Source organism: Streptomyces sp. Ag109_G2-15 (assembly GCF_900215565.1).
GTDB lineage: Bacteria > Actinomycetota > Actinomycetes > Streptomycetales > Streptomycetaceae > Streptomyces > Streptomyces diastatochromogenes.
Window position 1 is genome coordinate 677,310 of sequence record NZ_OCNI01000002.1, and the last position, 113,514, is coordinate 790,823.

The 113,514-nt window shown below is 71.9% G+C and carries 97 protein-coding genes, 1 tRNA gene, 5 pseudogenes and 1 riboswitch (2 of these 104 running past the window's edge); of the genes and pseudogenes, 45 read left to right on the forward strand and 58 right to left on the reverse strand.

The window, feature by feature from the left end; genetic code table 11:
• Positions 1-1,202 carry the 5' portion of an iron uptake transporter deferrochelatase/peroxidase subunit gene (gene efeB, locus CRP49_RS39550; RefSeq protein ID WP_097259278.1) on the reverse strand. Its footprint begins 61 nt before the window's first position, so 1,202 of the gene's 1,263 nt are visible here — the first part of the coding sequence; it begins with the start codon at positions 1,200-1,202; its stop codon lies beyond the left edge, outside the window.
• Between the two features lie 38 nt (positions 1,203-1,240).
• The gene (gene efeU, locus CRP49_RS39555; RefSeq protein ID WP_097258211.1) at positions 1,241-3,475 is read right to left on the reverse strand and encodes an iron uptake transporter permease EfeU; all 2,235 of its coding nucleotides are present in this window, start codon (positions 3,473-3,475) and stop codon (positions 1,241-1,243) included.
• 207 nt (positions 3,476-3,682) lie between these two features.
• Between efeU and CRP49_RS39560 the strand changes: the two genes are divergently transcribed.
• From CRP49_RS39560 to CRP49_RS39580, 5 genes are read left to right on the forward strand one after another with little or no spacing between them, the layout of a single operon-like run.
• Positions 3,683-4,345: a DedA family protein gene (locus tag CRP49_RS39560; RefSeq protein WP_097258212.1), complete on the forward strand. Its 663-nt coding sequence runs from the start codon at positions 3,683-3,685 to the stop codon at positions 4,343-4,345.
• Complete coding sequence (locus CRP49_RS39565; RefSeq protein WP_097258213.1) at positions 4,342-4,944, forward strand: phosphatase PAP2 family protein; 603 nt, start codon at positions 4,342-4,344, stop codon at positions 4,942-4,944. The genes CRP49_RS39560 and CRP49_RS39565 overlap by 4 nt, the downstream gene beginning before the upstream one ends.
• The gene (locus CRP49_RS39570) at positions 4,941-5,708 is read left to right on the forward strand and encodes a phosphatase PAP2 family protein (RefSeq protein WP_097258214.1); all 768 of its coding nucleotides are present in this window, start codon (positions 4,941-4,943) and stop codon (positions 5,706-5,708) included. The genes CRP49_RS39565 and CRP49_RS39570 overlap by 4 nt, the downstream gene beginning before the upstream one ends.
• Positions 5,662-6,327, forward strand: coding sequence for a response regulator transcription factor (locus CRP49_RS39575; RefSeq protein ID WP_097258215.1), 666 nt, complete (start codon positions 5,662-5,664; stop codon positions 6,325-6,327). The genes CRP49_RS39570 and CRP49_RS39575 overlap by 47 nt, the downstream gene beginning before the upstream one ends.
• Positions 6,324-7,727 carry a HAMP domain-containing sensor histidine kinase gene (locus CRP49_RS39580; protein WP_097258216.1) on the forward strand — a complete coding sequence of 468 codons (1,404 nt, stop codon included), beginning with the start codon at positions 6,324-6,326 and terminating at the stop codon, positions 7,725-7,727. The genes CRP49_RS39575 and CRP49_RS39580 overlap by 4 nt, the downstream gene beginning before the upstream one ends.
• A 31-nt stretch (positions 7,728-7,758) precedes the next feature.
• On the opposite strand, the pseudogene CRP49_RS39585 reads toward CRP49_RS39580, so the two are convergent.
• The 4 genes and pseudogenes from CRP49_RS39585 to CRP49_RS39600 form a co-directional block, all read right to left on the reverse strand.
• Positions 7,759-8,486: pseudogene (locus tag CRP49_RS39585) on the reverse strand (hypothetical protein).
• A 52-nt stretch (positions 8,487-8,538) separates the two neighbouring features.
• Entirely contained in the window at positions 8,539-9,393 is an 855-nt protein-coding gene (gene prcB, locus CRP49_RS39590) for a proteasome subunit beta (protein ID WP_097258217.1), read from the reverse strand.
• A 75-nt stretch (positions 9,394-9,468) separates the two neighbouring features.
• Positions 9,469-10,473, reverse strand: a complete 1,005-nt coding sequence (locus CRP49_RS39595) for a lysylphosphatidylglycerol synthase domain-containing protein (protein ID WP_179851993.1) — start codon at positions 10,471-10,473, stop codon at positions 9,469-9,471.
• A 34-nt stretch (positions 10,474-10,507) separates the two neighbouring features.
• Positions 10,508-11,995, reverse strand: coding sequence for a hypothetical protein (locus tag CRP49_RS39600; protein ID WP_373560428.1), 1,488 nt, complete (start codon positions 11,993-11,995; stop codon positions 10,508-10,510).
• A 168-nt stretch (positions 11,996-12,163) separates the two neighbouring features.
• Between CRP49_RS39600 and CRP49_RS39605 the strand changes: the two genes are divergently transcribed.
• Together CRP49_RS39605 and CRP49_RS39610 are read left to right on the forward strand one after the other, a co-directional pair.
• Positions 12,164-12,547, forward strand: coding sequence for a BlaI/MecI/CopY family transcriptional regulator (locus CRP49_RS39605; RefSeq protein ID WP_097258218.1), 384 nt, complete (start codon positions 12,164-12,166; stop codon positions 12,545-12,547).
• On the forward strand, positions 12,544-13,437 hold the full coding sequence (locus CRP49_RS39610; RefSeq protein WP_097258219.1) for a M48 family metalloprotease: 894 nt from the start codon (positions 12,544-12,546) through the stop codon (positions 13,435-13,437). Before CRP49_RS39605 ends, CRP49_RS39610 begins: the two co-directional genes overlap by 4 nt.
• 3 nt (positions 13,438-13,440) lie before the next feature.
• Here the strand turns inward: CRP49_RS39610 and CRP49_RS39615 are convergent, their stop codons facing one another.
• Both CRP49_RS39615 and CRP49_RS39620 read right to left on the reverse strand, forming a co-directional pair.
• Entirely contained in the window at positions 13,441-15,783 is a 2,343-nt protein-coding gene (locus CRP49_RS39615; protein WP_097258220.1) for a glycoside hydrolase family 65 protein, read from the reverse strand.
• On the reverse strand, positions 15,780-16,520 hold the full coding sequence (locus CRP49_RS39620) for a beta-phosphoglucomutase family hydrolase (RefSeq protein ID WP_097258221.1): 741 nt from the start codon (positions 16,518-16,520) through the stop codon (positions 15,780-15,782). The genes CRP49_RS39615 and CRP49_RS39620 overlap by 4 nt, the downstream gene beginning before the upstream one ends.
• A 119-nt stretch (positions 16,521-16,639) precedes the next feature.
• On the opposite strand from CRP49_RS39620, the gene CRP49_RS39625 reads away from it, so the two are divergent.
• Positions 16,640-17,299: a nucleoside/nucleotide kinase family protein gene (locus CRP49_RS39625; RefSeq protein WP_097258222.1), complete on the forward strand. Its 660-nt coding sequence runs from the start codon at positions 16,640-16,642 to the stop codon at positions 17,297-17,299.
• Here CRP49_RS39625 and CRP49_RS39630 read toward each other — a convergent pair.
• The 6 genes and pseudogenes from CRP49_RS39630 to CRP49_RS39655 all read right to left on the reverse strand — a co-directional run bounded on the left by CRP49_RS39630 (position 17,283) and on the right by CRP49_RS39655 (position 25,559).
• Positions 17,283-19,114: pseudogene (locus tag CRP49_RS39630) on the reverse strand (hypothetical protein). The gene CRP49_RS39625 and the pseudogene CRP49_RS39630 sit on opposite strands and share 17 nt — an antisense overlap.
• A gap of 70 nt (positions 19,115-19,184) precedes the next feature.
• Positions 19,185-20,903 (reverse strand): hypothetical protein, encoded by a 1,719-nt coding sequence (locus tag CRP49_RS39635; RefSeq protein WP_097259281.1) that lies wholly within the window; start codon positions 20,901-20,903, stop codon positions 19,185-19,187.
• Positions 20,900-21,802, reverse strand: coding sequence for a carbohydrate ABC transporter permease (locus CRP49_RS39640; RefSeq protein WP_097258223.1), 903 nt, complete (start codon positions 21,800-21,802; stop codon positions 20,900-20,902). Before CRP49_RS39640 ends, CRP49_RS39635 begins: the two co-directional genes overlap by 4 nt.
• A complete protein-coding gene (locus CRP49_RS39645) occupies positions 21,799-22,713 on the reverse strand; it encodes a carbohydrate ABC transporter permease (RefSeq protein WP_097258224.1) in 915 nt (304 codons plus the stop codon). The genes CRP49_RS39640 and CRP49_RS39645 overlap by 4 nt, the downstream gene beginning before the upstream one ends.
• A gap of 125 nt (positions 22,714-22,838) precedes the next feature.
• Positions 22,839-24,164 carry an extracellular solute-binding protein gene (locus tag CRP49_RS39650; RefSeq protein WP_097258225.1) on the reverse strand — a complete coding sequence of 442 codons (1,326 nt, stop codon included), beginning with the start codon at positions 24,162-24,164 and terminating at the stop codon, positions 22,839-22,841.
• Between the two features lie 273 nt (positions 24,165-24,437).
• Complete coding sequence (locus CRP49_RS39655) at positions 24,438-25,559, reverse strand: ROK family protein (protein ID WP_097258226.1); 1,122 nt, start codon at positions 25,557-25,559, stop codon at positions 24,438-24,440.
• Between the two features lie 264 nt (positions 25,560-25,823).
• Between CRP49_RS39655 and CRP49_RS39660 the strand changes: the two genes are divergently transcribed.
• The 5 genes from CRP49_RS39660 (at position 25,824) to CRP49_RS39680 (ending at position 32,505) form a co-directional block, all read left to right on the forward strand.
• Positions 25,824-26,726, forward strand: coding sequence for an N-acetylglucosamine kinase (locus tag CRP49_RS39660; protein ID WP_097258227.1), 903 nt, complete (start codon positions 25,824-25,826; stop codon positions 26,724-26,726).
• Between the two features lie 218 nt (positions 26,727-26,944).
• Positions 26,945-28,870, forward strand: coding sequence for a phosphatase PAP2 family protein (locus CRP49_RS39665; protein WP_097258228.1), 1,926 nt, complete (start codon positions 26,945-26,947; stop codon positions 28,868-28,870).
• 92 nt (positions 28,871-28,962) lie between these two features.
• Positions 28,963-30,669: a glycosyltransferase family 39 protein gene (locus tag CRP49_RS39670; protein WP_097259282.1), complete on the forward strand. Its 1,707-nt coding sequence runs from the start codon at positions 28,963-28,965 to the stop codon at positions 30,667-30,669.
• An 82-nt stretch (positions 30,670-30,751) separates the two neighbouring features.
• Positions 30,752-31,669 carry a MurR/RpiR family transcriptional regulator gene (locus CRP49_RS39675; protein ID WP_097258229.1) on the forward strand — a complete coding sequence of 306 codons (918 nt, stop codon included), beginning with the start codon at positions 30,752-30,754 and terminating at the stop codon, positions 31,667-31,669.
• 458 nt (positions 31,670-32,127) lie between these two features.
• The gene (locus CRP49_RS39680) at positions 32,128-32,505 is read left to right on the forward strand and encodes a hypothetical protein (protein WP_167444307.1); all 378 of its coding nucleotides are present in this window, start codon (positions 32,128-32,130) and stop codon (positions 32,503-32,505) included.
• 55 nt (positions 32,506-32,560) lie between these two features.
• Here the strand turns inward: CRP49_RS39680 and CRP49_RS47305 are convergent, their stop codons facing one another.
• Entirely contained in the window at positions 32,561-32,725 is a 165-nt protein-coding gene (locus CRP49_RS47305) for a hypothetical protein (protein ID WP_179851943.1), read from the reverse strand.
• A 69-nt stretch (positions 32,726-32,794) separates the two neighbouring features.
• The gene (locus tag CRP49_RS39685; RefSeq protein ID WP_097258230.1) at positions 32,795-33,496 is read right to left on the reverse strand and encodes a peptidoglycan-binding protein; all 702 of its coding nucleotides are present in this window, start codon (positions 33,494-33,496) and stop codon (positions 32,795-32,797) included.
• Between the two features lie 166 nt (positions 33,497-33,662).
• Here CRP49_RS39685 and CRP49_RS39690 point away from each other — a divergent pair, with 166 nt between their 5' ends.
• Positions 33,663-36,080, forward strand: coding sequence for a polysaccharide lyase 8 family protein (locus CRP49_RS39690; protein WP_097258231.1), 2,418 nt, complete (start codon positions 33,663-33,665; stop codon positions 36,078-36,080).
• Here the strand turns inward: CRP49_RS39690 and CRP49_RS39695 are convergent.
• The gene (locus tag CRP49_RS39695; RefSeq protein WP_097258232.1) at positions 36,067-36,945 is read right to left on the reverse strand and encodes a hypothetical protein; all 879 of its coding nucleotides are present in this window, start codon (positions 36,943-36,945) and stop codon (positions 36,067-36,069) included. The genes CRP49_RS39690 and CRP49_RS39695 overlap by 14 nt on opposite strands.
• A gap of 155 nt (positions 36,946-37,100) precedes the next feature.
• On the opposite strand from CRP49_RS39695, the gene CRP49_RS39700 reads away from it, so the two are divergent.
• Complete coding sequence (locus tag CRP49_RS39700; protein ID WP_097258233.1) at positions 37,101-37,673, forward strand: MarR family winged helix-turn-helix transcriptional regulator; 573 nt, start codon at positions 37,101-37,103, stop codon at positions 37,671-37,673.
• A 7-nt stretch (positions 37,674-37,680) separates the two neighbouring features.
• Here the strand turns inward: CRP49_RS39700 and CRP49_RS39705 are convergent, their stop codons facing one another.
• The 10 genes from CRP49_RS39705 to CRP49_RS39750 form a co-directional block, all read right to left on the reverse strand.
• On the reverse strand, positions 37,681-38,385 hold the full coding sequence (locus tag CRP49_RS39705) for a gamma-glutamyl-gamma-aminobutyrate hydrolase family protein (RefSeq protein ID WP_097258234.1): 705 nt from the start codon (positions 38,383-38,385) through the stop codon (positions 37,681-37,683).
• Entirely contained in the window at positions 38,382-39,872 is a 1,491-nt protein-coding gene (locus tag CRP49_RS39710; protein WP_097258235.1) for an aldehyde dehydrogenase, read from the reverse strand. The genes CRP49_RS39705 and CRP49_RS39710 overlap by 4 nt, the downstream gene beginning before the upstream one ends.
• A gap of 60 nt (positions 39,873-39,932) precedes the next feature.
• Complete coding sequence (locus tag CRP49_RS39715) at positions 39,933-41,393, reverse strand: APC family permease (protein WP_373560429.1); 1,461 nt, start codon at positions 41,391-41,393, stop codon at positions 39,933-39,935.
• Between the two features lie 186 nt (positions 41,394-41,579).
• Positions 41,580-42,203 (reverse strand): TetR/AcrR family transcriptional regulator, encoded by a 624-nt coding sequence (locus CRP49_RS39720; protein WP_097258237.1) that lies wholly within the window; start codon positions 42,201-42,203, stop codon positions 41,580-41,582.
• A 44-nt stretch (positions 42,204-42,247) separates the two neighbouring features.
• On the reverse strand, positions 42,248-43,093 hold the full coding sequence (locus CRP49_RS39725) for a fumarylacetoacetate hydrolase family protein (protein WP_097258238.1): 846 nt from the start codon (positions 43,091-43,093) through the stop codon (positions 42,248-42,250).
• Between the two features lie 30 nt (positions 43,094-43,123).
• Positions 43,124-44,059 (reverse strand): 3,4-dihydroxyphenylacetate 2,3-dioxygenase, encoded by a 936-nt coding sequence (locus tag CRP49_RS39730; protein WP_097258239.1) that lies wholly within the window; start codon positions 44,057-44,059, stop codon positions 43,124-43,126.
• Positions 44,052-45,512 (reverse strand): aldehyde dehydrogenase, encoded by a 1,461-nt coding sequence (locus tag CRP49_RS39735; protein WP_097258240.1) that lies wholly within the window; start codon positions 45,510-45,512, stop codon positions 44,052-44,054. Before CRP49_RS39735 ends, CRP49_RS39730 begins: the two co-directional genes overlap by 8 nt.
• 124 nt (positions 45,513-45,636) lie before the next feature.
• Entirely contained in the window at positions 45,637-46,449 is an 813-nt protein-coding gene (locus CRP49_RS39740) for an acetoacetate decarboxylase family protein (RefSeq protein WP_097258241.1), read from the reverse strand.
• Between the two features lie 10 nt (positions 46,450-46,459).
• Positions 46,460-47,668, reverse strand: a complete 1,209-nt coding sequence (locus CRP49_RS39745; protein ID WP_097258242.1) for an NAD(P)/FAD-dependent oxidoreductase — start codon at positions 47,666-47,668, stop codon at positions 46,460-46,462.
• A gap of 3 nt (positions 47,669-47,671) precedes the next feature.
• Positions 47,672-47,860 (reverse strand): ferredoxin, encoded by a 189-nt coding sequence (locus CRP49_RS39750; protein WP_097258243.1) that lies wholly within the window; start codon positions 47,858-47,860, stop codon positions 47,672-47,674.
• A 370-nt stretch (positions 47,861-48,230) separates the two neighbouring features.
• On the opposite strand from CRP49_RS39750, the gene CRP49_RS39755 reads away from it, so the two are divergent.
• Positions 48,231-49,580: a glutamine synthetase family protein gene (locus CRP49_RS39755; protein ID WP_097258244.1), complete on the forward strand. Its 1,350-nt coding sequence runs from the start codon at positions 48,231-48,233 to the stop codon at positions 49,578-49,580.
• 16 nt (positions 49,581-49,596) lie between these two features.
• Complete coding sequence (locus CRP49_RS39760) at positions 49,597-50,883, forward strand: cytochrome P450 (RefSeq protein WP_097258245.1); 1,287 nt, start codon at positions 49,597-49,599, stop codon at positions 50,881-50,883.
• 12 nt (positions 50,884-50,895) lie between these two features.
• On the opposite strand, the gene CRP49_RS39765 is transcribed toward CRP49_RS39760, so the two are convergent.
• The 6 genes from CRP49_RS39765 to CRP49_RS39790 form a co-directional block, all read right to left on the reverse strand.
• The gene (locus tag CRP49_RS39765) at positions 50,896-52,359 is read right to left on the reverse strand and encodes an HAD-IA family hydrolase (protein WP_097258246.1); all 1,464 of its coding nucleotides are present in this window, start codon (positions 52,357-52,359) and stop codon (positions 50,896-50,898) included.
• A gap of 18 nt (positions 52,360-52,377) precedes the next feature.
• Entirely contained in the window at positions 52,378-53,364 is a 987-nt protein-coding gene (locus CRP49_RS39770; RefSeq protein WP_097259283.1) for a hydroxyacid dehydrogenase, read from the reverse strand.
• A gap of 47 nt (positions 53,365-53,411) precedes the next feature.
• Positions 53,412-54,335 (reverse strand): carbohydrate ABC transporter permease, encoded by a 924-nt coding sequence (locus tag CRP49_RS39775; RefSeq protein WP_097258247.1) that lies wholly within the window; start codon positions 54,333-54,335, stop codon positions 53,412-53,414.
• Positions 54,332-55,300: a carbohydrate ABC transporter permease gene (locus tag CRP49_RS39780; protein ID WP_257033794.1), complete on the reverse strand. Its 969-nt coding sequence runs from the start codon at positions 55,298-55,300 to the stop codon at positions 54,332-54,334. Before CRP49_RS39780 ends, CRP49_RS39775 begins: the two co-directional genes overlap by 4 nt.
• 148 nt (positions 55,301-55,448) lie before the next feature.
• Entirely contained in the window at positions 55,449-56,756 is a 1,308-nt protein-coding gene (locus tag CRP49_RS39785) for a sugar ABC transporter substrate-binding protein (RefSeq protein ID WP_097258248.1), read from the reverse strand.
• 156 nt (positions 56,757-56,912) lie between these two features.
• Positions 56,913-58,013, reverse strand: coding sequence for a substrate-binding domain-containing protein (locus CRP49_RS39790; protein ID WP_097258249.1), 1,101 nt, complete (start codon positions 58,011-58,013; stop codon positions 56,913-56,915).
• Between the two features lie 186 nt (positions 58,014-58,199).
• Between CRP49_RS39790 and CRP49_RS39795 the strand changes: the two genes are divergently transcribed.
• The 3 genes from CRP49_RS39795 to CRP49_RS39805 all read left to right on the forward strand — a co-directional run bounded on the left by CRP49_RS39795 (position 58,200) and on the right by CRP49_RS39805 (position 60,063).
• A complete protein-coding gene (locus CRP49_RS39795; RefSeq protein WP_097258250.1) occupies positions 58,200-59,006 on the forward strand; it encodes a TetR family transcriptional regulator in 807 nt (268 codons plus the stop codon).
• 164 nt (positions 59,007-59,170) lie between these two features.
• On the forward strand, positions 59,171-59,590 hold the full coding sequence (locus CRP49_RS39800) for a Zn-ribbon domain-containing OB-fold protein (protein WP_097258251.1): 420 nt from the start codon (positions 59,171-59,173) through the stop codon (positions 59,588-59,590).
• Positions 59,591-59,730: 140 nt separating this feature from the next.
• Positions 59,731-60,063 (forward strand): DUF4440 domain-containing protein, encoded by a 333-nt coding sequence (locus CRP49_RS39805; protein WP_257033877.1) that lies wholly within the window; start codon positions 59,731-59,733, stop codon positions 60,061-60,063.
• Between the two features lie 108 nt (positions 60,064-60,171).
• Here the strand turns inward: CRP49_RS39805 and CRP49_RS39810 are convergent.
• Positions 60,172-60,471: pseudogene (locus CRP49_RS39810) on the reverse strand (serine hydrolase domain-containing protein); the annotation flags it as partial.
• A 198-nt stretch (positions 60,472-60,669) separates the two neighbouring features.
• Here CRP49_RS39810 and CRP49_RS39815 point away from each other — a divergent pair.
• The gene (locus CRP49_RS39815; RefSeq protein WP_097258254.1) at positions 60,670-63,435 is read left to right on the forward strand and encodes a hypothetical protein; all 2,766 of its coding nucleotides are present in this window, start codon (positions 60,670-60,672) and stop codon (positions 63,433-63,435) included.
• 54 nt (positions 63,436-63,489) lie between these two features.
• On the opposite strand, the gene CRP49_RS39820 is transcribed toward CRP49_RS39815, so the two are convergent.
• Both CRP49_RS39820 and CRP49_RS39825 read right to left on the reverse strand, forming a co-directional pair.
• A complete protein-coding gene (locus CRP49_RS39820; RefSeq protein ID WP_097258255.1) occupies positions 63,490-63,876 on the reverse strand; it encodes a PPOX class F420-dependent oxidoreductase in 387 nt (128 codons plus the stop codon).
• A 32-nt stretch (positions 63,877-63,908) separates the two neighbouring features.
• Positions 63,909-65,087 carry a MalY/PatB family protein gene (locus tag CRP49_RS39825; RefSeq protein ID WP_097259285.1) on the reverse strand — a complete coding sequence of 393 codons (1,179 nt, stop codon included), beginning with the start codon at positions 65,085-65,087 and terminating at the stop codon, positions 63,909-63,911.
• Between CRP49_RS39825 and CRP49_RS46640 the strand changes: the two genes are divergently transcribed.
• The gene (locus CRP49_RS46640) at positions 65,086-65,295 is read left to right on the forward strand and encodes a hypothetical protein (protein WP_143670095.1); all 210 of its coding nucleotides are present in this window, start codon (positions 65,086-65,088) and stop codon (positions 65,293-65,295) included. The genes CRP49_RS39825 and CRP49_RS46640 overlap by 2 nt on opposite strands.
• Positions 65,289-65,352: transfer RNA gene (locus CRP49_RS47310), tRNA-Ser, on the forward strand. The genes CRP49_RS46640 and CRP49_RS47310 overlap by 7 nt, the downstream gene beginning before the upstream one ends.
• Before the next feature lie 133 nt (positions 65,353-65,485).
• Here CRP49_RS47310 and CRP49_RS47565 read toward each other — a convergent pair.
• Positions 65,486-65,731, reverse strand: a pseudogene (locus tag CRP49_RS47565) (biotin/lipoyl-containing protein); the annotation flags it as partial.
• A 170-nt stretch (positions 65,732-65,901) separates the two neighbouring features.
• Between CRP49_RS47565 and CRP49_RS47570 the strand changes: the two are divergent.
• From CRP49_RS47570 to CRP49_RS39845, 4 genes are all read left to right on the forward strand, one after another.
• Positions 65,902-66,039 (forward strand): hypothetical protein, encoded by a 138-nt coding sequence (locus CRP49_RS47570; protein ID WP_181926094.1) that lies wholly within the window; start codon positions 65,902-65,904, stop codon positions 66,037-66,039.
• Between the two features lie 170 nt (positions 66,040-66,209).
• The gene (locus tag CRP49_RS39835) at positions 66,210-67,157 is read left to right on the forward strand and encodes an N-acetyltransferase (protein WP_097258256.1); all 948 of its coding nucleotides are present in this window, start codon (positions 66,210-66,212) and stop codon (positions 67,155-67,157) included.
• 118 nt (positions 67,158-67,275) lie between these two features.
• Complete coding sequence (locus CRP49_RS39840) at positions 67,276-68,106, forward strand: SAM-dependent methyltransferase (RefSeq protein WP_097258257.1); 831 nt, start codon at positions 67,276-67,278, stop codon at positions 68,104-68,106.
• 158 nt (positions 68,107-68,264) lie between these two features.
• Positions 68,265-69,650, forward strand: a complete 1,386-nt coding sequence (locus CRP49_RS39845; RefSeq protein WP_097258258.1) for a S1 family peptidase — start codon at positions 68,265-68,267, stop codon at positions 69,648-69,650.
• 10 nt (positions 69,651-69,660) lie between these two features.
• Here the strand turns inward: CRP49_RS39845 and CRP49_RS47315 are convergent, their stop codons facing one another.
• Positions 69,661-69,846 (reverse strand): hypothetical protein, encoded by a 186-nt coding sequence (locus tag CRP49_RS47315; RefSeq protein WP_101375428.1) that lies wholly within the window; start codon positions 69,844-69,846, stop codon positions 69,661-69,663.
• 99 nt (positions 69,847-69,945) lie between these two features.
• Positions 69,946-71,094, reverse strand: a complete 1,149-nt coding sequence (locus tag CRP49_RS39855; protein WP_097258259.1) for an ROK family transcriptional regulator — start codon at positions 71,092-71,094, stop codon at positions 69,946-69,948.
• A gap of 139 nt (positions 71,095-71,233) precedes the next feature.
• On the opposite strand from CRP49_RS39855, the gene CRP49_RS39860 reads away from it, so the two are divergent.
• A complete protein-coding gene (locus CRP49_RS39860; RefSeq protein WP_097258260.1) occupies positions 71,234-72,436 on the forward strand; it encodes a Gfo/Idh/MocA family protein in 1,203 nt (400 codons plus the stop codon).
• A gap of 27 nt (positions 72,437-72,463) precedes the next feature.
• On the opposite strand, the gene CRP49_RS39865 is transcribed toward CRP49_RS39860, so the two are convergent.
• Together CRP49_RS39865 and CRP49_RS39870 are read right to left on the reverse strand one after the other, a co-directional pair.
• Positions 72,464-73,159 carry a L,D-transpeptidase gene (locus tag CRP49_RS39865; protein WP_097258261.1) on the reverse strand — a complete coding sequence of 232 codons (696 nt, stop codon included), beginning with the start codon at positions 73,157-73,159 and terminating at the stop codon, positions 72,464-72,466.
• A gap of 165 nt (positions 73,160-73,324) precedes the next feature.
• A complete protein-coding gene (locus CRP49_RS39870) occupies positions 73,325-74,722 on the reverse strand; it encodes a PLP-dependent aminotransferase family protein (protein ID WP_143670096.1) in 1,398 nt (465 codons plus the stop codon).
• Positions 74,723-74,784: 62 nt separating this feature from the next.
• Here CRP49_RS39870 and CRP49_RS39875 point away from each other — a divergent pair, with 62 nt between their 5' ends.
• The gene (locus CRP49_RS39875) at positions 74,785-76,176 is read left to right on the forward strand and encodes a pyridoxal-dependent decarboxylase (protein WP_097258263.1); all 1,392 of its coding nucleotides are present in this window, start codon (positions 74,785-74,787) and stop codon (positions 76,174-76,176) included.
• 52 nt (positions 76,177-76,228) lie between these two features.
• Here the strand turns inward: CRP49_RS39875 and CRP49_RS39880 are convergent, their stop codons facing one another.
• From CRP49_RS39880 to CRP49_RS39900, 5 genes are all read right to left on the reverse strand, one after another.
• Positions 76,229-77,143 carry an SDR family oxidoreductase gene (locus CRP49_RS39880; protein ID WP_097258264.1) on the reverse strand — a complete coding sequence of 305 codons (915 nt, stop codon included), beginning with the start codon at positions 77,141-77,143 and terminating at the stop codon, positions 76,229-76,231.
• 115 nt (positions 77,144-77,258) lie between these two features.
• Entirely contained in the window at positions 77,259-77,627 is a 369-nt protein-coding gene (locus CRP49_RS39885; protein WP_097258265.1) for a DUF4180 domain-containing protein, read from the reverse strand.
• 27 nt (positions 77,628-77,654) lie between these two features.
• Complete coding sequence (locus tag CRP49_RS39890) at positions 77,655-78,284, reverse strand: MBL fold metallo-hydrolase (RefSeq protein WP_097258266.1); 630 nt, start codon at positions 78,282-78,284, stop codon at positions 77,655-77,657.
• Complete coding sequence (locus CRP49_RS39895) at positions 78,284-79,372, reverse strand: S-(hydroxymethyl)mycothiol dehydrogenase (RefSeq protein ID WP_097258267.1); 1,089 nt, start codon at positions 79,370-79,372, stop codon at positions 78,284-78,286. The genes CRP49_RS39890 and CRP49_RS39895 overlap by 1 nt, the downstream gene beginning before the upstream one ends.
• A 282-nt stretch (positions 79,373-79,654) precedes the next feature.
• Positions 79,655-79,960 (reverse strand): hypothetical protein, encoded by a 306-nt coding sequence (locus tag CRP49_RS39900; RefSeq protein WP_097258268.1) that lies wholly within the window; start codon positions 79,958-79,960, stop codon positions 79,655-79,657.
• Positions 79,961-80,130: 170 nt separating this feature from the next.
• Between CRP49_RS39900 and CRP49_RS39905 the strand changes: the two genes are divergently transcribed.
• Positions 80,131-80,496: a nuclear transport factor 2 family protein gene (locus tag CRP49_RS39905; RefSeq protein ID WP_097258269.1), complete on the forward strand. Its 366-nt coding sequence runs from the start codon at positions 80,131-80,133 to the stop codon at positions 80,494-80,496.
• Between the two features lie 24 nt (positions 80,497-80,520).
• Here CRP49_RS39905 and CRP49_RS39910 read toward each other — a convergent pair whose 3' ends face one another.
• Positions 80,521-81,069 (reverse strand): MarR family winged helix-turn-helix transcriptional regulator, encoded by a 549-nt coding sequence (locus tag CRP49_RS39910; protein ID WP_097258270.1) that lies wholly within the window; start codon positions 81,067-81,069, stop codon positions 80,521-80,523.
• 60 nt (positions 81,070-81,129) lie between these two features.
• On the opposite strand from CRP49_RS39910, the gene CRP49_RS39915 reads away from it, so the two are divergent.
• Positions 81,130-81,972: a hypothetical protein gene (locus CRP49_RS39915; protein ID WP_097258271.1), complete on the forward strand. Its 843-nt coding sequence runs from the start codon at positions 81,130-81,132 to the stop codon at positions 81,970-81,972.
• A 492-nt stretch (positions 81,973-82,464) separates the two neighbouring features.
• Positions 82,465-82,545: riboswitch (ZMP/ZTP riboswitch) on the forward strand.
• A gap of 23 nt (positions 82,546-82,568) precedes the next feature.
• A complete protein-coding gene (locus tag CRP49_RS39920) occupies positions 82,569-83,417 on the forward strand; it encodes a bifunctional 5,10-methylenetetrahydrofolate dehydrogenase/5,10-methenyltetrahydrofolate cyclohydrolase (RefSeq protein ID WP_097258272.1) in 849 nt (282 codons plus the stop codon).
• Here CRP49_RS39920 and CRP49_RS39925 read toward each other — a convergent pair whose 3' ends face one another.
• Together CRP49_RS39925 and CRP49_RS39930 are read right to left on the reverse strand one after the other, a co-directional pair.
• Positions 83,418-84,401, reverse strand: coding sequence for a CU044_5270 family protein (locus tag CRP49_RS39925; RefSeq protein ID WP_097258273.1), 984 nt, complete (start codon positions 84,399-84,401; stop codon positions 83,418-83,420).
• A 119-nt stretch (positions 84,402-84,520) separates the two neighbouring features.
• Complete coding sequence (locus CRP49_RS39930; protein ID WP_097258274.1) at positions 84,521-85,069, reverse strand: RNA polymerase sigma factor; 549 nt, start codon at positions 85,067-85,069, stop codon at positions 84,521-84,523.
• Between the two features lie 106 nt (positions 85,070-85,175).
• Here CRP49_RS39930 and ctaD point away from each other — a divergent pair, with 106 nt between their 5' ends.
• Both ctaD and CRP49_RS39940 read left to right on the forward strand, forming a co-directional pair.
• The gene (gene ctaD / locus CRP49_RS39935) at positions 85,176-86,801 is read left to right on the forward strand and encodes a cytochrome c oxidase subunit I (protein WP_097258275.1); all 1,626 of its coding nucleotides are present in this window, start codon (positions 85,176-85,178) and stop codon (positions 86,799-86,801) included.
• Entirely contained in the window at positions 86,798-87,133 is a 336-nt protein-coding gene (locus CRP49_RS39940; protein ID WP_097258276.1) for a hypothetical protein, read from the forward strand. The genes ctaD and CRP49_RS39940 overlap by 4 nt, the downstream gene beginning before the upstream one ends.
• A gap of 63 nt (positions 87,134-87,196) precedes the next feature.
• On the opposite strand, the gene CRP49_RS39945 is transcribed toward CRP49_RS39940, so the two are convergent.
• Positions 87,197-87,640 carry a MarR family transcriptional regulator gene (locus CRP49_RS39945; RefSeq protein WP_097258277.1) on the reverse strand — a complete coding sequence of 148 codons (444 nt, stop codon included), beginning with the start codon at positions 87,638-87,640 and terminating at the stop codon, positions 87,197-87,199.
• 388 nt (positions 87,641-88,028) lie between these two features.
• A pseudogene (locus CRP49_RS46155) lies at positions 88,029-88,109 on the reverse strand (deaminase); the annotation flags it as partial.
• Between the two features lie 278 nt (positions 88,110-88,387).
• Here CRP49_RS46155 and CRP49_RS39955 point away from each other — a divergent pair.
• Both CRP49_RS39955 and CRP49_RS39960 read left to right on the forward strand, forming a co-directional pair.
• The gene (locus tag CRP49_RS39955; RefSeq protein WP_143670097.1) at positions 88,388-89,536 is read left to right on the forward strand and encodes a sialidase family protein; all 1,149 of its coding nucleotides are present in this window, start codon (positions 88,388-88,390) and stop codon (positions 89,534-89,536) included.
• Between the two features lie 249 nt (positions 89,537-89,785).
• Positions 89,786-90,514, forward strand: coding sequence for an MBL fold metallo-hydrolase (locus tag CRP49_RS39960; protein ID WP_097258279.1), 729 nt, complete (start codon positions 89,786-89,788; stop codon positions 90,512-90,514).
• 109 nt (positions 90,515-90,623) lie between these two features.
• Here CRP49_RS39960 and CRP49_RS39965 read toward each other — a convergent pair whose 3' ends face one another.
• Positions 90,624-93,857, reverse strand: a complete 3,234-nt coding sequence (locus CRP49_RS39965) for an NACHT domain-containing NTPase (protein ID WP_143670098.1) — start codon at positions 93,855-93,857, stop codon at positions 90,624-90,626.
• 19 nt (positions 93,858-93,876) lie between these two features.
• Positions 93,877-95,850, reverse strand: a complete 1,974-nt coding sequence (locus CRP49_RS39975) for a ricin-type beta-trefoil lectin domain protein (RefSeq protein WP_097258282.1) — start codon at positions 95,848-95,850, stop codon at positions 93,877-93,879.
• A 234-nt stretch (positions 95,851-96,084) separates the two neighbouring features.
• Here CRP49_RS39975 and CRP49_RS39980 point away from each other — a divergent pair, with 234 nt between their 5' ends.
• Complete coding sequence (locus CRP49_RS39980) at positions 96,085-97,314, forward strand: glycosyltransferase (protein WP_097259287.1); 1,230 nt, start codon at positions 96,085-96,087, stop codon at positions 97,312-97,314.
• A 158-nt stretch (positions 97,315-97,472) separates the two neighbouring features.
• On the opposite strand, the gene CRP49_RS39985 is transcribed toward CRP49_RS39980, so the two are convergent.
• Together CRP49_RS39985 and CRP49_RS39990 are read right to left on the reverse strand one after the other, a co-directional pair.
• The gene (locus tag CRP49_RS39985) at positions 97,473-98,498 is read right to left on the reverse strand and encodes an alcohol dehydrogenase (RefSeq protein WP_097258283.1); all 1,026 of its coding nucleotides are present in this window, start codon (positions 98,496-98,498) and stop codon (positions 97,473-97,475) included.
• Between the two features lie 145 nt (positions 98,499-98,643).
• Positions 98,644-99,321 (reverse strand): TetR/AcrR family transcriptional regulator, encoded by a 678-nt coding sequence (locus CRP49_RS39990; RefSeq protein ID WP_097258284.1) that lies wholly within the window; start codon positions 99,319-99,321, stop codon positions 98,644-98,646.
• A 139-nt stretch (positions 99,322-99,460) separates the two neighbouring features.
• Between CRP49_RS39990 and CRP49_RS39995 the strand changes: the two genes are divergently transcribed.
• A complete protein-coding gene (locus CRP49_RS39995) occupies positions 99,461-100,714 on the forward strand; it encodes a YncE family protein (RefSeq protein WP_097258285.1) in 1,254 nt (417 codons plus the stop codon).
• 55 nt (positions 100,715-100,769) lie between these two features.
• Here the strand turns inward: CRP49_RS39995 and CRP49_RS40000 are convergent, their stop codons facing one another.
• On the reverse strand, positions 100,770-102,644 hold the full coding sequence (locus tag CRP49_RS40000; protein ID WP_097258286.1) for a cellulase family glycosylhydrolase: 1,875 nt from the start codon (positions 102,642-102,644) through the stop codon (positions 100,770-100,772).
• 82 nt (positions 102,645-102,726) lie between these two features.
• Positions 102,727-105,336: a GTP-binding protein gene (locus CRP49_RS48625; protein WP_257033795.1), complete on the reverse strand. Its 2,610-nt coding sequence runs from the start codon at positions 105,334-105,336 to the stop codon at positions 102,727-102,729.
• Between the two features lie 250 nt (positions 105,337-105,586).
• Here CRP49_RS48625 and CRP49_RS40015 point away from each other — a divergent pair, with 250 nt between their 5' ends.
• From CRP49_RS40015 to CRP49_RS40045, 7 genes are all read left to right on the forward strand, one after another.
• Positions 105,587-106,069, forward strand: a complete 483-nt coding sequence (locus CRP49_RS40015) for a (2Fe-2S)-binding protein (RefSeq protein ID WP_094222016.1) — start codon at positions 105,587-105,589, stop codon at positions 106,067-106,069.
• Entirely contained in the window at positions 106,066-108,429 is a 2,364-nt protein-coding gene (locus tag CRP49_RS40020; RefSeq protein ID WP_097258287.1) for a xanthine dehydrogenase family protein molybdopterin-binding subunit, read from the forward strand. The genes CRP49_RS40015 and CRP49_RS40020 overlap by 4 nt, the downstream gene beginning before the upstream one ends.
• Positions 108,426-109,280: a xanthine dehydrogenase family protein subunit M gene (locus CRP49_RS40025; protein ID WP_097258288.1), complete on the forward strand. Its 855-nt coding sequence runs from the start codon at positions 108,426-108,428 to the stop codon at positions 109,278-109,280. The genes CRP49_RS40020 and CRP49_RS40025 overlap by 4 nt, the downstream gene beginning before the upstream one ends.
• A gap of 15 nt (positions 109,281-109,295) precedes the next feature.
• Positions 109,296-110,171, forward strand: coding sequence for a MoxR family ATPase (locus tag CRP49_RS40030; protein ID WP_257033796.1), 876 nt, complete (start codon positions 109,296-109,298; stop codon positions 110,169-110,171).
• 242 nt (positions 110,172-110,413) lie between these two features.
• Positions 110,414-111,583 (forward strand): VWA domain-containing protein, encoded by a 1,170-nt coding sequence (locus CRP49_RS40035; RefSeq protein WP_097259289.1) that lies wholly within the window; start codon positions 110,414-110,416, stop codon positions 111,581-111,583.
• Positions 111,576-112,682, forward strand: coding sequence for an XdhC/CoxI family protein (locus CRP49_RS40040; RefSeq protein WP_097258289.1), 1,107 nt, complete (start codon positions 111,576-111,578; stop codon positions 112,680-112,682). The genes CRP49_RS40035 and CRP49_RS40040 overlap by 8 nt, the downstream gene beginning before the upstream one ends.
• A 16-nt stretch (positions 112,683-112,698) precedes the next feature.
• Complete coding sequence (locus CRP49_RS40045) at positions 112,699-113,325, forward strand: SRPBCC family protein (RefSeq protein WP_097258290.1); 627 nt, start codon at positions 112,699-112,701, stop codon at positions 113,323-113,325.
• Between the two features lie 20 nt (positions 113,326-113,345).
• On the opposite strand, the gene CRP49_RS40050 is transcribed toward CRP49_RS40045, so the two are convergent.
• Positions 113,346-113,514: the 3' end of a GNAT family N-acetyltransferase gene (locus CRP49_RS40050; RefSeq protein ID WP_097258291.1), read on the reverse strand. Its footprint extends 419 nt past the window's final position; the window shows 169 of its 588 coding nt (coding positions 420-588); its start codon lies beyond the right edge, outside the window; it ends in the stop codon at positions 113,346-113,348.

A 113,514-nucleotide genomic window follows, 5' to 3' on the forward strand; every position in this document is an offset into this window, starting at 1 on the left:
AAGAAGTAGCCGCCGCCCGTCGGGGAGATGTAGTCGACCAGGGGCTCGTCGATCAGCCGGGTCTGTACGGCCTCGAACTGGCGCTTGACGTCCTGCTGGTAGCAGCAGAAGGCCAGGCCCATGTCGAGGTTGCCGACCTTGTCCACGCCCCGGTCGTAGTTGTAGCCCCGGCGCAGGATGCGCGAGCTGTCGGTGCGCGCCTGGCGCGGGTTGGCGAGGCGGATGTGGGCGTCGAGGGGGATCGCGGTGCCGTGCGGGTCCTTGGTGTAGTCGGGGACGTCGGTCTCCTTGGCGCCGTCGAGCGGGGCGCCGGTGTCCTTGCGGCGGCCGAACATCTTCTCCTGCTCGGTCAGGGAGACCCGGTCCCAGAACTCCACGAGCATCCGGATGATCCTGATCACCTGGTAGCTGCCGCCCCTGGCCCAGTCCGGCTCGCCCTGCCCGTCGCCGACCCAGATCAGCCGGTCGGTCTCGCGGGCGGAGGTGACGTCCGGGTTGGCGATGCCGTCCTTGAAGCCGAGCAGGTTGCGCTGGGCGCCGGTGGGGCGCGGGGTGTTCTGGAAGCCGTCGATGCGCCACTTGATCTGCATGGCGCCGCGGGTGTGCCGGGCGATGTCGCGCAGGGCGTGCAGCACGGTGTCCTGGCTGTTCGCGCACAGCTGGAGGGAGAGGTCGCCGTGGCACTCGGCCGCGTTCAGGTTGTCGTTCGGGAAGGTCCGCATCGGGGTCAGCCGGGCGGGCCTGGCCTTGGCGAGGCCGTAGCGGTCGTCGAAGAGAGAGGCGCCGACGCCGACCGTGACGGTGAGGGCGTCCGAGGGGACCTCGGGGCCGAGGATGCCGTTGTCGGAGGGCGGCGCGCCGACGCCGAGGTCGGCGGGGGTGCCTCCGGAGGTGAGGAAACGGGCCCGCTCGGTGAGGGTGCGCAGCAGGTCGGCGAGGCCCTTGCGGTCGTCGGCGATGACGTCGAACGAGACGAAGGTGGCCGCGGCCGGCGCCGGGGTGAGGATCCCGGCCTGGTGGGCACCGTGGAAGGGGACCTTCACGCCGCTGTCCGCGCCCGTGTCCTGCGCCTGGGCCGTGCCGCCGCCCTCGGCGAGCGCGAAGCCGCCGCCGGCCAGGACCGCACCGGCCGCTCCGGCGCCCAGCGCGGTCCGCACGAAGGAGCGGCGGGCCGGGCAGGCGGGGGTGTCGGCAGAGGACATCGGGGGGTTCCCTTCGGGGTGCGGGTGCGCGGTGCTCATCAGGCGGACTTCCGGATCTCGAGGAGGTCCGGGACCGGGGCGAGGTCTTCCAGCAGCTGGCCGGTGGCCCCGTTGAGGTGCTGCCGGTCGGTGGGGGCGAGCTGGTCGACGGGGGTCCAGTGGGTGCCGTCGTGGGCCGCGTCCAGGAGCTTCTGGAGCCGGGCGATGTCCGTGTCGACCGTCGGGAGCAGCTTGGGTGCGCGGCCGGTCAGCAGCGGCTGCAGGACGGTGAGCAGCTCGCGGGTGCCGGCGAGGTTGGCGTCGGCGGTGGCGAGGTTCGTGCCGCTGCCCTGGTCGGTGTCGCCGGTCAGCTCGAACTGGAGGGTGTTCTCCAGGATCTCGTGGGCGCGCAGCGGCAGGTCGCCGGGGTCGAAGTCCTGGGCCGGGAAGGCCTTCCGCAGTCCCGCGGCCGCGCCGGCGAGCTGCCGGGCGGGCGCGCGCAGGTCCTTGGCCGACTCCCCGTGCCACAGGCCGTGCTCCAGGCGCAGGAAGCCCGTGAAGTCCTTGTCCTGGACGCCGTTCGGCAGTCCGTCGGGCCGTCCGTCGATCTTCTGGTCGAAATCCTCGAAGGTGCCGTACGCGGCGCCGAGGGAGGCGTAGGTGCGGTGGGCGGTCAGCCAGTCGGTGCGGGCCCGGTCGAGGTGGCCGCCCTCGATGTCGTCGTCGAGGGCGCGGGTCTGGGTGACGAGCGTGGCCAGGCCCTGTTCGACGTACGTCTTGTACACCTTCAGGGGTGCGGCGAGGTCCTGTTCGGAGACGGGGACGACCGGCTTGGCCGCTCCGCCGCCGCTGACCCGTACCGCCTTGGACGTGACGGCCTTGCCGTCGGTGGGGACGCAGCGCCAGGCGTAGGTGCCGCCGGCGACCGTGGCGACGAGGTCGCGGGTGGTGCCGGGGGCCAGGCCCTCGATCTCGCCGTAGACCGCGCCGGTCGACGGGTCGATCAGGTACACCTCGGAGGTCTTGCCGCCGGTGTTGTGCATCTGGAAGGCCTGCCGGCCGGGCTTGGGGGCGGTGAAGCCCTTGCCGCACTCGGTCTCGGAGACGGCGACGGTCTGGTCGCCGGCGGGCTTGGGGCGGGCGAGGGCGACGACGAGGCCCGCCAGGACCGCGGGCACCGCGACGACGGCGACGGGAACGACCCAGCCAGGTCGACGCCGCACCACCGGGGCCGCGTCGGGTTCCCGGCCGGACGCCGGCACGTCGACGACGGGCTGGGCAGGGGCGGCGGGCACCGGCTCGGCCGTGTCCGGCTCACCGGTCGTCGCCGACTCAGCCGCCGTGACGGCCGACTCGACCCCGCTCACGGCCGGCACGGCGGTGACCGCCGCGGGCTCGGAGATCGACACCGCCGACTCAGAGGCCGCCGCATCGGACCCGGCAGCGGTCGGGGTGGGCTTGGCCGCCGGAGCAGGGGGCGCTGTGGCGCGGACCCCGCGGACGAACAGGGTCATCACCACGACGAGGTAGGCGACGTAGGCCACGACCTGCAGCCAGGTCATGCTCGGGGTCAGGTTGAACACGCCCTGGACCAGCGTGCTGTACCAGGAGCCGGCGTCGACGCTGCCGGTCAGGTCGACCGCGTAGGCGGTGCCGCCGGGCAGCACCCCGCCCTCCTGGAGGTCGCGCAGGCCGTAGCCGAGGACCCCGGCCGCGATGACGATGAGGACCGCGCCGGTGGCGGTGAAGAACCTCGTCAGGTTGATCTTCAGGACCCGGCGGTACAGGCCCCAGCACAGGCCGGCCGCGAGGACCAGGCCGATGGCGGCGCCGGTCAGCGGGCCGGCCGACTCGCCGGCCGCCCGGGCGGTGGTCCACAGGAACAGGGCCGTCTCCAGGCCCTCGCGGCCGACCGCGAGGAAGGAGGTGAGGATCAGCATCCCGGAGCCCATCGCGAGCGCGCCGGTGACCTTCTCCTTCAGCTCGCCGGAGAGGCTGCGGGCCGAGCGGCGCATCCAGAACACCATCGCGGTGACGAACGCGACGGCGATCACGCTGAGGGTGCCGCCGAACGCCTCCTGGGCGGTCGCCGACAGGGACGCGGCGGTGAAGGTGAGGACCGCGCCGAAGCTCATCGCGACGGTGATCGCGGCCAGGACACCCGTCCACACCTGCGGCAGCCGCGAGCGGGCCTCGGCCCGCACGAGGGTGGCGATGAGGATGGAGACGATGAGTCCGCCTTCGAGTCCCTCCCTCAGCCCGATCAGGAAACTCGGAAACGCGTCGTCCCACATGCCCTGCGGCCCTCCCACTTAGTGAAGGCATGCCTTACCTTCGCGGACCATCATGACTACAGAGATGTAGTCAGTCAGTCATGAAGCGGCAATAGGGAGGCAAAGCCCGGGAACCTCGCACACCCTCAAGTCGTCTACAGTTCAGTAGACGGTCTACAAATGTGTAGTCAGAAGTTTCAGAAGCAGCCGAGGAAAGGGCGTGCGGCGATGGCCACACCCTCAGACCTGTCGTCGCAGCTCGCGGTCAACGTGCTCGACGCCCACTCCCTGCTGGCCGCCTTCGGGGTGATCGGCGTCGGGGTGGTGCTGTTCGCCGAGACGGGCCTGCTGATCGGCTTCTTCCTGCCCGGCGACTCCCTGCTGTTCACGGCGGGGCTGCTGTGCACGGGCGCGTCCGACCGGGGTGTGCACCTCTCGCTCGGGCCGCTGCTGGCCGCCGCGGCCGTCGGCGCGCTCGCGGGTTCGCAGTGCGGGTATCTGTTCGGCCGCAAGGCGGGCGGCGCCCTGCTGGCCCGCAGCCGGTCGGCCCGGCTGCACGAGGGGGCGCAGCGCGCCGAGGAGTTGCTGGAGCGGTACGGGTACGCGAAGGCGATCGTGCTGGCCCGCTTCGTGCCGGTGGTGCGGACGGTGCTGAACCCGATGGCGGGCGCCCTGGGCGTCCCGGCCCGCGCGTTCACCCTCTGGCAGGTGGCGGGCGGGCTGGTGTGGAGCCTCGGCCTCACCCTGGCCGGATACGCGCTCGGCTCCTCGATCCCGAACGTCGACAAGTACCTGCTGCCGGTGATCGCGCTGATCGTCGTCGTGTCGCTCCTCCCGCTCGCCGCCGAGGTGCTGCGCTCCCGCAGGGCGGCCAAGGAGGCGCGCGGATGATCCTGGCGCTCACGGGCTCGTCGGTCGACGGGCCGCTCTACCGGGACGTGGTGGATCTCGCCCACCACTCCCCCGGCTGGCTGGACGGCATCGTCACGCTGTGGTCGACGTACGGCCTGGCGGTGTTCGCGCTGCTCATGGTCGTGGGCTGGTGGCGGGCCCGCCGGGTCGACGCCACGGCGGGCATAACGGCGCTGACCGTTCCGGTGGCCGTGCTGGTGGCCTTCGGCGCGGACGCCGGGCTCAAGCTGCTGGTCCGGGAGGACCGGCCCTGCCGGGCTCTGCCCTTCCGCACGCTGGAGGCGTGTCCGGCGCCGGGTGACTGGTCCTTCCCCAGCAACCACACCGCCATAGCGGCCGCGGCGGCGGTCGCCCTGTTCTTCGTCTCCCGCCGACTGGGGCTCCTCGCCTGCGGGTTCGCGGTGGCCATGGCGGCCTCCCGGGTCTGGGTGGGCGTCCACTATCCGCACGACGTCCTCGTGGGCGCCCTCGTCGGCGGCCTGGTCGCCTTCCTCGTGATGACCGTGCTCCGGCGCTGGCCGCGGGGGCTGGCCGGACGGCTGGCGGCGACGTGGCTGCGCCCGCTGCTGATGTCATGAGCCGCAAGGGCATCGCGGAACTGGCGGGCAGCGCAGCGCTCGGCGCCTGGGCGGCGTTCGGAGTGCTGGCGCTGGTCGTCTCCGGCCGGCACGGCACCCCGCTGTTCCTGGACCACGGCCTGCTGACCTGGTCCGTCGGTCACCGGCCGGAGATGGCCGTCGCGGTCGCCCGCGGGCTGACCGCCACCGGCACCGGAGTCGTCCCGTACGCGGTGGTCGTCCTGGCCGGACTGCTGGCGGGCCACGGCCGGCGGCAGCGGCTGGTCCTCGCACTGCTCATGGCCGCCTGCCTCGCCACCGGCCAGGCCGTGCGCTACGGCGTCATGGAACTGGTCGGCCGGGCCCGCCCGCCCGCCTTCGACTGGCAGACCCACGCCTCCGGCTGGTCGTTCCCTTCGGGGCACACCACCACGGCGGCCCTGACGGCCGGTCTGGTGATCCTCGCGCTGTGCCTGCGCGCCCCGCACGGCCGCGTCCCGCTGTGCCTGGCCGTGGCCTGCTGGGGCGCCGGGGTGGGACTGACCCGGGTCTTCCTCGGCGTGCACTGGTTCACCGACGTGCTCGGCGGCTGGCTGTTCGCCGTCGGCTGGCTCGGCCTCTGGCTGTGCGCGGCGGCCCGGTGGCTGCCTCAGCGCCCGATCACCGGTGGCGGCACCCGCACCGGCCAACCGGACCCCCCACCCACCACCGACCCGGCCGATGCGCCGTTGGAGAGGCATGCGCCCCAAGATCCTGGTCGTCGAGGACGATCACGCCCTGCGTGATGTGCTGCGGCGCGGACTGCACGACGAGGACTTCGACACGGTGGCCGCCGCCGACGGAGCCACCGCCCTGCGGCTCGCGTCACCCGACGTGGCCGGCGCGGTGCTGGACGTCGGGCTGCCCGACGCGGACGGCCGGGACGTGTGCCAGGCGATGCGCGCCAACGGCTTCCTCGGCCCCGTCGTCTTCCTGACCGCGCGGCACCGGCTGGCCGACCGGCTCTCGGGCTTCTCGGCCGGCGGCGACGACTACCTGCCCAAACCCTTCCACCTGGCCGAGCTGGCCGCCCGGCTGCGGGCCGCCCTGAAACGGGCCGCTCCCATGCCGGCGCCCGCCGCCACGGGCGGGCTCGTCCTGGACGCGGTACGGCACAGCGCCACCGTGGGCGGCACCCGCATCGAGCTGACGCCGACCGAGTTCCGGCTGCTCGCGGCTCTCACGGCGGCGGGCGGCGGTCTGGTGCGCCGCCGCGAGCTGGTGCTGGCCGGCTGGCCGGAGGGCGCGCGGGTCAGCGAGAACACACTGGACCAGTACCTGACCCGGTTGCGGCGCAAGCTGCGGGCGGCGGGCAGCGAGCTGACCATCGGCACCGCGCGCGGGATCGGCCACCGGCTCGTATGAAGGCCCCCGACCGGATCGGGTTCCCCGCCCGTACATGGCTGCCCGCGCTCGCCGCCCGGCTCGCGCCGCGCACCCTGCGGGGCCGGCTCTCGCTGGTCGCGCTGACCACGGCCGCCCTGCTCATGGTGATCCTCACGGTGGTCTTCAACACCGTGGTCGGCCACCGGCTCCAGCGGGAGGCGGACGACGAACTGCGCACGCGGGCCGCGGCGGTCGCCACCACCGTGGACACGCGCGGCGGAAGGGTGCGGGTCCTGGAGACGGTCAACGACCGCCTCCTCGACACGAACGTGTGGATCTACGCCGGTTCCCGGCTCCTGGAACAGCCGCCGTCCGCCGCCCGCACCGGCACCCTCGCCCGTGCCGCCGGAGCCCTCGCCGGCGCGGGGGGACGACGCTGCGCCACCGTCGGCGGCCACGACCCCCTGCGCCTGTGCGCCGAGCCGGTGCCCGGGCACGGGACGAGGGCCACCGTGGTCACCGCCCTGGACCTGTCGCCGTACCGGAGTTCGGCGAAGACGCTGCTGCTGGGTTCGTTCGCGCTGGACGCGGTGATGCTCGCGTGCACCTACGGACTGACCCGGCTGGCCGTCGGCCGGGCGCTGCGGCCGGTGCGCACGATGACGGACCAGGCGACCCAGTGGAGCGCCGTGGCCTCCGAGGAGCGCTTCGGCGGCCGGGGCCGGCCCGCCGAACTGGCCGCGCTCGGCACCTCGTTGGACGCGCTGCTCGACCGGATCCGGGCGGTGCTGCGGCACGAGCGGCAGCTGACCGGCGAGCTGTCGCACGAGCTGCGCACTCCGCTGAGCCGGATCGTCGCCGAACTGGACTGGTGGCGCTCGCGGCCCCGCTCCGGGACGGAGACCCGGGCGACCCACGAGGTCATCGCCGACGCGGCCCGCTCGATGCGCACCATCTGCGACACATTGCTGGACGAGGCCCGCGAGGGCGTGCCCACCGCCCCCGGCACGGCCGAAGTGCTGCCCGCCCTGCGGCAGGTGGCCGCGTCCCTGGGCGTCCCCGGCCCGGTGCGGGTCACCGTCACCGTCGACGAGAGCGCGTTGCGCGCGGGGGTGCAGTCCGCTCTGCTGGAGCGGATCGTCAGCCCGCTCGTCGCCAACGCCGTGCGTTACGCCCGTACGACCGTGACGCTGGCCGCCCGCCGGACGGCCGACGGGGTCCGGGTGGAGGTCACGGACGACGGGCCGGGCGTGCCCGAGTCGTTCCGGGACCTGCTGTTCCAGCCGGGCCGGCGGGCCGATCCCGGCGACGGACATGCCGGAGCGGGCCTCGGGCTGCCGCTCGCACGGCGCCTGGCCCGCTCCGCCGGCGGCGAGGTGTCCCACGATCCCGGGCACGCTCCGGGCGCCCGGTTCGTGGTCACGCTGCCCGCCGGATGACCGCGGTCAGGCGGCCGGCCCCACGCCGCCGTCAGACGGCCTGCCCCACCTCACGATCCTCGGTGACGTCCTTGCGGGTGACCGACAGGAAGACGACGAGGCCGAGGATGACCGCGAGGAACAGGACGCTGGTCACGACGGTGCCCAGGCCCAGGCCGCCGTCACCGGTGGGCTGGGACAGGTAGTCGCCGACGGAGGCGCCGAGCGGCCGGGTGAGGACGTAGGCGATCCAGAAGCTCCACACCGCGTTCAGACCGAGCGCGAACCGGGCGATCGCGACCGCGGCGATGGCCGCCGCGAACAGCACGGCGGACACCCAGTAGCCGAGGTCCATGCGCTCGGCGGCCAGGTCGCCTGCCGAGGTGCCGAGGGCGAAGGTGAACAGGACGGCCAGCCAGTAGAACGCCTCGCGCCGGCCGGTGTCGATGTGGTGGATCGACAGGGTGCGCTCGGTGCGGTGCCGACCACGCTGATCAGGGCGACGGCGAGCCAGTACACGCCGGGGCGGTAGGCCTTGGTGCGGAACTGCACCACGAGGACGAGTGCGAGCAGCGCGCTCATGAGCAGCGACACACCGGTCAGGCCGAGGCCGGCCTTCTCGTTGAGCAGGTCGGCGGCGGTCTCGCCGACCGTCGTGCACAGCACCTTGATCACCCAGAAGTAGACGGTGACTTCGGGCACCTTGTTCCAGCGCACGCTGCGGCCCGGCGCGAGAGTGCCGGTCTCCGCCACCGTGGTCCGAGAGGTCTCTGATGTCATGGGACCCGGTGCCAGCGGAAACCTGAACGCATCCTGAGTGCGCGGGCCGGGTTCAGGCGTCGGCGTGCGGTCCGTCCGGGCGGCCGCTGCGCTGCCGGACCATCTCGCGGCTCAGCTCCTCCGTCTCGGCCTCGGGCAGCCGCTCGAAGCCGTCCTCGGTGATGGCCGAGACCACCGGGAAGATACGGCGGTTCAGGTCGGGGCCGCCGGTGGCCGAGTCGTCGTCGGCGGCGTCCCACAGCGCCTGGAGCGCGGCCAGGGCGGCCTCCCGGCGTGTCAGGTCCGGTCGGAACAGCTTCTTCAGGGCGCCTCGGGCGTACGGGGAGCCGGAGCCCTCGGCGTGGAAGTTCCGTTTCTCGTACAGGCCACCGGCCGCGTCGAAGGAGAAGATGCGGCCGCGGCCGCCCTCGGGTGCGGTGGTGTCGTAACCGGCGAGCAGCGGGACGACGGCGAGGCCCTGCATGGCCTGGGCGAGGTTCTGCCGGATCATGGCCGCCAGGCGGGTCGCCTTGGCGGCCAGGGACATCGGGGTGCCCTCGATCTTCTCGAAGTGCGTGAGTTCGACCTGGTAGAGCCGCACCATGTCGAGCGCGAGGCCGACGGTTCCGGCGAAGGCGACGGCCGTGTGGTCGTCGGCGGGGTGCACCTTCTCCAGGTCGCGCTGGGCGATGAGGTTGCCCATGGTTGCCCGGCGGTCGCCGGCGATCAGCACGCCGTCGCGGAAGGTGAGGGCGAGCACCGTGGTGCCGTGCGGGACGCTGCCTGGCGCGACGCGGACGCCGTCCGGGAGCGGCGGTGTGGTGGGCAGCAGGCCGGGGCTGTGCGCGGCCAGGAACTCGGTGAAGGACGAGCTCCCGGGCGTGAAGAACTCCTGCGCCGGCCGCCCCGCGCTGTACTGCTCCGTCATGCCGTTCCCCCTCCGGTGTCGCCTGGCCCCGTTCGTCTCCTACCTGGCGCGGGCGTCCGGGAAACTCCCGCCCGGTCACAGGGCCTTGCGCCGGACGAGCACCGCCAGCACCAGGAGGCCCGGGAGCAGCGGCAGCCATACGGTCAGCAGCCGGTAGCCGAGTACGGCGGAGGCGGCGGTCGCGGCAGGGGCGCCGGACACGGTCAGCGCGAGGCCGAGGGCGGCGTCCAGGGAACCGAGCCCGCCCGGGGTGGGCAGCAGGGCGGCCGCGCAGCTGGCGGCGAGGTACAGCAGGGCCACCTGGAGCGGGGACAGGGGCAGTTGGACGGCCTGGGCGACGGCGATGAGCACCAGGGAGTGCAGGGCGGCGAAGGCCAGCGAGCCGCCCCAGAGGGCGGCGGCACGGGCCGGGCGGGCGTGCACGGTACGGATGTCGGCCAGCACGCTCGCCAGCGCGCGGCGGCAGCGCGGGCGCAGCGGACCGGCGAGGAGCGCCACGAGCAGGACGGCGGCGCCGAGCACGGCCGCGACCGCGGCCGGGGAGACGTGCGGGAGGCGCAGCAGGCCCGGGCAGAGCGGGGCGAGCACGGCGATCAGGGCGAGGCGGACGACGGCGCCGGCGGTGGCCTTGACGGCGAGGGCGCCGGCCGAGCGGCCCGCCGGCAGCCCGCAGCGCATCAGAAAGCGCAGGTTCACCGCGCCGGCGCCGAGCCCGGCGGGGAGCAGGTGGTTGGCGGCACAGGCGGCGAACTGGGCGGCGAGCAGCCGCGGTCCGGGCAGCCGCTGGGCGACCGCGCCCTGCTGGGCGAGCGCCGAGGCCGCCCAGGTGCCGACGGCCGCCACCGCGCCGAGCAGCAGCCACCCCTGGTCGGCGACGGCCAGCCGCAGCGCCCCGGTCTCCACCGTCGGCCAGTGCCGCCGGGCCACGTAGGCGGCGCCCAGCAGGACGGCGAGGCAGACCAGTGTGTGCCAGTAGGCCCGGCGGCGGCCGAGGGCGAAGTCGGCGGGCGTGGTCAGGAGCGCGCCGGCGGCAGGGTGGAGGGCGTCCGGGGGCGCCTCCGGTACCGCGTGCTGGGTCATCGACCGCCTCCCCCGTGTCTGCCACGGCGCCAGGTCATGAACCGGCCTCCGGTACGGCGTAGTAGAGGCGCAGTCCGTCGAGCGGCACGGAGGGCCAGGAGCGGGCGTACCCGGGTGGCCGGGAGCCCGCGGGCACCAGGGTGGCGACCGGGGTGTGGCGCGCGGTGCCGGTGATGGCCTGTGCCGTGCTGTTGGCGTTGTGCCCGGTCGTCGCCGCCGAGGAACAGCCGGCGTAGAACGCCACCGGGATGGCCTCGTGCCCGGTGAGCAGACAGGGGGGCCGGACCCCGAGCCGGTGCAGGGTGTCGGCGGTGCGGGACCAGTCGCGGTGGGCGGCGGTGGTGCGGTCCACGGTGTGCAGCAGGACGGTGAGTTGCACCGCGAGGTGGGCGGCGAGCCCGAGCGCCAGCAGGGCGACGGCCACCGGCCGCCGGACACGCGAGGGCGCGGTCACCAGATGGACGAGTGCGACGGCGACCGGGATCGACAGCAGGGCGTAGGCGGGGAGCAGGAAGCGGGGCGCCGCGTAGCCGATCATGAACAGGTAGGGGACGGCGGCCGTGGCCGCGCAGGCGAGCGGAAGCAGCGTGGTCGCCGTACGCCGGGCACGGACCGCGACCGTGAGGCCGAGCGCGGCGAGCAGGGGCAGCGCGAACCACCAGACGGTGACCACCGGGTTGGGCAGCGCTCCGGTGCACGGCCGGCACAGCGCCCGCCCGCCGAGGCTGCGCAGTTGGTCGACGACGGCGAAGTGGAGGCCGAGTCCGCCCTGGATCGCGGAGCCGTCGGAGAGGCGCTGGGCGAGGCCGCCGTAGCTGACGTACGCCTCGATCACCCATTCGAGCGCCCCGGCGGCGAGCCCGGTGAGAAGGACGAGGAGGGGCCGCCAGTGGTGGCGCACCAGGCCGAGGGCGAGGAGCGGCAAGGTGACCCAGACGGCGTCCACGGGGCGCATCCAGGCCATCAGCGCCGCGCTCGCGCCCAGCCCCCACAGCGCGGCCCGGTCGGCCCGGTCGGTGCGGGCGCGCAGGAAGCAGGCCACGGCGGCCAGGGCGCCGACGGCCACCCAGTAGTTGGGCATGGCCTGGGGGCCGTAGAAGAGGGTCACCCACAGGGAGGCGAACAGGCCGCCGGCGAGGGCGAGTACGCGGACGGGGAACAGGCCCCGCCAGGCGCGCAGGGCCAGGAAGAGGGCGAGGCCGGAGAGGACCGCGAGGTAGACCCGTAGCAGCGCCGTCGAGGAGGACCAGGCGGCGACCGGTGCGACCAGCAGGGAGACGCCCCGCGCGCGGGGTGCGCTGAAGAAGGCCGCGGGAGCGTGTCCGCTGACCTGGCTGACGTACACCGTCTCGTCCCAGCCGAGGCCCATGCCGGGCCGGACCAGGAGCAGTTGGGCCAGGGTGAAGGCGGCCGCGACGGCGGCGAGCGGCCAGATGACGCGGGCCCGCCCGGTTCCGGCGGACCCGCGGCGCGCACGCTCGCGCCGGGCCGCGTCGACTCTGACGTGCGCGCTGCCGATCATGATCACCCCTTCACCCCTACAGCTCGTAGGGTCGACGTTCACCCTACAGCCTGTAGTACCGAGGGCTGGGATCGGGGGAAAACACGGCCAAACTAACGCGTCTCAGCGGCCCGTGCCGAGCGAAGAGGGCCATCCGGCCCACGGCCCTACGCGCTGTAAGGTTGGGGCATGGCTGGCACAGGGTCCCGCAGCAGGGCGGAGCGACGCAGCGCCGGGGAGCTGGAGAGCGAGGTCCTGGCCACGCTCTGGGCCACCGAGCGGCCGCTCACCCCGGCGGAGATCCAGACCGACATCGGCGGCGGCCTCGCCTACAACACCGTGCACACCATCCTCAAACGCCTGTACGACAAGGGGTTGGTGCTCCGGGACGCCGACGGGCGGCGCGGCGCGTACCGTCCGGCGAAGAACGCGGCGGAGCTGACCGCCGAGGCGATGCACGAGGCCCTGGACCGGGGCCCGGATCCGATCGCGGCACTCCAGCAGTTCGTGACCGGCCTGAGCCCCGAGGAGGAGCGGGCGCTGCGGGAACTGCTCGCCGGAGGCGGCGCATGAGGTTCGACGTGTACACCCCACTGCTGCTGTCGCTGCTGCTGTCCGTCGTCGCCCCGGTGATCAGCGGCCGGGTGGCGCCGGCGCTCGCCGCGCGCGTGCTGACGTCGGCGGCCGTGCTGACCGCCGCGGCCACGACCTGGACGCTGGTGCTGCTGGCGGCCGCACTGCTCGGGGACGCGCCGCCGGTGGTGCGGGAGGCCCGCGAGGACGGGCGTCGCCTGGTGGATCCGGTGCCGGAGGTGATCGGCGTCGCCGCGGGTGTCGCGCTGGCCGTGGTCGTGTGGCGGGTGCACCGGGCGGTGCGCGCCGAGCGGAGCACCCGGCGGGCGCTGCGGCGGCTGTGCGCGGGGCAGCCCGCGGACACGGAACTGATCGTCGCCGCCTCCGACGTGCCGCAGGCGTTCGCGATCCCGGGCCGGCCGGGCCGGATCCTGGTCACCTCGGCGATGCTGGGCGCGCTGGCGCCGGACGAGCGGCGGGTGCTGCTCGCCCATGAGCGCGCGCATCTGGCGCACCGGCACGGGCCGCTGGTGACCGCGGCCACCCTGGCCGCGGCGGCCAACCCGCTGCTCGCACCGGTCCGTTCGGCCGTGGTCTTCCTCGTGGAGCGCTGGGCGGACGAGCAGGCGGCGACCGCCGTCGGGGACCGGCGGACCACCGCCCGCGCCCTGGCCCGTGCCGCCCTCACCGCCGGACGGGCCCACCCGGCGTGCACCCTGAACTTCACCGACCGCGCGGTCACCCGCCGGATCGCGGCGCTCCAGACGAGCCCGCCCCCGCACCTGTGGCCCGCCGCGCTCGCCGTCCTCGCCCTGGGCGCCCTCCCCGCCCTGCTCGCCGCCGATGCGACGGGCGACCTGCTCGGCCTGCTGTCCGGGGTGCTGGACTGACGCTCAGCCGCCGTTCGGCGCCCGGTGCGGGGGCTGCTCGGGGGCCGGGCGGGGGCTGACCGGGGGTACCGAGCGGACGGCGGGCTCGTCGGTGCTCACCCGCAGCGCCTCCCCGTGGTGGTGGAGCGTGAGCGGCTCCCCGTCCAGCAGCGTGTACGTCGCCTTGTCCGCACCGATCTCCACCCTGAGGCGGCGGCCGCGGAACTGGAGGCTGAAGGCCAGGCGGCGCAGCCGCTCCGGGAGGCGCGGCGCGAAGCGGATTCCCTCGCCGTCGCGGCGCAGCCCGCCGAAGCCCGCGACCAGCGCCATCCAGGTCCCGGCCAGCGAGGCGATGTGCAGCCCGTCCCGGGTGTTGTGCTCCAGGTCCTGCAGGTCCATCAGGGCCGCCTCGGCCGTGTAGTCGTAGGCGAGCCGCAGATGGCCCGCCTGGGCGGCGACGACGGCCTGGCAGCAGGCGGACAGGGACGAGTCGCGTACGGTCAGCGGCTCGTAGTAGGCGAAGTTGCGGGCCACCTGCTCGTCGTCGAAGCGGTCGCCGCAGGTGTACATGGCCAGCACCAGGTCGGCCTGCTTGACGACCTGTTTGCGGTAGAGGTCGAAGTAGGGGAAGTTCAGCAGCAGCGGGTACTGGTCGGGGCGGGTGTTCGCGAAGTCCCAGCGCTGGTAGCGGGTGAATCCGGCGTGCTGTTCGTGCACACCGAGTGCGTCGTTGTAGGGGATGTGCACGGCCTCGGCGGCGTCCCGCCAGACCGCGCTCTCCTCCGCGTCGACGCCCAGGCGCTCCGCCACGCGCGGGTGCCGTTCGGCGGCGTCGGCGGCGGCGAGCAGGTTCTGCCGGGCCATCAGGTTGGTGTACGTGTTGTCGTCGGCGACCGCGCTGTACTCGTCGGGGCCGGTGACGCCGTCGATGTGGAAGACCCCGTGGTGGTCGTGGTGGCCCAGCGAGCGCCACAGGCGGGCGGTCTCCACCAGCAGTTCGACGCCCGTCTCCCGTTCGAAGGCGGTGTCGCCGGTGGCCTCGACGTAGCGGACGACCGCGTCGGCGATGTCGGCGTTCACATGGAAGGCCGCGGTGCCGGCCGGCCAGTACGCCGAGCCTTCCGCGCCCTGGATGGTCCGCCAGGGGAACGCGGCCCCGCCGAGCCCCAGTTGGGCCGCGCGCTCGCGTGCCTCGTCGAGGGTGTTGTACCGCCAGCGCAGTGCCTCGGCGACGGCCTCGGGGGCGGTGTGGGTGAGGACGGGCAGCACGAACATCTCGGTGTCCCAGAAGGCGTGCCCGTCGTAGCCGGAGCCGGTCAGGCCCTTGGCGGGTATCGCCCGCTGCTCGGCGCGGGCGCCGGCCTGCAGGACGTGGAAGAGGGCGAACCGTACAGCCTGCTGGATCTCCTCGTCGCCGTCCACCTCGACGTCCGCGCGGGACCAGAAGTCGTCCAGGTAGGTGCGCTGGTCGTCCAGGAGTCCCTGCCAGCCGTCGTGGGCGGCGGCCGCGAGGGCGGCGTCCACCTGGTCGGCCATCGCGGGCAGCGAGCGGGTGCCGGACCAGCCGTGGGCGACCAGCTTCTCCACCCGCAGCGTCTGGCCCGGCTCCAGTACGGAGGTGACGGTGAGCCGGGCGATGTCGTGGCCGCTCTCGCTGCGGGTCGAGGTGCGCTCGGGACCGGTGACCACGTGGTCGGCGGCCACGGCCACCCGGAGGCCGCTGCGCCGGGTGCGGTGCACCAGCCGCAGCCGGTTGCCGGAGGCGAACTCGTCCTCGTGCTCCAGCGTCGACTGCAGCGCCATCGCCGCGCGGGGGTCGCCGTTCGAGCCGGGCAGCTGTTCGCCCGCGACCAGCTCCGACTGGATCACCACCCGGCTGCGGCGGCCGACGGCCTCCACCTCGTAGGCCACCGCGGCCACCGCCCGCTGGGTCAGCGACACCAGTCGCGTGGAGCGGACCCGAACCGTGGAGCCGGCCGGGGACGTCCACTCGCAGGTCCGCTCCAGCACGCCGCGGCGCAGGTCCAGGACGCGCTCGTGGGCGACGAGCCGGCCGTAGCGCAGGTCGAACGGCTCGTCGTCCACCAGGAGCCTGAGGATCTTGCCGTTGGTGACGTTGATGACCGTCTGCCCGGACTCCGGATAGCCGTAGCCGGCCTCCGCGTACGGCAGCGGGTGCACCTCGTGCACGCCGTTGAGGTAGCTGCCGGGCAGGCCGTGCGGTTCGCCCTCGTCGAGGTTGCCGCGCCAGCCGACATGGCCGTTGGACAGCGCGAACACCGACTCGCTCTGGGCGAGGACGTCGAGGTTCAGGTCCGTCTCGCGCACGGCCCACGGCTCGACCGTGTACGACCGGTGGGTGATCACTGCTTGCCTCCCAGCTCGGCGAGATCCTTGACGACGATGCTCGCGCCGTGTGCGTACAGGGCGTCGGTCTGTCCGACCCGGTCGACGCCGACGACGTATCCGAAGCCGCCCGCGCGGCCCGCGTCCATGCCGGCCAGCGCGTCCTCGAAGACGACGGCCCGCGTCGCCTCGACGCCCAGGTCGTGGGCGGCGGCCAGGAAGGTGTCGGGGTGCGGTTTGCCCGGCAGGTTCCGCTCGGCGGCGACCACGCCGTCGATGCGGACGTCGAAGAAGTGCTCGGCGCCGACGGCCCTCAGCACGTCCCGGCAGTTGGCGCTGGAGGAGACGATCGCGGTGCGCAGACCCCGCGCGCGGACGGCCTCCAGATAGCGCAGGGTGCCCTCGTAGGCCTCCACGCCGCCGGTGCGGATCCGCTCCAGCAGCAGGTCGTTCTTGCGGTTGCCGAGGCCGTGCACGGTCCGGGCGTCGGGCGGGTCGTCGGGGGTGCCCTCGGGCAGGTGGATGCCGCGCGAGTCGAGGAAGGAGCGGACGCCGTCGGCGCGCGGGCGTCCGTCGACGTACTCGTCGTAGTCGCCGATCTCGTCGAACGGCCGGGCCTCGGGGCCCTCGTACTCACGCAGGAACGCGTCGAACGTCTCCTTCCAGGCGGCCGCGTGCACGACGGCCGTCTTGGTGACGACCCCGTCGAGGTCGAAGAGACAGGCCAGGATGGTGTCGGGCAGACCGAGCTGAGTCATACCCAGCACTGTTCCCCATGGGGCGCCGTCCAGTGGGTGGCGAGCGCCACATGAGCCATACTTTCGAACCTTCCCACCCGACTCTCACCGTTGTCGCCGCCGGTGACACACTCTGCTGTGTGCCGCTGACCTTCGACGACCTCCTCACCCGCGCTCGTGCCCTCGCCGGGGGCGGGCGGCGCGCGATCCTCGGGATCGCGGGCGGCCCGGGCGCGGGCAAGACGACGCTCGCCGAGCACCTGGTGGGCGCCCTGAACGCCGACGGCCCGCCCTGGGTGGCGCACGTCCCCATGGACGGCTTCCATCTGGCCGACGTCGAACTGGACCGGCTGGGCCGCCGGGACCGCAAGGGCGCCCCCGACACCTTCGACGCGGCCGGGTACGCGGCGCTGCTGCGGCGGCTGCGCGAGGAGACCGACGAGGTGGTGTACGCGCCCGGGTTCGAGCGGATCCTGGAACAGCCGCTCGCGGGCGCGATCCCGGTGCCGCCGACGGCACGGCTGGTGGTGACGGAGGGCAACTACCTGCTGCTGGAGCAGGGTTCGTGGGCGCGGGTGCGGCCGTGCCTGGACGAGGTGTGGTTCTGCGAGATCGACGAGCAGGAGCGGATCCGGCGGCTGGTCGCCCGGCACGAGGAGTTCGGCAAGGACCGCGAGGCGGCCGTGGCCTGGGTGCTGGGGACGGACCAGCGCAACGCCGATCTGATCGCGACGACGCGGGACCGGGCGGACCTGGTGGTGCCGCCCGGTGCGCTGCCCTGGCTCAGGCGCTCAGCGTAAGAACGGGTTCACCGGCGGCATCGCCCGCCGGATCGCCGAGCACGGCGGTGAACGCCTCCGTGCGTACCGTCAGCCCCTGCTCGTCGGTGTCGAAGGCGGGCGCGAAGGGCACCCGCCGGGCCCGTACCGTACGGCGAACACGTGCAGCCCTTCCGGAGCGCCCGGCGCCGGGTCGGCCTCCAGCGCGGTGGAGCCGACCAGGTGGCGCCAGCCCTCGTCGGGGTTGCCGTAGCCGCGCGGGTCGGCCGCGAGCGCGAACGCCGCCTGTTCCTGGGTGAGTTCGCCGCGGGCGTCGAAGTGGTCGGGGCTCTGGTCCGTGGGATGCGTGAGGCGCAGCCCGCCCGCGGAGGCGACCTCGCCCTCGGCGACGCGGCGCCCCCGCTCGCCGTCGTCGGCGGCGTACGGCAGCCCGGACAGCAGGTACGGCGCCCCGTCGAGCCGCTCCACGGCGACCGTCACCCACAGGCTGGTGCCGTCGGTGACGTACAGCGACCGCACATGGCGCAGCACATGGTCGCGGCCGACGACCGGCTTGGTGACCAGCTTGGCCGCGAGCCCGTCGGCGCGGACGTCGCGGACGCGCACCTCGCCCATGGGACGGCACAGCAGGAAGCCGTCCGTGACCGGGCCGAACCCGTGCTGGCGGTGTACGGCCGCGGGCAGGTAGTAGGTGCCGGCCGCTTCGACGAGCGAGGGGGTCATGCGGCTGTCGAAGGCGACGGAGACCGTGCCGGAGCGCAGTTGGTGGCGGACGGGGGCGGCCGACGGGGTGCGGTGCCAGCGGGTGGTGTCCTGGATCTGCCAGACCAGCATGAAGGCGAAGTGCCCGTCGATACGGCCGTCGCGCTGGACCGCGTGCCGTCCCCAGCGGGTGTCGCCCCGGTAGCGGCCCAGGTCCGAGCCGATACGTGCGCCGAAGTAGCGCAGGCCCAGGACGGACTCGAACCCGGAGTGCTGTTCGCTGTAGCGGGGGCCGCCGTTGTCGAAGCCGCCGCTGGTCAGGCGGGCGTCGAGGTAGCGGGCGAGCGCCTCGCCGTCCTCGGCGAACACCTCCTCGCCGCTGACCCGGTGGGCCTGGGCGAGGAAGGACAGGGAGATCGGGCCGTAGTTGTTGTCGTACGCCCCGCCGTGCTCGGGCGGCAGCAGGGCGCCCCGGTCGCGGACGCGGTGGGCGCGGATCTCGTCGTTGTACAGCTTCAGTGCCCGCGCGCGCACCGACTCGGCCTGGACGTCCGGCAGATGACGCGCCAGCATCAGACCGCCGACCACACAGCCGATCGCCTGGTTGCCGGCCTCCTGCGGGTTGAAGTAGGTCGCGTCGGTGAGCCAGCGCCAGTAGCCCCGCGCCAACTCCAGCAGTTCCGCCCGCTGTTCGTCGCCGACGAGCGCCTCGGCGAGGTCGAGGATGTTGACGGCCTGGAGCAGCGCCCACACCGTGCTCGGCCAGTCGCCGATCGGGTGCGCGCCCGTCTCCAGCACGTAACGGGCATACGGGAGACGGGAGTTGCGGATCTTCAGGTTCGGGTAGCCGGGGTTGCCCTCGTTGTAGATCCGCTCGCGCAGATGGAAGGCGAGGCTGCGGTGGACCGCCTCCGGCAGCCTCGGGTTCTTGGTCCGCTGCCAAGCCAGCGCCAGCAGGGAGGTGATGCCGAGGGAGGTGTCGCCGATGTCGTCGACGCAGTCGGGGTGTTCGAGGTTGCCCTCCGGCGTCATCCGCCGCAGGGCTTGCTCGACGACGTCGGCGAGGACGGCGTCATAGGCCTCGGGGGTGTCGGGCAGGTTGTGCAGGGGGTTGCGTTGGTGGGGGAGGTGCACGGGACGGGGCGGGAGGTGCACGGGGATCAGCCCTTCATGCCTGAGGTGACCATGGTGTAGGTCGTCGGGGTCACACGACAGGTTCGGGCCGGCGGGCGCGCAGTGCGACGGTCAGGGTGTGCGGGCCGTGCCCACCGATGTAGACGCGGTTCCCGGTCGTCGCATCGGTGCCGCCCACCACGGTGTAGTCCTGACCCGGGTCGTACCGCAGTACGTCGCTCCGGTCCGGCCCGGCCAGCGGTTCGCCTGCCTCGACGCCGGCCTCGACCCGGATCTCGTCGTCGCCGACCCGGTAGGTCATCGGCCCGGTCGTCAGGCACCAGCGCCCGTCGCCGATCGATACGGCGCCCTCTGGCACGCCGCCCGGCCGGAAGGTCAGTTCGAGGGCCCAGGGCACCCGTGGTCCGCTGATGTCGATCCGCAGGTCGGCACCGTCTTCCCTGAGGTCCGCCTCGACGCGGGTCGTGTGTGAGACCTCGTCCCGAGGCCGGTCCGGGAAGGCCATCGCGGCCGAGAAGCGTCCCTCGTCCGCCATCCGGTAGGCGCCGTCGTCCCGCCGCTGGTCCGGCAGGAGTGGCTGGTAGTAGGCGGCCGAGAGGGTCTCGGTGAGCCGGTAGCGGCTGTCGGCAAGGCATTGCATGCCGCCGGCGCGGAACGGGCCCATGTCGAAGAACCCCCGCGAGAGACGGACCGCGTCGAGGACTGCGTCGCCGGCGAACAGGCGCAGGAAGGTGGGATTGCAGGCGAGACCCGAGCGGATGCGCCGGTGCTCGGGCACGTCGGAGCCGCCGTACACCACCGTGTGCGCGGTGGCCGAGGCGCGGGCGGCGAGGCGTGCGGTGGTGATGTACCGGTCGCGCGGAAGTGTCTCCGCGGCCGGGGCCGGCAGGGGGCGGCACAGGTCCGGGGCGAGGAGGGTCTCGGCGAGCAGGTCGGGGTCGTCGATGCCGCCGGCGGCCGCGAGCCGCGCCGCCCGGCTGAAGTCGCCCCGGCCGGTGCGGATCGCGAGCAGCCGGTAGTGCGGCAGGTAGGGCGCCAGCGGGAACGGGTGGCTCTGGTCCTGCCGTCGCGAGTGGACGGTCTCCACCGTGCCGTCCGGCCTGATGAGGTCCAGGGTCGTGGCGAGGTTGCGTTCGACGGCGTCCAGCAGGTCGGCGCGCCCGAGCACACCGGCCAGCAGCAGCAGCGAAGGGTTGGACACGTGGGCCGCGTAGTTGGCGCTCCGTTCCGAGTACAGGCCCTCCGCGTCGATGTCGACGCCCTCGGCGAGCCATTCCTCTACGCGGTCGAGCAGCCGGTCGTCCGGGAACGACCGGTGCAGCCGGGCCAGCGCCGCGCACAGCTCCCAGCGGTGGTTCGGAGTGTGCACCCCACCGGTCAGGAGACTGCCGGAGGCAGCGCCGGCGATCTCGGCGAGCGCGGCCGTGACGTCGCCCAGTTCCGGCCCCGCGCCGGCGGCGAGGACGTGCGCGTCGCACACGTCGTTGACGGTGAACGCCGAATCCGGCGGTGACTGCACGTTGTCGCCGCCGGCGAAGAGGCCGGTGGTGGTCTGCGCGGCCCGGAGGGCGCGGAGGTGGGTCATCGTGGCGGCGACGACCTGCCTGCTGCCGTGCAGTGCCGAGTCCGTGGAACGGTACGCCGCGACCAGAGTCTTCACCCGGCGTGCCAGAGCACGGTGGGTCACACCGGCGGGTTCCTCGTCGGGGCCGGCCGCCAGCGGGGCGGCCAGCCGGTCGGCGGCGCGGGCCACCGCGCGGACGAACTCGTGGTCGAGCGGCAAGGTCAGTCCTTCAGTCCGGCATTGATGTCGGCGCCCATGACGTAACGCTGGAAGACCAGGAAGATGACGATCAGAGGGATCATGGAGATGACCGATGCGCCGAGCAGTACCGACCAGTTGATGTTCTGCGCGCCGACGATGCTCTGGATGCCGATCTGCACGGTGAACTTGTCGGGGTCGTTGAGCATCAGAAGCGGCCAGATGTAGTCGTTCCACCGCCACTGGAAGGACAGGATGGCGAGCGTCAGCATGATGGGCCGGGAGAGCGGCACCATGATCCGCAGGAAGATCGACAGTTCGCGGGCGCCGTCGATGCGTGCGGCTTCCACGAGTTCGTCGGGAACTGTCAGGAAGAACTGGCGGAACATGAAGCATCCGGTCGCGGTGAGCACGGCCGGGAAGATGATGCCGGCGAACGAGTTGTAGAGGCCGAGGTTGCGGACCACCAGGAACTCCGGGGCGAGCATGACCTCGCCCGGCAGCATCGTGGTGGCCAGGATGCAGATGAAGAAGACCTTGAGCCACTTGTTGTCGTACTTGGCCAGCGCGTACCCGGTGCAGCAGCTGGCTCCCACCGTGAGGATCGTCGTGATCACGCACACGATGGTCGTGTTGATGAAGTACTGGGAGAAGTTGGCACTGCGCCACGCCGTCAGGTAACCCGACAGGGTGGGGTGGTGCGGAACCAGCGTCAGCGGATAGGAGAACAGATCCCCGGCCGGTTTGAGGGAGCTGAGGATGAACCACAGCACCGGCAACCCGTACAGGCACGCCAGGATCCACAGCAGTGTCGTCGCGGGCACCGCCCGCCGGAGCCCACCGCCGGCCGCACCACGGGGCCGCTTTTTGGAGACAGCCCGTCCGGAACCGGCGTCGACCGGGCGTGCCATGTCTGTGGTTGTCATCGGTTCTCCACCCGTCGGTTGACGATCAGCTGGATGATCGCGACGGCCATCAGGATGAGCATGAGCACGAACGACGCGGCGCTCGCGTAGCCGATCTGGCCCCGCTGGAAGCCGGTCTGATAGATGTACTGGACAAGCAGGTTGTTCGACGTTCCGGGTCCGCCGTTGTTGAGGGAGACGAACAGCGGGTATTCCTTCATCGCGTTGATCGTGTTGAGCAGGATGACGATGAACGAGGTGGGCGCGATGCTCGGCAGCGTGATGCTGATGAACTGGCGCCATGGACCGGCGCCGTCGAGCGCGGCCGCCTCGTAGTACGAGACCGGTACGTTCTTGATCGCCGCGATGAACAGCAGCATCGAGAAGCCCGTCCAGGCCCAGGATGCGGCCATCACCACCACCAGCAGCGACAGGTCCGCGTTCGACTGCCACGGGATCGCGTGCCCGCCGAGCTTCTCGACGACGTAGTTGACCAGCCCGAAGTTCTCGCCGAACAGCCACCGCCACAGGACGCCCACGACGATGGGCGACAGCAGCCACGGAATGAAGAAGATGACGCGGGCGACCGACGTGCCCTTGGCGTGCTTGCTCACCAGCACGTTGGCGATGAGCAGCGAGAGCACGAAGTTCAGCGGAACGAACAGGACGGTGTACAGCAGCGTCCGGGCCAGCGCGTCGTAGAAGGTGGAGTCCCCGAACAGGTTGTGGTAGTTGTCCAGTCCGACGAACTGGAACGCCCCCACGCCCGTGTAGTTCGTGAAGGAGTAGACGAGCCCGATCACCGCAGGCCAGACGAAGAACAGCGCGAAGAGCACGACATTGGCCGCGATGAGGACGAGCGGCGCGAAGGTGTAGCTGCTGCGGCGTCTCCTGGGCGGGCTCGCGGACACGTCCGAGGCGCGTTTTGTCATCTTCCCTGACTCCGTGCTGGTGGATTGGATTGCTGTGGGCTCACGCCATGAGCCCGGCATCACGTGGGCGCCCGAGGCCGGGCGGCGGCGTCTCGACCCCGCCGCCCGGGCGGGCCGGCCTACGATCAGCCGCCGACCTGCTGGTTGTAGCCGGCCACGATGTTGTCCAACGCCTTGCCGACCGACTGCTGGCCGTTGATCGCCTTGCCGAGCTCCGTCTTGGTCGGGTCAGTGGTGAGGCTCTTGCCCTTCAGCACCCAGTTCGTCTGCGCGGTGTTGAAGTACCCGGAGATCGGTGCGTAGAGCGGGATCTCCTCGTTGTACAGCTTGAACGCCGCCTGCGCCGCGTCGGAGGTGAAGGGGTACTTCGGGGTCAGACCGCTCTCGACGGGCAGGAACCCGGACGCCTCACACAGCTCCTGGTAGTGCTCCGGCTCGTAGATCCAGGACAGGAACTTCTGCGCGGCGGTGGCCGCGGCGCCGTTGTTGTTGAACCCGACCATCATGCCGCCGCTGTTGACGTCGCTGGCCTGGACCGGCTCGGCGGGAGTCGGGACGCTCGCCCAGTCGAACTTCTTGATGCTGTCCGCGAAGGCGGGAACCTGCCACACGCCGGACCAGTAGGCGACCACGTCACCGCTCTGGAACATGGCCGACGGGTCGGCGCCGCTGGTCCACACCGACTTCGGCATGGTCTTGTCGTCGTTCAGTCCGACGAAGTAGTTCACGGCCTTCTTGGTCGCCGCGTCCACTGAGAACTTGCCGGAGGAGTCCGCGTGGACGTACTTCCCGCCGAGCTCGTACACCATGGCGCGCAGTCGGGACGGCGACTGGTCGAACGTCAGGGAGTACTTGGCGCCGGTCTTCTCCCGGACCTTGTCCGCCGCCTTGATGAAGTCGGTCCAGGTCCAGGTCTTCCGGGGCGAGGTCGGGAAGGAGACACCGGCCTTCTTGAACAGCGTCTCGTTGATGAACAGGCCGGACGCGGTGACGTCCGAGGGGATGGACAGCACCTTCCCGGACGAGTCCTTGGCGAGGAAGTTGGCGTTGATGTTGTTGGTCTTGTTGTCGGCGATGGAGCTGAGGTCGATCAGCTTGCTCGACCAGATCGGGTCCAGCGCCGGCACGTCCGCCACGTCGGGCAGAGAGTTCGCCTGCGCAGCGTTGTGCAGCTTCGTCGGGTAGCCGTCGTAGGGGATGTTGACGAGCTTGACGGAGACGCCGGCTTCCTTCTTGTACTGCGCCACCAGCTTCTTCCAGCCCGCGTCCTGCCCCGGGACCGTGGAGATCCAGAACGTCAGCGACTTGGAGGTGCCGCCCGAGCCGGACCCCGACCCGCCGCAGGCGGAGAGCAGAAGGGCACCTGCCGTGGCCACGGCAGCGAGGGGAACCACGCGGCGTATGCCGCCGCGGCCGAGTCGGCGGGAGCGCCGCACACCCACACTGGTCATCTTCGATCCCTTTTCGTCATAGGGGACGGAGCACGGCGCCGACGTAGGCGGCACGGGTGCATTTTGCAGGAAATTTCGCTTTCCGGGCGCGGCCTCGCCCGGCCGCGTCGCCTTGACGGGTGGGGTCCCCGGCCATGAGGGCCGTCGTCGCACAAGCGCGCCCTCGTGCGGCTGCCGTACGTCGCGTACGGCCGGGACGCTCACCTCGAGCCGGGGTTCCCGCCCGGCTTAGAAAGCGCTTGTCCGGACATTGGCAGACCAAGTCGGAGGCCGTCAATCCTTCACGCGCAGGGCCTCGGTCACGGTTTGGACTCCTCGTGCGACCGCGAGCCGGGCCGCACCGGTGACGGTACCGAGATCCCCGACGGTGCTGCTGACGACCTCGGTGGGCCAGCTCAGCCGCTCCAGCTCGGACCGTACGCCGGGCAGGAGCTGCGGGTCAGCGCCGGTGCTGCCGCCGAGCACGATCAGTCCGGGGTCCAGCACGGCGGCCACGGCGGCGGCGAGCCGGCCCACGTCGGCGGCGTGGCGGTCCACGACGGCGCGGGCCGTGGCCCGGCCCTGCCCGGCGAGGGCGAACAGCTCCTCGGTGGAGCGCGGGCAGGGGCCGTCGGCGGGCTGCCAGGCGGCGACGGCCCGCCCCAGCAGGGCGCTCGCGCCGACGTACTCCTCCAGGGCCTCGCGGCGCGGCGCGCGGTCGTCGTCCCAGGGGTAGGGCAGCCGGGCCAGCTCGCCCGCGGCGCCGTTCGCGCCGCGCAGCACCCGGTCGCCGACGACGATGCCGAGGCCGACGCCCACGCCGATCCGCAGGTAGCCGAAGGTGTGGCGGCCGCGGGCGGCACCCTCGTGCAGCTCCGCGAGCGCGGCGCAGTTCACGTTGTTCTCGAGGTGGACGGGGACACCGGGCGGCAGTGCGACGGCCATGGCGTCGAAGGCGGGGCCGGCCTTGGCGGTCGCGGGCCGCATGCCGGCGCCCTGCCGGTCCTGTGCGGTGACGTCGCCGACGGCGACGACGATGGTGCGCAGCGGGGCGTCGGCGGGCAGCGCGACGAGGGTCCCTCGCACGGCCTCGGCGGCGTCCGCGCGGGAGGTGGTGGCCTCGGCGAGCAGGCTGCCGTCGAGGGCGCAGCCGCGTACCCGGGTGTGGGCGGGGCCGAGATCCACGGCGAGCACGGTCCCGGCGGCCGGGCCGAGCCGGTAGACGGCGGCGGTGCGGCCGATGCCGCCGGTAGCCGTACCGGAGTGGGCGGCGAGCCCCGCGGCCTCCAGCTCGGCCACGGCACCGGAGACCGTCGGCTTCGACAGGCCCGCGTCGGCCGCCAGCCGGGGGCGGGTGGCGGAGCCGGCCGCGGCCAGGACGGCGAACACCGCGCGGGCGCTCTCGCTCAGGTTCATGCTCTCCCCCAGGTTCGAACCGCAGGAATCTGCTGGTGAGGGCACGGGTGATGCGCGCCTCTTGACGCACTCTACTTCGTTAGTTAATTTCCTAACGAACTCCACGGTACTCGCCTGCCGTGGCCGCCGCCGAAGCCCGTCCCGGGGCTTCCCGACACCTTCTGCAGCCGTTCGTCCAGGCACGGTTCGCCCGCCGTCGCAGCACAGCACCAGGCAGCACAGCTCCCCGCAGCGCAGCTCCCTGCAGACGACGAAAGAGGAACCGTGCAGGACGTTCCGTACCCCCTCGTGGTCGGGGTCGACGTGGGCGGCACCAAGACCCACCTCCGGGCACTGGCCGGGGGCGAGCTGGTCGCCGACCGTGTCCGCTCCAGCAGCGGCTGGCGGCCGCACGCCCCGGCCGCCGCCGCGGCCTGGCTGGCCGCGCTCCTCGACGACGCCCTGCCGACGGGCCTGATCCCGGCCGCCCTCGCCGTGGGCGGGCACGCCTGCGAGACCCCGCGCCAGTGCGCCTCGATCCGGGCCGCCCTGGGCGATGTCCTGGACGCGCCCGCGCTGGTCGTCGGCGACGCCGAACTCCTCGTACCCGCCGCCGGGCTGGAGAAGGGGGTCGGTCTGGTCGCGGGCACCGGCTCGGTCGCCGTGGGCCACGCGGCCGACGGCACGCCGGTGCAGGTCGGCGGCTGGGGCGCGGTCCTCGGCGACGAGGGCGGCGCCGCCGGGCTCGTCCGGGAGGCCGCGCGGGCCTGCTGGGCCGCCCATGACCGCGGCGAGGCACCCGACGCGCTGGCCGCCGGACTGCTCGCCGCGTTCGACGTGCCCGAAGTGCCCGCGCTCGGCGCGGCGCTGGAGAGCGCGACGGACGTCTCCGCCGAGTGGGGACAGCACGCCCCGGTCCTCTTCTCGGCCGCCGAGGCGGGTTCCCGGCTCGCCCGTGAGGTGATCGCCGCCGGGGGCCGCTCCCTCGCCGCGCTCGTCGTCCGGCTCGCCGACCGCGGCCTCGTCGTGGACGACGTGGTGGTCGCGGGCAGCACCGTTCTCGCCCAGCCGCTCCTGTACGACGCCTTCACCACCGCGCTCGCCGACGCCCTGCCCGGTGCACGGCCGCATCCGCTGCGGGTGCCGCCGGTCAACGGGGCGGTGGCGCTGGCGCGTTCGATCCTGTGAACCGCGCCCCCGCGTTCACCTGCCGCACACGCCCGCGTCGCCGGGGACTCCCCGGCGGGACACGACCTCGCCCTAGATATTCACTCGTTCAACTTCTTCCCCACGGGATCGCACATTCCGGCACATCGCGACCGGACGTCACGGCCGTGCGCGCCGGGCGGTCCCGCGGGCCACTCCCCGGCCGCCGTCCGGCCGAAGAACTCAAGAGAGGCACACGCATGCCGTCACCCGCCGGGCTCCGCTCCTCCTCGCCGGCCCGTGGAACCGCCCTGGGCCGACGCGGTTTCCTCAAGACCTCGCTGGGCGCGTCGGCGGGTGTGCTCGCCGCCCCGACCTTCGCCACGTGGCTGTCCGCCGCCGACGCCAAGGCCGCGACCGCTGCCGCCGCGTTCGTGGACGACTACCGGACCAACGTCCTCGCCAACCTCACCCCCGAGACCAACGCGGTGGTCCGGATCCTCGGCGGCTTCGCCCAGGTGTGGAAGACCGGCTCCGCCTGGAACACCGGCACCCCGCTGCGCCCCGAGGTGCTGCGCGCCAACATGCGCTACTGCGCCCGGATCACCGGCGAGCGCACCGACGCGCAGGCGAAGGAGGCGTTCGTCTACGACCGCCAGCACCAGAGCTACGCGATGATCGCCGGCCTCGGCCCGCTGGCCGACCTCTACAAGGCGGGCGCCAAGGCGGTCACGTCGATCACCGGCGCGCCCGACGGCACCCCGGCGACCACCGTCAGCGACGCCGTACCCGCGAACGCCCCGGCCGGCTCGGCGCTCGGCGCGGGCGCCCACGACTCCGCGCTGGGCAAGGTCGCCGAACTGGTCGACACCGTGCGCGGCCCGTACGCCTCCGGCAACCCGGCCAAGTACGCCTACCAGTACCCGCGTCCGTGGCGCATGAACGAGGACAGCGAGGTGGTCGACACCGGCGCGAAGGACGCGCTCGGCTACCCGGTGTACGAGTCCGACGTGGTGGTCGCCCCTCAGCTGCTGCGCCAGCGCGGCACCTCGCCGACCGACGACGGCGGCTTCCCGAGCGGCCACACCAACGCCTTCCACCTGGCCGCTCTCGCGTACGCGTACGCCGTGCCCGAGCGGTTCCAGGAGCTGGTGACGCGCGCCTTCGAGCTGAGCCACACCCGGATCGTGGCGGGCATGCACAACACCGTCGACGTCATCGGCGGCCGCGTCATGGCCACCGCGCTGGCCGCGGCCACCCTCGCCGACCCGGCGAACGCCCCGCTGAAGGCCGCCGCCCGCGCCCAGGCCCTCGCCTACTTCACCGAGCGGACCGGCACCACCGCCGACACCCTGTACGGCTACGCGCACCCGGACACCGACCCGTACGCCGACCGGGACGCCAACGCCCGCTCGGTCCGGCCCCGGCTGACGTACGTGCTGACCCGGCAGGGCCACAGCGCGCCGCTGACCGTGCCGAAGGGCGCGGAGGTGCTGCTGGAGACCCGGCTGCCGTACCTGGACGCGGACCAGCGCCGCGAGGTGCTGCGCACCACAGGGCTGCCCGCCGGGTACGTGCTGCTCGACGGCGTCGAGCAGTGGGGGCGGCTGAACCTGTTCGCCGCCGCCGACGGCTACGGCGCCTTCGACTCCGACGTCACCGTCACCCTGGACGCGGCCGCCGGCGGCTTCTCGGCGGCCGACAGCTGGCGCAACGACATCGACGGGTGCGGCGGCCTGACCAAGCGCGGCACCGGCACGCTGACGCTGACCGGCCGCAACCGCTACACGGGCGGGACGGTGCTGGAGTCCGGCGCGCTGGAGGCCGGTTCCGAGGACGCCCTCGGTCACGGGGACGTGCGGGTCTCGGACGGCACCCTGCGGGTCGCGGAGCGGCTTCGGGTGCGCGGCGGCTACGCCCAGGACTCCGGCACGCTTGAGGTCACCCTGCGCGCGGGCCGCAAGGCGCCGCTGACCGTGAAGCACCTCGCGGTGCTGGGCCGTTCGGCCGTGCTGTCGCTGCGCCTCGACACCGAGCGGCCGCCGGCCGCGGGCAGCACGCTGCCGGTGCTCGACGTACCCCGGCTGCGCGGGCAGTTCGACCGCGTCGAGGTGAACTCCGACGCGCTGCGGGCCGTACCCGTGTACACGGCAGAAGGTCTGTCGGTACGACTCGTGAAGCGGTGACGCCCCCGGTGGCGGGAGCGGTGCGACAGTAGGGCCATGATCCGGCCCCGGCCCGCTCCCGCCACCGCGTGGCCGGTGTCAGCGTGGGGCGGATGATGGCGCGCGCACAGGACACGGCCCAGGTTCTCGTACCCGAGGCACCCGGGGACGGCAGCCCCGAGCCGAGTACGGCCCGGGGTCGTTGGCACGCCCTGCTGGGCCGCCGGCGGCGGTGGCTGGTGCCGGTCCTGGTGGCGCTGCTGCTGGCCCAGATGGCCGCCGCGATGGTCACCACGGCCGTCCGGCAGACGCCCACCATCGACGAACCCGTGTACGTGGCCACGGCCACCGACTACCTGCGTGAGCACCGGCTGCGCTACAACCCCGAGCATCCGCCGCTCGGCAAACTGCTGATCGCGGCCGGGGTGGCGGTGGCCGACCCGCATTACGACTCGTCGTACCAGGGCACCCAGGGCGAGGTGGGCCGGCATCTGCTGTACGAGTCGGGCAACGATCCCTGGCGGCTGATGCTGTGGGCACGGCTGCCGGTGATCGCGCTCACCCTGCTCTTCGGGCTGGTGGTGTTCGCGTTCGCGCGTGAACTGGTGGGCGCGGCGGGCGGTCTGGCGGCGCTCGCGCTGTACGCCTTCTCCCCGGACGTGCTCGCGCACGGCTCGCTGGCCACGCTGGACATGCCGGCGGCCGGGTTCGTGCTGACCTCCGCCTGGCTGGTGCGGCGGGCGCGGGACCGGCCCCGGTGGTGTCTGCCCCTGGCCGGGGCGGCCCTCGGGGCGGCGGTGGCGACGAAGATGAGCGCGCTGCCCGCGGTCCCCGTGGTGATGCTGCTCGCGGTGGTGTCGGTGTGGGGCGCCCGGCGCGGCGCCGAGCGGCGTCGGAAGGTGCTCCTGGGGCTCGCGGGGGCGGCGGCCGTGGCGCTGGTGGCGGTGGCCGTCGTGTGGGCCACGTATCTGGCGGTCGATCCCCGGCTGCGGTTCACGCCCGCCGAGCCGGTGCCGGCCGTGCACGGGCTGCGCGGGCGTGTGACGGAACTGCTGCCGCTCCCGGAGGCGTACCGGGCCGGGATGCGGGTGCAGTTCGGCCTGGAGGACTACCCCTGGCAGGGCTTTCTGTTCGGGCACCTGTACACGGGCTCGCGCTGGTACTACCTGCCGGCCGCCCTGCTGGTGAAGACACCGCTCGGGCTGCTCGCGCTGGGCGCGGCCGGTGCCGTGGCCGCTGTGACGGTACGGCGGCTGCGGCCCGCCGCGCCGTATCTGCTGCTGCCGCCCGCCGTGCTGCTGGCGGCGGCGATGACCGGCTCGCGGGACTTCGGGACCCGGTACGCGCTGTTCGTCCCGGTGTTCCTCGCGGTGGCGGCACCCTGCGTGCTCGCGCTGCCGTGGCGCCGGTCGGGGGTGCTCACGGGACTGCTGGTGCTGTTCGTGGCGGTGAGTTCGCTGCGGACGTTCCCGTACTACCTGCCGTACGCCAACGAGGCGTTCGGCGGGCCGGCGAACACCCACCGGCTGCTGCACGACTCCAACGTGGACTGGGGCCAGGACCTCGGCCGGCTCGCCGACCGCCTCCGGCAGCGGTATCCGGGCGAGCGGGTGTGGCTGGTCTACAAGGGCAGCGGTGTGCCGTCGTACTACGGCATCCACGCGTCCGATCCGCGCACGGTGCCGCCGGGCCGGGTGCACGGGCTGCTGGTCGTGTCGGACTCCGCGGCGGCCAAGGCACGTGGTCGACTGGCCGAATTGATCGAGTCGAGCCGACCAGTCGATCAAGTGGGTCATTCGATCACCTTGTACCGGCGGTGAGCCTGCCTGCCCGTCACAGCCCCTGGTCATGACGGTCGGTGAGCTATGTTGAGTGGTCGTGGGAGACAAAGGAGGCGGGCCGGTGCCCTCGCCGCAGCAGGCACGCGCCCAGGCATCAGCGATCACCTCGGGCAAGACCGTGCCGGAGGCCGGGGCCGCACCGACCTCCCAGCTCAGGGAACTCTTCGACGGCCCCCGGCTGTCCCCGGGGCAGCGCCGCGTCGCCCAGTACCTGATCGAGCACATCACCGAGGCGGCGTTCCTGTCGATCACCGAGCTGGCGGACCGGGTGGGCGTCAGCCAGCCCTCCGTCACCCGCTTCGCCGCCGCCGTCGGCTTCAGCGGCTACCCGGCGCTGCGGGAGAAACTCCAGTCGATCGCGCTGAGCACGCTGGCGGGCGGGCCCGCCGAGGTGAACCGCGCCAACGAGCTCCAGGCGGCCGTCGACGCCGAGATCCAGAACCTGGAGAACATGCGCCGCGACTTCGCCGACCCCGACCGGGTGATCCGCGTCGGCCGCGCGCTGTCCCGCTCCACCCCGCTGACCGTGCTGGGCCTGCGGATCTCCGTGTCGCTGGCCGAGTACTTCGGCTATGCCGCCCGCCGCATCCATCCCGACGTACGGCTGGTGACCCGCGGCGGCAGCGTGGCCTACGACGCGCTGCTGCAGTCGCGCGAGGCCGGCGGCACCTGGGTGCTGGCGTTCGCCATGCCCCGGCATGCACAGGAGACGCTCACCGCGCTCCGGGTCGCGCGCGAGGCGGGCCTGAAGGTCGCCCTGATCACCGACCTGGCGCTCGGTCCGCTGGCCGACGAGGCCGACGTCACCTTCGCCACCGGCACCGGCTCCCGCCTGGTCTTCGACTCCTACGCGGCGCCCGGAGTGATGGCCGCGGCCCTGCTGCAGGCCATGACCGACGCCGATCCGGAGCGCACCCAGGCCCGTCTGGAGAAGTACGAACAGGTCGCCGACCAGCAGCAGTTCTTCCTGAGGGACTGAACCTTCGCCCGCGGGAGACCCTTCCCGCAGTTCTTCCTGCCAGACGCCCTCCGCACGGGGATCTTTTGCCGTCCAGGGATCATTCACCGCATATCTCGCATGAATGTTTTCATACGTCTTGCAAAGACGACGGCATATATAAATACTGCTCACGGATCGCGCCCGGTCGACTCCGGGCACGTTCCGCACCCGCGGGACTCACCGCTCGCACACCGCCCCGAGAAAGCCGACGGACCGCCCATGCGCACGCAAGCACTCCAGCCGCGCAGGTCCTCCGCGCCCGGGGCCCCCGCACGGACACCCCTCAGCCGCCGTCCCTACCCACGTCGGCGATCAGGGTGTTCGGTGGCGCACCGCCCAGGCGATGCGCCCGTGGCGGCCCCGGTCATCCCCTAGGCCGGGGCCGCCCCAAACCGTCGGACCACCCTCACGACGCCGCACACCGGAAGCGATTGCCCATGTCCTTGACCACCACCACGCGCCTCAGCCCCGACTGGCCCTGCCAGGTCAAGATGCCCGGCAGCTACGACTGGGAACGCTCGGCGGCCAAGTGGCTGCGCGATCTGGTCCCGGCGCGCTACGCCAGCTACCCGGCGCTGATCAGACACCCCGTCCTGCTCGCCCGGCACGCGCAGATCCAGGTCCAGCAGGAGATCCGGGTGGCCCGGACGGCACTGCAGACCGCGCGGGCCGAGCTGCCCGTCCTCGGCCTGCCCGAGTCGGTCATCGAGCACACGATCAAGCTGTACGCGGCCGAGGTGCTCCAGCTGCAGCACATCGCGCGCAGTGTCCGCGCGGTCAGCGAGGCACTGGCGGTACGCGGCATGAGCCGCTGAGCGAGTCACTGTCGGCCGTCGTCAGTCACCGTCGCCCTCGATCCCGTCGGCGTCGTCAATCGTCGTTGCGGTGCCGCACGTACCAGCAGATGCCGACGACCAGGGCGAGCAGGAAGACGGCGGGCACTAGCAGGCCCGGGATGCGGGAGCCGGTCATCGGCGTGGCCTTCGGTCGTGGTGCGAGGTGCGCCCGGCGGCGGGCCGCGGGGCGGGTACCCATGGTGGGGCCTGCCGGCCGGTCGTCCACGAAGTTTTTCAGAGCCGTTGCCCGGCGTTCGAGCGGGGGTGCTCAGCCGCCGCCGTCGAGGCTTGTCCGGGATTCCAGCGCGTGGCGGGTGTCGTTGCCGTAGACGCCGGTCTCGTCGCCGCTGATGCCGTACCAGAGCTGGAAGCGGGCCACGGCCGCCGTGAGGACGGCGTCGTAGGTGCCGTCGGTCGAGCCGTCCCGGTAGACGTCGGGGATGCGCAGCAGGCGCTGCTGCAGCTCGGCGACCTCGGGGCCGGTGTCGCCCTGGCGGAGGGTGCCCGCGCCGTCCGGGTCGGCGGCCGGGGTGGTGGCGGGCGCGGCCGGGGCGGTCGTCGCCGGTGCCGTCGTGGCGGGGTGGGTCGGCTGTGGGCTCGCGTCTGCCTCCTGCCGCGTGGGGAGCAGGAGGGCGCAGCCGAAGCCGATGACCGCGGCCGCGCCGACGGCCACGGCGACGGCGGCCCGGCGGAGCCCCGGGGCGGCGCGGCCGGCGTCATCGGGTGAGGCCTGCGGAGTGGCCGCGAAGGGCGGCAGTTCCTGGGTGTCGTCCTCGGTGGCGGAGGTCCGGGGCGTGCCGTCACCCGGCCGGGGCCGGGGTGCCGTGCCGAAGGACTCGAACGTCTCCCGCTCCGGGAGCATCTCGCGCATCAGCTCCGCGAGGGCGTCGAAGCGGCGCAGTCGCACGACGCGGACGGGTTCGAGGACCGGTCCGGGGTGCGGCTGTTCAGGGTCGGGCGGTGTCGGCACCCTGGTCTCCTTCCGTCCCGTGCGTACGGGATCCGCGGTCCCCGTGCTGAGATACGGCGCGCACGCCGGGCCCGTTCAGCCCCGCCCTCTCCCCTAAACGCTCGAAACGCTCAACTCAGTAAGAAGCATTGAGCGTTTGATCGAGTGCATGCTAGAAACCGCCGTCATGACGACTCCTTGGTCACGCCGTGGTTTCCTGACCGCTTCCGCAGGCACCGCTGTCGCCCTGGGGCTCGGCACCCGGGCTTTCGCGGCCTCGGACGAGTTCGCGACGCTGCGTGCGAAGTGGCGCACCCTGATCCTCGGCGAGGGCTTCGACCCGGCCGCCGAACCGTTCGCGTCCCGGCTCGCCGACCTGGGGGCCACCGCGCGCGGGCTGCTCGCCACGCTGGCCCCGGCCACCGGCTCGCTCTGGCCCGACCTGGTGTACGCCGACCCGGACCCGGACACCGACCAGGAGTCCTACGGCTACTCGGGCAACATGAACACCAGTTACACCCGCCTGAACACGCTCGCCCAGGCCTACTGCCGGCCCGGCACCGGCCTGACCGGCGACACCGGTCTGCGGGACGCGATCCTGACCGGCCTCGACCATCTCCACGACGACGTCTACAACGCCGGCCAGGCTCGGTACGGCAACTGGTACAGCTGGCAGATCGGCGCCCCGCAGGCGCTGCTCGACGTCTGTGTGCTGCTGTACGACGCCCTGTCGGCGGCGCAGCTCGCGAACTACCTCGCCGCGGTGGACCACTTCGTGCCCGACTCGGCGGTGGCGAGCTACAGCGGGACCAGCACCGGAGCCAACCGGGTCGACCTGTGCCGGGTGCTGGCGCTGCGCGGCGTCGTCGGCGCGAGCGCGGCCAAGGTGGCCCTGGCCCGGGACGCCCTCTCCCCCGTCTTCCCGTACGTCACCTCGGGCGACGGCCTGTACGCGGACGGGTCGTTCGTCCAGCACACCACCGTGCCCTACACAGGTTCGTACGGCTCGGTGCTGCTCGGCGGCCTCGGTCTGCTGTTCGCGCTGCTGGCGGGTTCGAGCTGGGCGGTGACGGACCCGAACCGGCAGATCGTGTTCGACGCGGTGGAGCACGCGTGGGCGCCGTTCCTCTACAACGGCCTGGTGATGGACGGTGTTTCGGGCCGGGCGATCAGCCGGGGGCTGTCGGCGTCGGACCCGAAGCAGGTCCAGCAGGACGACCATCTGCGCGGCCACCCGATCCTCGCCTCGATCGTCCTGCTCGGGCAGGGCGCGAGCGCGGCGGAGAACGCGCGCTGGCGCGGCCTGGTGAAGGGCTGGACGCAACGCGACTACTACAGTGCGCCGCTGAACGACCCGGTGCTCGGCCTGCCGCAGCTGGCCCGGCTCAAGGGAGTTCAGGACGACACGTCGGTGACCGCGGTCGCCGAGCCCACCGGGCACCGGCTGTTCCCGTCCATGGCGCGGGCCACGCACCGCAGGCCCGGGTGGGCGGCCGCGCTGAGCATGGCCGACCGCCGGATCACCTACTACGAGACGGGCAACGGCGAGAACCTGCGCGGCTGGCACACCGGTTCGGGGATGCTCTACTGGTGGGGCGACACGTTCGCCAACGGCCAGTACAGCGACGCCTTCTGGCCGACCGTCGACCCCTACCGGCTGCCCGGTACGACCGTCTCCCGCAAGGCGCTGGCGGACGCGGCGGGCGGGGACTGGGGTGCCTCGCTGCCGGACGTGAACTGGGTGGGCGGTGCCACGGACGGGGAGCGGGCCGCGGTCGGGCAGTACCTGAAGGGGCTGCAGTCCACGCTGCTGGCGAAGAAGTCGTGGTTCTTCCTGGACGACACGGTCGTCTGCCTGGGCGCGGGCATCAAGTGCACGGACGGCACGGCCGTGGAGACGACGGTCGAGAACCGCAACCTCGGCCCCACCGGCGGCGCCCCGTTCACGGTGGACGGGACGGTCAAGCCCGCGGCGTACCCGTGGTCCGAGACGCTCACGGGCGCGAAGTGGGCGCACATCGGCGGGCACGGCGGTTATGTCTTCCCGGGCGGGGCGACGGTGCGGGCGCTGCGTGAGGCCCGGGACGGCAGCTGGAGCACGATCAACAAGGGCGGCTCGACGACCGTCCTGAACCGCAGGTACCTGACCTTGTACGTCGACCACGGCACGGACCCGGTGAACGCGTCGTACGCCTACCTCCTGCTGCCGGGCGCGACCGCCGCCCGTACGCAGGCGCGGGCCGCCGACACCGGGTGGCTGACCGTCCTCGCCAACACCGACAGCCGGCAGGGCGTGACCGTTCCCTCGCTCGGCTTCACCGGCGTGAACTTCTGGTTCGGCGGATCGGTCGGAACGCTCACCGCGAGCGATCCGTGCTGCGTGATGATCACCGAGAAGGCCGACGGTACGGCGGTGATCGCGGTGAGCGATCCGATGCGCATGCGCACGAGTCTCACGCTGACCTGGCGGCGGCCGGTCGCCTCGGTCACCTCGGCGCCGGCCACGGTCATCTCGGCGGCGACCGGCTCCGCGCTGACCCTGACCTTCGGGGACCTGACCGCGACGGCGGGCGCGACGCAGCGGATCACCGTCAGGCTGGGATGAGCGTCTCCCGCGCCTCCTGCGTCCCCTGGGCCGCGTGGACGAACCGGCTCAGGGACGCCGTCAGCGCGGTGACGAAGGCGTCCCGGTCCTCCTCCGGGAGGGCGTCCAGGGACAGGTAGGGGTTGAGGTCCTCCAGCTCGACCAGCAGCAGCTCGCCGTCCGGTGCGCGGCAGGCGTCGACGCGCTGGATGCCGTGGTCGAGGCCGTTCCAGTCGATGAAGTGGCGGGCGAACTCCAGGTCGGCGGCGGTGGCGGCATACGGCCGCAGCTCCCAGCGGCGCTCCGGGTCGGGTGCGTACAGGGCGTACTGGAAGTCGTCGTCGACGAAGTAGAAGGACACCTCGTAGGCGAAGTCGACGCACGGCTGGATGAGGACGGTGCCGTCGGCGAGGCCGGCGAGCCCCGCGAGACCGTCGGCGGGGAGGATCCGCAGGCCGAGGGAGTCGGCGCCGGCCTTGGGCTTGACCACGTAGCGCTCGGCCGCGGGCAGCTGGTGCAGGTCCTCGGCCCGGTCGACGGTGGGGATGACCGGGAAGCCCGCCGCGCTCAGGTCGAGCAGGTACTGCTTGCCGGCCATGTCGGCCTTGCCGCTGAGCGGGTTGTACACCCGCGCCCCGCTGCCGAGCGCACGCGCGCGGAAGGCGTCGTACTCCTTCTGGTAGCCGAGGACGGGTCCGCTGTTGCGGATGACGACCGCGTCGTAGGCGTCCATGAGCGCGGCCGCGTCCAGCGGATGGCACAGGGCGAGGTCGAAGTGCTCACGCAGCCGCGAGGTCAGGAAGACGTCCTCGTCGCCGTAGCGGCGCCCGCGGGCCGGGTACGCCAGGTCGGTGACGTAGAGGACGCGGGGGCGGGCGGCGGACATGGGGATCTCCTCGGGCAGCTGGGGTGCAGAAAGGTTACGTCGAGGGGTGGACGCTCCCTTCCCCGGCCCGGTTCTCCGTACAATTTGAGGCCGAACGATCTCCCATGGCCGAAACCCGGCCGTGGGTGTCCCGCGCAGCGACCCGAGGAGCGCCCGTGCCCGGCCAGCGATCCATCACCGAAGCCGAACGGCTCGCGTCGGCGAAGCTCGGCGGCGTCCCGATCCGCCGGGAGCAGATGGCGGCCGTGGCCAACATCTACCGGGCCGCCTCCGCGGTGCGGCAGCACCTGGAGAACTCGGTGCTGCGCGGCTCGGACCTGACCTGGACGGCGTTCGTCGTGCTGTGGGTGGTGTGGGTCTGGGGCGAGTCGGAGACCCGGCACGTGGCGGAGGAGGCCGGGATCTCCAAGGGCACGCTCACCGGCGTGGCGCGCACCCTGGAGTCGCGCGGGCTGATCACCCGGGCCGGGCATCCGGACGACGGGCGGCTGGTGCTGCTGAGCCTCACCGACAAGGGCGAGGAGCTGATGCGGCGGGTGTTCCCGGAGTTCAACGAGGAGGAGGCGTTCGTCACCGCGGGCCTGAGCGACGCCGAGTGCCGCAGCCTCGCGGAGGGGCTGCGGCGGGTCGTCCTCCAGGTGGAGGAGCACGGTGAGGAGCGTCGCCGGGAGCTGCTCGGCGGGGCCGAGCCGGCGCCCCGCCGCAGTGGGCGGCGCGCCAGGAACTGACCTGCGGTCAGCTGCTCCGTCGCGCGGCGGCGACCAGGGCGTCGAACAGGCCCTGCTGGGCGGGGTCTTCGTGCGCGGTGTCCTCGGGGTGCCACTGTACGGCGGTGAACCAGCCCCGGGCGCCCGGGAGTTCGAGTCCCTCGACGGTGCCGTCGGCGGCGGTGGCCGTGACGGTCAGGCCGTGGCCCAGGCGGTCGACGCGCTGGTGGTGGTAGCAGGAGGCGTCCGCCTTCTCGGCGCCGGTGGCCCGTTCGAGCAGGGTGCCGCGCCGGATCCGTACCGGGTGCACGAGGTGCCGGTGTTCGTGTTCCGGGCCGCCCATGTCCTGTTCCAGGCTGCCGCCGAGGGCCACGTTGACGACCTGCAGTCCCCGGCAGACGGCCAGCAGGGGCAGGCCCGCGTCGAGGGCGTGGCGGGCGACCTGCAGGTCGAAGGTGTCCTGGAGGTCGTCGACGTCGTAGACGCTGTCGTGGGCGGTGGCGGCGCCGTAGCGGTGCGGGGCGAGGTCGCCGCCGCCGGGGAGCAGGACGCCGTCGAAGCGGGCGAGCCGGGCGGCGACGTCGCTCTCGGCGGGGTGGATGCTCGCGGGTTCGCCGCCGGCCCGCCAGACGGCCTCGATCAGGGCGCGGGCGTTGACCTCGGCTGCGTAGCGCAGGGCGGAGGTGGTGGCGGAGAAGCGGGCGGGGACGGCGATCAGCGGGCGGGGCGTCACAGCTGGATCCAGGTCGTCTTGAGCTCGGTGTACTTCTCCAGGGCGTGCACGGACTTGTCGCGGCCGTTGCCGGACTGCTTCATACCGCCGAAGGGGACGGTCAGGTCGCCCTCCTCGTAGCAGTTGACCCACACCGTGCCGGCCTTGAGCGCGCGGGAGACCTGGTGGGCGGTGGACAGGTCGGAGGTCCACAGGCCGGCGGCGAGGCCGTACTCGGTGGCGTTGGCGAGCCGCACCGCCTCGTCGAGGTCGTCGAAGGCGAGGACGGAGAGCACCGGGCCGAAGATCTCCTCGCGGGCCAGCCGCATCCCGGGGTCGACCCGGTCGAAGACGGTGGGGCTGAGGTAGCTGCCGCCCGTGTCGGCGAGGGTACGGGCGCCGCCGGTGCGCAGGCGGGCGCCCTCGGCGCCGGCGGTGGCGACGTGGTCGAGGACGCGGTCCAGGTGGGCCTCGCCGACGAGGGCGCCCATCTCGGTGGCGGGGTCGAGCGGGTCGCCGACGCGGAGTTCACGGGCCCTGTCCACTACGGCCTCGGTGACGCGCTCGGCGATCGAGGAGTGCACGAGGAGCCGGGAGGGCGCGGTGCACATCTCGCCCTGGTTGAAGAAGATGCCCCAGGCGGCGGTGGCGGCCGCGCGGTCGAGGTCGGGGGCGTCGGGCAGGATGATGTTGGGTGATTTGCCGCCGAGTTCGAGCCAGACCCGCTTGAGGTTGGAGTCGGCGGAGTAGCGCAGGAAGTGGCGGCCGACGGCGGTGGAGCCGGTGAAGGCGAGGACGTCGACGTCCGGGTGCAGGCCGATCGCGCGGCCGGCGGTGGGGCCGTCGCCGGTGACGACGTTGAGCACGCCCGGCGGCAGTCCGGCCTCGGTGCCGATCCGGCCGAGCAGCAGCGCGGACAGCGGGGAGGACTCGGACGGCTTCAGGACGACCGTGCAGCCGGCCGCGAGGGCCGGGGCGACTTTCCAACTCGCCAGGGTGAGCGGGAAGTTCCAGGGGACGACGGCGCCGACCACGCCCGCCGGTTCGCGCGTGACGAGGGCGAGGGCGTCGGGGGCGGTGTGCGGGGACTCGTCGGTGAGCTTGTCGGCCAGCTGGCCGTACCAGCGGAAGGTGTTGATCGCGGCGCGCAGTTCGATGGCGTACGCGTCGGTGATCGGCTTGCCCATCTCCAGGGTGACGGTGAGGGCGAGCTTCTCCCGTTGTTCTTCGAGGAGTTCGGCGATGCGGAGCAGCACGCGGCCGCGTTCGGCGGGCGCCAGGCGCGGCCAGGGGCCCGAGTCGAAGGCGCGGCGTGCGGCGGCGACGGCGTGGTCGACCTCGGCCTGCCGCGCGTCGGGGACTTCGGTGAGGGTCTGTCCGTCGCGGGGCGAGACGACGGCGAAGGTCGTCCCTCCCCCGGGTTCGTCGGTCCCGTCGATGTGGTGCAGCGCGGGCAGGTCGAGAGTCTTGGCCCGGCGCAGCAGTTCGTCATGGGTGACGTCCAGCATGGTGGTCCTGTCCAGGGTAGGGGGCCCGGCCCCTGACGGAGCCGGGCCTGGCGGGGTGCGTCAGCCGGCCTCGGCGGTCCGGGCGTGGACCACGCGCGCGGTCGCGACGCCCAGCAGCAGCACGGCGGGGACGGCTGCGACGAGCCAGGTGGCGGTGGTCGCGTCGCCGCCGATGAGGGTGGTGAAGTTCGCGAGGACCACCCAGATCACGGCGGCGATGCCGAGTGCGCCGAGGGTCGGGGCGATCAGGGTGTTCCAGCGCCGGGTGTCGAGGCGCTCACGGCGGAAGAAGACGATCACGGAGATCGAGGTCAGGAAGTACAGGAGCATGCAGGCGAGGACGCCGACGCCGCTGAGCCAGGAGAAGAGGGTGAGGACCGGGTCCTTGCCGGCGAGGGCGAAGGGGATCACCAGCAGCACCGCGATCGCCGTCTGCACGATGCCGGCCGCCCACGGCGAGTGGCGCTTGTTGAGCGAGCGCAGCCGGCGGGGCAGCAGGCCCTCGCGGCTGAGGGAGAACAGGTAGCGGTTGGCGGAGTTGTGGAAGGCGAGGATGCCGGCGAACAGGGAGGTGCCCAGCAGGACGGGAAGCACGTCGCCTGCCCAGCCGCCGAACAGGTGCGCGATCGGTGCGAAGACGAACACGGTGGCGTCGCCGCCCTCCAGGGCCTTGCCCGCGGCTCCGGTGACCTTCGTGGCGCCGTACGAGGAGACGAGCATCCAGGAGGTGAAGGCGAAGAAGCCGGTGACCACGGCGACCGACAGGTAGGTCGCCCGGGGCACCGTCCTGTGCGGCTGGCGGGCCTCCTCGCCGTAGATCGCGGTGGCCTCGAAGCCGAACATGGACGCGACGGCGAACATCAGCGCCACGCCCGGGGCGCCCTGGAGGACGGCGCTCGGGGAGAAGGTGTCGGCGACGCCGAGGCCCTCGGGGCCGCCGCCCCTGAAGAGGGTGACGAGGGCGAAGGCGAGCAGGATGCTGAACTCGGCCAGCACGAACACGGCGAGCACCTTGGCGCCGATCTCGATGCCGGCGGCGCCCAGCGCCTGGACGACGACCATGGTCACCAGGGCCCACACCCACCAGGCGAGGTGCACGCCGGCGTAGTGCTCGACGAGGCCGGCGACCGTGAAGCCGTACAGGCCGTACATCGCGGCCTGGACCGTACAGTAGGCGAAGAGGGCCACCGCGGCGCTGCCGCTGCCGGTGGTCCGGCCGAGGCCCTTGCCGATGTAGGTGTAGAACGCGCCCGCGTTCACCACGTGCCGGCCCATGGCCACGAACCCCACCGAGAACAGCAGGATGACCGCGCCGGCGACGGCGTAGGCGGCCGGGGCCCCGGGGCCGTTGCCGACCGCGACGGCGATCGGGACGGCACCCGCGATACCGGTGAGCGGCGCCTGGGCGGAGAGGACGAAGAAGAGGATGCCCAGGACTCCCAGGGCGTTGCGCTTGAGGGTTCCTGCGGGCTGTGGGGCCTCTCCGGCCCGGGGTGCTGCGTCGACCGTCTGACTGTCCACTCGGATCACCTGCTGAGGAGGGGAGGGAGGTTTTGTTTTGAGCCAAACGAGTTGCCTCATGGTGGGCCGGAACTATCCATCTGGCAAGGGGTACGGGTGGGGAATTTACGGTCCGGAAACCGCCTGTGGGATCGCACGAGAAACCCCCCGCCGCAAGCGCGACGGGGGGGTCCCTGGCGGGCACGCTCAGTCGCGGTCCGGGGGCCGCTCGCCCAGGTCGCGCAGGAGGGACCGCAGCTCGGCGAGGCAGGCCTCGGTGTCGCCGCGGTCGGCGATCCCGGTCAGCTGGTGCAGGACGAGACCGTCCAGGGCGGCGAAGACCAGCCGGTTGAAGGTCGGGCTCACCCCGGGCGGCAGTATCCGGTCCAGCTCGCGGTGCGAGGCACCGAAGTACTCGTCGTACAGCTCGCGCACCTGCGGCAGCAGCTCGGGGCGGCGGCGGGCCTCCAGCAGCAGCTCGTACTGGTACGCCTGTCCGTCCGCGTCCTCCTCCACCATGTCCGTGAGACCGGCGACGAAGTCCTCGGGGCGGCCGGTGCCGGGTTCCAGGAGGCTGCTGCTGAGGCTGGTGCGGATCGCGTAGGCCAGGGACTCCTCGATCAGCGCGTCCCGGGAGCCGAAGTGGTGCACGACCAGACCGTGGGTGACGCCCGCCTCCTCGGCGACGGCCCGGTAGGTCAGGTGGCGCAGCCCCCGGGCCCCGACGACCCGCACGGCGGCCCTGAGCAGCGCCTCGCGGCCCTCGCCGTAGCCGAGCCGCTTGCGGGAGGACTGGCGGCGGTCCTGCGAGGTCTCGGCGGGTTCGGTCATGGCCGTGACCCTACCCGCCGCTCGTGCCGCGCAGGGTCCGCGGTTCACCGCCGCGGCGGCCGCACGCCGCGGAACTCCCAGTCGCCGCCCAGCGCGGTGGACAGCACCTCCTCGGACTCGGTGGGCTGCGCGCCGACGTCGGTGCGGATCGGGGTGGGTCCGGTGACGATGTGGTTGGTGAGCCGGCCGAGGCCCTCCACCTCCACCTCCACGACGTCGCCGGGCCGGACCGGCCGCGAGTTGGCCGGGGTGCCGGAGAGCAGCACGTCCCCCGGGTACAGGGTGATCGTGCGGGCGATGTCGGCGACGAGGTAGTGCATGTCCCACTTCATCTCGTCGGTCGAACCGTCCTGGACGACCTCGCCGTTGACGTACGTCCGCAGCCGTTTGCCGTGGAAGTCCCAGTCGGTGACCAGGCCCGGGCCGAGCGGGCACAGGGTGTCGGAGCCCTTGACCCGGAGCATGGAGCCCGCGTCGGTGTCGCGGAAGTCGTGCAGGCCGTAGTCGTTGGCGATCGTGTAGCCCGCGATGTACTCCCCCGCCTCGGCGGGCGCGATGTTACGGGCGGTCCTCCCGATCACGATGGCGACCTCGCCCTCGTAGTTGAGCCATTTGCAGCCCTCGGGGCGGACGATCGCGCCCTGGTGGGAGTTGAGGGACGAGGTCGGCTTGTGGAAGTAGGTCGGCGTGTCCGGCAGGTCGATCCGGAACTCCTCCACCCGGCTGCGGTGGTTGAGGTGGACGGCGACGACCTTGGAGGGGACCACCGGAGGCAGGTGCCGGGCGTCCTCGATCTTGACGCGGCGGCCGTCACCGGCGACGAGTTCGTCGCCGTCTACGGTGACCTGGACGGCGGCGCCGTCGAGGAGGATACGGCGGTATTCGGGCATGTCGGTTCTCCTGGATGCGGCTGTTCGGGGTTAGACGCGGCTGTGCGGGGTGCGCGGGGACGGTGCGGCGGGCAGGCCGGTGCCGGTCCAGCCGCCGGCCGGGCGGTCGAACCACAGGTGCACCTGGCCGGTGCCGACGGAGTTCTCGTACGCGCCGTACTGGCGGGCCCTGGCGACGCAGGCCTGTTCGCCGAGGGCGCCGGCCATCATCAGGTAGTGGAAGAACTTCGCCTCGGGCTTGAACCTCCAGAACTCGTCCATGGTGTCGAGGACCTTGTCGTGGCGGCCCTCCTTGAACCAGGCGATGCGCTCCTCGTCGGCCGCGCGGGCCTCGGGCGTGAAGATGTGCACCGGGTCGCTGGCCTCGTGGTCGCGCAGCTCGCGCAGCGGCCAGAAGGTGTGCGAGAGCGCACCGGAGGCGATGATCAGCACCCGGCGCCCCGGGGTGGCGGCGATGCCGTCGGCGAGGGCGCGCCCGAGGCGCAGGTGGTCCTCCATGTCACCGGTCTGGCAGACGCCGATGGTCACCCACCGCTTGTCCGGCAGCCCCTCGCCGAGGAACTTCCAGAGGTTGATGGTGGCGTAGTAGATCGGCAGGTACTCGTCGTCGATCGGCGTGATCCACGTGCCGTGCTTGTCGGCGAACTGCGCGATGTTGTGGGCGAGTTCGGGGTCACCGGGAAAGTCGTACGGCATCCGGCACATGCCGCGCGGCAGCTCCTCGGAGGTGAACAGGCCGGCCCGCCGCTGCTGGGCGGTGACGACGAACTCGACGGTGGTCGCCCAGTGGGAGTCGAGGACGACGACGGTGTCGTAGTCGTCCCGGTCGAAGACGTCCTTGCGGAGCTGTTCGAGGCCGGTGACGAGGGTGATCTCCTTGCCCTGGTTCAGCTCCAGCCGGTCGGCCTCCGGCAGCACGATGGTGGGGACGTGGGCGAGCAGCCCCGCCCCGACGATCTCACCCATGGTCCTTCCATCCCTTCGGGGCGGTGACGGTGTTCTTCAGGTCGCAGTAGAAGTCGAAGCTCCAGGTACCGCCCTCCCGTCCGACACCCGAGAGGCGGGAGCCGCCGAAGGGTGCCTGGAGGTCGCGAACGAAGAAGCAGTTGACCCAGACGGTGCCGGCGACGAGCTGCGCGGTGACGCGCTCGGAGCGCGCGCGGTCGCCCGTGGCGACGGTGGCGGCGAGACCGAAGCGCGTGTCATTGGCGAGGCGGACGGCTTCTTCTTCGGTGCTGAAGGTCTGGAGGGTCAGGACGGGCCCGAAGACCTCCTCCTGCACGATCTCCGAGTCCTGGGCGACGTCGGTGAGGAGCGTCGGCGCGTAGTACTGGCCCTCCTTGCGGTGACCGCCGATGACCGCGCGGGCCCCGGCCGCCACCGCCCGCTGCACGAAGCCGTCGATCTTGTCGAGCTGGCGGGGGTGGATGTTCGGGCCGATGTCGGTGGCCTCGTCCCGCGGGTCGCCCTGCGTGAGCGTGGCCGCCTTCTCGACGAAACGGTGCGTGAACTCCTCGGCGATCGACTCCTCGACGAGGAAGCGGGTGGCGGCGAGGCACACCTGCCCGGCGTTGTCGTACTGCTCGACGGCCAGGTCGACGGCCAGGTCCAGGTCGGCGTCCGCGAACACCAACAGCGGTGACTTCCCGCCGAGTTCGAGGCTGAGCGGGGTGAGGTTGACGGCCGCCGACTCCGCGATGCGCTTGGCCGTGGGCACGGAGCCCGTGAAGCTGATCCGGCGCACGTCCGGGTGCGAGGTGAGCGCGTCGCCGATCTCGGCGCCGTACCCCTGCACGACGTTCAGCACTCCGGCGGGCAGCCCCGCCTCGGCGGCGATGTCGGCGAGCAGCGAGGCGGTCAGCGGTGACCACTCGGCGGGCTTCAGGACCACGGTGTCACCGGCGGCGAGGGCCGGGGCGACCTTCCAGGTGGCCAGCATCAGCGGGGCGTTCCACGGCGTGATCAGCACGCACGGGCCGGCCGGGTCCCAGCTGACGTGGTTGCTGTGCCCCCGCGTCTCGAAGTCCTCGTGGCCGAGCTGGAGCAGCCAGTCGGCGAAGAACCGGAAGTTGTGGGCCACCCGGGGCATGACGCCCCGGCGGTGGGAGCGGAGCAGGGCGCCGTTGTCGGTGGTCTCGACGATGGCCAGCTCTTCGATCCGCTTCTCGACGCCGTCGGCGATGGCGTGCAGGACACGGGCGCGCTCGGCACGGGGAGTGGCGGCCCAGCCGGGGAAGGCGGCCTTGGCTGCGGCGACGGCGGCGGCGGCTTCGGCGGGGCCGCCGCGGGCGATCTCGCCGAGGGCGGCTCCGTCGATGGGCGAGTGGTCGGTGAAGGTGTCACTGGAGGCGACGCGTTGGCCGCCGATCCAGTGCCGGGTGTCGACGGTGACTCCGGCGACGGTGATTTTGTCGGACATGAGCAAGGGTTCCAATCTGGACGCAGGGAAGGGCAACTCACCTAGGGGCGCGGGGCTGTATCGATATGCGGCTCCGCCGCGTGGGCGCGAGCAACCACAACGCACCCGCAGCCGACCACCGGCCCTACTCGGCAGACGCCCCCGACGTGCCGGATTCGAGTAGCCGCCCGCCGTCCCACACCACCCCGACCTGCCGGTAGTACGCAGCGATCGGCTCCCGAATCTCCAGCCGAGCCAACTCCTCCGTCGGCGCCTCGAACAGCTCCAACTCCGCATCCCCGACCCACGGTTGCCCACCCTCGAAGGAGGCGGCCCCCGACTCGATCAACTCGTCCAGCGCAAGCCCCTTCCCCTTCTCGACAGAGGGCAGCCAGCGATGATGAGCCATGGGATGCCCGTTGACGAACCCGTTCGTCCCCGACGGCTCCCGCAAAGTCACCACAGCCTGAGCCAACCGCCGATCAGCGGCAGCGAGGGTCGCCCCGAACCGCGCCCCCGCCTCGATCCGCGGAGCGGGCCCGTACGGATGCGGCCGCGTCTGGTGAATGGACCCGAGCTTCTTCGGATACCCCTGGTGCAGCCCCCGCGCGATCGCGAAGTCCTTGTCCACCCAGATGTACACGCACCGCGAGTACATCTGCCCCCGGTACTTGCACCGGACGACCGCGAAGGCCTCCTTGTACTGCGACAGCACGGGATCGAGCAGCTCCGAGCCCGACTGGGAGCAGGACTGCCAGTCGGCCCAGATCAGGGCGACGGCACCCGGGTCCTCGTCCGCCAACTCCAGTGGCTCGGGCAGCAGTTCACGTACTCGCGAGGGATCCGTGCGGTATTCGACGGTGAGCAGGTCCCCGGAGTAGCGCCAGGGGGGCGAGGGGATGAGCGACGAGGTCCCCGTCGCCGTCTTGGGGTGGAAGTAACCGCGGACACTGGTCACTTGAGGCTCCTTACACGGTGAGGGCGGGCTGCTTCAGCAGTTCGGCGCGGTAGCGGGCGGCGGCGGAGGCGACACCCGGGCCGCCGAGGGCGACGACGCCGACCAGGCGGCCGCCGGCGTGGTAGCCGGCGAGGACGTCCCCGTCGACCTCGCCGTCGAGGACCCGGACGTCGGCGAGGCCGAGCGCGGGGGCGCCGAAGGACTGCAGCCGGAAGTCGTGCTGGTCGCTCCAGAAGGTCGGCAGCGGCGCGAACGGAGCGTGTTCCGTCTCGCCGCCGACGAGATGGGCGACGAGGGCCTTCGCGGCCTGCTTGGCGGTGTCCGTGGGGATGGACCAGTGCTCGACCCGGCGGGGTACGCCGTCGTAGCGGGCGTTCGGGAAGCGGGCGACGTCACCGACGGCCACGACCTCCGGCCGGCCCCCGACCCGCAGCAGTTCGTCCGTGAGGACACCATCGGTCAGGTCGAGGCCGTTCCCGTCGAGCCACTCGGTATTGGCGATCGAACCGACCGATTCGACCACCACGTCCGCCGGTACGACCGAACCGTCGTCCAGCACCACGCCGGTGACCGTTCGATCGCCCTCGAAGCCCTGGACACCGGTGCCGAGCCGGAACCGTACGCCTCGCTCCTCGTGCCGCTTGAGCAGCGCCCGGGCGAGCAGCTCGCCGAGCGGGCCGACCATGGGCAGGGGCAGCGGATCGACGACGGTCACCTCGGCGACGCCGAGTCCGACGGCGGTGGCGGCGACCTCGCAGCCGATGAACCCGGCGCCGACGACGACCACCCGGGCGCCGGGCCGGGTCAGCGCTTCGCGCAGGCCCTGGGCGTCGGGGAGGGTGCGGACCGTGTGGCGGCCGGCGAGCGGGCCGGGGCAGCGCAGCCGGCGGGGCCGCATGCCGGTGGCGACGACCAGACCGTCGTACGGGAGCGCCTCGCCGCCGTCGAGCTGCACGGTCCGTTCGTCGAGCCGGGCCGCGACGGCCGTGCGGCCGAGGCGCCACTCCACGTCGGCGACGCTCGCCCGGGGGCGGAAGGCCAGCGACTCGAAGGGCGCCCTGCCCGCGAGGACCTCCTTGGAGAGCGGTGGGCGGTTGTACGGCATGTGGGGCTCGTCCCCGACGAGGGTGATCGCCCCGGTCCAGCCCGCCGTACGCAGCTGTTCGGCGGCGCGCAGGCCGGCCATGGAGGCGCCGGCGACGACGATGCGACCGCTCATGGGTCAGTCCTCGATCCGGATGGCCTGGAGCGGGCAGACGTCGGCGGCTTCCTCGACCTCGTCGCGCAGGGCGTCGTCGGGGTCGCTGACGTAGGCGAGGTGCCCGTCGGTGTCGAGCTGGAAGACGTCGGGTGCCGCGAAGACGCACTGGCCGTGGTCCTGGCACTTGTTCATGTCGACGACGACCTTCATGGCCGGTCCTCCTGAGGGTGAGGGCGTCGAAGCGGAGTGAAGGGGGAGAAGTGGGGCCCGTCCGGCTCAGGAAGGGCCCCGGCCAACGGGGTGCGGTGACCGCGCCCCGAACTCGTTTGGCTTCAAACAAGGTAGGCAGGCGCCACCCTCTGGTCAATAGCTATCCGGATGGATAAATTCTTGTCGCGGAAACCTTGCGGTACGGCACCACGCTCCCTACCGTTTGGCTTCAAACAACATGCCCCGGGGCTGCCCGGGAGCCGCCCCGTACGGGCCTCTCCCCCGCCGCACCCCGGCCCTCTCTGCCACGCCACCCGCCTCCCGGACAACACGTCCCGGAGGTGCCCGACGTCCGCCCCAGGAGACAACGGTGAGCGCTCATGACATCCAGGAAGTCCGCCGCCACATGGACCGGCTCGCCGCCGGCGGCATCGACGTCGTCCGGGTGACCTATCCCGATCTGATCGGCACCGACCGGGCGCGCGACGTCCTGCTGGAGGAGCTGCCCCGGGCCGTGGAGCACGGGCTGGCCTTCTGCCGGGCCGTCTACCACACCAGCCCGCAGGGGGACGTGGTCCCGGTCAGCGGCGGCCTGGACGCGGGGCTGCCCGACATCGCCGTACGACCGGACCTCGACACCCTGACCGCGCTCCCCTGGGAGCCCGGCGTCGCGACCTGTCTCGCGGAGATCGTCGACCCGGCCACCGGCTCCGCGGCGCCCGAATCGCCCCGCGACCTGCTGCGCACGGTCCTGGAGCGGTGCCGGGAGCACGGGCTGCGCCCGGTCGTCGGACCGGAGCTGGAGTACTACCTGTGCGAGCCGGACCCCGCCGGCGGCTGGCGCCGCTACGCCCGTGACCCCGGCGTCGTCTACACCGCCGGGCTGCGCGCCGACCCCGACAACCACCTGCTGCGCACCCTGCGCCAGGTGCGCGATCTGAACATCGGGGTGATCAGCGGAAACCACGAGTTCGACGGTGGTCAGTTCGAGATCAATCTGATCCATTCGGACGCCCTGTCGGCAGCCGACCGTTCCTTCCGTTTCAAGGCCGCGATCAAGGAGCTGGCCCGCCGGGAGGGCAGGCTGGCCACGTTCATGGCCAAACCGTTCAACGACTCCGGCGGCTCCGGCTTCCACCTGCACCTGTCCTGCGACGACACCGACGGCCGCAACGCCTTCGACGACCCCTCGGGGGCGTACGGCCTGTCCGCCACCGCCCGCCACGCCGTGGCCGGTGTCCTCGCCCACGCCCCGGCGCTCGCGGCGCTGCTCAACCCCACGGTGAACTCGTACAAGCGCTTCGGCCCGGACACCCTCGCCCCCTGGCTGATCGACTGGGGGCTGGACAACCGCAGCGCCATGGTCCGCATCCCGCCGGAGCGCGGCAGCGGAGCCCGCCTGGAGCTGCGGCTGGGCGACGCGAGCGCCAACCCGTACCTCGCGATCGCCGGCACGATCGCCGCCGCCCTGCTGGGTGTCCTGGCCGGCGAGGAGCCCCCCGCCCCGCTGGAGGGCTACGGCTACGACACCGCCAGGTCGGCCCTGCTGCCGACGACCCTGTCCGCCGCCCTGGACGCGCTGGAGGCGGACACCGCCCTGGCCGAGATCCTCGGCAAGGACTTCACCACGTCCTTCCTCACCTACAAGCGCAACGAGGTCGAGCGCTTCCAACGGTTCGTCACCGACTGGGAGTTCACCGAGTACGCCTACCACCTGTGACCCCGAGGAGCCACCTGTGACCACCGAGACCCCGACCGCCGCCGCGAGCGAGCCGCTGCCCCTGGCGGACGTCGACCTCGCCGACCTCGACAACTTCACCGACGGCATCACCCCGTGGCGGATGTTCCACACGCTGCGCCACGAGGACCCGGTGCACTGGCAGCCGGAGGAGGCGCCCAACTCCGGATTCTGGGCGGTCACCCGGCATGCCGACATCGCCCGGGTCGACCGGGACGCGGAGACGTTCACCTCGACCCGGTTCGTCAACCTCGAAGAGGTCGACGACGACCAGATCAAGAAGCGGGCCTCCATCCTGGAGCTGGACGGCGTACGGCACCGGGCCCTGCGCAGCCTGATCCAGCGGCAGTTCGGCGCGAGCGTGATCAACAGCTACTCCGACTTCCTGCGCGGTCTGACGGCGAAGACCCTGGACGCGGCACTCGCCAAGGGCAGCTTCGACTTCGTCGCGGACGTCTCCGCCGACTTCCCCATCAACGTGCTGGCCCGCCTGCTGGACGTGCCGCCGGAGGACAACCAGCAGCTCATCGACTGGGGCAACCGCATCATCGGCAACACCGACCCCGACTACGCGGACGTCCTGCTGCACAGCGAGGAGAGCGAGAAGTACCGCGACCTGCCGTTCCGTTCCCCGGCGTCGCTCGAAGTCTTCGAGTACGGGCGCGAGTTGGCCCGGCAGCGCCGCGGCAAGGACGGTACCGACCTGGTGTCGAAGCTCGTCAACACCACCCCGCGCGACGGTGTCCCGCTCTCCGCGCAGGACTTCGACAACTACTTCCTGCTCCTGGTGGTGGCCGGCAACGAGACGACCCGGCACACCATCACCCACTCCATGCTGGCCCTGCTCCAGCACCCCGAGCAGCTCGCCCGCCTCCAGGAGGATCCGTCCCTGATCCCCACGGCCGTCGAGGAGTTCCTGCGCTGGGCCTCCCCCGTCTACCACTTCCGCCGTACCGCGACCCGTGACGTCGAGCTGGGCGGCAAGCGGATCAGGGAGGGCGACAAGGTCGTCATGTGGTACGCCTCCGGCAACCGCGACGAGGAGGTCTTCGGCAACCCGTACGACTTCGACGTGGCCCGCGAGAACAACGAGCACGTCACCTTCGGCAAGGGCAGCCCGCACCTGTGCCTGGGCAACCTGCTCGCCCGCACCGAGATCCGGATCATGTTCGAGGAGCTGATCCCGCGCCTCGCCGGCATCCGGCTGACCGGTGAAGTCCCGCGTGTGCGCTCGAACTTCGTCAACGGCATCAAGAAGCTGCCGGTGGAGGTCACCCTGGCCTGAGCCCGGGAGGCCTCAGAGCCCCGCCGCCCACAGCTCCTTCCGGTCGATCCCCGTAAGGCCCCGGCGCACCGTGCGCCGGGGCCCTTTCCCGATCGGCGCGTACGACGGGACGGCGAGCACTCTGCAGCCGGCCGCCTCGGCCGCCGCGACCCCGGCGGGCGAGTCCTCGACCGCGAGACAGGCGGCGGGGTCCACGCCGAGGGCCCGGGCGGCGGCGAGGTAGGGGTCGGCGGCCGGCTTGGTGCGAGGCGTCTCGCCCTCGGCGAGGGTCGTACGGAACCTGTCGGCGCCCAGCACCTTGAGGGCGGCGTCCACCACGGGCCGCGCGGACGCCGAGACCAGCGCCATGGGGAGGTCCAACTCCTGGAGCAGGTCCAGGAGTTCGAGGGCGCCCGGGAGCGGGGTGGCCTCCCGTTGGACGGCTTCCAGGAACCGTGCGTCGAGGTCGGCCGCGAGTTCCTGCGGGTCGGCGCCGGTCAGGCGGTGCAGGTGCCGGGCGGTGTCCGCGGTGGAGCGGCCGAGGACGTCGAAGAGGTCGTCGACGCCGATCCCGGGCGCAGCCTCCCGCACCGTGCGCAGCCACAGCGACTCGGTGTCCACCAGCGTGCCGTCCATGTCGAGGAGTACGGCGTGCGGCTCGGCCGCGAAGGGACGGCCGTCCAGGGTCCAGTGCCGGTCGGGGTGGCGGCCCACGGCGGCGAAGACCTGGGCGGCGACGTCGGCTTGCCGAACCCGCGGGGGTGCCTTGCCGATGCCGGGGCCCGCTGCCGCCAGCCAGGCCGTGCGCTCCTCGGCGGAGCGGCCGCCGTGGCCGCCCGCGTCGACGTGACCGTGGTCGGTGACCACCAGGTACGTCCACTGTTCGTCGGCGTACGTGCGGCGCGAGCGTACGGCTTCCAGCAGGCGGCCCACGCGGGTGTCGGCGCGGTGGACCGACGTCTCGTACGCCTCCCCGCAGCCGAGGACGTGCGCGGTCTCGTCGGGAGCGCCGAGGTAGACGAAGGACGCCTCGGCATCGTCCTCGGCGAGGACGTGCGCGGCGGCCTCGGTGATCCGCTCGTCGCACTCCTCCCATGCCTCGGGGGTGTCGGCTGCCGGAGCGATGTACGTGCTCCGGGACGGCGCCCGGAAGAGGGGCCCGCCGTCGCGCGGCTGCAGCAGGGGCCGCCAGCCGGCGGCGACGAAGGTCCGCCGGCCGTCGTGGTGGTCGAGGCGGGTGGCGAAGTCGGGGAAGACGTCGAGGCGGTGGCCGCTGAGGTCGTTGCTCCACACCCCGTGCTTGGCGGGGCCCACCCCGGTGACGATCGTCGCCCAGCAGGGACCGGACAGGGTGGGTGTGTCGTCGCCGACCTGGACCGGCGTGAGGAATCCGTCGGCGGCGAGCGCGTCGAGGTGCGGGGTGGGCCGGCGGTGCAGTACGTCGAGACGTACGCCGTCGATGCCGACGACGAGGACGCGGCGAGCGGCGACGGGCATGGCGCTCCTTACGATCGGTCAGGCGGACCGGGACAGTTCGTCCGGCCCCACTCCATAAGCGAACGGCAGGCCCTGCGCGTAACGCGCCACCTCGTCCGTGGCCCAGTCGGCCATGCGGCCCAGCTCGTTGCCGAGGGAGCCGGCGATGTGCGGGGTCAGCAGCACGTTCGGCAGGGTGTACAGGGGTGAGTCGGCGGGCGGTACATCCGGTTCGGTGACGTCGAGGACGGCGTGGATGCGGCCGGAGACGAGGTGCCGGGTGAGGGCTTCGGTGTCGACGAGAGAGCCGCGCGCGGTGTTGATGAGCGTGGCGCCGTCCCGCAGCAGGGCGAGCCTGCGGGCGTCGAACATGTGGCGGGTCTCGGGGAGCTGGGGGGCGTGGATGGTGACCACGTCACTGCGCCGGGCGAGTTCGTCGAGGCCGGCCGGTTCCGCGCCGAGGGCACGGGCCCCGGCCGGGTCGAGGTAGGGGTCGTGGAGCAGGACGTGCAGGTCGAGCGGGCTGAGGAGTTCGATGACCCGGCGGCCGATGCGGGAGGCGCCCACGACGCCCACGGTGCGGTGGTAGTTGCCGTAGCCGTCGAAGTACGGGAGCAGGCTGGGCTGTCTGCGGGTGCGGGCGTAGCCGTGGGCGATGTCCAGGACGCGTTTGTTGGCGAACAGGATGGCGGCGAGGGTGAATTCGGCGACCGGGCGGGCGTTGGCGGCGGCCGCCGAGGACACGGTGATGCCGCGCTTCCAGACGGCGTCGGTGACGTGGTGCTTGACGGAGCCCGCCGCGTGGACGACGGCCCGCAGGCGGGGCATGCGGTGCAGCGCGTCCTCGGTGAGCGGCGGCGCGCCCCAGTGGGTGTAGAGCACCTCGACGTGGGCGAGCCGGTGGGCGTCGGCCGGGCTCGCGTCGGTGATCGTCGTGATCGTTGTGCTCGTGTCGACGCGGGCGACCGTGTGGAGGCGGTCGAGGATGCCGTCGGCGAGGAGGGAGCGGTGGATGTCGGCGCCCATGGCGAGGACGGTGCGCGGACCGCGGCGGGTCTGGGTCACGGCCACCCTCACTTCACCGCGCCGGCGGTCAGGCCGGAGCGCCAGAAGCGCTGCAGGCAGACGAAGGCGACGATCAGCGGGAGCACTGCGACCAGGGAGCCGGTGATCACGAGCGAGTAGTACTCGGGTTGCTGCTGGGTGACGCTGTTCCACATGAACAGGCCCAGATTGACCGGGTAGAGGTGTTCGTCGTTGAGCATGACGAGCGCGCCGAAGAAGTTGTTCCAGCTGGCCGTGAAGGAGAACAGGAAGATCGTCATGAAGCCGGGGGCGAGCATGGGCAGCGCGATCCGGGCGAACGTACGCAGTTCGCCTGCGCCGTCGACGCGGGCGGCCTCCAGGACCTCTCCGGGCACGTATCCCTCGGAGAAGACGCGGGCCAGGTAGACGCCGAAGGGGTTGACCAGGGCGGGCAGCAGCAGCGCCCAGTAGGTGTTGACGATGCCGGCCTTGCTGGCGAGCAGGTACATGGGCAGCTGGATGACGGTGCTGGGGACGAGGACGCCGCCGAGAACCAGCCCGAACAGCTTCTCCTTGCCCCTGAAGTCGTACTTGTCGAAGGCGTAGCCGGTGGCCACGCAGATCAGGGTGGAGGCGGCGGAGCCGACGACGGAGTACAGGACGCTGTTGCCGAACCAGCGCAGGTAGATGCCGTCGTTGACGGTGAACAGGTGCCGCAGGTTGGCGAGGAGGTCGAAGTCGCCGAGGGTGAAGCCGGAGGTGGCGAAGAGATCGCGGTGGTTCTTGGTGGCGGCGATGAGCAGCCAGCTGACCGGCATCAGGGTGTAGCAGACGGCGAGGATCAGCAGGCCGTTGACGACGCCCTTGGAGAGCAGGGCGTGCGCGGGGGTGCGGCGGCGGGCCGTCGCCTGCGGGCGGGTGTCCGTGGACGGCTGCGCGGGTGCGGGGGTGGAGTGGGTGAGGGTGCTCATGCCGCCGCCTTCCAGCGGTTGCCGATCCGGGTGACGACGAGGGAGAGGGCGACGCCGAGCGCGGCGAGCAGCAGGGAGGCGGCCGCGGCCAGGCCGTAGTCGTGCTGCACGAATCCCGCCTTCCAGATGAACAGGGTCGGCGACCACTCGGTGTCGATCGAGGGTGCTCCGCGCTGGTTGAGCAGCTTGGGTTCGGTGAAGAGCTGGATCGCGCCGACGCAGGTGAACAGGACGGTGATGACGATCGCGGAGGCGATCATCGGGATCTTGATGCGCAGGGCGGTGCGCAGGGCGCCGGCTCCGTCCACGACGGCCGCTTCGATCACTTCGCGCGGTACGGCCTGCAGGGCGGCGTAGAAGATGACCATGTTGTAGCCGGTCCACTGCCAGGCGGACAGGTTGACCATGGAGAGCAGGACGTGATCGTTCGCGTAGAAGTCCCAGCTGCCGCCGGTCGCTGAGATCCAGTCGAGCACGGGGCTCAGGCCCGGCGTGTAGAGGTAGATCCAGATGATCGAGGCGATCAGTCCGGGGATCGCGTGCGGCAGGAAGAGCGCGAGCTGGAAGAAACGTTTCGCACGGGCGAGGGCGGAGTCGACGAGCAGTGCGAGGGCCAGGGAGCCGCCGATCATCACCGGGATGTACAGGGCGCAGTAGAGCGCGATGTGCGCGAAGGAGGCGCGGAATCCTGGGTCGGAGAGGGCGGCGGTGTAGTTGGCGAGTCCGGCGAAGACGCGTCGGGTGCCGCCGAAGCCGAGCCCGGAGGAACGTTCCTGGAACAGGCTCATCCACAGGGCGTAGCCGATGGGCGCGACCATGACCGCACCGAACAGGACGAAGAACGGGGTGATCAGCAGGGCGGCGGCCCGGCGCTGACTGCGCCTGAGCTGCGTGGCCCCGCCGGGTCCGGCCGGGCCACGGCGAGCGTCGGGCGGACCGGCGGTTCGGGCCAGGGGTGCTGCCACGGCGGCTCCTTCGGGGTCGGGGTGGCGGGCGAGGCGGGCCGTACACAGGGGGCAGGGTGCTTCTTGGGTACCTACGGGCGCCGGAGCTGTGGCGGGTGCGACGCGCTGTGGTGAGCGCGCCGCACCCGCGCCCCCTCCCCTCGAGGGGCTACTCGGCGAGCTTGAGGCCGCGGGACTCTATGCCGGACTCGGCCTTGTGCTCGCCCGCCTCGACGCCCGCGGTGAAGCCGGACTTGGCGGTGGTGTCCTGGATGGCGGTGTAGACGTCCATCTGGTCGGGGCCCCAGGTCCAGCCGGGGACAATGGTGTCGGCCTGCTGGGAGGCGAGGGCGTAGAGGTCCCGGCCGTTGAAGTACGAGGTGTCGAACTTGGCCGCGGCGACCTTGCGCATGTCCGCGTTGGCGGGCAGCGCGCTGCTGGGCGAGGCGAGGTCGGCGAGCCGGGCCTCGACGCCGGCCTTGTCGGTGGTGAGCCAGGTGATGAACTCGGCGGCGGCCTGGGCGTGCTCGCTGCCCTTGAGGACGCCGTAGGAGGTGCCGCCGTAGTTGCCGACGGCCGGGGTGCCCCAGTTGGGCATGGGGGCGGCGGCCCACTTGCCCTTGAGGTCGGGCAGGGCGGTCTTCATCCCGCCGGCCGACCAGGAGGCGCCGAGGAAGGCGAGGGTGCTGCCCTGGGCGCGGGCCTTGGTCTCCTCGGGGCTGTAGCCGGTGAAGGTCTGCACGAGGCCGTCCTTGACCAGGCCGTCCCAGTAGGCGGCGACCTTCTTGGTGGCGGTGTCGTTCACGCCCGTCTTCCAGGCGTCGCCCTGGGTGCCGAACCACTTTCCGCCGGCCTGCCAGGCGAGCGCGGCCAGCAGGGCGGGGTCGTTCTTCGGGAAGGAGGCCAGGCGGACGTTCTTGTCCTGCTTCCTGACCTTCTCGGCGGCCGTCCTGAACTCGTCCCAGGTCTTGGGGACGGCGATGCCGTACTTCTTGAACAGGTCGGTGCGGTAGTAGAGGAGCTGCGGTGCCACGTCGTAGGGGACGGTCCAGGTGCGGCCACCGAAGGTGACCAGGGACTGCACGGGCTTCGGGAACTTCGTCTTGACCGTTTCACCGGCGTACTTGGTCAGATCGATCAGATTGCCCTGGCTGGCGAACTCGGGGACCATCTGGTACTCGATCGTGGCGACGTCGGGTGCGTTGCCCGCCAGCACGGCGTTGGCGAGCTTGCTGTAGCCCTCGGTGCCGCTGGGGATCTCGGTGAACCTGACCTTGATGTCCTTGTGCGTCCTGTTGAACGCGTCGACGGTCGACTTGGCGCCGAGCGTCCAGGTCCAGTAGTCGATGGTCACCGGCTTGCCGTCGGACGCGGCGCCGGTCGAACCGCCGCTGCCGCCGCAGGCGGTGACGAGCAGGCCCAGGGCGGCGACGGCGGCGGTTGCGGCGAAGCGGAACGATCGTGACGTACGCGTCATGGCACGGCTCCTACGAGACCTCGTACGGGAAGAGGCGGTCGCAGGACATCTTTTGTGCACAGCCGATCAACGTCAAGAGCGTTCGTGCAAGATAATCAAAACGATCGCCGTTCGATCACTTCGCTCGCGCGTGCCTCTCGTTGACGTCAGGAGGCGTCAGGAGGCGCTGCCGGCGGACGCCCCGCCCCCGCACGACGAGCGGATCCGCAGCTCCGGGAGCAGGTCGAGGTGTTGCCGAGGACTGGGCCGCTCTCCCGCGGCCCGCTCGGAGAGCCGGCGCAGCAGCAGCTTGGCGGCGAGTTCGCCCACCGCGTGCTTGGGCGGGGCGACGGCGGTCAGGGGCACGTCGGCGAGGCCGGCGACCTCGTCGTCGTAGGCGATGAGCGCGAGGTCGTCGGGCACCCGCACACCGCGCGACTGGAGCCGGGGCACGAGCACGATGGCGTCCTCGTCGCTGTGCACCAGAGCCCCGGTGACGCCGCGTACGACGACAGCCTCGACGAGGTAGTCGACGGAGGCGTCGTAGTCGCCGTGTTCCCGCACACTGGGGGCGCCTTCGTCGACGTCGATGCCGCGCGAGCGTACGGCCGCCTGGAAGCCGGCGCTGATCTGGACGGCATGCGGGCCCTCCTGGAGGACGGCCGTGATCCGGCGATGACCGAGGGCGGCGAGGTGGCCGACGGCGAGGGCGGCGCCGTGGGCGCGGTCGGTGCGGACCCGGTCGAGGTCGGCCGCGGGGTTGCCGGGCAGGGCGGAGCGCTCCACCAGGACGGTGGGCACCTCGCACTCCACGAGCCACTTCTCCTGCCCGTCCTCGGGGACGCCGCCGAACCAGCTGGGCGCCACGAGCAGGCCCTGCGCACCGCCCGCGACCAGGTGGTCCGCCTGTACGGAGTCCTCGGTGTCGACGTAGCCGGAGACCCCGAGGACCAGCCGTCCGCCCTGGGCGCCGACGGCCTCACGGGCGCCGCGCACGATGTCGGCGAAGATGTAGTTCGTGGTCGGCACGATCATTCCGATCACGGCGCCCTCGGCGGACTCCTGCCGCCGCTCGGGGGTGGCGGCGGTGTCGCCCGGCCAGACCACCGCCCCGTGCAGTCGATGCACCCGGCCCTGGGCCGCCAGGGTCTCCACGTCGCGCCGCAAGGTGACCGCGGAGACGCCGAGTTCGGCCGCCAGTTCGGCGACGCGGAGGCTGCCCCGCTCCCGGACGAGTTCGAGCACCCGCTCGTGGCGCTGGTCGACGTGCAGTCGCATGGGGGTCCCCCTGGAACAGTGATCCCGAATTGCTTAACCCTACGCCCACAATCGTATCGATCGTTTCCAATCAATTCGATCGCGCCGATGTTCGGGGAGCGAACCCCAGAGCACTCAGTTCCCCCCTGACTCCCCTCCCGCTGCACTGAGTGTCATGAATCCGCGCCGGGTGCTACGTTCCCGTTCATGAGCTCCAGCAGCGCGGCGCCGGCCGCGAAGCCGCCGATGCGGAACGCCCTGGTCGCGGCGGCCTTCCAGCTCTTCCTGGAACGCGGGTACGAGCAGACCACCGTGGACGACATCGTGGCGCTGGCCGGGGTCGGCCGCCGCTCGTTCTTCCGCTACTTCCCCTCGAAGGAGGACGTGGTCTTCCCCGACCACGAGCGCTGCCTGGCCGACATGACCGCGTTCCTGGGTGCGAGCGACGAGAAGGACGAGCCGGTCCGGCGGGTGTGCGACGCGGCCCGGCTGGTGCTGCGGATGTACGCGGAGAACCCGTCCTTCTCCGTACAGCGCTACCGGCTCACCAAGAAGGTGCCGGGGCTGCGGGCCTACGAGCTGTCCGTGGTGTGGCGCTACGAGCGTGCGCTCGCCGAGTACCTGCGTGAGCGGTTCGCCGGGCGGCCCGACGGGACGCTGCACGCCGACGTGATCGCGGCCGCGGTCGTCGCCGCGCACAACAACGCCCTGCGCTCCTGGCTGCGTTCGGACGGCAAGGACGATGCGGGCACGGCGGTGGACCATGCCCTGGGGTACGTCCAGGCGGCGTTCGACCGCCGGCCGCATCCGCACCCCGCCCCGGCCGACGAGCCCGCCGCCGTCGCACGCCCCGAGGCCCCGCACGCCGAAGTCGCACGCCCCGAGGCCGCGCACCCCGAAGTCATGCGCTTCGACATCGACCACCCCGACGACGTGGTCGTCCTCGTCACCCGCCGGGACGCACCGCTGTGGCGAGTGGTGCAGGAGTTCGAGTCGGCCCTCGGTCGCGCCTGACCGCTCACGCACAAGGCCTCCCCAGATTTGGGGTACGGAGTGCCTTTACGAGTGACACTGAGTGCCATACTCTGTGGGCGTGCACGGTGGCACGGCAACCGGGCACACATGCGCGCGGTTCACTCCGAGCGCGGATTCCGGTCGAGGGCAGGGAGTTGACCAGCGTGTACCACCACTCAGCGAGCGCCTCGCACATGGCGGCAGGCTCCGCGGCGGCGGGTGTCCTCGACCCCGCCGCCGCGGACTCCAAGGACGCCATCGTCTTCCAGCGCTGCACCTGGTGCGGCACCGCGATGTACCACCGGCTGCTGTGTCCGGTGTGCCAGGGCAGCGAGCTGCGCACGGAGCGCAGCGAGGGCGCCGGGACGGTGCGCCACTCCACCGTGGTGCACCGCAACACACCCGCGGCACGCAACGTGTCGCTGATCGAGATGGCCGAGGGGTTCGTCGTACGGGGCCGGGTCATGGGGCCGCCCGTCGGCATCCACAGCGGGGACCGGGTACGGCTGTCCACGGCCAAGGACCCGGTCCGGGGCGAGCCGGTCTTCCAGCTGATCGACGAGCCGTACCGGGCCTGGACCTGAGGGCACCTCGGCCGCGGTCCCGCGGACTGCGCGAAGATGCCTCCATGACCAAGGCATCGACATCGACATCTGAATCCGCTTCGGAATCCGCATCGGAATCGGAGCAGGTGAGTGCGGCGATCGCGGGTGAGCTGGCGCTCATGGACCCCCGGGTGCGCTCCTCGCGGGACCTGGCCCGGCAGTGGCTCGACCCGGAGTACGTCGAGGTCGGCGCCTCGGGCAGGCGGTGGACCCTGCGGGACATCCTGGCCGCGCTGCCGGACATGGCGGGCAGCGCGGACGAGGGCCCCCGTTACGAGCCCTCGGAGATGACAGGGGTCCTCCTGGCTCCGGGTCTGGTGCATCTGACGTACGAGACCGTGCTCGACGGGCGTCACGCGCGCCGCAGTTCGCTGTGGCGTCGACGGGACGAGCAGACGGGCTGGCGGATGTACTACCACCAGGCCACCCCGGTGCCGCCCGCGGCCGACTAGGCCGTTTCTTTCAGAGCATCGGATCCCTCAGGAAACGAGAATGGCGACGACCCGGTTGGTCATGTCTTCCTGCGCGTTCAAGGCCATCTCGGGTGGCGAACATGCGGGTGTGCCGGTCAGCCCGAGGGGACGCAGGATCCGGGAGGCGATCGCGTCGCCGTAGCGCTGCCCTGTCAGTTTCTCGACGAGCAGGGCGAGGAGCACGTAGTTGATGCCCCGGTATTCCTGCTTTGTCCCCGGAGTGAACTTGAGGGGGTCACCTGTCACGGTGCCGACCAGGGCCCGCGGTCTCCAGTGGTCGAAGCGGTGACGCAGGACCGCTTCCGGTGTGCTGAGGTCCGGCAGGCCCCGGTGGTCGGGCAGGCCGCTGGTGTGGTCGAGCAGGTGTGACACCGCGATGGCGTCGAAGCCGCCCCCAAGTCAACGGCAGCGGCGTGGAGTTGCCGTACCACGGCCGAAAGGTGCCGTACGTGGGACCCTCGGCCGCGCGATGTGATCCAACACCTGCCCTTCACAGGCAACCCACAGTGTCTCCTTCCCGTCCTCCCGGGACGAGGGGCGCCCGGGACCGCCGGGACGCCCGATGACGGGGTCAGAGGAGGAACTGTGGTCCGTGCCCGGCGCATATGGGTCACCGCCACCGCGTTGCTCGCGGTGGCGGGCGCGTCCCCAGGGGCGGCAGTCGCACAGGGTCAACCACCATCACAGTCAGGGGCGTTGACGGCCGCGGCCGACGGGACGCTGCCGCCGGGGTGGGGGATCACCGGCGGCGGGTCGGCGCAGCAGCAGCTGGTGTGGCGGTCGGACCGGCCGGTGCCCATGGGCGACGCGCGCGTCGAATTCCGGTCGGGCGGGCGGCTGTTGGGGATACCGCAGCCGGCCAAGGACGGTCGCACCTTCCGTCTGCGGCTCGACGGGCAGCACTCCGGCGACCTGCGCGGGCTGCAAGTCTGGTCCGGCGGAAAGCGATTGGACGCCAAGGGCGCCGTGCCGACCGGGTCGGCGGTCCAGCCGCCGGCGCCGCTGCCGGCCAACTCGGTGGACCCGGGCAAGCCCGGTCCGTACAGCACCAAGACCGGTGAGTACAAACTCAAGTCGGTCCGCCTGCCGGGCTTCTCGGCGCCGGTGGAGATGCGCGCGGTGGTCGTCGCCCCGACCGGCGCCCATGGCCCGCGCCCGCTCGCGCTGTTCCTGCACGGCCGCCACTTCACGTGCTACAAGGGCCACGACATCACCGGTGACTGGCCCTGCGCGGCCGGGACGAAGGCGGTGCCGAGCCACCGCGGTTACCTGCGCGACCAGAAGCTGCTGGCCTCCCAGGGCTATGACACCGTGTCGATCTCAGCTAACGGCATCAACGGCCAGGACTGGAACGCCGAGGACGGTGGCGCGCAGGCGCGTTCCTCCCTGGTGCGGCTGCACCTGGCCCAGTGGGCCGACTGGACCGCGCACCCCGAGACCGCCCCGGCGGTCGTACGGGACGCGCCCCGCGCCGACCTGTCGCGCGTCCTGCTGGTCGGGCACTCGCGCGGCGGCGAGGGTGTCGACCGGGCCGCGATGGACAGCCTGTACCCGCCGCCGGCCGCCCAGGACGGCTACCACGGAGCGGTGCGCTGGACCATCCGCGGTCTGGTCCTCATCGGCCCCACCGTCTTCGGCCAGAACCCGGTGCCCGACGTGCCGTCCGTGTCGATCCTGCCGGGCTGCGACGGTGACGTCTCCGACCTCCAGGGCGAGATGTACGTCGACGGCACGCGCGCGGTGAGCCGCGGTGCCGCACTGCACAGCGCGGTGTACGTCATCGGCGCCAACCACAACTTCTTCAACTCCGAGTGGACGCCTGGGCAGGCCGCCGCGCCCGCCCAGGACGACTTCTCGGACGATCCGCAGCACCCCGACCCGGTGTGCGCCAAGCGTGCCGCCACCCGGTTGACCGCCACCCAGCAGCACCGGGCGGGCTCGACTTACATCGCGGCCGCCGCGCGGCTGTTCCTCGCCGGTGACGACAAGGTACGGCCGCTGCTGGACGGTTCCGGCAAGCGGGCGCCGTCGGCGGACCCGGCGCGCGTGCTCAGCCATGCGGTGGGCGGCCGCCGAGACGCCGGGTTCCTGCCGGACGGCGGGGTGTCCGTGACCGGCGCCAAGCTGTGCGCGGCGGTGGACCCCGCCCCGGCCAAGGCCTGCCTGGGCCAGGGTGCCAAGGGGATCTCGCCGCACTTCGCCCAGTGGGAGACCGACCGCGAGGCCGGCCGGCACGCGATCGCGCTGCACTGGACCCACGCCGGCACCCCGGCACGGGTGCGGGTGAAGGACCCGGTCTCGCTGGCCGGTGACAAGGCGCTGGCGCTGCGGCTGTTCGTGCCCCCGAACTCCCGTGGCACCCGCCTGGACGTGTCCGTCACCGACGCCTCCGGCCGCAAGGCGGTCCTCGGCAAGGTGAAGGTCGACGGGCTGCCCGGCAGCGCGGCCACCGCCTCCTACTGGGCGCGTGAGATCCGGGTGCCGCTGACGGCGGCCACCCGCGCCGGGCTCGACCTGCACCGGATCAAGTCCCTTGAGCTGACCCCGCGTTCGGGCTCCGGCCGGGCCTGGCTGATGGACGCGTGGGGCTGGCGGGCCGGTCTGCCGGCCGTGAAGGCGGCCGAACTGCCGCGCGTGGACGTCGGCCGTATGACCGTGGACGAGGGCGACTCCGGCACCCGCACCTACCGGGTTCCGGTCGAGGTGTCGGGGCAGGGCAGCGGACAGGTCCGGGTGTACGTGTTCGACCCGGCCACCGGCAAGGTCACGAACCGGCTGGTCACCGTGCACCCCGGCGGTCACGACATCGACGTGCCGGTCGAGGTGAAGGGCAACACGCGCTACGGCCAGGACGTGTCGTACGACATCCTCGTCAAGGCGGTCCACGGCGCGGTCGTCGGCTCGTACCGGGGCGGGATCACCGTGCACGACGACGACCCCGCGCCCAAGATGACCGTCACCCCGGTCGCCGACAAGGTGACCGAGGGGCAGGCCCTGAAGTGGCGGGTGTCGCTGTCCGAGGCCGTCGACCTGGACATGAGCGCGTTCTTCCTCGCCGTGCCGCCCACCGGGACCGAGCTGTCCACCAAGGACGTGTCCGCGCGCTGGCTGCGGGATACGACCGGTGCCTCGCCGGACCCGGAGCGGCCCCTGTCCAAGGTGGCCGGCGGTCTCTACCTGTGGGTGGACGTCCCGGCGGGCAAGACCAGTACGGACATCACCATTCCCACGGTCAAGGACCGGGTGCGGGAGTCCGCTGAGTCGGTGCTGTTCCAGCAGATCGACGAGCAGACCGGCAAACCGCTGCCCGGCGGGCTGGAGTTGAACGGCACGGTGCTCGACGCGTCGTAGCCGCCTGAGGCCCTCGTCGTAGCCGCCTGGAGCCCTGAGGAAGCAGCGGCCTCCTCAGGGCTTCAGCGTCACCCGGATCCCGACCGTGCCCTCCAGGCCGCGCCGCAGCCGGCTGCCCAGCAGGGTGAGACGGCCGACGATGCCGTACTTGCGGGCGACGAGGGTGCGGTAGCGGGCGGTGGTGGCCGGGTCGGCGATCTCGGCGGTGGCCGGGAGCTGGTCGCCGGTGGGGTTGCCGCGCAGGTCGCAGGGTCCGACGAGGACGTCGGCGCGCCGGCGGATCCGCTTGACCTTCCAGCTGTCGGCGGCCGTCCACGCTCCCAGGGCGTCCCCGTCCCGGACCACCCACACCGGGGTCGCGACGGGGGTGCCGTCCTTGCGGTAGCTGGTGACCAGCAGGTACTTGCCGGAGCCGAGCCGGTCCAGCCGCGTGTCGTCCATTCCGGCAGTCTAAGAGGCCGCGCGCCCCTGGTTCAGCCCAGGGCCGCCGCCATGCGCCGTACCCCCTCCGTGAGGATCTCCGGTGAGGTCGCCAGGTTCAGACGCACGTGCCCGGCGCCGCCGGTGCCGAAGAGCACGCCGGAGCTGAGGGCGACCCGGCCCCGGTCGAGGAACACCTCGGCGGGGTCGTCGCCGAGCCCGAGGGCACGGCAGTCGAGCCAGGCCAGGTAGGTGGACTCGGCGGGACAGGGGCGGACCGCCGGCAGGTGCTCGGCGAGCAGGGCGGTGAGCAGGCGCCGGTTGGCGTCGAGGCCGGTCAGCAGGGCGTCCAGCCAGCCGGTGCCGTCGTTCAGGGCGGCCGTGTGGGCGATGACCCCGAGGTGGCTGGGTCCGTGGCTCACCTCCTCGGGCAGCCGGGCGAGGTCGGCGACGGCCCCGGGTCCGGCGAGGGCGAGCGCGGCCTTGAGCCCGGCGAGGTTCCAGCCCTTGGACGCCGACATCAGCGACAGGCCGCGCTCGGCACCGGGCACGCTCAGGTACGGCACGAAGGTGACGCCGGGGGCGACGAGCGGGGCGTGGATCTCGTCGGCGACGACCCGGACGCCGTACCGCTCGGCGAGGTCGGCCACGGCGGCCAGTTCGGCGGCGGTGTGCACGGTGCCGGTGGGGTTGTGCGGGCTGCACAGCAGGAAGGCGGCCCGGCCGCCGCCCGCGGTCGCCTCGCGGAACGTCTCCGCCAGCAGATCGAGGTCGATGCGCAGGTCGGCGCCGAGCCGGGCCTCGACCACGCGGCGGTCCATGTGGGTCACGAACTGGTAGAACGGCGGATACACCGGCGCGTTCACGATCACCGGATCCCCGGGGCCGGTGACCAGTTTGAGCATTTCGACCACACCGAGCATCACGTCCGGAACGATCGCCGTGCGCTCAACGGCGATCCCGTGCCAGTCCCAGCGCTTGGCGGCGAACGCGGCCAGGGCCTCGGCGTAGGCGGTGCCCGCGGGGTAGCCGGTGTCCCCGAGGGCGAGCGCATCGGTGACGGCGCGGACGACCGGCTCGGCGAGGGGTACGTCCATCTCGGCGACCCACAGCGGCAGCACGTCCTCGGGGTAGGTGCGCCACTTCATGCTCATACGACATCGCAGCCGCTCCAGGCCGAGGACGCGCAGCGGGTCGGGTTCGCCGGGTGTGTCGTGCGGGATGCTGGTCATGGGGCTCAAGATAGGTGGCTGTGGTGTGACCGGATACGGGGCGAGCCGGGCGGGCGGGGCCGCGGAGGGCCGCTTCCTGGAGGTCGCCTGCCACGAGTCGGGCATGTGCTCAAGTCTGCCGACCGCGATGACCCGCTTGCGTGGAGCCACGGGCTCGACCGTGGACGGAGGACCCGGGGCCGTCGCCGACAGCACGTCCTCGGGGTAGGTGCGCCACTTCATGCTCGTAACGACATCCACGCAGGTTCGAATCCTGCCCTCTCCGCCGAATGGCCCGTCCGGCCGGGGGTTCGGTCGCCCCGGCCGCCGGAGCCTGGGGCTGAACGACGAGGTGGGTTGCCGCCCACGGGCGGCTGCTGGCCCCGCGGTCCGATCAGGGACACCGACGGCGCGCCGACCGGGACCGTCCTGGTGACTTCGGCATGCAGCTCCGTGATGCGTCCTTGGTACGGCGAGGGCAGTTCCACGGTCGATTTGACCATCTCGACCACCACCACCGGCTGGTCGATCTCGACCACATCGCCGACCTCGACCAGCCACTCGATGATCTCCGCCGAAACCAGGCCTTCGCCGAGGTCCGGCAGGACGAACACGCACTCGGCCGTGTCCTGCGTCGCCGTCTCAGCTGTCTCTCGTGTCGTCATCGGTGCGCTCACGCAATCCCTGAAGGTGGCCGCGACGGCGTCCAGGACCCTGGTGACGGTCGGCAGGTAGAACCGCTCCAGTTGGGGAGGCGGGCAGGGGACGTCAAGGCCGGTGACGCGCCGCGGCGAGCACGACGTCGACAGGGGCGCTGGACAACCTGACGCCACCGATGATCGCCGGTGTGTGCGTGGCCGGAGCCGGTTCGCTCGTCGTGGCCACGATCCTTCCCCGCGGCCGCGTGCAGGCAACGGCCCCAGCCGAGGCCGAGCAGCACGCCGAGACACCGCTCGTCGCCGACCAGGCTTGAGGCTCGGCCTCGCGAAACCGCACCATGACCCCCGCCGCGATCGTCGCCTGCGCGGAACGGAGGACGGGAGCATGATGCGCTTCGGGCGTTGCGCCTCTGGCCGGCTGTGATCCTCGCCCCTGGAAAAAAGGGGTCGATGGCTGCGCGGAGCCCTGGCACAGTGGCCAACCATGGAGGACTCCCAGACCGTGACTGCTGCGGACCTGCAGCTCATGCAGGGCCTGGCGCAGCGGGTCACTGCCGTCCGTCCCGACCTGGTGAACAGTGGCGCCTCGATCGGAGAGCTGGCCTGGACCTGGGGCAAAGGGCACGTGAGCGACGGCGGGAGCTGGCTGCGCCGGCTGTGGTTCTCCGGTGACGCTCCGGTCTCCTGGGGCTGGGTCTGTCTGCCACACCGGGTCAGGCGGAGCGACGGTTCGGTGAAGGACATCACCAGCGCCTCTCTGACCTATCAAGTCCATCCCGGCCACGGCGAGCTGACGGACGAGGTGATCGACTGGTACGCCAGTGTCACGGTCGGCATCGAGCGCACCGTGGTACCCAGCGCCGTCGATGAGTTCGCCCTGAAGCGATGGGCGGCGCACGGCTACCGGACCGATCCCGCCTCGCTCGGCGACACCGGTTCCTGGACACAACTCAACGAGCGGAACCTCGATGACGTGGAACAGCCGGCGGTGCCGGACGGATTCCGGTTCCGCACCGCCGACGAGGCCGGGCCGCGGGCCGCGGTCCAGGCCCACGTGGACGCCTGGGCTCCGTCGACGTACACAGCCGAAGGCTACGAAGGCGTCCGGCAGACACCGCCGTACCGCAGCGACCTGCACGTCCTCGTCGAAGCACCGGACGGAACCATGGCCGCATCAACGATCATGTGGCTCGATGCGGCGAACGGAACCGCCCAATTCGAGCCGGTCGGCACCCATCCCCGCTACCGACGCCGCGGGCTGGGCAGAGCGATGCTGCTGCACGGCATGCACCTCGCCCGGCAAGCCGGAGCCAGGCACATGACCGTCGCCTGCCTCGGCGCACCAGGACATCCCGGAGCACGCGGTCTGTACTACAGCGTCGGATTCCGAAAGTTCACACGAGACGCACCGCTCATCAAAACCCAGGGCTAGAGCATGCTTCACAAGTACTCAACGGAAAGCCCCGGACGTGCGGCACAGATCAACTCGGGCGTCTAGATTGCGTCTTGAATGGCGCACCTCTCATCAGGCATCCAGGAGCTGAACCCACGTGACCGACAACCCGGCAGCCACCAACGACGTGGCCGTGTCGCTGCGCGCCCGTATCAACACCAGCCAGCCGCACACGGCCCGGATCTGGAACTACTGGCTCGGCGGCAAGGACAACTACGAGGTCGACCGCGCGGCCGGCGACCAGATCCGCCAACTGCACCCGGGTATCGGGGAGTACGCGCGCGCCGACCGGCTGTTCCTGGGCCGGGCGGTACGTCACCTGGTCGACGAGGTGGGCATCCGGCAGTTCCTGGACATCGGCACCGGGCTGCCCACGGCCGATAACACGCACGAGGTCGCCCAGCGCATCGCGCCGGACGCGCGGATCGTGTACGTCGACAACGACCCGCTCGTCCTCGCGCACGCCCGCGCCCTGCTCACCAGCACGCCCGAGGGCCGTACCGACTACCTGGACGAGGACCTGCGCAACGTCGACGCGATCCTCGAACACGCGGCGAAGACACTGGACTTCAGCAAGCCGGTGGCGCTGATACTGCTCGGCGTGGTCATCTTCATCGGCGAGGACGAGGACCCGTACGGCCTGGTACGGCAGTTGACGGACCGGCTGCCGTCGGGTAGCCACCTTGTGCTGTCGCACACCATCACCAGCCCGTCGATGCCCGACGTGGACGAGGCGGTCAAGTTCTGGAACGAGCACGGCACTCCGAAGCTGACCCAGCGCACGCCCGAGGACGTCACCCGGTTCTTCGACGGTCTCGAGCTGCTGGAGCCGGGCGTGGTGTCCTGCTCGCGCTGGCGCCCCGAGGGCACCGACGGCACCGAGCCGGAGGAGGTCGCCATGTTCGGCGGGGTGGCGCGCAAGGCCTGACGGGGCGCGGGAGCCGGCGGCGGAGACGAGTCGAGAAGATCACCGCCGCCGGTGAACGCCGCCGGGCCGGGCCACGTACTCAGGGTCGGGCGCTCGACGACCGGAGGGCCCCGCGGTGCCGGCACGGGCATCGCGCGTTCGGGGTTCGGGAGCCATGCATGAGGCACGCACGACGACGGGTCGTCCGGCGAGTGACACGGCTGGCGGCGGTCGGCGGACTGCTCCTGGGAGGTGCGATGGTCGCGCAGGCGGCCATGGCGAGCGAGACTCCCCCGGCGTCCGCCAGGCCGTTCAGTTCGGCCGGGACGGCCGGTGACACGGGCGCCGCGCTGGTGGCGAAGCTCGGCACGGCACGGACGGCGGGCAGCTGGATCGGCGGTGACGGGCGTCCGGTCGTGGCGGTGACCGACGCGCGGGCGGCGCAGACGGTGCGGCAGGCCGGGGCCGAGGCGAAGGTCGTGTCGCACAGCATGAACGAGCTGAAGTCGGCCACCGCCACCCTGCGTTCGGCGCCCCGGGTGGCGGGCACCGCCTGGTCGGTGGACTACCGGACCAACCGGGTCGTGGTGCAGGCCGACCGTACGGTGTCGGCGGCCGACTGGTCCCGGATGACCCAAGTCGCCGCGAGGATCGGCGGTTTCGTGCAGATGGAACGTACGAAGGGCACGTTCACCACGCGGTTGAACGGGGCGCAGCCGATCCTGTCGACGGGCGGCCGCTGCTCGGCGGGCTTCAACGTCACCAACGGGGGAAGCGACTTCATCCTGACCGCCGGCCACTGCGGGCCCGCCGGATCGATCTGGTTCGCCGACAACCAGGGCAACCAGCAGCTGGGCAAGACGGTCAGCAGCAATTTCCCCGGCAACGACTTCTCACTCGTCCAGTACAACTCCGGCAAGGCCGGTGACGGTGCCGACGTGGTCGCGGTCGGTGGCGGCAAGGGGGTGCGGATCACCGGTGCGGCCGATCCGGCGGTCGGGCAGCGGGTGTTCCGCAGCGGCAGCACCAGCGGGCTGCACGACGGCCAGGTGACCGGGCTGAACGCGACCGTGAACTATCCCGAGGGCACGGTCACCGGACTCATCGAGACCAACGTGTGCGCCGAACCGGGCGACAGCGGAGGCCCGCTGTTCTCCGAGGGCGTCGCGCTGGGCGTCACCTCGGGCGGCAACGGGGACTGCACCACGGGCGGGACGACGTTCTTCCAGCCGATCACCAAGGCGATGGCGGCGCTGAACGTCCGGCTCATCGTGTCGGCGCAGAACGCGGGCGCCGCACAGGGCGCGTCCGCCTCCCCCGCACCGTCCGGCGCGGCCACGCAGGGCGCCGTCGCGCCGAGCGCGGCCTCGCCCGGTTCCACGGCGCCGGTCACGGGCGCCGCACAGGGCGAGACGCTGCTGGCGCAGCTCACGGACACCCGGAACGTCGGTCCGGGGCTGCTGGTCATCGCGGGGAGTCTGATCGCGCTGGTCGCGACCCGCTACATCCGGGCCGAGCAGGACCGCAAGGCGTACCAGCGGTACTACTCGGCGACGTGGGGCTGACGAGAGAGGTTCAGGCCGCCTGGTGCGGCTGCGGGGCCGCTGCGGCCCACTCCATCACGAGGCGCTGGTACTCCGCGCGCTGCTCGGTGGTCAGTGTCCCGCCCGACCGGCGCCACAGGGCCCTGATCTCCTCGTTGACCTCGTCGGCCGATCGCTCGGAGACGGCTTCAACAGTGGTGGACATGCTGTGAAGCATATGCCGACGGAGGTGAAGGCGCTGTGAGTAAGTACGCCTGATCCGGACATTTCGGACCGTGTTACTCATCACGTCAATCTGTCAAGTGCGAGCGGGAGTTCATGCCCGGTCCGCGCCGAGCACGAGGACCTGGATCGCCAACACGGCCGCTCCGCGCGCCCAGTCGTGGAAGTCGGAGACCTTGGTCTCCAGGCCGACCGGAGGGGCCAGCGGGTGCCGGTGGGTGGCGATGGTCTCCCGCACCGTGTCCCCCGCCACATCCATGAGGCCCACGCCTTCCCCGGCGAGCAGGATCTTCTGCGGCATCGCGAAGTTGGCGATCTGCGCGACCAGCGTGCCCAGGGCCCGGGCGGCCTCGTCGATCACCCGGGAGGCCATGGGCTCGCCCGCTGCGGCACCGGCGAGGATCTCCTCGTAGGTGGCGTCCCGGCCGGTGGCGGCGCGGATCTGGTAGCGGATGCTGGGGATGGCGAGCAGGGACACGGCGCTGCCGCGCTCGCCGTTCGGGGTGAGCGGGCCGTGGGGGTTGATGATCAGGTGCCGGCCGAAGCCGCGGTCCTCCGCGGCGTAGGGCACCCGCCTGCCGCCGAGGACGAGCCCGTAGCCGATACCCGCGCCGATGGTCAGTACGACGAAGCGGTCGAGGCCGCGTCCGGCGCCGAACCAGGTCTCGGCCTCGACCAGGGCGGCCACGTCGTTCTCGACGACCACGGGCAGCCCGGTGCGCTCCCGGACCAGCTCGGCGAGCGGAACGTCCCGCCACTGCAGGAAGGGTGACTCGCCGACCACGGCACGCTCCCGCACCAGTCCGCCCACGCCGATGCCGATGCCCGCGAGGGCGGGGTGGCGTGCGGCCAGTTCGGCGGTCATCTGCGCGAGCAGGTCGGCCACGGCCGCGGGGTCGTGGCCGGTCAGCGGCCGGTCGAGGCGGGCGACGACATCACTGCGGAGCGTGGTGACGACGCCGTAGACCATGTCGTCGGTGATCTTGAAGCCGAGGAAGGCGCGGGACTCGGCGACGATGTCGAGCGGCTGCGAGGGCCGGCCCTGGCGCACCTCCGCCGGGGCGCCCGCCTCGGGCACCTCCACCAGCAGACCGGACTCGATCAGCGGCTTGGTCAGCCGGGTGAGGCTGCCCTGCGAGAGGTCCAGCCGGCGGGCCAGCTCGGTGCGGGACAGCGGGCCGTGCACGAGGATCTCGATCGCCACGGAGCGTTCCCCTGGGCTCAGCGGCAGCCAGCTGCTCATGAAGGCCGACCCCTCCGTTTCTTTTGAGATGGAAGCAACAGTCTCACTCTACTGGGACTCCACCGACATCAAACCTCGCATGCGAAAGCTTCGAGCGCCCCCTTGACGGTCTAATTCTTCTGAAGCAAAAGTAATCCGCATGACATTCTCCCTCGGCATCGTCGGTGCCGGCCAGTTCTCCGGTCAGTTCGCCGCACTGTTCCAGGCTCATCCCGGCGTGAGTGAAGTCCACATCACCGACCTGCTGCCCGAGCGGGCCGAGCGGCTCGCCGCCACACAGGGGCTCGCGGGCACGTTCCCGTCGTACGAGGCCATGCTGGAGTCGCCGGCGATCGACGCGGTCGCGATCTTCACCCAGCGCTGGACGCACGGCCCGCTGGTCCTGCAGGGCCTGAACGCGGGCAAGCACGTGTACTCGGCGGTGCCGATGGCGATCACCACCGACGAGATAGCCGCGATCATCGACGCGGCCCGGGCGACCGGGCTGACGTACATGATGGGCGAGACCAGCCAGTACAACCCGGCGACCGTGCACGCCCGCAACCAGATCGCCGAGGGCGCCTTCGGCCGGCTGTTCTACGCCGAGGGCGACTACGTCCACGACATGGACCTCGGCTTCTACGAGGCCTACCAGTACAGCGGCGGCGAGAACTGGAAGGCGACCGCCAGCTATCCCCCGCTGCTGTACCCGACGCACTCGGTGGGCGGGGTGCTCGGGGCCTGGCGGACGCACGCGGTGAGCGTCTCGGCGATCGGTGTGCATGACGATCGCGGTGACGGCGTTTTCGATCGTTCGGTCAGCCAGTTCGACAACGACGTGTCCAACGCGACCGCACTGTTCGAAGTGGTGGGTGGCGGCTCGTTCCGTACGAACGAGTTCCGGCGGGTCGGCTACCCCTCGCACATCCGCGAGTCCCGCTTCCGGTTCTTCGGGACGGAGGCGAGCATGGAGCAGCTGGCGACGGTGGCGCTGTGGCAGGACAAGAACGGCGTGAAGGACATCAGCGAACTGCTGGAGCCCAAGCCGACCCTGTCGCCCGACGATCCGTCGCTGCGGCACATCGCGCCGGAGCTGCGGGCCGCCTTCACCTCCGGGTCGGCGCCGGTGCACGACCGCGCCCGGCTGCCGCGGGAGTTCGACCAGCTGCACAACGGACACGAGGGCAGCCACCACTTCCTGGTGGACGACTTCGTCACCGCGGTCAACACCCGGACTCTGCCGTCGGTGAACGCGTGGGTGGCCGCCCGCTACACCCTGCCGGGCATCATCGCGCACGAGTCCGCGCGGCAGGGCGGGGTCCGGCTGCAGATCCCCGACTTCGGGGACGCGCCGGAGAACTGAGCCCGGTGGCCGGGCGCCTTGACCGGCTCAGGTGCCCGGCTTGCGGCCGTACACGAAGACGTCGTCGCCCGTCTTCAGCAGCGACCAGTACTTCTTGGCGTCCTTCGTGGTCATGTTGACGCAGCCGTGGGAGCCCGGCGGGTTCCACATGCTGAGGTTGACGGAGTGGAAGGCCTGGCCGCCGTCGAAGAACTGGCTGTAGGGCATCGGCACGTTGTAGACGGTCGAGACGTGGTCGATGTCCCGCCAGTAGATCTTCTTCAGACCGGTGCGGGTCTCGTACCCGTCACGGCCGGTGCGCACCGGTACGGGCCCGTAGACGAGCTTGTCGCCGTCCTGGATCCAGCTCAGCTGGAGCGAGAGGTTCACGCAGGCGATACGGCCCTTGTTCACCGGACACTTGCCGTCCTTGTTCGGGTCGTTCCCGACGGCCTTCTGCTTGTTCATCAGGTCCATCACGCCCCAGGTGACGGGCCCGGCGTAGCCGACGGCGGGCGTGATGCCGTGCTTGTTCTGGAAGGCCTGGATGGCCTTGCAGTCGGCGGACGACTGCTTTCCGTCGACCGGTCGGCCGAGGAACTTCTCCACCTGCTTCTGGTACGGCCCCGCCTGCGTGGTGCAGCTCGCGGCCTGGGCCGGCGCCGCGGTGAAGGCGAGCGTGAGCGGCGCCACGAGTGCGGTGACGCCGAGCGCGACGACACCTCGTCTGCGTATGTCCCCCATGTCGGCCTCTTCCCCTTCTCCCCTTTTGCTCCCAGGGCCTCCCCCGGGTGGTTCCCTTCGCGATTCCCGCGCTCTCGGCCTACTAGACCTGCCGCCCGGCTCGACGGTTGTAGTTCCGGCCACGCTGTGACGAAACGGTGAACTTCGCCGCCGCGCGGAGGCCGGTCAGGCGGTTTCGGGGCTCCCCGAGCACGCGCGCAACAGCCCCACCGCCCGCGTCAGCGTCTCCGGCGTCGCCGTGAACGGCAGGCGCAGGTGCCGGGTGAGGGTGGTGCGGTCGGCGGCGAAGCGCGGGCCGGGGGTCACCGCGAGTCCGCGCGCGGCGGCGCGGGCCGCGAGGTCGGTGGCGCTCATGCCCTCGCCGAGGCGCAGCCACAGGGTCAGGCCGCCCTTCGGGACGGTGTACGTCCATCCGGTCGGGGCGAGCAGGGCGACCAGGTGGTCGCGCTGGGCGCGCAGCCGGGCGCGGCGGTCGGCCAGGAGGTCCGGGAGCGGTGCGCCGAGGAGTTCGGCGGCGATGAGCTGTTCCAGCGGGGGCGGGGAGAGCTGCGCCTGGAGCGGGTTCAGCCGCAGCTGTCGTACGAGGTCCGCGCTCGCCCTGATCCAGCCGACCCTCAGGCCGCTCCACAGGGTCTTGCTCGCCGAGCCGATCTGGATCACCCGGGCTCCGGCGAGGTGGGGTTCGGTGCCGGGCGGCCTCCTCAGGTCCAGGTCGCGCATCGTCTCGTCGGCGAGGACGGTCAGCCCGTGCCGGTCGGCGAGAGAGGCGATCGTACGGCGCGTCGATGCGTCCATGTGGGCGCCGGTCGGGTTGTGGAAGTCGGGCATCAGGTACGCGAGTCGGGGACTGTGCCGGCGTACGGCGTCCGTGAGGCGGTCGGTGTCCCAGCCGTCGGGTGCCGTGACGGGGACGGCCAGGAGGCGGGTGCGCCGGGCGCGCAGGACGGCGAGGGCGCCCGGGTAGCTGGGGTTCTCCACGACGACGGGTGACCGGCGGTCGGTGTGGAGGTGGTCCAGGAGCAGGGTGAGGGCGGCCTGGGCGCCCGCGGTGACGAGGATCTGCTCGGGGCGGGTGGCGAGGCCGGCGCGGGTGTAGCGCTCGGCGAGCAGATCCCGCAGACGGGGCAGGCCCGCGCCGGTGACGCCGGAGTCGACGAGCAGGGCGGCGCTGCGCTCGGCGGCGCGGGCGAGGGCGGCGCGGAAGGCCTCGTGGGGTGCGGCGGTGACGGCGAGGGTGAGGTCGAGGTCGGCTTCGGGGGCGCCGCCCCGGTCCTGCGACCAGGGCGTGGTGCGCTCGGTGAGCCGGGCGGGCAGGCGGACGACGCTGCCGCTGCCGTGCCGGGTGGCGAGCCAGCCGTCGTCGCGGAGCAGGGTCAGCGCGGCCACCACAGTGCCGCGGCTGAGCTGCAGGACTCGGGCGAGTTCCCGCTCCGACGGCAGCCGGGAGCCGGCCGGGAGCCGCCCGTCGACGACCGCCTCGCGTACCGCCGTGGCGAGGGAGCGGGCGCGGGGGCCGGGCCGGGCACGCCAGTCACCGAGCGCGGCGACGAAACCTGTGTCCACTGGTCCAGTTTCCCTCAAGTGGACCAGTCGTACGAGCCCCCGCCGGGCCTACGCTGCGGCCCATGCACCGCACACTCGCCGACGATCTCTCCCGGCTTCCCGAACTCCTGCAGTCCGCCCGCGACTTCGCCGCCCGTGAGGTGGCGGGCCTGGCCGAGCGGCCGGTCGCCGCACCCGGGCGGCCTCCCGGGCGTGCGCCCCTGCCGGCCGAGGGCGCGGGCGGCGCGGGCGCCCTCGCGCGGTTCGCCGAGCGGTGGGCGCCCGGCTTCTCCGGCTCGGCCGGCCCCCGCTACCTGGGCTTCGTCACCGGCGGCGCGACCCCCGCGTCGGTCGCCGGGGACTGGCTGACGTCCGCGTTCGACCAGAACGTCTCCGGGGCGGGCGGATCCTGGGCGGCGGAGCTGGAGCGGGAGACCGTGGCGTGGCTGCGCGAGCTGTTCGGGCTGGGCGAGGCGCACAGCGGGGCGTTCGTGACCGGGGCGACGGTGTCCAACACGGTCGGCCTCGCGATCGCGCGCGAATGGCTCGGCGAGCGGCTCGGGGTGGACGTCTCCCGGGCGGGAGCCGCCGCGCTCGGCCCGGTCGACGTGCTCTCCGGCAGCCCGCACTCCAGCGTTGCCAAGGCCATGTCGGTGCTGGGCATCGGCCGGGACCGGCTGCGCCGGGTGCCGCTGCTGCCGGGCAACCGGGAGGCCGTGGACGTGGCCGCGCTGAAGTCGACACTGGCGGATCTCGGCGGTCGGCCCGCGATCGTCCTCGCGAACGCGGGCACGGTGAACACCGTCGACTTCGACGATCTGCGGGCGATCGCCGCGCTGAAGGAGCGCTACGACTTCTGGCTGCACGTGGACGCCGCGTTCGGTGGCTTCGCCGCCCTCTCCCCCGAGTACGCCGCTCTGGTCGACGGACTGGACGCGGCCGACTCGGTCTGTGTGGACCTGCACAAGTGGCTCAACGTGCCCTATGACGCGGCCGTCCAGTTCACCCGCCGCGGCGACCTCCAGGTGGCCGTGTTCCACAACGCCTCGCCGTACCTGGGCCTGCCCACCGGCGAACCCGACTTCCTGCACCTCACCCCGGAGAACTCCCGGCGGCTGCGCGCCCTGCCGGCCTGGTTCTCCCTGGTGGCCTACGGCCGGGCCGGGCACCGCGAGATCGTCGAGCGCAACGTGGCCCTCGCCCGCCGGCTGGGCGAGGGCGTCGACGCCCTCCCGGGCCTGCGCCTGCTGGCCCCGGTCCGGCTCAACGTCGTCTGCTTCACGCTCGCCGAGGAGGAGCCCACGCAGGAGCGGGTGGACGCGCTGGCGCGGGCGGTCGCCGAGTCCGGGGAGGCGTTCCTGACGCCGACCGTGTACGGCGGAGTGCCCGCCCTGCGGGCCGCGTTCAGCAACTGGCGCACCACCGAGGCCGATACCCGCCGGGTCCTGGACGTGCTCGCGACGGCTTCCGGCTGACGTCCCGCGAAGCGCTTGAGGTGGGGTGACCGTAGGGCCGCGGGGCCCGGTTTCACCGGTAACCGGTCACGTCCGCCGGCTTGCCCGCGTCCTGTACCTCGACCAGGTACCGCCAGGCGTCGGGACGGCTGCCGTCGAGGTCGGTGAACCCGTACTCCTGGGCGAGGCCGCCGCTGGACAGGGACTGCCCGTTGAAGCGGGCCACGTCGGGATCGCCGGCCAGCGCGGCGACGGCGCGGCCGACGAAGCGGGGGGTCTCGGAGATGGCGAAGTGCGGTTCGCGGTCGAGGGCGTCACGCCAGTTGTCCTCGCGCACGCCGAACGCGTCGAGCATGATCTCCGAGCGCAGCCAGCCGGGGGTCAGTGCGAGGGCGGTCGCGCCGCGTGGGCCGAGTTCGTGGCCGAGCGCGAAGGCCATGCGCAGCACGGAGGCCTTGGCGAGGTCGTAGAAGAGGTTCACGCGGTAGGTGTCGCGGTTGTAGGCGGCGGTGCCGTCCGTGACCTCCACGACCAGGCCGCCCGGGTGGCGCAGCAGGAGCGGCAGCGCGAAGTGGCTGGTGACGGCGTGCGTTTCGACGGCGAGCCGGAGCAGCCGGAGCCCGTTGTCGAGGTCGTGCTCCCACACCGGGGTGTCCCACTCGAAGAGTTTCTCGCCGCCCCAGATGTCGTTCACCAAGACGTCCAGGCGGCCCTGTTCGTCCGCGACGCGGTCCACGAGGGCCCGTACCGCGGGCCTGTCCAGGTGATCGACGGGGACGGCGATGCCGTGTCCGCCCGCCGCCGAGACGAGGTCCGCGGTGTCCTCGATGGTCTCGGGGCGGTCGTACTCGGAGCGGTGGGCGCGGGTGCTGCGTCCGGTGACGTAGACGGTGGCACCGGCCGCGCCCAGTTCCACGGCGATGCCCCGCCCCGCGCCCCGGGTCGCCCCGGCGACCAGCGCTACCTTGCCTTCCAGCGGCCCTGCCATGTCCGACCTCCCGTGCGGTACGACTCTCATCGTCGTCCACTCTCACGGGAAAGCCGGACATCTCCTGTCGCCTTTTCTTGTCGCCTCTTCTTGGCGCCGTTTCTCGTCGCCTTTCTCAGCGGCGCAGGCGGTCGTCCAAGTCCTGGTAGCCGGTGAGGAACCAGAGCTGGCCGCCCTGGTTCGACTCGTGCACGAAGTCCCGCAGCGCGTCGCTCGCCTCGACATGGGCCGAGATGTCACCGACGACGGCGAGCCGCAGCCGGTAGGTCACGAACTTCTGCACGACCGCACCGGCGACGCCCGACCGCAGCCGGAAGAACTCGTCCGCGACGCGCTCCACCGGCACCACCACCAGTTCCGCGCCCTGCCCCATCGCGTCACCGATCAGATCGAGGGCCGCGCGCTCGCTGTCGAGGGCGGGGCCTTCGGGGGCACAGCGCAGAACGGGCACGTCGTGGAGTGTTTCGAGCGTGTTGGTGGTCATGGCGTGATCGTACGGCCGGGCCCCGGGTCAGTGCCCGCGTTTGATCCACTCGTCCAGGTGGGGCAGTTCGGCGCCGATGGTGGTGGCGTCGCCGTGTCCGGTGAGGACCTTGGTCTCCGGCGGGAGGGTGAGGAGCCGGTCGCGGATGGACTCGATGATCGTCGGGAAGTGGGAGTACGAGCGTCCCGTGGCACCGGGGCCGCCCAGGAAGAGGGTGTCGCCGGTGAAGACGACGCCGAGGCCGGGGTCGTACAGGCAGACGGCACCGAGGGAGTGGCCCGGGGTGTGCAGGACGGTCAGGTCGGCGCCGGCGGCCTCGATGACCTGGCCGTCGGCGAGGTGGCGGTCTGGTTCGCGGTCGGGGTGCGTGAGCTTCCACAGCGGCAGGTCGTCCGGGTGGAGCCAGATGGTGGCGCCGGTGAGGTCGGCGAGGGCGGGGGCCGCGTCGATGTGGTCGTTGTGGGCGTGGGTGCACACGATGGCGGTCAGCCGGCGGTCGTCCACCGCGTCGGCGATGGCCTCGGCGTCGTGGGCGGCGTCGATGACGATCACTTCGCGTTCGTCGCCGACGATCCACACGTTGTTCTCGACGTCCCAGGTGCCGCCGTCGAGGGTGAACTGGCCGGAGGTGACGAGGCGTTCGATGCGTGTGGTCATCACAGCACCACCACCGAGCGCAGCACGTCGCCCTGGTGCATCCGCTCGAACGCCTTCTCCACCTCGTCCAGTTGGATGGTCTCGGTGACGAACGCGTCCAGCGGCAGGCGGCCCTGGAGGTGGAGGTCGATCAGCATCGGGAAGTCCCGGGAGGGCAGGCAGTCGCCGTACCAGCTGGACTTGAGCGCGCCGCCGCGTCCGAAGACGTCCAGCAGCGGCAGGTCGAGCTTCATCTCGGGGGTGGGGACGCCGACGAGGACGACGGTGCCGGCCAGGTCGCGGGCGTAGAAGGCCTGCTTGTACGTCTCCGGGCGGCCGACCGCCTCGATCACGACGTCGGCGCCGAAGCCGCCGGTCAGCTCGCGGATCGCCTCGACCGGGTCGGTCTCCTTGGAGTTGACGGTGTGGGTGGCGCCCAGCGTGCGCGCCTTCTCCAGCTTGCGGTCGTCGATGTCCACGGCGATGATCCGCGCCGCGCCGGCGAGGTTCGATCCGGCGATGGCCGCGTCACCGACGCCGCCGCAGCCGATGACGGCGACAGAGTCGCCACGGCCGACGCTCCCGGTGTTGATGGCGGCGCCGATGCCGGCCATCACCCCGCAGCCGAGCAGCCCGGCCACGGCCGGGGAGACCGCCGGGTCGACCTTGGTGCACTGCCCGGCCGCCACCAGCGTCTTCTCGGCGAAGGCGCCGATGCCGAGCGCCGGGGAGAGTTCCTGCCCGGTGGCGGCGAGGGTCATCTTCTGCTTCGCGTTGTGGGTGTTGAAGCAGTACCAGGGGCGGCCGCGCAGACAGGCTCGGCAATTGCCGCACACGGCACGCCAGTTGAGGATCACGAAGTCGCCGGGGGCCACATCGGTGACCCCGTCGCCGACCGACTCCACGATGCCGGCGGCCTCGTGGCCGAGCAGGAAGGGGAACTCGTCCGAGATTCCGCCCTGTTTGTAGTGCAGATCGGTGTGACAGACGCCGCAGGCCTGGACGCGTACGACGGCTTCGCCGGGCCCCGGGTCCGGGACCACGATCGTCTCGACCCGTACGGGCTCGTCCTTCCCCGGTGCGATCACGCCGCGTACTTCCTGCGCCATGGCCTTGGCCCCTTTTCCTCGATGTGCCTTCGGAGCCGACCCTACGCGCGAGGGCCCGGTGGCGGCATCGGCCACGACGACGAGAGTGGATCTTTCGGCCGTCGTCCGGTGGTCCGGGCAGTCAGCGGTGAAGGGCCGTCCGGGGGCGGGCAGCGCCGAAGGGTGGTCCCGGGCGGGCAGCGGCGAAGGGCCGTCCGGGGCGGGCGGCAGTGAAGGACCACATCGGGCGGGCAGCAGTGAAGGGCCGTCCCGGGCGGGACGGCCCTCGGGTCCGTGGGCGGCTCAGGCCTCCACGGCGGGCAGCAGGCCGGTCACGGGGGCGACGAGGTCGGTGAGCTGGTGCAGTTCGTTCAGCCGCTGCAGTCCGTTGACCTGGTTCAGCGGGCGAAGCTGGTCCGAGACCCGCGGCATCCGAGACTGGTGCTGTGCCGGGATGTCGCTGACGGCGAGCGAGTCCAGTGTGGTCATCGGGTTGATCTGCCCGGTGTGCGGTGCGCCCGCGTCGGCCGCGTTCGCCAGCGGTGCGGCGAGACCCGTGACACCGACGGCCAGACCGACGGCGGCGACGATACGTCGTGTTGAGATCATGCCTTCAGCAACGGCGACGCGCCCCGCCCGGACACGGTCCCCGGGCGCCGCTCACCCGTCAGGCGGACCACGTCGGCTGCGCTTGCCGTCGCCGCCGGGGCGGAGGAGCCTCGGAGGTGGGGCCCGTGCGGCCCGCTTCCGCCGGGCCAGGGCGCCTTAAGGAGGTCACCATGGGCGCTGCGACAGGATCCGCCTTCGACACCGAGACACTGCGCCGGGGCATAGAAGGGAACACCGGGAACACCCTGCTCGCCCTCTACGCGGACGACGCGGAGATCCGCATCATCGACCGCAACACCCAGCCCAGCCATCCCAAGGTCCTGCACGGCCGGCGCGAGATAGCCGAGATGCTCGACGACGTCTACAGCCGCGACATGACGCACAAGCTGGACCAGTGCGTCATCCAGGGCGACCGCGCCGCCTACTCCGAGTCCTGCGAGTACGCGGACGGCACCCGGGTCCTCGCCGAGTCCATGATCACCCTGCGTGAGGGGAAGATCGCCGAACAGATCCTGATCCAGGCATGGGACGAGTAGGAAGGAAGGTCGCGAGGGTCCAGGTCACCTCCCGGCTGACCTGGACCTTCTCGGCCCGGGCGACGCTGGGCCGGGCGCGTCCGCGCCGCCCTCGGTGGCCAGGACCAGTTTCCGCAGCAGGTCTGCAAGCGTCCGCCGCTCTTCTTCGGTCAGCGCTGCGAGCAGCACGCCCTCACCCGCGTCCTCCGCTGCCGCGTGCGCCTCGAACGCGGCATGCCCGGCCTCGGTGAGCCGTACCCGCACCCGTCGGCGGTCGCCGGTCTCGTGGGTACGGGTGATCAGCCCGGCCTCCTCGACGGGCGCGAGCCGCGCCGACAGCGCACCGCGGGTCAGCCCGAGCCGGTCGGCGAGCTGCGAGGGACTGGACTCGTACGGCGGCCCGGACCTGCGCAGCATCAACAGCACCTTGTACTGCCAGTACTTCAGCCCGTCGGAGTCCAGCACCTCCCGGCGGGCCTGGGCGGTGTGCCGACCGAGGATCGCCAGCCGGGCGATGATCGCCTCTTTCACCGGGTCCAGCCAGTCCAGTTCGCGCACCCAGACGGCCACGTGCCGGTCCACCGAGTCCTGCACTGCCTGCCTCCCGCAGTGGTTTTCTTGTGGATCATTTTTCGGGTAACTACTTTGCCCGGCATGACACATGCTGCGCACGCCTTCGTCGATGTCGATGAACTTCTCGATGCCATAAAGGAGTTGAGTGTCGCGGGCCGCTGGGACCGGGCCGCACGGCTGCTGGCCTCGGTCACCGTCGAAGAGCCCGCCGACCACGCGCGACTCACCCGGGCCGCCGCCGAAGTCGCCCTGGACCGCGACTGGTTCGCCGGGACGGACACCGCGGCCGAGCGGATCGATGCAGCCGAGAAGGAGTTCCCGGACGGCGACTGGGACACGGACTTCCTCCGGCTCAGGCACACCTACTCCCGGCTGCTCCTGGTCGACGGCGCCCTGCGCATCGGCCCGGACGGCAAGGACCCCGAGGCTCTCGCCACCCTCCTCGACCGGGCACGGGAGCTGCACGCCGGGGCCCCGGACGAGGTGCGCCGGGGCTGGGCGGCGATGTACCGCGGGCTGATCACGGAGAACCACTTCGCCGACCGGACGGCCGCCGCCACGCACTTCACGGACGCGCTGCGGGCCGGGGAGGACGGCGCGGACGGTCTACTGGCCCGCGAGGCACTGCGGCACCTCGGCGGTCAGGACCACGACACCGGAGACCACGAGCGGGCCGGGGAACGCTGGCGCCGGGCCACCGCGCTGGGCGCCCGGGCCGGCACGGTGCCCGGCACCCTCTCCCAGCAGCTGCTGCTGGCCGTCCTGGCCCGGGACGCGGGCGACGAGGCGGGCGCCGTCGCGCTGGCGGCGGAGATCGTCCGCTGGGCCGAGGCCATCGGCGCGGACCGGCTGGCCGGCCAGGCGTCGGCGTTTCTCACCGGGACGGATCCGACGGCGCTGCCCGCTGCGACGGACACGGACTGAGGACCGCCGCTTGCGTCGGCAGACGCGGGCTGGGCCCGGGCCGACGGGGCGGCACCGTCCTGGCGACCAGAGCGGGGGCGCCGGGCGGGCGCCGGGCATGCCCGTGCGGGGAGCTGGCCCCGCCCCCGGCATCCACCCACGCCGGCCACCGCGGTCTGGGCCCGGGACCGACACGGCCAACACCGCCCGAACCACCAGAGCGGGGCGCCGAGCATGCGCCGGGAATGCCCGTGCCGGAGGGGAGCCGCCCCCCCGCCCCGACATCCACCCACGCCGGCCAGCGCGGTCTGGGCCGGGTTGGCGCGGCCGACACTGCCCGAACCACCAGAGCGGGCGCGCCGGGCATGCGCGCGCGGGAAGCTGCCCCCGCCCCGGCATCCACCCACGTCCGCCGACGCGACCTGGGCCCGGGCCGGCGCGGCCGACACCGCCCGCACGCCAGCCGCATCGGCCGACGCAGCCTCAGTGCCGCTCGTGCTCTCGGTTAGTCTGTGGGCGGGCCGTGACTGGCGCTGAGGTGGAGTACCACCGGGGAGCGGTCCGTGGAGGATGCCGCGCGCCTGGGCGATGAAGGTCAACCCAGCTCAGGAGTGCAGATGACACAGGCCCGGCTCATGGACGGCACCGCCCTCGCCCGCCGCATCGTCGAGGAGACCGCGAAGAAGGCCGCCGATCTCACCGAACGGACGGGCAGCGCGCCCTGTCTGGCCACGGTGCTGGTCGGCGAGGACCCGGCGTCCGTCACCTACGTCCGCATGAAGCAGAACCGCTGCCGCAAGGCCGGCATCGAGTCCCGGCACGTGGCGCTGCCCGCCGCCACGACCACCACCGAACTCGTCGGCGCCCTGCGGGAGTTGTCGGCCGACCCAACCGTGCACGGCATCCTGCTCCAGCACCCGATGGGCGACCACATCGACGAGCGGGCCGCGTTCGAGGCGATCGCGCCGGAGAAGGACGTGGACGGCGTCACCTTCGCCTCGTTCGCCACAATGAGCTTCGGTCTGCCGGGCTTCGTCTCCTGCACGCCCGGCGGCATCCTCAGGCTGCTCGACGAGTACGACGTCGACCCGGCAGGGAAGCGGGCCGTGGTGGTGGGCCGCAGCGCCATCCTCGGCAAGCCGGTGGGCATGCTGCTCCTGGCCCGCGACGCGACCGTGACGTACTGCCACTCGCGCACCCGGGATCTGTCGGCCGCGGTGCGCGAGGCCGACATCGTGGTCGCCGCCGTGGGCCGGCCGCGCCTCATCCGGGGGCAGGACATCAAGCCGGGCGCGGTCGTCATCGACGCGGGCTACAACCCCGGCAACGTCGGCGACGTCGACTTCGACTCCGCCGTGGAGCGGGCCTCGCTGATCACGCCGGTGCCGGGCGGCGTCGGCCCGATGACGATCGCCACCCTGCTGGAGCAGACCGTCGACGCCGCCGCCCGGCAGCTCGGGGTGTGATCAGCGCATCCAGGCGCTGTAGTCCATGACGTCCCCGGCCTTGACCCCCCACTCGGGCTCGTCCTGGGTGAAGGTGGTCTCCAGGCCGAGGACGGCTCCGGTGCGGGGGTCGAGGATGAGCATGCGCCGACCTCCCCCGCCCTCGCCGCCGTACACGTACGCCTGCCCCGGGCGACCGAGGCGGTCCGTCACCTGCCCCACGGGCCGCAGCCCCTGGGCGTCCGCCAGGACCCGGACGAGCGCCGCCGACTCACGGGCGCCGAGCGTCCAGTGGTCGAGCAACTCCCTGACGGCGTCGAGGAGTTCGGGGGTGCGCGGGGAGTCGGTACGGACGGTCTCGGCGAGGTAGTCGCGCAGGGCGGCCGGGGTGTGCGGCGGGCGTGCCTCGGGCGGGTCGTCGCTCCAACTCGGCGGGTAGGTGGTCCGGCTGAGGACGTGACCGTCCTCGACCAGTCGCGGCTCGCCGCCCTCGTCGGTGAGGACCGGGCGGCCGCGGTGACGCGGGTCGGTCGCCACGACCAGCTCGGTGTGGCTGTCGTCCGCCCTCCAGCGCACGACCCGCTCCTCGGGGAGGGTGACGGGCGGCTTGTCGTCACTCATGCCGAGGCTCCACGACTGCACATGCGTGCCCTTGAGCAGGCTCGGTGTGTCGTCCTGCGCGGCCGCATCGGCAAGGCCGGCCAGCTCCTTCAGGGGTACGGGCGTGGAGTGGGCCCGGACGGTCAGCGGGCGCGGCGCGGCGAGGGCCGGCGGGGTGCTCGGGCCGCCGATCAGCACGGTCAGGGCGGTGACCAGGACGACTGCGGTTGCGGCGAGGCCCCAGAGCAGCCGGGCACGCGGGACGATACGGCGGAGCGGCCGGTCCTCGCTCATCAGCCGCCGGAGCCGCCGCTCGGCGCGGTGGTCCAGCGGCCCGTCGCCGAAGTGGGGGCCGTCGGCCGGCACCGGGTTGGCGCGGCGGAGGAGTTCGAGTTCTTCAGCCATGTCGGTGTTCCTTGCAGGGCGTCGCGTCAGCAGCGGGCGCGGGTGGGCAGGGCGGTCGCCCCGGGCGGTGTCCCGTGCCGGACGGAACGGCGAATGCGAGAGACAGGGCAGGCCGAGCGCTAGCCATGACCGAACCCCCTCGGTGGCAGCGCATCGACGGCCGCCGGGGGACGCAAGCGGTCGATCTGCGTCTTGAGTCGCTGCCGGGCCCGGTGCAGTCGCATGGCCGCCGCCCGTCTGCCGCAGCCCAGGGCCACCGCGATCTCCTCGGCGCCGAGTTCCTCCCATGCCGCGAGGCGGAGCACCTCCTGGTCCGCCGGGGTCAGCCGGGCCAGTGCCTCGTGCACCCAACCGCCGGGGGCCTCCGCGTCGGGGCTGTCCACGATGTGCCGGCCGTGCGCCGCCTCGTCGTTGCCCAGCCGGTCCAGCAGCCGGCGCCGCCGTCCGTAGCCGCGTACCGCGTTGGCCAGGCAGTTGCGTGCCACGCCGTACAGCCAGGGCAGCGGCGTTGCGGGCAGGTCGGCGCGGCGGCGCCAGGCCACCGTGAACACCTCCGCCACCACTTCCTCCACCTCGTCGGCCCGCCCCTCCAGTCGCCTGGCGACATAGCGGCTGACCGCCCAGTAGTGCTCGCGATAGGCAGCGGCGAAGATCTCGTCGTTGCTCATGTTCGGTTGGTGTCCGGCACTCCCCGGATCGTCACACCCTTCTTCCGTGATGCTCGTCGCGCCGTCCGAGTGTGACCCGCGCGCCGGGCGCGGACACAGGCGGGGTGTGAAGAGGATCAGAGACATCAGGGCCGTACGGTGGCTGACGACCACCGATCACAAAACGATCGGAACGCTCTACTTGGTCACGTCGTTCGCGTTCTTCCTGATCGGTGGCGTGATGGCGCTGCTGATGCGCGCCGAGCTGGCTCGCCCCGGCCTGCAGATCATGTCGAACGAGCAGTTCAACCAGGCGTTCACGATGCACGGCACGATCATGCTGCTGATGTTCGCGACGCCGCTGTTCGCCGGCTTCACGAACTGGATCATGCCGCTCCAGATCGGCGCGCCGGACGTCGCCTTCCCCCGGCTGAACATGTTCGCCTACTGGCTCTACCTGTTCGGCTCGACCATCGCGGTCGGCGGCTTCCTCACCCCGCAGGGTGCGGCCGACTTCGGCTGGTTCGCCTACTCCCCGCTGTCGGACGCGGTCCGCAGCCCGGGCATCGGCGCCGACATGTGGATCATGGGTCTGGCCTTCTCCGGCTTCGGCACCATCCTCGGCGCGGTCAACTTCATCACCACGATCATCTGCATGCGTGCCCCGGGCATGACCATGTTCCGCATGCCGATCTTCGTGTGGAACGTGCTGCTGACCGCCGTTCTGGTGCTGCTCGCCTTCCCGGTCCTCGCGGCCGCGCTGTTCGCCCTGGAGGCGGACCGCAAGTTCGGTGCGCATGTGTTCGACGCGGCAAACGGCGGAGCCCTGCTCTGGCAACACCTCTTCTGGTTCTTCGGCCATCCAGAGGTGTACATCATCGCGCTGCCGTTCTTCGGCATCATCTCCGAGGTCATCCCGGTCTTCTCCCGCAAGCCGATGTTCGGCTACATGGGTCTGATCGCGGCGACCATCGCGATCGCCGGTCTGTCCGTGACGGTGTGGGCCCACCACATGTACGTCACCGGCGGTGTGCTGCTGCCGTTCTTCTCCTTCATGACGTTCCTGATCGCCGTCCCGACCGGTGTGAAGTTCTTCAACTGGATCGGCACGATGTGGCGCGGCAGCCTCTCCTTCGAGACGCCGATGCTGTGGGCGATGGGCTTCCTGGTGACGTTCGTGTTCGGCGGGCTGACCGGGGTGATGCTGGCCTCGCCGCCGCTGGACTTCCCGACCTCAGACACCTATTTCGTCGTGGCCCACTTCCACTACGTCATCTTCGGCACGGTCGTGTTCGCCATGTTCGCGGGCTTCCACTTCTGGTGGCCGAAGTGGACCGGCAAGATGCTGGACGAGCGCCTCGGCAAGATCACCTTCTGGACGCTGTTCATCGGCTTCCACGGCACGTTCCTGGTGCAGCACTGGCTGGGCGTGAACGGTATGCAGCGCCGGATCCCCGACTATCTGGCGGTCGAGGGGCTCACCACGCTCAACACGGTCTCGACGATCTTCTCGTTCCTGCTCGGCTGCTCGATGCTCCCGTTCTTCTACAACGTCTGGAAGACGGCCAAGTACGGCGAGAAGGTCGAGGCCGACGACCCGTGGGGCTACGGCCGTTCGCTGGAGTGGGCGACCTCCTGCCCACCGCCCCGGCACAACTTCCGCTCACTCCCGCAGATCCGCAGTGAGTCGCCGGCGTTCGACCTGCACCACCCCGGCATGCCACCGCGGAAGCGGGAGTTGACCGCACGATGAGCACCGGAGAGGAACGGGCGCTCGTCCAGCAGATCGAGGGCCATCTGCTGCTCACCGCCGCACGGGAGGAGGGCCGTACGGCGGCGGCCCGGGTGGCCTCCCGGCTCGGCTGGCTCACCGACACCCAACGGGAAGACCTGGAGCGGCACTTCGAGACCGAGTACCTGGCCCTGGCCGGAACCTCGTGGCGGCGCACCGCCGAACGCGCCGAGGAGTTGCGGCAGACGTACGAGGCCCGGTACCGGGCGCTGCGGCAGCGGCTGGTGGCCTGGTGCGTGCTGGGCTGTGCACTGTCGGCGGCGGCGAGCCTGGTGGTGCTCGCCGCCGCCTAGGTCGCGCGGGAACCGGGGTCCGCGTCCCGCCTCGTACGATGACGCATCGGCTCGGCCGGGCGGTCAGGTGGTCAGCGCCGCAAGTTCCGCGTTGGCGCGCCCGGCGACCAGGGAGAGGACGCGGCCGGCGGCGGCCAGGTCCTCGGCGGGTATCCCGCCCCAGATCCGTGCGGTGACGGGGGCGGTCTCCGCGCCGATGACGGCGAGCAGCTCGCGCCCTGCGTCCGTGGGGCGAAGGTGCGCGCCGTCCGCGACGAGCAGCCGCTTGGCCTGCAACTCGTCAAGCGTGGCGCGGATGTCGGCCGGATCGGCCTTGAGGGAGCCCCGGACCTGGGTGACGAGATCATCCGGCGCCTGCGGGGCATCGGCACTGATGGCGGCGCGCAGGACGATCTGCTGCTGAAAGGTGATGCCGTGCCGCGCCAGGACGTGCTCCAGGACGCCGCGCGCGGCGTAGTGGGCCAGGCCGAGGGCGCGGGCGTCGGCGACGGGTGCGGTGGTGGTCATGGTGGTGTCCCCTGAGTTCTCTCGTCGTTCGGTACGGATGGAGCGAGAGGTGCGTCGAGCAGGGTCGTCAGCTCGTCGGTGAACGCGCGTCCGCGGGGCGACGAGGCCGCCGAGCGGCTCCAGCAACTGTTCAAGCAGTCTGCCGACTCCAGAGCACGCGCCGGCTTCAAGACGTACAGCGCCTCCAGGCCTGTGTGGTCGGTGAGTCGACGCTGACTGGGCCGCTCACCGGCGCGCTGCATGCCGTGCAGCGACGCGACCAGTGAGTACTGGGCATGGGGCTCGGCGAACCATTGCTCATACCGAATAGACTACATGGCTACTATATCCATGGCTACTATTTTCCGGCGGAGTGCCGTCAGCGGACGACGCCGAGGACCTGCTTCTACAGGGAGCGGAGGATCGTGGTCTCGCCCCAGTTGGAAACCAGCTTGCCCTCGGTGAGGGTGGTGGAGACGACGTACTTCGACTGTCGGCGGCGGCGAGCCATGCGAGGGCCACGTCGGCCCGATCGGCACCCTCCCGTGGTGGTACGAGACGGGGATCTACTCCTCCGGCGACCCAGCCGTGGCGATCGGGCCGCGCCCGGTCAACGGGCGCTTCTCGTGGGCGAACGGATCACGCGTCTACTACGCGAACCTGGCGGAGAAGTTCAAAAACCGGACCACCCTCAAGAGCGGTGCGGGCATCGGTGTCTCTCGCCTTGACAACCCCACGCCGTCGCGCGTGCGGCAGAAGTCGAGCTGGATGAGACCGGTCATCCTTGAAAGCAACGATCCAACCAGCTTCCGGGACAAGGACCAGATCTGGGCCGACAACGCCGCATCAAGCCGGTACTTCGGGCACACGTACACGTGCTTCAACGACTACCTCATCGGCGAGGATGAGTCTCAGGCTCAGGTCCCTCTGATCGTGGCGACCTCGGCCGACGGCGGGGACCACTGGACGGAGAAGGTGGTCGCCCGCGGCATGGACCCGTCCTTCGGACATCAGGGGTACATCGGGTGCACCGTCCGCACCGACAGCCACGGAGCCGTGTACCTGTTCGCGGAGAGCTACCAGGCACACGACCTGTCGAACCTTCCGACCAGGGGCGAACACGTCGTTTTCAAATCGTTCGACGGCGGCAAGCACTGGACCAAGCCACACCGGCTCTTCTCCTTCACCGACGAGTGTTACTTCATCGACCCGCTCTCCGGCCGCTGCGTGATGGACGGATACACCGGAGCACGTACCGAAAACGCCGCAGCCCCAGAGGTCGACATCGCCAATGGCGCCCCGACCGGCGCCGGCGCGACCAACCTGATCATCGACGCCTGGAGCGACGGCAGCGCGGGCCTCAACCACGAGCAGGTCCGGGCCTCGTGGTCCTCCGACCGCGGGAGTCACTGGCACACACCGGTCGCCGTAGGCCGCCCCGGAGACCGTCCGCTCTACGCCGCGCCCGCACTGTCCCCGACCGGTGACCGCGCCTACATCGCCTACGCCGCCGTGACCTCGCCGTGGCGCGGATCGGACGTGAACTCGCCACGGCCCTATCACGGCGTCTTCCTCAGCGCCCCCATCGCCGTCAACCACCACAACTACGGCCACGACGACGGCCCGGGGCGGTGGACCACCGTCTACAACGGCCCGGTCGCAGACCTGCGCGCCGGCTACCCGGGCCACCGGCTGCGCGAAGAGCGCATCGGCGACTACGTATACGCCGCGGCAAGCCGCAAATACGGCGTCGGTGTGTGGATCGACATGCGCAACGCGGCGGTCTGCCAGCCGATCCAGGACTGGCGAGGGAAGTCACTCGCTGCCGGAGAGCCGGTCTTCCCGGCGCCCTGGCCGCTTGTCGATTGCCCGGCCACCTTCGGCAACACCAACGTCTGGGCCGCCACCACAGGCTGACCCGAGACAATCCCACGCCGCGAGCCGGCGTCGGAGCAAAGAAGACGGGCGAGCCAACTGACAGCAACCGAATCTCCGGCAGCCGACCTACTGAAGTCCCAGCGGTGCGGGTCGTGCGGGATCAGTGGGGCCGGCGCGCGGGTGGGGGCGGCAAGCCGGGCCGTCGAGCGGCCTTCGGTTGCCGACGCCTCACGCGGAGCTGTCGGCGGTTGATGGCCCTGTCGACTGCACTTGTGGGAGCATGCGCCGGTGCGCGAGCTGACTGTGCTGGGGACGTGTGGCGCCTGGCCGGAGGCCGGGCGGGCGGCGAGCAGCTTCCTACTGGAGGCTGACGGGTTCCGCCTGGTCCTGGACCTCGGCTACGCGGCGCTGCCCCGGCTGCTGGGGCGGTGCACGGCGAGCGAGGTCGACGCCGTGGTCATCACCCACGAACACCCCGACCACTGTGCGGATCTGAGCGCGCTCTGCCGAGCGTTGCTCTTTGGCGCGGGGCGCGACGGGCGTGTGCCGTTGTACTGCCCGCCGGGGGTGCTCGGGCGGGTGCAGGCGATGGAGCCGACCGAGGACCTGCGCGAGGTCTTCGACCCGCATCCGCTGCCGGGTAGCTACGAGGTCGGTCCCTTCCGGCTGGACGGGCGGCTCCTTCCGCATCATGTGCCGCACGCGGGCGTGCGGTTGACGGCGCCCGGACTGACCGTGGCCTACAGCGGCGATGCCGGGCCCGACCCTGCGCTCGGCGAACTGGCGGCCGGGGCGGACCTGCTGGTCGCCGGAGCGACGCTGCAGGGTCCGGCTGTCGACCCGCATCTGCTCAGCGCGGCCCAGGCCGGGCAGTGGGCTGCCAGCGCGGGAGCGAAGCGCCTGCTGCTCACACACTTCTGGCCAGGCGCCGAACGCCAGCGATCCGTCGCGGAAGCGCAGGGCGCGTACCACGGGGAGATCCTGGCCGCAGGTGAAGACATGGTGCTCGCACTTTGACTCGTCAGCATCATCACGCCGTGCCGGGACAGCGCTGCGCGAGACGCCGTTGGCCAGCTCAGTGCAGCCCCATCCCATGAACATTTCGACTCAGCGCGAGCGCCGGCTGTCACTCGCCGCGCAGAGTCCTGAACCGGGCGGCCTCGGCACGTCCCTGGAGCAGCTCGCGCAGCTCAGCGGGGGCATGTACTGACAACACATCGACGAGATGCTGCACGTCCTGTGGGGGGAAGCGCTTCAGGTCGCGATCCAGCAGGCCGACGAGCACTGGCCTGAGGTGCCGCATGACCGGGCCGTCTCGGTCGGAGACGAGGAGCGCGTTGCCGACGCGCCGATACAACACCTGGGTCTCCTCCAGAGACATCCCGATCTCGCCCTCCAGCCACAGCTTCAGCAGATCGTGGACGATCGAGGTGGCGGGTCTGCCACCGCCCCCGTTGAACGTGGTGAGCAACGGGCCCAAGGACTCGAACAACGGGCGCAGGGCCTGAAGGGCCACGCCGTCGTTCGTCCCCGCCGAGAGATCCATCTTGTGCCAGATCTCGTTCCAGTAGGTGCGCTGCCACAGAACGTCCTCCTGTTCCTGTGGCACTGGGTAGATCCAGTGCGCGTCCATCGCCTCTGGGATGGCCGGTTCGCCCTGCCGAAGACGAATCGTCAGATCACGCCGGTCTCCGTCGCGGGTCCGTCGCAGGATCAGGGGCGAGGCAAAGTCCGTCCACTGCGGCTCCTCCAAGGAGGAGCGCCACAGCAGCGCGCGACTGTGCCATGCGTCCCCCGGGTCGTCCTGGGTGGGAAAGAGCGAGCTGACCGTCGTCTCCCCTGTCAGCAACAGCACGAACATCACGAGGTTGGCGCTGTATATGCCCTGCCGGACAGTGGCCCGCATCCGCTGGGGAAGGTAGGCCGGATACGGCTGGTCGGCACGCAGCTCACGTTCGCCCAACACACGGATGACGAGGCGGGACAGGCGCTCACGATCGTCCTCCGGCAGCTGTTCGACGCGCGCCCGGGCGAAGCGGAGCATCTGCCGGGAGAAGGCGGGGGCGAACGAGAGCAGCGCGAACAGCATGTCGTCGTTGAGCGGTTCACTGCCCATCGAGAAGACGGGGCGGTGGTCGAGAAGTCTCGTCAACAGCTGCACGGCGAGTCGCGCGGCCAGGTACTCCCCGAACGTGGCGTGCAGGAACTCGTAGGTGGACAGCGTCTGTCCACCCCTGATCGACTGCGCGCGCTGCACGAAGAAGAAGCGCCCGAGGGTGATCTCAGCCTGTCCCAGAGGTTCCCGGAAACCCGATGCCCCGTGTGCGTGCCGTCCCAGCAGCGCGGCCAGATCCTGTTCGAGTTCAGCCGTCGAGGCCCATTGGCGCCGCCGGTTGAGCATGGCGAAGGCGACGAGTGACAGCCGCTGGAGCTCTCGCTCCAAGAGGTCGTCGATCTGAGTGTCCCGCAGGGTGTCCCGGGAGTCCTTGGCCACCTCGCGCCGAGCGAACGAGCCGAGCAGTGCCTCGTACAGATCTGCCTCACCCAGTGGGCGCTCGTCCGCGCCCTGCAGGTCGTTCCCTGCCGCGTGATAGAGAGCGAGCATCGTCAGGAGCAGTGGCTGCCCGGCGAGGGTGCGATGCGGCTCGAGCAGCTCCCAGGTGAGTGGCGACAGGCGCCGGGCGGTGAAGTGGCGGGCATTGGAGAGGTTCCACTGTTGGAGCCAAGCCTCGATCTGCTCCCGCCGGAACGGCTCCAGGCGCATCGCGACCGTTCCCTGCGGATAGCGGACCCGATCCGCCACCGTGGTCCGGCTGGTGACCAGGGCGAGGACCGGACGTCCCTGTTCCGATTCCCGCTCCTGAAAACGGGCCACCTTCACCAGGAAGTCGTTCTGGTGCACTCCGGTGGTCTGCAGCAGTTCGTCGAACCCGTCGAGCAGGAGGACCGGTAAGGCGGCGCCTGCCGACCGCACCAGTGCGGGCCAGGCGACCTGCTCTCCGGTGGCGTCACGGACGGCTTGTTCGAGCTGGTCCTGAAGTTCGTCGTCCGCGCGCACATCGCGCAGCGCCACTCGCACCGGCAGGAATCCAGCGGCCGGCAGCCGCGCCGCGAGGATCCGGGAGAGGACGGACTTGCCCGCGCCCGGCTGCCCCAGCACCAGCAGAGGAGCGAGGGTGAGTCCCTCCGACGTCAGGACGCCTGTCAGATACTCGGTGAGGTCCTGTCGTAACGGTGCTTCCTCCCACCAGTCCTCGGCGGCGGGACTGCCTTGCCCGTCGACGGCACGTACCCTGAAATCAGGGTCCAGATATGCCTCGCCCAGCGTCGGCACCCGCATGCCCTCCGGAGTGGACTCGGCGTCGAGGATGCGGCGGTTCAGGGCCGCCAGGTGTGCCCGGGACAGGGCCTGGGCGATGTCCACCGGCGGATCCTGCACAACGATGGACGAGGACAGAAGCGATTCCAGCCCGGCGAGCGCCCGCCGCAGTTCGGTGCGCGTGGCCTGGTGTTCCAACCGGCCCGACCAGTAACGGAATTCGGGGGCCTCGACAGCCAGTCGGGAGTACAGCGCCTCGTACTGCTCGACCGCGCGCTCGGGCAGTGCGTCGTGCACCGTGTCCGCGATCTCCGAGCGGATGGACGCAGGCAGTTCCTCCCACAAGGCCAGTCCCCGCAGGAAGTTGACGACTCGAGAGGCCAGGCGCCGGTACCAGAGCCGGAGTTCGACGAGGGTGTCCTCGTACGGCAGATGAGGGGCGGGACGTGGAGCGTCCACCTGCGTCATGGTCTGCGCGAATCCCTCGTCGGAAGGCGGTCGGCCGCCCGCGAGGGTGATCTGTTCACGACGACTCAGCAGCAAGTCGTTCAGCGACAGGGGTGGGTCCTCCTGGACCAGGGCTTCGAAAGCTTGTTCAAGGATCTCGAAGAACGCCAGTACGACGATCACGGTGTGGGCGGCCTCCAGAAGCTGGGTGCGTTCCACCCGCCCATGAGCGCGTCCCAGTCGTGCGCCCACGCCACGCGCCGCGTCGCGTCCCAGACCGAGGATTCTCCCGCGAGCGTCGAACATGCCGAGCAGCCCGCCGCTCAGACCGCCCGTGGCCAGATTGAGCGCTCCCGCGATCGCTCGGTCCAGCGCTGCCATGGCGGGAGGGTCCTCGCCCAGAAGTATCAGCGCGTCTCCGAAAGACAGCGTCCTCCGCGGCCCCACAGCACCCCCCATGGATGTGCACTCGCCGGCACCGCGACCAGCCTGGCACAGATCCCGTATGAGGTCCCACTGTTCGTCCGGGAGATGCCCACGCCCCGCACCGAGATCATCACGGAGCGGGGCGTGGCATGAGGCTCGGTTCGACAACCCGCCCTCGGCGGAGGTGTCAGGTCCGGGACCACTTCTGGTTGTCGCCGCCGTTGCAGCTCCACAGCACGAGGTTGGAGCCGTTGCCCGTGCCGCCGTTGTACGCGTCCAGGCACAGGCCCGCGTTGACGTTGGTGATCGTGCCGTCGGCGTTGACGTTCCACTGCTGGTTGCTCTGGCCGTTGCAGTCCCAGATCACCACCTTGGTGCCGTTGGTGGTGCCGAGGTTGTAGGCGTCGAGGCACTTGTCGCCGTAGACCACGAGTTCCTTGCGGGCGGTGTAGGTCCAGGCCTGGTTGGCGCCGCCGTTGCAGTCCCAGAGTTCGGCCTGGGTGCCGTTGGTGATCGTGTTGTTGTAGATGTCGGCGCAGCGGCCGGACTGTTTGCCGGTGAGCAGGGTGGCGTCGGTGCCGGGGACGGGTCTCACCGTGAGGGTGCCCAGGGTGGGACCGCCGGTCAGGGTCAGGGAGTTGGCCGATCCCTTGGTGAGGTGGACCTGGACCGAGACCGTGCCCGGGGTGGATCCGGTGGGCGGGAAGGAGACCGTGGTGGCGGTCTGCCCGTTGACCTGGAGCGTGCCGGTGACGGCGGTGGACGCCGTGTTGGTGTAGGTGAGGTCGACCACGTCCAGGCCGGTACTCGCCGCGCTCACGCCGGTGGACTTCCCGGTGGACGTCGCGCTGTAGCTGCTGCTCGCCGCCTCGGTGCCGGTCACCTTGAGCATCACCGAGCCGCCCCCCGGGACGCTGGTCGTGTAACTCGTGGCGTACGAGCCGAGGTTCTTCTGCGTCCACAGGTCGCGGACGCTCGCCGAGGCGCCGGTGAGGCCGAGGTCGGACCAACGGACGGTGATGTCCTTGGCGGCGGAGGTGCGGTTGAGCAGCACGACGGCCCGGTTCCCGGTGCCGGAGAGGACCTTGCCGTACACCTGGAGGCCCGTGGTGTCCTCGGCGACCTTGACGCCCTGGAGGCCGCGCGGGTCCTGGTCGACGGCGATGACGTCCGGGTTCTTGAGGATGGCCGCCGTCTCACTGGTCATGGCGGTGAGGTCGTTGCCGGCCAGCAGCGGGGCGCCGGAGATCGCCCACAGGGACATATGGGTGCGGTTCTGCGCGGCGGTGAAGCCGGGCATGCCGACCATCAGCATGTCGGGGTCGTTGTAGTAGCCCGTGTGCTGTGCGTCCGGGTGCAGGGCCTGGTCGAAGTTGGACAGCATGTTGGTCTGCGAGGGCGCGTTGCCGTAGTAGACGATGTCCGTGCTGGTCCGCCACATGGGGGCGAGGCCCGGCGCCCAGTTCCAGGGGTTCTGGTAGCCCCAGTTGCAGATCGAGAGGGTCAGCGGGCGGCCGGTGGCGGCGCTGGCCTTGGTGACGGCGGAGCTGATCGCCTTGTACGTCGTCGCCGCGTCGAGTCCTTCGGCGTCGCCGCCGCACCAGTCGACCTTCACGAAGTCGAAGCCCCACTTGGAGAACTGGAGCATGTCCTGGTCGTAGTGGCCCTCGCTGCCGGTGTTCGGGGCGGCGGGGCGGCCGGTCGGGAAGTAGTAGCCGCAGCCGTTCTTGCCCGCGTCGGTGTAGATGCCGGCCTTCAGGCCCTTGCTGTGGATGTAGTCGGCGATGGCGCTCATGCCGCCGGGCCACTCGGAGGTGTCGACGGTGATGTTGCCGGCACTGTCCCGGGTGCCCTGCCACCAGCCCTCGTCGATGTTGACGTACTGGTATCCGGCGGCGGGCAGTCCGGCCGAAACGAATGCGTCGACCTGCTGCTTGATGACGTTGTAGTCGATCTTCGCGGCGAAGCTGTTCCAGGAGGCCCAGCCCATGGGGGCGGTGGGGACGGACACCTGGCGGGTGGTCGCCGCCTGCGCCGGGCCCGGCTGGGCGAACAGGAGGGCGGCGGCCGCGGTCAGGACGAGGACCAGGGCGCGTACGGCGGCGGTTCTGCAGCGTCTGGCGGTTCTGCAGCGTCTTGCGAGACCGGGTGGGGGGTACATCGGCTCCTCCGCGTGCGGGACGGAATGCGTGGGTGATCGGGATGGCGATCGGCACTTTGAGCGATCGGTATTTCGAACATGGATCGGTTAGTCGAACATGCTGCGCGCCGACCGTAGAGCCGCCCGGGGGTGAAGTCAACGGATGCGGCAGGCGTGAAGTCGACGGGTGGGCCGGGTCGTTGGACCTCTGTGCGGCGCGGCGCCGCCATACTGTCCGCCATGCGGGTTGCCATCATGACGGCGGGATCCCGGGGCGACGTGGCCCCCTACACCGGTCTCGGGTACCGGCTCGGCCGTTCCGGGCACGAGGTCACCCTGGTCACCCACGGCTGCTTCGAGCCACTGGTGGCGGGCTCCGGGGTGCGGTTCCACGCGCTGCCGGTCGATCCGCGCGCGGAGCTGGAGTCACCTCGGGGCCGGGGGCTGCACCGCAGTACCAGCGGCGCCGGGAAGCTGGTGCGGGTGGTGGAGCTGGCCCGGCGGCTGGTCGGGCGGATGACCGACGACCTGGTGGCGGCGGCGCGGGAGAGCGATGTGCTGCTGCTGTCGGCCTCGCTGGCGCCGCTCGGGCATGCCGTCGCCGAGGGACTGCGGCTGCCGAGCATGGGCCTCTATCTGCAACCTCTGGCGCCCACACAGGAGTTCGCCCCTCCGGTGCTCGGTGGCGGCACGTTCGGAGCCCCGGGTAACCGGCTCGCCGGGCACAGTGTGAACCTCGCCGTGGAGCGTGTCTTCGCCGCCACCGTGCCCGCGGTCCGCGCCCGCCTCGGGCTGCCCCCGGTCCGCACCGGTCCCGCTCGGCGGGCCAGGGAGCGACGGCTGTGGCCGGTGCACCACGGCTTCAGTCCGCTGGTGGTGCCCCGGCCCCGGGACTGGCGGCCGGGTCTGGGCGTGTGCGGCTACTGGTGGCCGTACGACACCGAGCCCGAACTCCCGCACAGGTTGCGGGAGTTCCTCGACGCCGGTCCGCCGCCGGTGTTCGTCGGGCTGGGCAGCGCCACCGTGCCGGACGCCGGCCGGCTGAGCGCGCAGGTCGTGGCGGCGCTGCGGCGGGCCGGGCTGCGCGGGGTGATCCAGCGCGGCTGGGGCGGCCTCGCGGCGGACGGCGACGACATGCTGACCATCGGCGAGGTGGCGCACTCGGCGCTGTTCCCGCGGATGGCCGCCGTGGTCCACCACGCCGGAGCGGGCACGACCGCGGCGGGCCTGCGCGCCGGGGTACCGGCCGTGCCGGTCCCGATCCAGTTCGACGAGGGGTTCTGGTCCGCCCGGCTGGTGTCACTGGGCGTCGCCCCGACCACCGTGCCACTGCGCCGGCTGACCGTCGGCGCCCTGTCCACGGCGCTGCTGCGGGCGACGCGCGAGCCGTCGTACGGCGAGCGGGCCCGGGCACTCGGTGCACGGATCCGCGCGGAGGACGGGGTGACGCCGGTGCTGGACTCGCTGGAGAGAGCGGGCGGCTGACCTTCAGCCGCTGGTGAGCACCGTGCGGATGCGGGCCCTGTCCACCGCAGCCGCCGGTGAGCACCATCCCGAAGCCGACCCTGCCCACCACCCTGCTCCGCGCGGACGACGGCGTGACGCCGGTACTCGACGCGCTGGACAGGCTGGGCGGCTGACCCTCAGCGGCTGGTCAGCACCATCCGGAAGCGGGCCCTGCCTGCGAGCATCTTCTGGTAGGCCTCGTCGGCGCGCTCCAGTGGTACGGGCTCGGTCATCGGGCGGATGCCGTGCAGGGCGCTGAACGCCATGGTGTCCTCCACGTCCTGGGACGTGCCGGACGGGTGGCCGCGGATCACGCGGGCGCTCATGAGCAGCTGGACCGGGGTGATGGCGAGTGGTTCGATGTCCGCGCCGATGACCACCAGCTCACCGCGGTGGGTCAGGCCGTCCACGGTGGCCGTGATGGCCTCGGAGTTCCCGGCCGTGGCCAGGACGACCTTGGCGCCGCCGAGGGACTGCAGCGCCTCGGCGACCGGGGTGCCGGAGGTGCTGTCGACGTAGTGGTGGGCGCCGAGCTGCTTGGCGAAGTCCGCCTTCTCGGGGCCACGGGCGATCGCGACAGTCTCGAAGCCCATCGCGACCGCGTACTGCACTCCGAGGTGGCCGAGGCCGCCGATGCCGAGCACGGCCACCACGTCCCCGGGCCGGGCGGAGCTGCGCCGCAGCCCGTTGAAGACGGTCACGCCGGCGCAGGCCATCGGCCCGGCGTCGCTCGCGGACAGCCCGTCGGGGATGCGGGCCAGGGCGTCTACGGGCGCGATCACCTTCTCCCCGAAGCCTCCGTCATACGCCCACCCCGGGACCTTCAGGTTCGGGCACACGATGTAGTCGCCCTCGCGGCAGGGCCTGCAGTGGCCGCAGCTGCCGCCGAACCAGCCGACGGCCACCCGGTCGCCGACCCGCCATCCGCGCTCGTGTGCCCCTTGGCCCAGCTCCTCCACGTGCCCGGCGATCTCGTGCCCGGGGACCTCCGGGAACGTCACGCCCGGTAGCCCGCCGCTCACGAAGAGGGCGTCGCTGTGGCAGATGCCGCACGCCTCGACGGCGATCCGCACCTCGCCGGGCCCGGGCTGTGGCACCTCACGCTCGGCCAGCTCGAACGTGCCGTTCAGGGCGGTCACCTGCGCGACTCGATAGGTACTCATGCGTATCTCCGGAGAACGGGTACGAAAGCCCCCCGGTCCAGCAGACCAGCTCCGGGCCCATCGCGCGCGTCGAACGGTACGACCCTGCGGTCACACCACCCGTGACCTGGGGAAACCTGACCCGGCGGGACCGAGCCGGGGCCGATCAGTCGGTCTCGGGATGCCAGCCCTCGGGACGCCAGCCCTGCGGCTGCAGGATGCCCAGCAGTTGGCGGACGAGCTCGTCGACGACCTCGTCCAGGTTCGCGTCCACCCAGCCGGCGCTCCAGTCGTGCAACAGGCCGTTGACGCTGCCGATGAAGGCCGTGGCCGCGAGGCGGTAGTCGCGTGGCGCCGCCTCCCCGCGGGCCACCGCCGCGTCCGCCTCGGAGCGGATCAGGTCGACCCAGCGGGCCCGGCGGGCGAGCCGCTGCTCCTCCAGCCGGGGGCTGACGCCGATGATCTCCACGAAGGCGATGCGGATGCGGCGCGGGTCGGAGGTGACGTCGCGGGCGTAGGCGCGGAACAGCACCGCGACCCGTTCGGCCAGTGGCAGCCCCTCGGCCGCCGCGAGCGCGTCCAGCACCGCCTGTTCCGCCCAGCCGTTGACCTCCAGGTGCAACGCGGCGAGGACGTCCTCCAGGGTACGGAACTCCTCGTAGAACTGGCGGGTGGACAGGCCCGCGGCCTGGCTCAGTGCCGCGACCGTCGTGGCACGGAAGCCGGGGCTGTCGCCGAACGACTGCAGCGCCGCGTCCAGGAACCGGCGGCGGCGCTCGGCCTGCCGTTCTTCCGCGGACCTGCCGCCGTAGCGGCCCGTCGGCGCCCTGAGCCTCCCCGTCACGCTTCCCCCTCCGTCACCCACCGGCAGCCCAATCTTGTCGTGCACACATCTTGTCGAGAAGGGCACCCCCTCCTTACTTTTCAGTAAGTTCACTGTGAATCCGCCCGTGTTCAGATTTCCCCGAGGAAAGAGAACAGTCATGCCTGCCTCCAGAACCAGGCACCTTTGCTCCGTGGCCGCCGCCCTCGTCCTGACCGTCGCCGGCCCGGCGACCGCCGCCTCCGCCGCCTCGTCCGCCGCCCCGGACCTGCGCGAGGTGCTGTTCGTGGGCAACAACTGGGACGGCACCGCCGATGTCATCAAGTCCTCCGGCGACTTCGCGAAGGTCGGCCGGATCAACGTCATCCCGGACAAGGACCAGCGGATGGCGGAGATCAACGCGGACCCCATCAAGTGGATCTACTTCATGGCGATCCGCAACAGCGTCGGCGAGGGCCACGACCAGTTCGCCGACGACATGTACTCCACCCCGGACGGCAAGTCGGTCGTGGTCTCCCGCCCGAGCTACGCGGACGTCGTCTCGATCGACCTGGCGACCAACAAGGTCAACTGGCGTTTCCCGGTGTCCGGTTACCGCGCCGACCACATGGCGGTCTCGCCGGACGGCACCCGGGTGGCGGTCTCCGCCTCGACCGCGAACACCGTACACGTGCTGGACATCAACACCGGTAAGCAGCTGGGGTCGTTCGCGACCGGTGACAAGCCGCACGAGAACATCTTCACCAAGGACGGCAAGTACATCTGGAACATGGCCATCGGGGACGTCAACACCGCCCTGGACGACCCGGCCTGGGACTGGACGAAGGGCGACCGGCACATCACGGTCGTGGACGCGACCACGTACAAGCAGGTCAAGGTCATCGACATGCGCCAGCGGCTGGACGCGATCGGACTGAAGGACTTCTCCGACGCCGTACGGCCGGCCGTGTTCTCCCCCGACGAGTCGAAGCTCTACTTCCAGGTGTCGTTCTTCAACGGGTTCCTGGAGTACGACGTCGCCGCCGACAAGATCACCCGGGTGAAGACGCTGCCGAAGAACCCGGCGACCAGCGAGGACCGCACCACCTGGGTCAACGACTCGCGCCACCACGGAATTTCGATGAGCCCCGACGGCACCAAGCTGTGTGTCGCGGGCACCATGGACGACTACGCCACGGTGGTGGACCGGGCCACCCTCCAGGAGGGTCCGCTGGTCACGACCTCCAAGCCGTACTGGGCCACGGTCAGCGGTGACGGCAAGGACTGCATCGTCTCCGAGAGCGGCGCCGACCAGGTCACGGCGATCGACTTCGCCACGGGCAAGAAGGTGACGTCGATCCCGGTCGGCGACCATCCGCAGCGCGTCCGGCTGGGGCATGTGCAGGCCGACTGGACCGGCCCGAGCGGGAGTTGAGCGGCTGTCGTACGGCCTCCGGGTTGCCCCACTCGCCCCGGAGGCCGTACCGCTGTCAGAAGCGCGCCGCCGCCCAGGAGGCCAGCTCGGACCTGGCGGCGCTCAGCAGGTCCGCCGAGGGCGCCGTGGCCCCGTTGGTCACCAGGGCGTAGTGCAGGACGCCGGAGTCCGTGTCGGTGAGCAGCAGCCGGCGGCTGCCGGTGCCGCCGGGCTCGGGGGCCACGCCGAGCGGGGTCGAGGCGGTGTAGGCGGGCGGTGCGTAGGCCGTGCCCAGGTCGGAGACGACGGTGGTCGCCGAAGTGGGGAAGGACGCCGGCAGGTGCAGCTCGGTCGGTGCGGTGCCGCTGCCTGAGCGCCACACCAGCAGTCCGTACTGGCCCGAGCCCACCAGCCGTGCCACGTTTGGGAGCGAACTCGGCACCGGGTTCCAGGTCAGGGTGGTCGAGCCGTCCCGGGAGCGGTCCTCGTAGGTGAAGGCGAGGGTCGAGCCGGCGGTGGCGCTCGGGTAGACGCGGTCGAGCAGCCGGGCGTCCTGACGGAGGGTCACGTTCCCGGAGTCGTCGAGCTTCACGGCGGAGAGGTCCTCGTCGTTCCAGGCGTCGCCGGCGGTGAGGACCTTGTCGGAGTTGCCGTTCATCAGCTCGTGGTGGCGGCCGTTGTAGAGGTCCCACTGCCACTGCGAACCGGACAGCACCGGGCCGGAGGCGGCCGGGTTGGTCCACCAACTCGCCCCGGGGACGCGGGAGTCGAGCGCCTGGTACATCGCCTTGAGCACGGTGGGCGCCTTGTCGGACACCGTGCCGGACAGCGGGTGCCCGAACTCGCTGACCACGGCAGCGGTTCCGGCGACCGAGGCGCGGTCGCGGATCGCGGCGAAGTCGGAGGTGTACTGGCCGTCGGCCGCCTTGCCCCACATCAGAATGCCGGAGATGGCCTTCTGGTCGTAGAAGTGGGTGTTGAAGACATAGCGCGGGCCGAGGGTGCCCGCGTCCAGCAGTCCGCCCTCCTGCTTCTGGGTGGAGATGTTCGCGTTCCAGAAGAGGTTGGGCTCGACGAAGGCGGGCTTGTCCTGCCAGCCGGCGGCGTCCATGCGGGCGCGGAACTTCACGTAGAACGGCCAGAGCAGGTCGCGTTCCCAGGTGCGGGAGGCCTGCCCGGAGTCGTAGCTGCCCGCGTACGGCTCGTTGTACGGGTCGAAGCCGACGACGCCCGCGAACTCGCCGTCGGTGAGGTGCTGTTGGAGGTACGTCATGGCCGTCTGGGCCGTGGTCAGGAAGGCGTCCTGCAGGCCGTAGGCGTTGTGCCAGAAGTCGTACTGCGCCTTCTGCACGGCCGTGTTCTGGGTGATGTTCTGCCCCCAGAAGAGGCAGATGCCGCAGGACTCCTTGGGATAACCTCCGGCGTCCACCGCCCACTTGGGGGCGCCGTCGCCCGTGTACCAGCTGCCGGTGTTGAACAGATGGCGGGAGTAGAGGTCCTGGTGGAAGTCGGGGTAGACCCGGATGCCCGCGTCCAGGAAGGCGCGCATCTGCTCGGTGACCGCGGCCAGGTAGGCGGTGTCCACCTGGCCGCGTACGGGTTCGGCGTGCGCCCAGGAGAGCAGGAAGCGGACGGCGTTGCCGCCGCCGAGGGCGCGCAGCGCGGTCGCCGACTTCCGGGCGTCGGCGACCGAGGCGAAGGGCAGGCCGCCGTTCTCCTCCAGTTTGGTCTCGCCGGAGACGTTGTAGCCGCGCAGCACGATCTCGCGGCCCTGGCCGTCGGTGAAACGGCCGTTCTGGACGGTGAGCGGGGCGCCGTCGAACCAGAGGGAATCGGCGGGGACGGTGGGGGTGACGGGGGTGGCGGCGGTGGCGGGCGGGGAACCCGCCACCGTCAGAAGTCCGCTGAGGACGACCAGGACAAGAAACAGACGCGCCCTGATGGTGGACATGTACACCACAGTCCGGGGATGTCGGGGCAGCGTCAATACTACTGACTCATAAGTAAGTTGACTCTCAGTCAGCCCAGCTGCCTCAGTCGCCGACCCGGCGGGTGACGTTCAGCAGGTACTCCTTCCGGTTGAGCGGGTTGTGGTCGGTGCGCGGGCGTTCGGGCAGCGGGCCGCGGGTGACCGGTGCGTAGTGGTCGAAGGAGGACTCCAGCTCGCCCTCGCCCCGGGTCAGCCCCGGCAGCCGCTGCTCCAGCTCGTGGACCCGGGCGGCGGGTACGGCACCCTCCAGGACGCCTTCCCGGCCGTGCGCCCCGGTGCTCTCCGGTACCGCCCCCAGCCGGGCCAGCACCGGGAGCAGGGCGCCCAGCGTGTCCGCCGGGGCCTCGATGCGGAAGCGGTGCATCGGCTCGTACACCAGGGTGCCCGCCCGGCGCAGCGCCTCGATCAGGACGAGCGGGGTCAGGCCGCGGAAGTCGTAGCCGGTGCTCGACATGCTCTTGTCGAAACCCTGGTGGGCGTGGCTCTGCCGGGGCGAGTAGCCGGAGTGGGTCATGGTGACCGTGCAGTCGGGGATCCGCCAGCCGTGCGGCCCCTGGCCGAGCGTCTCGCGGACGGTGTCCTCGACGGCCTTGAAGAAGGCGTACGGCATGGAGCCCAGCTCCACCTCCAGCCGGAACCGCACGCCCGCGCCGGGCGGGGCGGGGTCGACGCGCAGGCCGACGGTGGCGAGGAAGGGGTTGGGATCCCTCTTGTTGAACTCCACGGCCTGCCCGGTGCCGACCAGCCGTTCGATGCACAGGGTGGTGGTCTCCCGGAAGGTGACGTCCAGGCCGTACTCGTCGGCGAGGGTGGCCTGGATGACCTCCTTCTGCACCTCGCCGTAGAGGGAGACCGAGGTCTCCCCCCGCAGCTCGTCGTGACGGACGCCGATGAGCGGGTCCTGTTCGGCCAGCTGGGTGAGCGCGAGGTGCAGGGACCGCCGGTCGGTGCCGGGCCCCGGAACGACGACGGTCTCCAGGGTGGGCGGCGCGAAGTGGTGCTCGTACACCCGCCCCGGCACGCCGAGCGCATCACCGATCCGGATGCCACCGAGTCCCCACACCTTGGCGATCCGTCCGGCGCCTACGCGGTCCTGGCGGGTGTCGGTGCCCCGCTCGAAGACAGCGAGCCCGGTGATCCTGGCTTCCTGACGAGCGGCCCTGCCCTCGCGGCGCCCGGCCCTGCCCTCCTGGCGACCTGCCCTTTCCTCGCGGCGCCCGGCCCTGCTCTCCTGGCGACCTGCCCCGTCCTCGCGGCGCCCGGCCCTGCTCTCCTGGCGACCTGCCCCGTCCTCGCGGCGCCCGACGTTGCCCTTCCGGCGGCTGACCTTGCTTTCCTCGCTTTCCTCGCGGCGGACCTTGCCCTCCTGGCGACCGCTCTCGCTTTCCTCGCCGACGCTCCCGCGCTCGTTGTGGGCAGTCCCGCGCTCCTCGTGGGCAGCCCTGCCCATCGCGCGACCGGCCTTGCCCTCCTCGCGGACGCCCCCGCACTCGCCGTGGACGACCCCGCGCTCCTCATGGGCAGCCCCGCGCTCCCGGTGGGCAACCCCACCCATCACGCAACCGCCCTCACCCTCCTCACGGCCGCCCCCACACCCGCCGTGGACAACCTCACGCTCCCCTCGGGCAGCCCCGCGCTCCCGGTGGGCAACCCCACCCATCACGCAACCGCCCTCAGCCTCCTCGCGGACGACCCCGTCCACCTCGCCGACGACCCCACACACGCCCTGGTCAGCCCCGCCCATCGCGCGACCGCCCTCGCCTTCCTGGCGGCAGGCCTCGCCCACCTCACCGCCACCCCCGAACGGCACCCGATCCCGCACCCGCAGCGTCCCGGAGAAGATCCGCGCATAGGCGATCTTCTCCCCCGCCGGGCCCCGTTCGACCTTGAACACCGTGCCGGACAACGGGGCGTCCGGGTCGCCGGTGGCAGGCGGGAGCAGGCGTTCGATGCCGGTGATCAGCTCGGGCACGCCGGCGCCGGTGATGGCGGAGCCGAAGTAGACCGGGTGGACCAGGGCCTGCCGGGTCTGGGTGGCGAGGGCGGTGTGGAGGCGGTCGTCGGGGACGTCGCCCGTCACATAGGCGGTGAGCAGGTCGTCGTCATGGTCGGTGAGCGCGTCCAGGGCGGACGGGCCGAGGCGGGGGACGAAGCGGGCGTCGCGGGTGCCGAGCGCGGTGGCCGTCCCCATGGGGACGAGCGGCACGGCCAGCCTGCGGGCCAGTTCGCGCAGCACGGCCTCGTCGCGGGCGCCCCGCCGGTCGATCTTGTTGACGAAGACGAGGGTGGGGATGCGCAGCCGGCGCAGGGTCCGCATCAGCACCCTGGTCTGCGCCTGGACGCCCTCGACGGCCGAGACGACCAGGACTGCGCCGTCCAGCACACCGAGCACCCGCTCCACCTCGGCGATGAAGTCGGGGTGACCGGGGGTGTCGATGAGGTTGACGGTCACCGAGTCGAGCGGGAACGACACGACCGCCGACTTGATGGTGATCCCGCGCTGCCGCTCCAGCGCGAGGGTGTCCGTCCGGGTGCTGCCGGCGTCGACACTGCCGATCTCGTCGGTCACTCCGGCCGCGTGCAGCAGCCGTTCGGTCAGGCTGGTCTTACCGGCGTCTACGTGCGCGAGAATTCCGAGATTGAGCAGATGCACTGAGCGTGATGTCCTTCGGCATGGGTGGGATTCCTTCCTGGGTGGACATGCACGCAGTGCGCATCGCCGGTCCTCTCTGTGTGACGGCGGATCAGGAGCAGTGCAGCAGGGCACCTCCTCGACAGCAATGGATTAATGTTCAACAAAAGCCCGCCGCAGCACTCGCCGCCTCCAGAGCGCGGTCATAGAGTGACGTACATCACGTCGATCTGGCTGACTCTCGCTCCTGCCCGCACGGTCTGGAGGGCATATGACCCACATCAAGGTGAACGTGGACGGCACGACGTACGAGGACGACGTGGAACCCCGTCTGCTCCTGGCCCACTACCTGCGCGACCGCCTCGGCCTGACCGGCACCCCGATCGGCTGCGACACCTCGAACTGCGGCGCGTGCACGGTCGACCTGGACGGGGAGACCGTCAAGAGCTGCTCGGTGCTCGCCGTACAGGCGGACGGCGGCACGGTGACCACCGTCCAGGGGCTGGCCAAGGACGGGGAGTGGACCGCGCTGCAGCACGCCTTCCACGAGCGGCACGGTCTGCAGTGCGGCTACTGCACCCCCGGGATGATCATGGCGGCGCGCGATCTGCTGAGCGAGAACCCGCACCCCACCTCGGACGAGGTCCGGCAGGCCCTGGAGGGCAACCTGTGCCGGTGCACCGGTTACCAGAACATCGTCCGCGCGGTGCTCGCCGCCTCCGGGCAACAGGTCCCCGAGGAGGCCACGGCATGACCGATCAGGCCGTCGAACACGAGGTCGGCCGCTCCCGGCTGCGCAAGGAGGACGCCCGGCTGATCACCGGCCAGACCAACTGGACCGACAACATCCAGGTCGCCGGACTGCTGCACCTGGCCATCCTGCGCAGCCCGATGGCCCACGCCCGCATCACCCGGATCGACGTCTCCCCCGCCCTCGAACGCCCCGGTGTCGTCGCGGCGTTCAGCGGCGCCGACCTCGCCGAGGGGCTGGGCTCGCTGCCCTGCGCCTGGCCGGTGACCGAGGACATCGTGCTCCCCGACCACCCGCCGGTCGCCGTCGACGAGGTCCGCTACGCCGGTGACCCGGTGGCGGTCGTGGTGGCCCGCGACCGGTACGCGGCCGCCGACGCGCTGGAGGCCATCGAGGTCGACTACGACCCGCTGCCCCCGGTCCTGGACCTGGAGGCCGCGCTGGCGGAGGGCGCCCCGCTGGTCCATGCCGACAAGGGCACCAACCGCTGCTACACCTGGCCGCTCGCCACCGGCGAGAGCTTCGAGTCGGTCCGGCAGCGCGCCGAGGTCACGGTCAAGCGCCGCTACCACCAGCAGCGGCTCATCCCCAACGCCATGGAACCGCGCGCGGTCGTCGTCACCCCGCTCGCCGCCTCCGGCGAGTACACGGTCTACTCGGCGACCCAGATCCCGCACATCCTGCGGATCATGCTCGCCGTCGTCACCGGGATCCCCGAGCAGAAGCTGCGCGTGGTCGCCCCGGACGTGGGCGGCGGCTTCGGCTCCAAGCTCCAGGTGTACGGCGAGGAGGCCCTCGCACTCGCGGTCGCGCGCAAGCTCGGCCGTCCGGTGAAGTGGACCGAGTCCCGCTCCGAGGGCTACCTCGCGACCCACCACGGGCGCGGCATGATCCAGGACATCGAGGTCGCCGCGACCCGCGAGGGCAAGCTGCTGGGCCTGAAGGTGGACCTGCTCGCCGACATGGGCGCGTACCTGATGCTCGTCACCCCGGGCATCCCGCTCCTCGGCGCCTTCATGTACCCGGCGATCTACAAGATGGACGCCTACGAGTTCAACTGCACCGGCGTCTTCACCACCCGCACCCCCACCGACGCCTACCGCGGCGCCGGACGCCCGGAGGCCACCTTCGCCATCGAGCGGATCATGGACGAGCTGGCCGCCGAACTGCGCCTCGACCCGGTGGAGGTACGGCGCCGGAACTGGATCCGGCACGAGGAGTTCCCGTACACCTCGATCGCCGGGCTGACGTACGACAGCGGCAACTACGAGGCGGCGACCGCGAAGGCCCTCGCCCTGTTCGGGTACGACGATCTGCGCGCCGAGCAGCGCGAGCGCACCGAGCGCGGCGACCCCGTACGCCTCGGCATCGGCGTGTCGACGTACACCGAGATGTGCGGGCTGGCACCGAGCCGGGTGCTGCGCGACCTGAGGTACGCGGCCGGCGGCTGGGAGGCGGCGAGCATCCGCATGCTGCCCACCGGCAAGGTCGAGGTGGTCACCGGCACCAGCCCGCACGGGCAGGGCCACGAGACCTGCTGGAGCCAGATCGCCGCCGATGTGCTGGGCGTGCCGTTCGACGACGTCGAGGTGCTGCACGGCGACACGCAGGCGGCACCGCAGGGCATGGACACCTACGGCTCGCGGTCGCTGTCCGTCGGCGGCGAGGCCGTGCACCGGGCGGCGACGAAGGTGGTCGAGAAGGCCCGGAAGGTCGCAGCCCATCTGCTGGAGGCGAGCGAGCAGGACCTGGAGTTCACGAACGGCGTGTTCTCCGTGAAGGGCTCCCCGGAGGCGCGCAAGAGCATCCAGGAGATCGCCTTCGAGGCGTTCACCTCGCACGATCTGCCCGACGGCGTCGAGCCGTCCATCAACGCCGAGACCCTGGTCGACCCGGAGAACTTCTCCTACCCGCACGGCACCCACCTGTGCGCGGTCGAGGTCGACACGGAGACCGGGCGGACGCGGATCAGGTCGTACGTCTGCGTCGACGACGTCGGCCGGGTCGTCAACCCGATGATCGTCGAGGGCCAGGTGCACGGCGGGATCGCGCAGGGCATCGCGCAGGCGCTGTACGAGGAGGCCGTGTACGACGCCGAGGGCAACCTCGTCTCCGGCACCATGGCCGACTACCTCGTGCCGTCGGCGCCGGACCTGCCGGACTTCGTGACCGGCCGGACGGAGACCCCGGCGGCCTCGAACTCCATGGGGGTCAAGGGGGTCGGGGAGGCCGGGACGATCGCGTCGACGCCCGCCGTGGTCAACGCCGTCGTGGACGCGCTCAGGCCGCTGGGCGTGCACGACGTGCGGATGCCCTGTACCCCCGAGCGGGTGTGGCGCGCGGTGAAGGAGGCGTCGGCATGATTCCCCCGGCATTCGAGTACGCCCGTCCGACCAGCGTCGACGAGGCGGTGCGCGCGCTCGCCGACGCGGGTGAGGAGGCGAAGGTGCTGGCCGGCGGGCAGAGCCTGCTGCCGCTGCTGCGGCTGCGGCTCGCCTTCCCCGAGCTGGTCGTGGACGTGGGCCGGATCCCGGAGCTGCGCGGGGTCCGCGAGGACGGCGACACGCTCGTCATCGGCGCGCTGACCACGCACCACGACGTGATCCGTGACCCGCTGGTGCGCCGGCACGCCGGTCTGCTCGCGGAGGCGACGGCCACGGTCGCCGACCCCGCGGTACGGCACCGGGGCACCCTGGGCGGCTCGCTCGCGCACGCCGACCCCGCGGGTGACCTGCCCGCGGTGGTGCTGGCGCTGGACGGCGAGATGGTCGTCGCCGGGCCGAGCGGGCGTCGTACGGTCCCGGCCCGGGACTTCTTCGTCGACTACCTCCAGTCCGCCCTGGCCCCCGACGAACTCCTGGTGGAGGTGCGGGTGCCGAAGGCGGACGGCTGGAGTTACCACTACGAGAAGTTCCACCGGGTCGCGCAGGCCTGGGCGATCGTCGGCGTGGCCGCGCTCGTACGGCGCGACGACGGGCGGATCGCCGAGGCGCGCATCGGGCTCACCAACATGGGGTCGACCCCGCTGCGGGCCACGGCTGCCGAGGAGGCGCTGGCCGGTGCCGACGGTCTCGATGCCGTGGCGCGGGCTTCCGAGGCGGCGGCCGAGGGCACCCGGCCGTCGCAGGACCTGTCCGCCTCGCCCGAGTACCGGGAGCACCTCGCGCGGGTGCTGACCCGGCGGGCGGTGCTGACCGCCAGCGGAATGGGGTGAGCGTCGATCACCCGGATGGACGACCCGGAGCAGGTGCGGGGCCGCCTGGAGGAGACGGGGTACCTCGTCGACGAAGGGCTGGCCGTCACCTGCTTCCTGGCCCTGAGGCTGCACCGGCCGCTCTTCTGCGAGGGCGACGCGGGCGTGGGCAAGACCGCGCTCGCGACCGCCCTGGCCGGGGCGCTGGACGCGCCGCTGATCCGCCTGCAGTGCCACGAGGGCATCGACGCCTCCCAGGCCCTGTACGACTGGGACTTCCCACGTCAGCTGCTGCACCTGAGGGCCGCCGAGGCGGCCGGGGTCCACGACGCGGACCGTCTGGAGAGCGAGCTGTACGACCGGCGCTTCCTCATCGCCCGGCCGCTGCTGCTGGCGCTGCAGACGCAGCCGTCGGTGCTGCTGGTCGACGAGATCGACCGGGCCGACGACGAGTTCGAGGCGTTCCTGCTGGAGCTGCTGTCCGAGTACTCGGTCACGATTCCGGAGCTGGGCACCCTGCGGGCCGACGAGCCGCCGGTGGTCGTACTGACCTCGAACCGGACCCGGGAGGTGCACGACGCGCTGAAGCGGCGGTGCCTGTACCACTGGTTCGACCATCCCTCCTTCGCCCGCGAACTGGCCATCGTGCGCACCCGGTTGCCGCAGGTGTCGGCACGGCTGGCCGAACAGGTCACGGCCCTGGTGCAGGCCCTGCGGGGCGTGGACCTGCTCAAACCCCCCGGCGTGGCCGAGACGATCGACTGGGCCGAGGCCCTGAACGCGCTCGGCGCGAACGAGGTGGACGCCGACCTGGCCGTGGCGACACTGGGCTCGGTCCTGAAGTACCGGGAGGACGCGGACCGGGCACGGGGCCTCGATCTCGCGGCGGTCCTGGCGACGCGGGGAACGTGAGCGCCGTGGCCGCGTCGGGACACAACGGGAAAGGGCCGTCGGGGACCGGGAATCGAGGTCCGCGTGACCCGGGCATGCCGACGGCCCTGAGCAACACGCCCGGATCGGGACCCAGCGCGAACGGGCCATCGGGAGCCGGGGGCCAGGGTCCGCGTGACCCGGCCGGGCGGGGGAACGTGAGCAGCACGCCCGGATCGGAAACCGGGCACCGGCCTCCGCGCGGACCGGGGGGTGTGGTCGGGATGGGTGAGGGCGGGGCCGCAGCGGCGGATGCCGTGTTGCTCGGGTTTGTGCGGGCGGTGCGGGCGGCGGGGGTCGAGGCGAGTGCCGAGCGGGCGTACGCCTTTCTGCGGGCCGTGGACGTGCTGCGGCCCGGGGTGCGGGCCGATGTGTACTGGGCAGGGCGGGCGACGCTGTGCGGTGGGCACGACGATCTGGAGCGGTACGAGCGGGTGTTCGCCGCGTACTTCGGGCCGTCGGGCGAGTCCGCCCGGCCGGTGGTGCGGCACGCCCCTCCGCCCCGGCTGCGGCTCGTCACGCGGGACGCGCCCGCCGGGAGCCGTGCCCCCGGCGAGGGCGAGCCCGCGGGGCCGCCGACGGCCACGCTCGCCAGCGCCACCGAGGTGCTGCGGCACCGCGACGTCGGCGAACTGGACGCGGCCGAGCGCGCCCATCTCCACCGGCTGCTGGCCGCGTTCGCGCTGTCCGGGCAGACCCGGCGCTCCGCGCGGCGGCGGCCGGCCCGGCGCGGGGACGTCGACCCGCGCCGCACCGTACGGGAACTGCTGCGGCGGGGCGGGGAGCCGGCCCGGCTGCGGCGGCACGCGCGCGTGGTCCGGCCCCGCCGGGTCGTGCTGCTCGTCGACGTGAGTGGGTCGATGGCGCCGTACGCCGACGCGCTGCTCAGGTTCGCGCATGCCGCGGTGCGCGGGGGCCGTACGGAGGTGTTCACGATCGGCACCCGGCTGACCCGGGTGACCCGGGAACTCTCGCACCGCGACCCGGACCTGGCGATGGCGGCGCTCGCGGCGGCCGTCCCCGACTGGCGCGGCGGCACCCGGCTGGGCGAGCTGCTGCGTGAGTTCCTCAACCGCTGGGGCCAGCGCGGCATGGCGCGCGGCGCGGTCGTCGTGCTGCTCTCGGACGGCTGGGAGCGCGATGATCCGGAGCTGCTCGGCGCGCAGATGCGCCGTCTGCACGGGCTGGCGCACCGGGTGATCTGGGCGAACCCGCGCAAGGCACGCCCGGGTTACGCGCCCCTCGCGGCCGGGATGGCGGCGGCCCTGCCCAGCGTGGACGACTTCGTCGAGGGGCACAGCCTGGGAGCGCTGGAGCGGCTCGCGGCGGTGGTGCGCGGGGCGGAGGCCGAGGGGGTCTCCGTGGCGCGGGTGAGAGGAGCGGAGCGTGCGTGAGATTCTGCCGGCGCTGGAACGCTGGTACGCGGCCCGGATCCCGTTCGGTCTGGCCACGGTCGTCGCGGTCAGCCGCAGCGCACCGCGCGGACCCGGCGCCGCCATGGCGGTGGGGTCCGACGACGAGGTCGTGGGCAGTGTGTCCGGGGGCTGTGTCGAAGGGGCGGTGTTCGAGCTGGCGCAGGAGGTGGTGGCGAGCGGCGAGGCACGGCTGGAGACCTTCGGGTACAGCGACGAGGACGCGTTCGCGGTCGGGCTCACCTGCGGTGGCGAGATCACGTTGCTGGTGCGGCCGGTGACGCCCGAGACCGACCCCGCGTTCGGGGCGGTCGCCGGGTCCGTCGCCGCGGGTGAGCCGGTGACCGTGGCCACGGTGGTGGACGGGCCCGCCCCGCGCGGGGCCACGCTGGCCGTCTGGCAAGGCACCGAGGCCGGCACGCTCGGTACGGCCGGGCTCGATGTCGCGGTGACCGCCGACGCGCGGGGCGAACTCGCCCTCGGCGCCTCGCTGCTGAGGCACTACGGGCCGCACGGGGAGCGCCGCGAGGACGCCGTCACGGTGTTCCTGCAGTCGTTCGCGCCACCGCCGCGCATGCTGGTCTTCGGCGCGATCGACTACGCGGCCTCGGTGGCCCGCATCGGAGACTTCCTCGGCTACCGGGTCACCGTGTGCGACGCCCGCCCGGTCTTCGCCACACCCAAGCGGTTCCCGGCGGGCGTGGAGGTCGTCGTGGAATGGCCGCACCGCTACCTCGGGGGCACCGAGACCGACGAGCGGACGGTGATCTGCGTCCTCACCCACGACCCGAAGTTCGACGTGCCGCTGCTCGAGGAGGCGCTGCGCCGGCCGGCCGCCTACATCGGGGCGATGGGCAGCCGCCGTACCCACGACGAACGGCGTGAACGGCTGACCGAGGCCGGTCTCACCGAGGCCGAGCTGTCCCGGCTGCGCTCGCCGCTCGGGCTCGACCTGGGCGCCCGTACGCCCGAGGAGGTCGCCGTGTCCGTCGCCGCCGAGATCGTCGCCCTGCGCTGGGGCGGCAGCGGCGCGCCCCTGACCACGACCGCCGGGGCCATCCACCCACGCGCCACGCCCTGAGGGCGAGGAGGAAGTCATGGAGCTGCACCACGAGTTCACCGTCCCCGTCGCTGTCGACGACGCCTGGCGCGCGCTCCTCGACATCGAACGCGTCGCGCCCTGCCTGCCGGGGGCGGTGGTGGATGAGTACGACGGCACGACGGTGACCGGCTCGGTGAAGGTCAAGGTCGGCCCGGTCTCCCTGCTCTACCGGGGCACCGCGGTCTTCGAGGAGCAGGACGCGGCGGCGCACCGCATGGTGCTCGTGGCGAGCGGTCGCGAGACCCGGGGTCAGGGCACGGCCCGGGCGACGGTCACCGGCACGCTGAGCGGACGCGACGGCGGTACGGCGGTGTCGGTGCGGACCGACCTGACGGTGACCGGCCGCCCGGCGCAGTTCGGGCGTGGCCTGCTGTCGGAGGTGGGAGACCGGCTGGTGGGCCAGTTCGCGACCTGCCTGGCGCAGCGGCTGACCGAACAGCCCCCGCAGACCGCCGAACCGCCCGCCGAGGAGGAGGCAGCGGAGTCACTCGACCTCCTGCGGGCAGCCGCGGTACCGGTGGCCAAGCGGGCCGCCGTCGCGGTGGCGGTGGGCGTCGTACTGGCACTGGTCGCCGTGCGGGCACGACAGTGCAGGCGGGCCCGGTCGGCCCGGCGCCGGTAGCCGCGGCCCGCCCCCGGGCATCAGGCGCCCTCCACCACCAGCGCATGCAGATGCTCGTCATGCCACCCGTCGGCATGCAGCAGCGAGGAGCGCATCGTGCCCTCGAAGGCGTAGCCGAGCTTCTCCGCGACGCGGCAGGACGCCGGGTTGGCGACCGCGTGGCACAGGCGCAGGCGGTGCAGGCCCAGG

Bases quoted from the DNA above. Each gene is read 5' to 3' on its own strand.
- CRP49_RS39995 (WP_097258285.1), top strand. From the start codon at position 99,461: ATGCCTGCCTCCAGAACCAGGCACCTTTGCTCCGTGGCCGCCGCCCTC.
- CRP49_RS40020 (WP_097258287.1), top strand. From the start codon at position 106,066: ATGACCGATCAGGCCGTCGAACACGAGGTCGGCCGCTCCCGGCTGCGC.
- CRP49_RS39565 (WP_097258213.1), top strand. From the start codon at position 4,342: ATGATCCTGGCGCTCACGGGCTCGTCGGTCGACGGGCCGCTCTACCGG.
- CRP49_RS39925 (WP_097258273.1), bottom strand. From the start codon at position 84,401: ATGGCTGAAGAACTCGAACTCCTCCGCCGCGCCAACCCGGTGCCGGCC.
- CRP49_RS39610 (WP_097258219.1), top strand. From the start codon at position 12,544: ATGAGGTTCGACGTGTACACCCCACTGCTGCTGTCGCTGCTGCTGTCC.
- CRP49_RS39710 (WP_097258235.1), bottom strand. From the start codon at position 39,872: ATGCTGGACGTCACCCATGACGAACTGCTGCGCCGGGCCAAGACTCTC.
- CRP49_RS46640 (WP_143670095.1), top strand. From the start codon at position 65,086: ATGGGGCTCAAGATAGGTGGCTGTGGTGTGACCGGATACGGGGCGAGC.
- CRP49_RS39595 (WP_179851993.1), bottom strand. From the start codon at position 10,473: ATGACCCAGCACGCGGTACCGGAGGCGCCCCCGGACGCCCTCCACCCT.
- CRP49_RS39900 (WP_097258268.1), bottom strand. From the start codon at position 79,960: ATGATCTCAACACGACGTATCGTCGCCGCCGTCGGTCTGGCCGTCGGT.
- CRP49_RS39765 (WP_097258246.1), bottom strand. From the start codon at position 52,359: ATGCCCGTCGCCGCTCGCCGCGTCCTCGTCGTCGGCATCGACGGCGTA.
- CRP49_RS39985 (WP_097258283.1), bottom strand. From the start codon at position 98,498: ATGAGTACCTATCGAGTCGCGCAGGTGACCGCCCTGAACGGCACGTTC.
- CRP49_RS39735 (WP_097258240.1), bottom strand. From the start codon at position 45,512: ATGTCCGACAAAATCACCGTCGCCGGAGTCACCGTCGACACCCGGCAC.
- CRP49_RS39785 (WP_097258248.1), bottom strand. From the start codon at position 56,756: ATGACGCGTACGTCACGATCGTTCCGCTTCGCCGCAACCGCCGCCGTC.
- CRP49_RS39875 (WP_097258263.1), top strand. From the start codon at position 74,785: ATGCACCGCACACTCGCCGACGATCTCTCCCGGCTTCCCGAACTCCTG.
- CRP49_RS39695 (WP_097258232.1), bottom strand. From the start codon at position 36,945: ATGTCCGCCGCCCGCCCCCGCGTCCTCTACGTCACCGACCTGGCGTAC.
- CRP49_RS39975 (WP_097258282.1), bottom strand. From the start codon at position 95,850: ATGTACCCCCCACCCGGTCTCGCAAGACGCTGCAGAACCGCCAGACGC.
- CRP49_RS39605 (WP_097258218.1), top strand. From the start codon at position 12,164: ATGGCTGGCACAGGGTCCCGCAGCAGGGCGGAGCGACGCAGCGCCGGG.
- CRP49_RS39915 (WP_097258271.1), top strand. From the start codon at position 81,130: ATGACACATGCTGCGCACGCCTTCGTCGATGTCGATGAACTTCTCGAT.
- CRP49_RS39860 (WP_097258260.1), top strand. From the start codon at position 71,234: ATGACATTCTCCCTCGGCATCGTCGGTGCCGGCCAGTTCTCCGGTCAG.
- CRP49_RS40025 (WP_097258288.1), top strand. From the start codon at position 108,426: ATGATTCCCCCGGCATTCGAGTACGCCCGTCCGACCAGCGTCGACGAG.
- CRP49_RS39825 (WP_097259285.1), bottom strand. From the start codon at position 65,087: ATGACCAGCATCCCGCACGACACACCCGGCGAACCCGACCCGCTGCGC.
- CRP49_RS39580 (WP_097258216.1), top strand. From the start codon at position 6,324: ATGAAGGCCCCCGACCGGATCGGGTTCCCCGCCCGTACATGGCTGCCC.
- CRP49_RS39750 (WP_097258243.1), bottom strand. From the start codon at position 47,860: ATGAAGGTCGTCGTCGACATGAACAAGTGCCAGGACCACGGCCAGTGC.
- CRP49_RS47315 (WP_101375428.1), bottom strand. From the start codon at position 69,846: ATGCTTCACAGCATGTCCACCACTGTTGAAGCCGTCTCCGAGCGATCG.
- CRP49_RS39920 (WP_097258272.1), top strand. From the start codon at position 82,569: ATGACACAGGCCCGGCTCATGGACGGCACCGCCCTCGCCCGCCGCATC.
- CRP49_RS39955 (WP_143670097.1), top strand. From the start codon at position 88,388: ATGAGACCGGTCATCCTTGAAAGCAACGATCCAACCAGCTTCCGGGAC.
- CRP49_RS39680 (WP_167444307.1), top strand. From the start codon at position 32,128: ATGTCCTTGACCACCACCACGCGCCTCAGCCCCGACTGGCCCTGCCAG.
- CRP49_RS39650 (WP_097258225.1), bottom strand. From the start codon at position 24,164: ATGACCAGTGTGGGTGTGCGGCGCTCCCGCCGACTCGGCCGCGGCGGC.
- CRP49_RS39645 (WP_097258224.1), bottom strand. From the start codon at position 22,713: ATGACAAAACGCGCCTCGGACGTGTCCGCGAGCCCGCCCAGGAGACGC.
- efeU (WP_097258211.1), bottom strand. From the start codon at position 3,475: ATGTGGGACGACGCGTTTCCGAGTTTCCTGATCGGGCTGAGGGAGGGA.
- CRP49_RS40015 (WP_094222016.1), top strand. From the start codon at position 105,587: ATGACCCACATCAAGGTGAACGTGGACGGCACGACGTACGAGGACGAC.
- CRP49_RS39575 (WP_097258215.1), top strand. From the start codon at position 5,662: ATGCGCCCCAAGATCCTGGTCGTCGAGGACGATCACGCCCTGCGTGAT.
- CRP49_RS39570 (WP_097258214.1), top strand. From the start codon at position 4,941: ATGAGCCGCAAGGGCATCGCGGAACTGGCGGGCAGCGCAGCGCTCGGC.
- CRP49_RS40045 (WP_097258290.1), top strand. From the start codon at position 112,699: ATGGAGCTGCACCACGAGTTCACCGTCCCCGTCGCTGTCGACGACGCC.
- CRP49_RS39880 (WP_097258264.1), bottom strand. From the start codon at position 77,143: ATGGCAGGGCCGCTGGAAGGCAAGGTAGCGCTGGTCGCCGGGGCGACC.
- prcB (WP_097258217.1), bottom strand. From the start codon at position 9,393: ATGACGGAGCAGTACAGCGCGGGGCGGCCGGCGCAGGAGTTCTTCACG.
- CRP49_RS39560 (WP_097258212.1), top strand. From the start codon at position 3,683: ATGGCCACACCCTCAGACCTGTCGTCGCAGCTCGCGGTCAACGTGCTC.
- CRP49_RS39620 (WP_097258221.1), bottom strand. From the start codon at position 16,520: ATGACTCAGCTCGGTCTGCCCGACACCATCCTGGCCTGTCTCTTCGAC.
- CRP49_RS39890 (WP_097258266.1), bottom strand. From the start codon at position 78,284: ATGACCACACGCATCGAACGCCTCGTCACCTCCGGCCAGTTCACCCTC.
- CRP49_RS39600 (WP_373560428.1), bottom strand. From the start codon at position 11,995: ATGATCGGCAGCGCGCACGTCAGAGTCGACGCGGCCCGGCGCGAGCGT.
- CRP49_RS39775 (WP_097258247.1), bottom strand. From the start codon at position 54,335: ATGAGCACCCTCACCCACTCCACCCCCGCACCCGCGCAGCCGTCCACG.
- CRP49_RS39835 (WP_097258256.1), top strand. From the start codon at position 66,210: ATGGAGGACTCCCAGACCGTGACTGCTGCGGACCTGCAGCTCATGCAG.
- CRP49_RS39795 (WP_097258250.1), top strand. From the start codon at position 58,200: ATGAGCTCCAGCAGCGCGGCGCCGGCCGCGAAGCCGCCGATGCGGAAC.
- CRP49_RS39670 (WP_097259282.1), top strand. From the start codon at position 28,963: ATGATGGCGCGCGCACAGGACACGGCCCAGGTTCTCGTACCCGAGGCA.
- CRP49_RS39930 (WP_097258274.1), bottom strand. From the start codon at position 85,069: ATGAGCAACGACGAGATCTTCGCCGCTGCCTATCGCGAGCACTACTGG.
- CRP49_RS39905 (WP_097258269.1), top strand. From the start codon at position 80,131: ATGGGCGCTGCGACAGGATCCGCCTTCGACACCGAGACACTGCGCCGG.
- CRP49_RS39885 (WP_097258265.1), bottom strand. From the start codon at position 77,627: ATGACCACCAACACGCTCGAAACACTCCACGACGTGCCCGTTCTGCGC.
- CRP49_RS40030 (WP_257033796.1), top strand. From the start codon at position 109,296: ATGGACGACCCGGAGCAGGTGCGGGGCCGCCTGGAGGAGACGGGGTAC.
- CRP49_RS39980 (WP_097259287.1), top strand. From the start codon at position 96,085: ATGACGGCGGGATCCCGGGGCGACGTGGCCCCCTACACCGGTCTCGGG.
- CRP49_RS47570 (WP_181926094.1), top strand. From the start codon at position 65,902: ATGATCGCCGGTGTGTGCGTGGCCGGAGCCGGTTCGCTCGTCGTGGCC.
- CRP49_RS39665 (WP_097258228.1), top strand. From the start codon at position 26,945: ATGCCGTCACCCGCCGGGCTCCGCTCCTCCTCGCCGGCCCGTGGAACC.
- CRP49_RS40035 (WP_097259289.1), top strand. From the start codon at position 110,414: ATGGGTGAGGGCGGGGCCGCAGCGGCGGATGCCGTGTTGCTCGGGTTT.
- CRP49_RS39655 (WP_097258226.1), bottom strand. From the start codon at position 25,559: ATGAACCTGAGCGAGAGCGCCCGCGCGGTGTTCGCCGTCCTGGCCGCG.
- CRP49_RS39770 (WP_097259283.1), bottom strand. From the start codon at position 53,364: ATGGGCGCCGACATCCACCGCTCCCTCCTCGCCGACGGCATCCTCGAC.
- CRP49_RS39745 (WP_097258242.1), bottom strand. From the start codon at position 47,668: ATGAGCGGTCGCATCGTCGTCGCCGGCGCCTCCATGGCCGGCCTGCGC.
- CRP49_RS39640 (WP_097258223.1), bottom strand. From the start codon at position 21,802: ATGACAACCACAGACATGGCACGCCCGGTCGACGCCGGTTCCGGACGG.
- CRP49_RS39855 (WP_097258259.1), bottom strand. From the start codon at position 71,094: ATGAGCAGCTGGCTGCCGCTGAGCCCAGGGGAACGCTCCGTGGCGATC.
- CRP49_RS39790 (WP_097258249.1), bottom strand. From the start codon at position 58,013: ATGCGACTGCACGTCGACCAGCGCCACGAGCGGGTGCTCGAACTCGTC.
- CRP49_RS39725 (WP_097258238.1), bottom strand. From the start codon at position 43,093: ATGCCCGAATACCGCCGTATCCTCCTCGACGGCGCCGCCGTCCAGGTC.
- CRP49_RS39690 (WP_097258231.1), top strand. From the start codon at position 33,663: ATGACGACTCCTTGGTCACGCCGTGGTTTCCTGACCGCTTCCGCAGGC.
- CRP49_RS39895 (WP_097258267.1), bottom strand. From the start codon at position 79,372: ATGGCGCAGGAAGTACGCGGCGTGATCGCACCGGGGAAGGACGAGCCC.
- CRP49_RS39720 (WP_097258237.1), bottom strand. From the start codon at position 42,203: ATGACCGAACCCGCCGAGACCTCGCAGGACCGCCGCCAGTCCTCCCGC.
- CRP49_RS39730 (WP_097258239.1), bottom strand. From the start codon at position 44,059: ATGGGTGAGATCGTCGGGGCGGGGCTGCTCGCCCACGTCCCCACCATC.
- CRP49_RS47305 (WP_179851943.1), bottom strand. From the start codon at position 32,725: ATGGGTACCCGCCCCGCGGCCCGCCGCCGGGCGCACCTCGCACCACGA.
- CRP49_RS39865 (WP_097258261.1), bottom strand. From the start codon at position 73,159: ATGGGGGACATACGCAGACGAGGTGTCGTCGCGCTCGGCGTCACCGCA.
- CRP49_RS39945 (WP_097258277.1), bottom strand. From the start codon at position 87,640: ATGACCACCACCGCACCCGTCGCCGACGCCCGCGCCCTCGGCCTGGCC.
- CRP49_RS40000 (WP_097258286.1), bottom strand. From the start codon at position 102,644: ATGTCCACCATCAGGGCGCGTCTGTTTCTTGTCCTGGTCGTCCTCAGC.
- CRP49_RS39820 (WP_097258255.1), bottom strand. From the start codon at position 63,876: ATGGACGACACGCGGCTGGACCGGCTCGGCTCCGGCAAGTACCTGCTG.
- CRP49_RS39940 (WP_097258276.1), top strand. From the start codon at position 86,798: ATGAGCACCGGAGAGGAACGGGCGCTCGTCCAGCAGATCGAGGGCCAT.
- CRP49_RS39845 (WP_097258258.1), top strand. From the start codon at position 68,265: ATGAGGCACGCACGACGACGGGTCGTCCGGCGAGTGACACGGCTGGCG.
- CRP49_RS39805 (WP_257033877.1), top strand. From the start codon at position 59,731: ATGGACCCCCGGGTGCGCTCCTCGCGGGACCTGGCCCGGCAGTGGCTC.